The sequence below is a fragment of the Streptomyces sp. WAC 01529 genome (assembly GCF_003945545.1).
Classification (GTDB): Bacteria; Actinomycetota; Actinomycetes; order Streptomycetales; family Streptomycetaceae; genus Streptomyces; species Streptomyces anatolicus.
Map to the genome: position 1 here is coordinate 7,600,342 of NZ_CP029617.1, position 115,343 is coordinate 7,715,684.

At 72.9% G+C, this 115,343-nt stretch carries 79 protein-coding genes (2 of these 79 only partly in view); 52 read left to right on the forward strand and 27 right to left on the reverse strand.

Annotated elements, in window-relative coordinates:
• From DMA15_RS33715 to DMA15_RS33750, 7 genes are all read left to right on the forward strand, one after another.
• A protein-coding gene (locus tag DMA15_RS33715; RefSeq protein ID WP_240660079.1) for a non-ribosomal peptide synthase/polyketide synthase crosses the window boundary here: on the forward strand, nt 1–17,563 show its 3' portion. The gene continues 1,469 nt to the left of window position 1, outside the view; the window shows 17,563 of its 19,032 coding nt (coding positions 1,470–19,032); its start codon lies off the left edge, out of view; its stop codon occupies nt 17,561–17,563.
• A 13-nt stretch (nt 17,564–17,576) separates the two neighbouring features.
• Nucleotides 17,577–37,613: a non-ribosomal peptide synthase/polyketide synthase gene (locus tag DMA15_RS33725; RefSeq protein ID WP_125516454.1), complete on the forward strand. Its 20,037-nt coding sequence runs from the start codon at nt 17,577–17,579 to the stop codon at nt 37,611–37,613.
• A 149-nt stretch (nt 37,614–37,762) separates the two neighbouring features.
• Nucleotides 37,763–37,966 carry an MbtH family NRPS accessory protein gene (locus DMA15_RS33730; RefSeq protein WP_125516455.1) on the forward strand — a complete coding sequence of 68 codons (204 nt, stop codon included), beginning with the start codon at nt 37,763–37,765 and terminating at the stop codon, nt 37,964–37,966.
• Between the two features lie 131 nt (nt 37,967–38,097).
• A complete protein-coding gene (locus tag DMA15_RS33735; RefSeq protein ID WP_125516456.1) occupies nt 38,098–38,685 on the forward strand; it encodes a GNAT family N-acetyltransferase in 588 nt (195 codons plus the stop codon).
• Nucleotides 38,682–39,932 carry an MFS transporter gene (locus tag DMA15_RS33740; RefSeq protein WP_125516457.1) on the forward strand — a complete coding sequence of 417 codons (1,251 nt, stop codon included), beginning with the start codon at nt 38,682–38,684 and terminating at the stop codon, nt 39,930–39,932. The genes DMA15_RS33735 and DMA15_RS33740 overlap by 4 nt, the downstream gene beginning before the upstream one ends.
• A 125-nt stretch (nt 39,933–40,057) precedes the next feature.
• Nucleotides 40,058–40,663 carry a rodlin gene (locus DMA15_RS37760; protein WP_240660080.1) on the forward strand — a complete coding sequence of 202 codons (606 nt, stop codon included), beginning with the start codon at nt 40,058–40,060 and terminating at the stop codon, nt 40,661–40,663.
• Nucleotides 40,664–40,906: 243 nt separating this feature from the next.
• The gene (locus DMA15_RS33750) at nt 40,907–42,073 is read left to right on the forward strand and encodes an alkaline phosphatase PhoX (RefSeq protein WP_125516458.1); all 1,167 of its coding nucleotides are present in this window, start codon (nt 40,907–40,909) and stop codon (nt 42,071–42,073) included.
• A gap of 15 nt (nt 42,074–42,088) precedes the next feature.
• On the opposite strand, the gene DMA15_RS33755 is transcribed toward DMA15_RS33750, so the two are convergent.
• Nucleotides 42,089–42,361, reverse strand: coding sequence for a DUF3253 domain-containing protein (locus DMA15_RS33755; RefSeq protein WP_125516459.1), 273 nt, complete (start codon nt 42,359–42,361; stop codon nt 42,089–42,091).
• A 57-nt stretch (nt 42,362–42,418) separates the two neighbouring features.
• Between DMA15_RS33755 and DMA15_RS33760 the strand changes: the two genes are divergently transcribed.
• The gene (locus DMA15_RS33760; protein ID WP_125516460.1) at nt 42,419–43,309 is read left to right on the forward strand and encodes an NAD-dependent protein deacetylase; all 891 of its coding nucleotides are present in this window, start codon (nt 42,419–42,421) and stop codon (nt 43,307–43,309) included.
• Here DMA15_RS33760 and DMA15_RS33765 read toward each other — a convergent pair.
• Nucleotides 43,222–44,217 (reverse strand): 4-hydroxy-tetrahydrodipicolinate synthase, encoded by a 996-nt coding sequence (locus DMA15_RS33765; RefSeq protein ID WP_125516461.1) that lies wholly within the window; start codon nt 44,215–44,217, stop codon nt 43,222–43,224. The two genes, DMA15_RS33760 and DMA15_RS33765, sit on opposite strands and share 88 nt — an antisense overlap.
• Before the next feature lie 71 nt (nt 44,218–44,288).
• Between DMA15_RS33765 and DMA15_RS33770 the strand changes: the two genes are divergently transcribed.
• From DMA15_RS33770 to DMA15_RS33780, 3 genes are all read left to right on the forward strand, one after another.
• Complete coding sequence (locus DMA15_RS33770) at nt 44,289–45,248, forward strand: LysR family transcriptional regulator (RefSeq protein WP_125516462.1); 960 nt, start codon at nt 44,289–44,291, stop codon at nt 45,246–45,248.
• 67 nt (nt 45,249–45,315) lie between these two features.
• Entirely contained in the window at nt 45,316–46,227 is a 912-nt protein-coding gene (locus tag DMA15_RS33775) for a glutaminase (protein ID WP_125516463.1), read from the forward strand.
• An 82-nt stretch (nt 46,228–46,309) separates the two neighbouring features.
• A complete protein-coding gene (locus DMA15_RS33780) occupies nt 46,310–47,461 on the forward strand; it encodes a hypothetical protein (protein WP_125516464.1) in 1,152 nt (383 codons plus the stop codon).
• A gap of 54 nt (nt 47,462–47,515) precedes the next feature.
• On the opposite strand, the gene DMA15_RS33785 is transcribed toward DMA15_RS33780, so the two are convergent.
• A complete protein-coding gene (locus DMA15_RS33785) occupies nt 47,516–48,652 on the reverse strand; it encodes a glutamate--cysteine ligase (protein ID WP_125516465.1) in 1,137 nt (378 codons plus the stop codon).
• A 143-nt stretch (nt 48,653–48,795) separates the two neighbouring features.
• On the opposite strand from DMA15_RS33785, the gene DMA15_RS33790 reads away from it, so the two are divergent.
• From DMA15_RS33790 to DMA15_RS33805, 4 genes are all read left to right on the forward strand, one after another.
• Entirely contained in the window at nt 48,796–49,761 is a 966-nt protein-coding gene (locus tag DMA15_RS33790; RefSeq protein ID WP_125516466.1) for an LLM class F420-dependent oxidoreductase, read from the forward strand.
• A 75-nt stretch (nt 49,762–49,836) separates the two neighbouring features.
• Nucleotides 49,837–50,256, forward strand: coding sequence for a hypothetical protein (locus tag DMA15_RS33795; protein WP_240660081.1), 420 nt, complete (start codon nt 49,837–49,839; stop codon nt 50,254–50,256).
• 169 nt (nt 50,257–50,425) lie between these two features.
• Nucleotides 50,426–50,821 carry a hypothetical protein gene (locus tag DMA15_RS33800; RefSeq protein WP_240660321.1) on the forward strand — a complete coding sequence of 132 codons (396 nt, stop codon included), beginning with the start codon at nt 50,426–50,428 and terminating at the stop codon, nt 50,819–50,821.
• Nucleotides 50,822–50,904: 83 nt separating this feature from the next.
• Nucleotides 50,905–51,588 (forward strand): DUF6766 family protein, encoded by a 684-nt coding sequence (locus DMA15_RS33805; protein ID WP_125516467.1) that lies wholly within the window; start codon nt 50,905–50,907, stop codon nt 51,586–51,588.
• Here the strand turns inward: DMA15_RS33805 and DMA15_RS33810 are convergent.
• The 4 genes from DMA15_RS33810 to DMA15_RS33825 form a co-directional block, all read right to left on the reverse strand.
• Entirely contained in the window at nt 51,561–52,616 is a 1,056-nt protein-coding gene (locus tag DMA15_RS33810) for an iron-containing redox enzyme family protein (protein WP_125516468.1), read from the reverse strand. The genes DMA15_RS33805 and DMA15_RS33810 overlap by 28 nt on opposite strands.
• Nucleotides 52,613–52,864: a CDGSH iron-sulfur domain-containing protein gene (locus tag DMA15_RS33815; protein WP_125516469.1), complete on the reverse strand. Its 252-nt coding sequence runs from the start codon at nt 52,862–52,864 to the stop codon at nt 52,613–52,615. Before DMA15_RS33815 ends, DMA15_RS33810 begins: the two co-directional genes overlap by 4 nt.
• Nucleotides 52,848–53,543, reverse strand: a complete 696-nt coding sequence (locus tag DMA15_RS33820) for a HemK2/MTQ2 family protein methyltransferase (RefSeq protein ID WP_125516470.1) — start codon at nt 53,541–53,543, stop codon at nt 52,848–52,850. The genes DMA15_RS33815 and DMA15_RS33820 overlap by 17 nt, the downstream gene beginning before the upstream one ends.
• Before the next feature lie 207 nt (nt 53,544–53,750).
• Entirely contained in the window at nt 53,751–54,272 is a 522-nt protein-coding gene (locus tag DMA15_RS33825) for a DUF6328 family protein (RefSeq protein ID WP_125516471.1), read from the reverse strand.
• 155 nt (nt 54,273–54,427) lie between these two features.
• Here DMA15_RS33825 and DMA15_RS33830 point away from each other — a divergent pair, with 155 nt between their 5' ends.
• A complete protein-coding gene (locus DMA15_RS33830) occupies nt 54,428–54,670 on the forward strand; it encodes a DUF5133 domain-containing protein (protein WP_125516472.1) in 243 nt (80 codons plus the stop codon).
• Nucleotides 54,671–54,733: 63 nt separating this feature from the next.
• Here DMA15_RS33830 and DMA15_RS33835 read toward each other — a convergent pair whose 3' ends face one another.
• The 3 genes from DMA15_RS33835 to DMA15_RS33845 all read right to left on the reverse strand — a co-directional run bounded on the left by DMA15_RS33835 (nt 54,734) and on the right by DMA15_RS33845 (nt 57,295).
• Nucleotides 54,734–56,131: an NADP-dependent succinic semialdehyde dehydrogenase gene (locus DMA15_RS33835; RefSeq protein ID WP_125516473.1), complete on the reverse strand. Its 1,398-nt coding sequence runs from the start codon at nt 56,129–56,131 to the stop codon at nt 54,734–54,736.
• 172 nt (nt 56,132–56,303) lie between these two features.
• Entirely contained in the window at nt 56,304–56,720 is a 417-nt protein-coding gene (locus DMA15_RS33840; RefSeq protein ID WP_125516474.1) for a CBS domain-containing protein, read from the reverse strand.
• Nucleotides 56,721–56,821: 101 nt separating this feature from the next.
• Nucleotides 56,822–57,295, reverse strand: a complete 474-nt coding sequence (locus DMA15_RS33845; protein WP_125516475.1) for a nuclear transport factor 2 family protein — start codon at nt 57,293–57,295, stop codon at nt 56,822–56,824.
• 188 nt (nt 57,296–57,483) lie between these two features.
• Between DMA15_RS33845 and DMA15_RS33850 the strand changes: the two genes are divergently transcribed.
• The gene (locus DMA15_RS33850; RefSeq protein WP_125516476.1) at nt 57,484–58,035 is read left to right on the forward strand and encodes a TetR/AcrR family transcriptional regulator; all 552 of its coding nucleotides are present in this window, start codon (nt 57,484–57,486) and stop codon (nt 58,033–58,035) included.
• A 29-nt stretch (nt 58,036–58,064) separates the two neighbouring features.
• Entirely contained in the window at nt 58,065–58,502 is a 438-nt protein-coding gene (locus tag DMA15_RS33855) for a nitroreductase family deazaflavin-dependent oxidoreductase (protein ID WP_125516477.1), read from the forward strand.
• A gap of 58 nt (nt 58,503–58,560) precedes the next feature.
• On the opposite strand, the gene DMA15_RS33860 is transcribed toward DMA15_RS33855, so the two are convergent.
• On the reverse strand, nt 58,561–59,451 hold the full coding sequence (locus DMA15_RS33860) for a glycoside hydrolase family 19 protein (RefSeq protein ID WP_125516478.1): 891 nt from the start codon (nt 59,449–59,451) through the stop codon (nt 58,561–58,563).
• A 254-nt stretch (nt 59,452–59,705) separates the two neighbouring features.
• Here DMA15_RS33860 and DMA15_RS33865 point away from each other — a divergent pair, with 254 nt between their 5' ends.
• The 3 genes from DMA15_RS33865 (at nt 59,706) to DMA15_RS33875 (ending at nt 62,921) form a co-directional block, all read left to right on the forward strand.
• Nucleotides 59,706–60,626, forward strand: a complete 921-nt coding sequence (locus tag DMA15_RS33865; RefSeq protein ID WP_346428939.1) for an FCD domain-containing protein — start codon at nt 59,706–59,708, stop codon at nt 60,624–60,626.
• A complete protein-coding gene (locus DMA15_RS33870) occupies nt 60,619–61,893 on the forward strand; it encodes an MFS transporter (protein ID WP_125516479.1) in 1,275 nt (424 codons plus the stop codon). The genes DMA15_RS33865 and DMA15_RS33870 overlap by 8 nt, the downstream gene beginning before the upstream one ends.
• Nucleotides 61,894–62,063: 170 nt before the next feature.
• A complete protein-coding gene (locus DMA15_RS33875) occupies nt 62,064–62,921 on the forward strand; it encodes a GNAT family N-acetyltransferase (protein ID WP_125516480.1) in 858 nt (285 codons plus the stop codon).
• A gap of 131 nt (nt 62,922–63,052) precedes the next feature.
• On the opposite strand, the gene DMA15_RS33880 is transcribed toward DMA15_RS33875, so the two are convergent.
• On the reverse strand, nt 63,053–63,250 hold the full coding sequence (locus DMA15_RS33880) for an antitoxin (protein ID WP_125516481.1): 198 nt from the start codon (nt 63,248–63,250) through the stop codon (nt 63,053–63,055).
• Between the two features lie 81 nt (nt 63,251–63,331).
• Nucleotides 63,332–65,647, reverse strand: coding sequence for a glycoside hydrolase family 3 N-terminal domain-containing protein (locus DMA15_RS33885; protein ID WP_125516482.1), 2,316 nt, complete (start codon nt 65,645–65,647; stop codon nt 63,332–63,334).
• A gap of 178 nt (nt 65,648–65,825) precedes the next feature.
• Between DMA15_RS33885 and DMA15_RS33890 the strand changes: the two genes are divergently transcribed.
• Entirely contained in the window at nt 65,826–67,745 is a 1,920-nt protein-coding gene (locus DMA15_RS33890; RefSeq protein WP_125516483.1) for an ABC transporter ATP-binding protein, read from the forward strand.
• A gap of 85 nt (nt 67,746–67,830) precedes the next feature.
• Nucleotides 67,831–69,030, forward strand: coding sequence for a metallophosphoesterase (locus tag DMA15_RS33895; RefSeq protein ID WP_125516484.1), 1,200 nt, complete (start codon nt 67,831–67,833; stop codon nt 69,028–69,030).
• Here DMA15_RS33895 and DMA15_RS33900 read toward each other — a convergent pair.
• The 3 genes from DMA15_RS33900 to DMA15_RS33910 form a co-directional block, all read right to left on the reverse strand.
• Complete coding sequence (locus DMA15_RS33900; protein ID WP_125516485.1) at nt 69,017–70,066, reverse strand: glucose 1-dehydrogenase; 1,050 nt, start codon at nt 70,064–70,066, stop codon at nt 69,017–69,019. The genes DMA15_RS33895 and DMA15_RS33900 overlap by 14 nt on opposite strands.
• 92 nt (nt 70,067–70,158) lie before the next feature.
• Nucleotides 70,159–71,163 (reverse strand): endonuclease/exonuclease/phosphatase family protein, encoded by a 1,005-nt coding sequence (locus DMA15_RS33905; protein ID WP_240660323.1) that lies wholly within the window; start codon nt 71,161–71,163, stop codon nt 70,159–70,161.
• A gap of 26 nt (nt 71,164–71,189) precedes the next feature.
• On the reverse strand, nt 71,190–71,819 hold the full coding sequence (locus DMA15_RS33910) for a M15 family metallopeptidase (protein ID WP_125516486.1): 630 nt from the start codon (nt 71,817–71,819) through the stop codon (nt 71,190–71,192).
• 87 nt (nt 71,820–71,906) lie between these two features.
• Between DMA15_RS33910 and DMA15_RS33915 the strand changes: the two genes are divergently transcribed.
• Together DMA15_RS33915 and DMA15_RS33920 are read left to right on the forward strand one after the other, a co-directional pair.
• Entirely contained in the window at nt 71,907–72,602 is a 696-nt protein-coding gene (locus DMA15_RS33915) for a response regulator transcription factor (RefSeq protein WP_125516487.1), read from the forward strand.
• Complete coding sequence (locus DMA15_RS33920; RefSeq protein WP_206302891.1) at nt 72,595–73,719, forward strand: HAMP domain-containing sensor histidine kinase; 1,125 nt, start codon at nt 72,595–72,597, stop codon at nt 73,717–73,719. The genes DMA15_RS33915 and DMA15_RS33920 overlap by 8 nt, the downstream gene beginning before the upstream one ends.
• Before the next feature lie 41 nt (nt 73,720–73,760).
• On the opposite strand, the gene DMA15_RS33925 is transcribed toward DMA15_RS33920, so the two are convergent.
• From DMA15_RS33925 to DMA15_RS33945, 5 genes are all read right to left on the reverse strand, one after another.
• Nucleotides 73,761–74,087: a hypothetical protein gene (locus DMA15_RS33925; RefSeq protein ID WP_030793208.1), complete on the reverse strand. Its 327-nt coding sequence runs from the start codon at nt 74,085–74,087 to the stop codon at nt 73,761–73,763.
• A 103-nt stretch (nt 74,088–74,190) separates the two neighbouring features.
• On the reverse strand, nt 74,191–75,204 hold the full coding sequence (locus DMA15_RS33930; protein WP_240660082.1) for an SDR family oxidoreductase: 1,014 nt from the start codon (nt 75,202–75,204) through the stop codon (nt 74,191–74,193).
• A gap of 23 nt (nt 75,205–75,227) precedes the next feature.
• A complete protein-coding gene (locus DMA15_RS33935) occupies nt 75,228–76,412 on the reverse strand; it encodes an alcohol dehydrogenase catalytic domain-containing protein (RefSeq protein WP_125516488.1) in 1,185 nt (394 codons plus the stop codon).
• Nucleotides 76,413–76,624: 212 nt separating this feature from the next.
• Nucleotides 76,625–77,020: a hypothetical protein gene (locus DMA15_RS33940; protein ID WP_125516489.1), complete on the reverse strand. Its 396-nt coding sequence runs from the start codon at nt 77,018–77,020 to the stop codon at nt 76,625–76,627.
• Nucleotides 77,021–77,085: 65 nt separating this feature from the next.
• Nucleotides 77,086–77,484, reverse strand: a complete 399-nt coding sequence (locus tag DMA15_RS33945) for a hypothetical protein (RefSeq protein WP_125516490.1) — start codon at nt 77,482–77,484, stop codon at nt 77,086–77,088.
• Nucleotides 77,485–77,745: 261 nt separating this feature from the next.
• Here DMA15_RS33945 and DMA15_RS33950 point away from each other — a divergent pair, with 261 nt between their 5' ends.
• The 9 genes from DMA15_RS33950 (at nt 77,746) to DMA15_RS33990 (ending at nt 86,005) form a co-directional block, all read left to right on the forward strand.
• The gene (locus tag DMA15_RS33950) at nt 77,746–78,654 is read left to right on the forward strand and encodes a helix-turn-helix domain-containing protein (RefSeq protein WP_206302892.1); all 909 of its coding nucleotides are present in this window, start codon (nt 77,746–77,748) and stop codon (nt 78,652–78,654) included.
• A 210-nt stretch (nt 78,655–78,864) separates the two neighbouring features.
• Nucleotides 78,865–79,620 carry an ABC transporter substrate-binding protein gene (locus DMA15_RS33955; RefSeq protein ID WP_125518191.1) on the forward strand — a complete coding sequence of 252 codons (756 nt, stop codon included), beginning with the start codon at nt 78,865–78,867 and terminating at the stop codon, nt 79,618–79,620.
• 41 nt (nt 79,621–79,661) lie between these two features.
• A complete protein-coding gene (locus DMA15_RS33960) occupies nt 79,662–80,447 on the forward strand; it encodes an amino acid ABC transporter permease (protein WP_125516492.1) in 786 nt (261 codons plus the stop codon).
• A 5-nt stretch (nt 80,448–80,452) separates the two neighbouring features.
• Nucleotides 80,453–81,286, forward strand: coding sequence for an amino acid ABC transporter ATP-binding protein (locus tag DMA15_RS33965; protein ID WP_125516493.1), 834 nt, complete (start codon nt 80,453–80,455; stop codon nt 81,284–81,286).
• Between the two features lie 199 nt (nt 81,287–81,485).
• The gene (gene panD / locus DMA15_RS33970; protein ID WP_125516494.1) at nt 81,486–81,902 is read left to right on the forward strand and encodes an aspartate 1-decarboxylase; all 417 of its coding nucleotides are present in this window, start codon (nt 81,486–81,488) and stop codon (nt 81,900–81,902) included.
• Nucleotides 81,903–81,969: 67 nt separating this feature from the next.
• A complete protein-coding gene (locus tag DMA15_RS33975) occupies nt 81,970–82,374 on the forward strand; it encodes a GNAT family N-acetyltransferase (protein ID WP_125516495.1) in 405 nt (134 codons plus the stop codon).
• Nucleotides 82,368–83,072 (forward strand): aspartate/glutamate racemase family protein, encoded by a 705-nt coding sequence (locus DMA15_RS33980; RefSeq protein ID WP_125516496.1) that lies wholly within the window; start codon nt 82,368–82,370, stop codon nt 83,070–83,072. Before DMA15_RS33975 ends, DMA15_RS33980 begins: the two co-directional genes overlap by 7 nt.
• A gap of 578 nt (nt 83,073–83,650) precedes the next feature.
• A complete protein-coding gene (locus DMA15_RS33985; RefSeq protein ID WP_125516497.1) occupies nt 83,651–84,673 on the forward strand; it encodes an acetylxylan esterase in 1,023 nt (340 codons plus the stop codon).
• Between the two features lie 120 nt (nt 84,674–84,793).
• The gene (locus DMA15_RS33990) at nt 84,794–86,005 is read left to right on the forward strand and encodes a transglycosylase family protein (RefSeq protein ID WP_125516498.1); all 1,212 of its coding nucleotides are present in this window, start codon (nt 84,794–84,796) and stop codon (nt 86,003–86,005) included.
• Between the two features lie 24 nt (nt 86,006–86,029).
• Here DMA15_RS33990 and DMA15_RS33995 read toward each other — a convergent pair whose 3' ends face one another.
• On the reverse strand, nt 86,030–86,800 hold the full coding sequence (locus tag DMA15_RS33995) for a LuxR C-terminal-related transcriptional regulator (protein ID WP_125516499.1): 771 nt from the start codon (nt 86,798–86,800) through the stop codon (nt 86,030–86,032).
• Between the two features lie 31 nt (nt 86,801–86,831).
• Nucleotides 86,832–88,574 carry an amidohydrolase gene (locus DMA15_RS34000; protein ID WP_125516500.1) on the reverse strand — a complete coding sequence of 581 codons (1,743 nt, stop codon included), beginning with the start codon at nt 88,572–88,574 and terminating at the stop codon, nt 86,832–86,834.
• A gap of 303 nt (nt 88,575–88,877) precedes the next feature.
• Here DMA15_RS34000 and DMA15_RS34005 point away from each other — a divergent pair, with 303 nt between their 5' ends.
• The 6 genes from DMA15_RS34005 to DMA15_RS34030 all read left to right on the forward strand — a co-directional run bounded on the left by DMA15_RS34005 (nt 88,878) and on the right by DMA15_RS34030 (nt 95,371).
• Complete coding sequence (locus DMA15_RS34005) at nt 88,878–90,167, forward strand: MFS transporter (protein ID WP_164551884.1); 1,290 nt, start codon at nt 88,878–88,880, stop codon at nt 90,165–90,167.
• A 176-nt stretch (nt 90,168–90,343) separates the two neighbouring features.
• Nucleotides 90,344–91,378 (forward strand): hypothetical protein, encoded by a 1,035-nt coding sequence (locus DMA15_RS34010; RefSeq protein ID WP_125516502.1) that lies wholly within the window; start codon nt 90,344–90,346, stop codon nt 91,376–91,378.
• Nucleotides 91,379–91,510: 132 nt separating this feature from the next.
• On the forward strand, nt 91,511–92,680 hold the full coding sequence (locus tag DMA15_RS34015; RefSeq protein ID WP_125516503.1) for a hypothetical protein: 1,170 nt from the start codon (nt 91,511–91,513) through the stop codon (nt 92,678–92,680).
• Nucleotides 92,677–93,399, forward strand: a complete 723-nt coding sequence (locus DMA15_RS34020) for an HAD-IA family hydrolase (RefSeq protein ID WP_125516504.1) — start codon at nt 92,677–92,679, stop codon at nt 93,397–93,399. The genes DMA15_RS34015 and DMA15_RS34020 overlap by 4 nt, the downstream gene beginning before the upstream one ends.
• The gene (locus tag DMA15_RS34025; RefSeq protein ID WP_125516505.1) at nt 93,396–94,427 is read left to right on the forward strand and encodes an aminoglycoside phosphotransferase family protein; all 1,032 of its coding nucleotides are present in this window, start codon (nt 93,396–93,398) and stop codon (nt 94,425–94,427) included. Before DMA15_RS34020 ends, DMA15_RS34025 begins: the two co-directional genes overlap by 4 nt.
• A complete protein-coding gene (locus DMA15_RS34030) occupies nt 94,427–95,371 on the forward strand; it encodes a GNAT family N-acetyltransferase (protein WP_125516506.1) in 945 nt (314 codons plus the stop codon). Before DMA15_RS34025 ends, DMA15_RS34030 begins: the two co-directional genes overlap by 1 nt.
• On the opposite strand, the gene DMA15_RS34035 is transcribed toward DMA15_RS34030, so the two are convergent.
• Entirely contained in the window at nt 95,368–96,423 is a 1,056-nt protein-coding gene (locus DMA15_RS34035) for a DMT family transporter (protein WP_206302893.1), read from the reverse strand. The two genes, DMA15_RS34030 and DMA15_RS34035, sit on opposite strands and share 4 nt — an antisense overlap.
• A gap of 237 nt (nt 96,424–96,660) precedes the next feature.
• Between DMA15_RS34035 and DMA15_RS34040 the strand changes: the two genes are divergently transcribed.
• The 6 genes from DMA15_RS34040 (at nt 96,661) to DMA15_RS34060 (ending at nt 103,328) form a co-directional block, all read left to right on the forward strand.
• Nucleotides 96,661–97,386, forward strand: coding sequence for a (2Fe-2S)-binding protein (locus tag DMA15_RS34040; protein WP_240660083.1), 726 nt, complete (start codon nt 96,661–96,663; stop codon nt 97,384–97,386).
• Nucleotides 97,387–97,433: 47 nt separating this feature from the next.
• The gene (gene glgA, locus DMA15_RS34045) at nt 97,434–98,600 is read left to right on the forward strand and encodes a glycogen synthase (RefSeq protein WP_125516507.1); all 1,167 of its coding nucleotides are present in this window, start codon (nt 97,434–97,436) and stop codon (nt 98,598–98,600) included.
• Between the two features lie 20 nt (nt 98,601–98,620).
• The gene (gene glgC, locus DMA15_RS34050; RefSeq protein ID WP_125516508.1) at nt 98,621–99,838 is read left to right on the forward strand and encodes a glucose-1-phosphate adenylyltransferase; all 1,218 of its coding nucleotides are present in this window, start codon (nt 98,621–98,623) and stop codon (nt 99,836–99,838) included.
• Between the two features lie 188 nt (nt 99,839–100,026).
• Entirely contained in the window at nt 100,027–101,505 is a 1,479-nt protein-coding gene (locus DMA15_RS34055) for an SDR family NAD(P)-dependent oxidoreductase (protein ID WP_125516509.1), read from the forward strand.
• A gap of 233 nt (nt 101,506–101,738) precedes the next feature.
• Nucleotides 101,739–101,912 (forward strand): hypothetical protein, encoded by a 174-nt coding sequence (locus DMA15_RS36880; protein WP_164551885.1) that lies wholly within the window; start codon nt 101,739–101,741, stop codon nt 101,910–101,912.
• A 489-nt stretch (nt 101,913–102,401) separates the two neighbouring features.
• Entirely contained in the window at nt 102,402–103,328 is a 927-nt protein-coding gene (locus tag DMA15_RS34060; RefSeq protein ID WP_125516510.1) for a nitroreductase/quinone reductase family protein, read from the forward strand.
• Here DMA15_RS34060 and DMA15_RS34065 read toward each other — a convergent pair.
• A complete protein-coding gene (locus tag DMA15_RS34065; RefSeq protein ID WP_125516511.1) occupies nt 103,241–104,434 on the reverse strand; it encodes a glutamate--cysteine ligase in 1,194 nt (397 codons plus the stop codon). The two genes, DMA15_RS34060 and DMA15_RS34065, sit on opposite strands and share 88 nt — an antisense overlap.
• Nucleotides 104,435–104,589: 155 nt before the next feature.
• A complete protein-coding gene (locus DMA15_RS34070) occupies nt 104,590–105,654 on the reverse strand; it encodes a LacI family DNA-binding transcriptional regulator (protein WP_164551886.1) in 1,065 nt (354 codons plus the stop codon).
• 268 nt (nt 105,655–105,922) lie between these two features.
• Here DMA15_RS34070 and DMA15_RS34075 point away from each other — a divergent pair, with 268 nt between their 5' ends.
• The 5 genes from DMA15_RS34075 (at nt 105,923) to DMA15_RS34095 (ending at nt 113,531) form a co-directional block, all read left to right on the forward strand.
• The gene (locus tag DMA15_RS34075; protein WP_125516512.1) at nt 105,923–107,221 is read left to right on the forward strand and encodes an extracellular solute-binding protein; all 1,299 of its coding nucleotides are present in this window, start codon (nt 105,923–105,925) and stop codon (nt 107,219–107,221) included.
• A 44-nt stretch (nt 107,222–107,265) separates the two neighbouring features.
• A complete protein-coding gene (locus tag DMA15_RS34080) occupies nt 107,266–108,165 on the forward strand; it encodes a sugar ABC transporter permease (RefSeq protein WP_125516513.1) in 900 nt (299 codons plus the stop codon).
• An 83-nt stretch (nt 108,166–108,248) separates the two neighbouring features.
• Nucleotides 108,249–109,094: a carbohydrate ABC transporter permease gene (locus DMA15_RS34085; protein WP_125518194.1), complete on the forward strand. Its 846-nt coding sequence runs from the start codon at nt 108,249–108,251 to the stop codon at nt 109,092–109,094.
• Nucleotides 109,095–109,132: 38 nt separating this feature from the next.
• On the forward strand, nt 109,133–110,386 hold the full coding sequence (locus DMA15_RS34090; protein ID WP_125516514.1) for a glycosyl hydrolase: 1,254 nt from the start codon (nt 109,133–109,135) through the stop codon (nt 110,384–110,386).
• A gap of 127 nt (nt 110,387–110,513) precedes the next feature.
• A complete protein-coding gene (locus DMA15_RS34095) occupies nt 110,514–113,531 on the forward strand; it encodes a glycoside hydrolase family 38 C-terminal domain-containing protein (protein ID WP_125516515.1) in 3,018 nt (1,005 codons plus the stop codon).
• 214 nt (nt 113,532–113,745) lie between these two features.
• Here the strand turns inward: DMA15_RS34095 and DMA15_RS34100 are convergent, their stop codons facing one another.
• On the reverse strand, nt 113,746–114,489 hold the full coding sequence (locus DMA15_RS34100; RefSeq protein WP_125516516.1) for an FCD domain-containing protein: 744 nt from the start codon (nt 114,487–114,489) through the stop codon (nt 113,746–113,748).
• 159 nt (nt 114,490–114,648) lie between these two features.
• On the opposite strand from DMA15_RS34100, the gene DMA15_RS34105 reads away from it, so the two are divergent.
• On the forward strand, nt 114,649–115,343 hold the 5' portion of the coding sequence (locus DMA15_RS34105; protein ID WP_125516517.1) for a sugar ABC transporter substrate-binding protein. The gene runs 415 nt beyond the window's last position; the window shows 695 of its 1,110 coding nt (coding positions 1–695); the start codon lies at nt 114,649–114,651; its stop codon lies beyond the right edge, outside the window.

Sequence of the window (115,343 nt, forward strand, 5' to 3'; positions counted from 1 at the left end):
CCCCGGCACCACCAGCCCCCCTGCCGCCCCCGCCCCCCACTCCGCCCCGCACCCCCTCGATCCCGCCGCGCTGCGCGCCGCCACCGCCGCCGTGCTGCCCGCGCACATGGTGCCGTCCGCCGTCGTGGTGCTCGACCGGATGCCGCTCACCCCCCAGAACAAGATCGACCGCCGGGCCCTGCCCGCGCCGGAGCGGTCGGTCTCGGCCGGGCATGTGGCGCCACGGACGGCCGAGGAGCGGGTCCTCGCCGGGATCTGGGCGGATGCCCTCGGCGTCGAGGAAGTCGGGGTCACCGACGACTTCTTCGACCTGGGCGGTGAGTCGATCCTCGCCGCCCGCGTACTCGCCCGCGTCCGGGACGACCTGGGTGTCCGGCTGACCGTGCGGGATGTGTTCACCGCGCGGACGATCGCCGCGCTCGCGCCCCTGCTCGCCGACCCCTCGGCCGCCGCACCGCCGGAGCCGATCCCGCCGGCCCCTCGCGAGGGCGGGCTTCCCCTGTCCAGCGCGCAGCGGCGGCTCTGGTACCTGGACGACCTGACCGACGGCGGCACCGAGTACAACACCGGTGTCTCCCTCAGGCTGCGCGGCACTCTGGACCCGGACGCGCTGCACCGCTCCCTGCTCCGGCTCGCGGCCCGGCACGACTCCCTGCGCACCTCGTTCCCCACCGTCGACGGCCAGGGCGTCCAGCGTGTCGCGCCGGAGCCGGACGTACCCCTGCGGACGGCCGATCTCACCGCCGTACCCGGCGCACGGCGCGACGAGGCCGCCGAGGAACTGCTCACCGAGGAACTGGGCCGCCCCTTCGACCTGGCGGCCGGACCGCTCACGCGGGCGCTGCTCGTCCGGCTCGCCGCCGAGGACCACCTGCTGCTCCTGGCCCAGCACCACATCGTCACCGACGGCTGGTCGATCGGCATCCTCACCCGCGAACTCGCCGCCCTCTACCACGCGGAGGCCACCGGCGAGCCGGACGGACTGGCGCGACCCGCCGTCCAGTACCCGGACTTCGCCGTCTGGGAGCGCCGGCAGCGGGCCGGTGACGCGGACACCGCCGACCTGGCCTACTGGAAGCGGCACCTGGCGGGCCTCCAGCACCTGGAGCTGCCCACGGACCGGCCGCGTCCCGCCGAGCGCACCACCGTCGGCGCGACCCACCGGCACGTGCTGCCCGCGGAGTTGACGTCCCGGCTGCGGCAACTGGCCGCGGGCCGCGGCACCACGGCGTTCACCCTGTTCGCGGGCGCCGCCGCGCTGCTCTTCTCCCGCTACTCGGGACAGCGGGACATCGCGTTCGGCACCGTCACCAACGGGCGGGGCCGCCAGGACCTGGAGGACGTGCCGGGCTTCTTCGCCAACACCGTTGTGCTCCGCGGCGACGTGGACGAACGGGCGACCGTGGACCGGTTCGTGGAGACGATGCGGACGACGGTGCTCGACGCCTTCGCCCACGACGGGGTTCCCTTCGACCGGGTGGTGGAGGAGCTGGCCCCGCCCCGCGACCCGAGCCGCACCCCGCTGGTGCAGGTGCTCGTCGTGCAGCAGACCGCCTCTCCCGCACTGCCGACCGCCGGTGGGCTGCGCGTCACCGGACACCCGCTGCCCCGCCCCGCCGCCCGCTTCGACCTGGTCCTGGAGTTCACGCCGGACGCCGATGGTGGCTGCGTACTGACCGTGGAGTTCAACAGGGACCTGTTCGACGCGGCGACCGTGACCCGGATGACCGCCCATCTGCACCGGCTTCTGGAGGGCATGGCGGACGGCCCGGGCCGCAGGCTGGCCGAACTGCCCATGCTCGCGGCCGAGGAGCAGCGCACGCTGGTGGAGAGGTGGAATCCGCCGGCCCGCGCGGTGCGGGAGAACGAGTACGGCACGCTGCCCGCCCTGCTCCACGCACAAGCGGCCAGGACCCCGGACCGTACCGCCGTCGTCTGCGGCGAGGTCACGTTGGACTACGCCGAAGTCACCCGGCGTGCTTCCCGTCTTGCCCGCCTGCTCGTCGCGCGCGGCGCGGGTCCGGAGACCCTGGTCGCGCTCTGTCTGCCGCGCTCCGCCGACCTCGTACCCGTGCTGTGGGCGGTGCTCGCCTCGGGCGCCGGTTACCTCCCGGTCGACCCGGCCTACCCCGCCGAGCGGGTCCGCCTCATGCTCGACGACGCCCGGCCCGCCCTCGTTCTCGCCACCCGCGAGACCGCCTCCGCGCTGCCCCCGGAGTGCGTACCGCTGCTCCTGGAGGAGTGCGCCGCGCCGGACGCGCCCGACGCCGCGCTGACCGACACGCCGCTGACCGACCCCACCGTGGCCGACACCGCGCTGACCGACGCCGACCGGCTCCGGCCGCTGCTGCCCGACCATCCCGCGTACGTCATCTACACCTCGGGTTCCACCGGCCGCCCCAAGGGCGTGGTGGTCAGCCACCGCAGTGCCGCCGCGCTCGCCGCGTGGGCGGGGGAGCGGTTCGGGCCCGACGGCCTTGCCCATGTGATCGCCTCCACCTCCCTCAACTTCGACGTCTCGGTGTTCGAACTGATCTGCCCCCTGGGGGCGGGCGGCACCGTCGAGGTGGTCGCCGACCTGCCGGCCCTCGCCGACGGCACCGGGCCCCGCCACGCCACGCTGCTCAGCGGCGTGCCGTCCGTCGTGTCCCGCCTCGTCGCGGGCGGCACGGCACCCCTGACCGCCGACACTGTCGTCCTCGCCGGAGAGGCCCTGCCCGCGCAGACCGCGCAGGACGTGCGGGCCGCCATGCCCGGCTGCCGGATCGCCAACGTCTACGGCCCCACCGAGGCCACCGTCTACGCCACCGCCTGGTTCGGCGGTGACCGGCTGCCGGACCAGGCCCCGCCCATCGGCGACCCGGTGGCGCTCACGCGCACCTACGTACTGGACACCGCCCTGCGGCCGCAGCCCGTCGGCGTCCCCGGCGAGCTGTACCTCGGGGGCGGCGGCCTGGCCCGCGGCTACCTGAACCGGCCGGGACTGACCGCCGCCCGGTTCGTAGCCGACCCGTTCGGCGCGCCGGGAGAGCGCATGTACCGCACCGGCGACCTGGTGCGCCGACGACCCGACGGCGCACTCGAATACATGGGCCGCACGGACCAGCAGGTCAAGGTGCGCGGCTTCCGTATCGAACTGGGCGAGGTGGAGGAGGCGCTGCGCGGCTGCGCGGGCGTGGCGGAGGCGGCGGCCGTCGCCGCCACCGACGGCGACGGCAACCGGCGCCTGGTCGGCTACGTCGTCCCGGCCCCCGGGCAGCGCACCGAACCCGAGGCGGTGCGCCGGGACCTCGGCCGTACGCTGCCCGACTACATGGTCCCGACGACCGTCGTCGTCCTGGACGCCCTGCCGCTCAACCCCAACGGCAAGCTCGACCGCGGCCGCCTCCCGAGCCCCGGCCCCGCCGTGCGCGCGGTGCGCCACGTCGCGCCCCGCACGCCCACCGAGAGCGCCCTCGCCCGGATCTGGGCGGAGGTGCTGCGGGAGGAACGCATCGGCGTCGACGACAACTTCTTCGAACTCGGCGGCGACTCGATCCTCAGCATCCAGGTGGTGGCCCGCGCCCGGCAGGAGGGCCTGCCGCTCACCTCCCGGAACCTCTACCAGCACCAGACCGTCGCCGCCCTCGCGCACTGCGCGGACGCGGCGGCCGGTCCGCGCGAAGCCGCGCCCGCACCGGAGGCGCCCACCGGCACGGCCCCCCTGACCCCCATCCAGCAGTGGCTGTTCGACGCCGTCGGCGATCGCGCCGGCCACTTCTCCCAGGCACTGTCCCTCCGCATGCCCGCCGACCTGGACCCGGCGGCGCTGGAGGACGCGCTGAACGACCTGGTCACCCACCACGACGCCCTGCGCTCCCGCTTCACGGGAGGCGAGCCGGCAGGCTGGCACATCGACGAGCGGACACCCCGCCTCCAACTGGCCCGCCACACCGGCCCGGAGACGGACACCCCGCACCTCGGCCCGTTCGACCTCACCCGGGGACCGCTGCTGCGGGCCGTGCTGCATGAGCCCGGCGCCGACCCCGATGCCGACGCCGGTACCGAGGCGCCTCTCGTGCTGCACCTCGCCGTGCACCACCTGGTGGTCGACGGGGTCTCCTGGCGGCTGCTCCTCGAAGACCTGGACCGCGCCTACCGGGCCCGCCGCGCGGGTGAGGACGGCGCCGCGGCGCTGCCCGCGAAGTCCACGCCGCTGCGGCAGTGGGCCCGCAGGCTGAACGCCCACGCGGCGGACGGCGGCTTCGACGACGAGCGCGCGTACTGGGCGGCGGCGGTCCCCGAGTCCGGGCCCGCCCTGCCCGCCGAACTGACGGGCGGCCCCGGCACCTACGCCGAGCAGCGGTCGCTCACCGTGCGCCTCGGCGCCGAGGCGACCTCGGCCCTGCTGCGCACCCTGCCCGACACCTACCGCACCCAGGCCAACGACGTCCTGCTCGGCGCGCTCGGCCGGGCCCTGTGCGGCTGGAGCGGCCGGGAGCGGGTGGTGGTCGACGTCGAGGGGCACGGCCGCGAGGAACTCTTCGACGAGCTGGACATCAGCCGCACGGTCGGCTGGTTCACGACCCGGCACCCCGTCGCGCTCGCCGTCCCCGAGGACGCCGACTGGGACACCGTACTGAAGCAGGTCAAGGAGCAGTTGCGCGCCGTACCCCGCAACGGCCTCGGCCATGACGTGCTGCTCCGGCTCGCCGGTCCCGGGAAGGCGCCGCGCGCCGCGGCCGCGCAGATCAGCTTCAACTACCTGGGCCGCATGGACACGCCCGAGGACTCCGACAGCCTTTACCGGGGCACCGTACGCCCCCTGGAACTGGACGCCGACCCGACGGCCGAGCGCCCGCACGCCATCGAGGTCGTCGGCCAACTCGTTGCCGACGCGCTGGAGTTCACCTGGTTCTACGCTGACCTCGCGGGCCACAAGGACACGGTCGCGGATCTCGCGGGGCGCTTCGGTGACGCGCTCACCGACCTGGCCCGGCACGCCGCCCGCCCGGGCGCCGCCGGGCGGACCCCGTCCGACTTCCCGCTGGCCCGCCTCGACCAGGCCGCCGTGGACCGGATCACCGGCGCCGACCCGGCCGCGGTGGCCGACGTCCTGCCGCTCACGCCCACCCAGACGGGCATGCTCTTCCACGGCCTGTCCCAGGACGACAGCGGCGTCTACGTCCAGCAGCTGACGTTCCTCCTGGACGGCGTGGCCGACCCGGCGGCCCTCGCCGCGGCCTGGCAGTACGTCACCGACCGCACCGAGGTGCTGCGCGGCCGGGTCGTCTGGCAGGACGTACCCGAACCGCTCCTTGTGGTGGAGCGCCACGCGGCCGTGCCCGTCACCCACGTCGACTGGCGCGACCTGACGGCGGACGAGTGCCGCGCCCGCCTCGACGACCTGCTGGTCAGGGACCGCGCCGACGGCATCGACCTCGGGCGGGCCCCGCTCCAGCGCCTCCTGCTCGCCCGCGTCTCCGACACCGCCGTGCGCGTGGTGTGGTCCTTCCACCACCTGCTGCTCGACGGCTGGAGCATGTTCCAGGTGCTCTCGGACGTCTTCGCCCACCACGCCGGACCCGACGCGGCCACCCTGCCGCACCGCCCCTCCTACCGGGAGTACGTGTCCTGGCTGCGGCGGCGCGACCGGGACGCGGCCGAACGGCACTGGCGGCGGCGGCTGTCCGGCCTGACCGAGGCCACGCCGCTGCCCTACGACCGCGAGCCGCGCGAGGCCCACCGCGCCGAGTCCACGCACGCGGTCCACGGCACGCTGCCCGCGGCCGACACGCGCGCGCTGGAAGAGCTGGCCCGCACCTCGGGCCTCACCCTGAACACCCTGGTGCAGGGCGCCTGGGCGCTGCTCCTCGCCCGCCAGGCGGGCCGCGACGACGTGGTGTTCGGCACCACCGTCTCCGGCCGGCCCGCCGAGCTGCCCGGCGCCGAGGCCATGACCGGCCTGTTCATCACCACCCTGCCCACCCGGGTCACCGTCCCCGGCCACGGCACCCTGCTCGACTGGCTGCGCGCCCTCCAGCAGGACCAGAGCGAGGACCGGCGCTTCGACCATCTGCCGCTCACCCGGATGAAGACGTTCACCGAACTCCCCGAGCGCGTCGGCCTCTTCGACAGCATCGTCGTCTTCGAGAACTACCCGGTGGACGACGACCTCGCCGCCACCCACGGACTGCGCCTGAGCGGCCTGGAGGGCGTCGAGACCACCAACTACCCGCTGAGCCTCACCGCTTACCCGGGCACGGAGCTGGGCCTGCGCCTCGGCTACGACCCCGAGCTGTTCGACGCCGACACGGCCGGGCGCATGGCCGAGTACCTCACCGTCCTGCTCACCGGCATGACCACCGCCTCGCCGTGCCCGCCCGCCCGGCTGCCGCTGCTCGGCGAGGACCGCCGCGAACAGGTCCTGCGCGCCTGGAACGACACCGCCACCGACCTGCCCGACAGCACCGTCGCCGACCTCTTCGCCGCCCAGGTGCGCCGCACTCCCGACGCCGTGGCCCTGGAAGCCGGGGATGCGCACCTCACTTACCGTGAACTCGACGCCCGTGCCTCTCAGTTGGCGGCTCGCCTTGCTGGGGCGGGCGTACGTCCGGAGTACCCGGTCGGCGTCCTCATGGACCGTTCCGTCGACCTGATCGTCACCCAGCTGGCGCTCGTGCGCACCGGCGGCGTGTATGTGCCGCTGGACGGCAGGGCACCGGCCGAGCGGCTGCGCCGCACCCTGGCCGAGGCAGGGGCCCGCCTGCTGCTCACCGACGCCGCCTGGGAGACGACGGCCCACGAGGTGCTGCCGGGCGACGGCGTCCTGCGCGCCGACGGCGCCTCTGGGCCCACCGGTCCCACTGGCCCCGCTGGTCACCCCGGCCCCACCGGCCCCGCGCCCGACCGGGCCGTGCACCCCGACAACGTCCAGTACCTGATGTTCACCTCCGGCTCCACCGGCACGCCCAAGGGCGTCGCCGTACGCCAGCGGGACGTCGCCGCGCTCGCCCTCGACCGGGCCTTCGCCGGGCACGACCGCGTCCTCGTCCACTCGCCGCACGCCTTCGACGCCGCCACCTACGAGGTGTGGGTGCCGCTGCTGCGCGGCGGCACCGCCGTCCTCGCCCCGCCCGCCGACCTGGACGCCGCCCAGGTCCGGCACGCCGTCACCGAGCAGCGGGTGAGCTGCCTGTGGCTGACCGCGGGCCTCTTCCGCCTGCTCGCCCAGGAGGACCCCGGCTGCCTGCGCGGAGCCCGCGAGGTATGGACGGGCGGCGAGGCCGTGCCGGGCGCGGTGGTGCGCCGGGTCCTCGACGCCTGCCCCGGCCTGACCGTCGTCGACGGCTACGGCCCCACCGAGACCACCACCTTCGCCACCCGCCGCGTCTTCCGCTCCGGCGACCCGCTGCCCGCCGTACTGCCCATCGGGCGCCCGCTCGACAACACCCGCGTATACGTCCTGGACAGCGCCCTCCAGCCGCAGCCGCCGGGCATCCCCGGCGAGCTGTACATCGCGGGTGCCGGACTGGCCCGGGGCTACGCGGGGCGGCCCGGCGCGACCGCCGCCCGCTACCTCGCCGACCCCTACGGTCCGCCCGGCACCCGCATGTACCGCACCGGCGACATCGTGCGCTGGAGCGCCGACGGCGAACTGCACTTCGTCGGCCGCGCGGACGACCAGATCAAGATCCGCGGCTTCCGCGTCGAACCCGCCGAGATCGAGGCCCGGCTCACCGCCCACCCGGCCGTCGCCGAGGCCGTCGTCTCCCTGTACGAGGACGGCGGACGCAAGCGGCTCGCCGCCCACCTCGTGCCGTCCCACGCCGCCGAACTGCCCTCCGCCGCCGGGCTGCGCGCCCACCTGGCGGCCGGACTGCCCGACTACATGCTGCCCGCCGCGTTCGTCACCGTGCCCGAGCTGCCCCTGACGGCCAACGGCAAGGTCGACCGGCGACGGCTGCCCGCCCCCGAGTGGGCGGCGGGCGGCGAGCAGGCCCACCGCGCCCCGCGCACCGAGGCGGAGCGCGTCCTCACCGGGATCTGGGCCGAACTGCTCGGCGTGGCACGGGTCGGCGTGGACGACAACTTCTTCATGCTGGGCGGCGACTCCATCCTCAGCATCCAGGTGGTCTCCCGGGCCCGAGCCGCGGGACTCACCCTCAGCCCCCGTGACCTCTTCCGGCACCCCACCGTGGCCGAACTCGCCGCCGCCACCGAGGGCGCCGCGCTCGCCGTCGCGGGCACCGAACCCATCTGCGGAGCGGCGGAACTCCTGCCGATCCAGCACTGGTTCCTCGACCCGCACCCGGCGCACCCCGCCTTCTTCAACCAGTCCGTCGTCATCGAGACGGCCGGCGCCGTCGACCAGGACGCCCTGCGCACCGCCCTCACCGCCCTGTGGACGCACCACGACGCCCTGCGCGCCCAGTTCCTCCTCAGCGAGGAGGGCGCCTGGCGGCAGGACATCGCCGCCGCCGACGGACCGATACCCGAGCTGCTCCACGTGCACGACCCGGCGGACGAGGAGCGCGTCACCGCGGAAGCGCACAGCGGACTCAGCCTCGACACCGGCCCGTTGTTCACCGCCCGGCTGTTCGCCGCCGACAGCGCCCGGCTGCTGCTCGTCGCCCACCACCTGGTGGTCGACGGCGTCTCCTGGCGGATCCTGCTCGAAGACCTGGAGACCGCCTACCGGCAGGCCGCCTCCGGCGAACCCGTACGGCTGCCCGCCCGCACCACCTCCGTACGGGAGTGGGCCGCCCGGCTGCGCGACGACGACCGCTTCGCCGCGCAGCTCGGCCACTGGGAGCACACCGCCCGCGCCTGCGCCGACCCGCTGCCCGTGGACCTCGACGGCGGCAACACCACCGCCGACGTCCGCGAGGTCACCGTCCGCCTCGACCGCGACCGCACCGACGGCCTCCTGCGCCGCGTCCCCGGCGTCTACCGCACCCGCGTCGACGACGTGCTGCTCACCGCGCTCGGCCGGGCCCTCGGCGACTGGACCGGACGCGACACCGTCGCCGTCGGCCTGGAGGGGCACGGCCGCGAGGACCAGCTGTTCGACGACATCGACCTGTCCCGCACGGTCGGCTGGTTCACCTCGCTCTACCCCCTCGCGCTGTCCGTCCCGGCCGGCTCCTGGGGCACCGCGCTGAAGTCGGTGAAGGAGCAGCTGCGCGCCGTACCCGACCGCGGAATCGGCTACGGCGTACTGCGCCACCTCGCCCGCGCGCAACGGCTCACCGGCACACCCGAACCCGGCATCAGCTTCAACTACCTCGGCCGCTTCGACTGGTCCGCCGATGAGGGCACCCTGGTCGGGGCGGTGCCCGGTGGTCTGGGCGGAGCCGAGGCACCGGAGACCGAACGGCCGCACCTGCTGGACGTCGTGGCCCGCGTCGAGGACGACCAGTTGGAGATCACCTGGTACTACAGCGCCGGACGCCACCGCGAGGAGACCGTCACCGCGCTGGCCGACGCCATGCTGCGGGCGCTCGGCGACATCGTCGCGCACTGCGCCCAGCCGGACGCGGGCGGCCGTACCCCCTCGGACTTCCCGCTGGCCCGGCTCGACCAGGGCGCCGTGGACCGGATCGCCGGGGACGGCCGGGACGTCGCGGACATCTACCCGCTGACGCCGATGCAGGCCGGCATGCTCTTCCACAGCCTGCTCGACGCCGACAGCCGCACGTACGTCAACCAAGTGCAGCTCGTGCTGTCCGGCGTCACCGATCCGCACGCGCTCGCCGAGGCGTGGCAGCACACCGCCGACGCCAACCCGGTGCTGCGCACCCACCTGGTGTGGCAGGAGACCGCGGAACCCCTCCAGGTCGTCCGGCACCGGGCCACCGTGCCCGTCACCCACCACGACTGGTCCGGATGGTCCGCCGAGCGCGGCGCGCCGGAGCTGGACCGCCTGCTCGCCGAGGACCGGGAGGCCGGCGTCGATCTGGGCGCCGCGCCGCTGATGCGGCTGACGCTGATCCGGCTCGCGGCGGACCGGGTCCGGCTGGTGTGGACCTTCCACCACGTCCTGCTCGACGGCTGGAGCGCGGCCCAGGTCTTCGAAGAGGTCTGCGAGCGGTACGCCGCCCTGACCGCGGGACACCAGCCGCACCTGCCCGACCGGCGGCCCTTCGCCGACTACCTGCGCTGGCTCTCCGGGCAGGACACCGAGTGCGCCGAGCGGTACTGGCGCACCACCCTCGCGGGCTTCCAGGCCCCCACCGAACTGCCCCGCGACCGGCGGCCCGCCGAGGCCCACCGCGCCTCCTCCTCCGAGTCCGTGCGGATGGCCCTCGGCGCGGACGTCTCGGCCCGGCTGCGGGAGACCGCCCAGCGGGCCGGACTGACCCTCAACACGGTCGTCCAGGGCGCGTGGGCGCTGCTCCTGTCCCGTTACGGCGGCGGCGACGACGTGGTGTTCGGTACGACCGTCTCCGGCCGGCCCGCCGACATGCCCGGCGTCACCTCGATGGTCGGCCTGTTCATCAACACCCTGCCCGTCCGGGCCCGCGTCGACGGGCGGCGCGCGCTCCTCGACTGGCTGCGCGAGCTGCAGGACGCCCAGGCGGAGGCCCGGCGCCACGACTTCGTCTCGCTGGCGCAGGTGCAGTCGTGGAGCGACGTGCCCGGCGGCACCAGCCTGTTCGACTCCCTCGTGGTCTTCGAGAACTACCCCTTCGACGAAGGCGCCATGGCCCGGCACGGTCTGGCGATGGAGGGGGAGCGGGACCTGGAACCGACGAACTACCCGCTCAGCGTGGTCGTCGCGCCCGGCGGGAGCCTGGCCGTGAACCTGGACTACGACCCGGCCGCCTTCGACGCAGGCACGGTTCAGGCGCTCGGCGAGAGCCTGCGCGCCCTGCTGACCGGTATGGCCGACGCGCCGGAGTGCCGCCTGGGGGACCTGGCCCTCCTCGACCCGGCCGGGGGACGCGAGCTGGTGGCCCGGTTCGGCGGGCGTGTGGCCGAGTCTCCGTACGCCCCCGTGCCTGAGTCTCCGCACGCCTCCGCGCCCGAGGGGCCGTACGACACCCTGCCCGAGGCGTTCCGGCGGCAGGCCGAGCGCACTCCTGACGCCCCGGCCGTCCGCCACGCCGACACCAGTCTCAGCTACCGCGAACTCGACGCACGCTCCAACAGGCTGGCCCGGCTGCTCATCGCCGCCGGTGCCGGACCCGAGGGCTTCGTCGCCCTCTGCCTGCCCCGCACCGCCGACCTGGTCGTGGCGCTCCTCGCGGTGCTGAAGAGCGGCGCCGGGTACCTGCCGGTCGACCCGCAGTACCCCGCCGAGCGCGTCGCGTTCCTCTTCGAGGACGTACGGCCGGACGCCGTGATCACGGCCGCCGAGACCGCGGGCCGACTGCCCGAGGGGCCGTACACCCGGATCCTCCTGGACTCCTTGGACGAGGAGCCCGGCGCCGGCCTGCCGGACACCCCCGTCGGCGACGCCGAACGCCACACGACCCTGCTGCCCGCGCACCCGGCCTACGTGATCCACACCTCCGGCTCGACCGGCCGCCCCAAGGGAGTCGTCGTCAGCCACGCGTCGGTGCGCGCCCTGACCGACTGGGCGGCGGCCGAGTTCACCGGGCGCGGACTCGAGCACGTGGTGGCGTCCACCTCGCTCAACTTCGACGTGTCGGTCTTCGAGATCTTCTCGCCGCTGCTCTCCGGCGGCTGCGTGGAGATCGTCCGCGACCTGCTCGCCCTCGCCGAACGCCCCGGGCCCTGGCGGGCCGGACTGCTCAGCGCGGTGCCCTCGGCCCTCGACCGGCTGCTCGCCGAGGACGCCGTCCACGTCACCGCGGACACCGTCGTCCTCGCGGGGGAGGGGCTGCCCGCCCGGACCGTCGGCCGGGTCCGCGCGGCCGTGGCCGGCAGCCAGGTGCGCAACATCTACGGGCCCACCGAGGCCACCGTCTACGCCACCGCCTTCACCTGCGACCCGGCCGACCCCGACCGCGACCCGCCGATCGGCCGACCGCTCGGCGGCGCCCGCGCCTACGTCCTGGACGAGCGGATGCGTCCGGTGCCGGTGGGCGCGCCCGGTGAACTGTTCCTCGCCGGAACCGGTGTCGCCCGCGGCTACCTGCGCCGCCCCGGCCTGACCGCCGCCCGGTTCCTGCCCGACCCGTTCGGCCCGGCCGCCAGCCGCATGTACCGCACCGGCGACCTGGTCCGCTGGACGGTCGACGGCGACCTCGTCTATCTCGGCCGCGGCGACGACCAGGTCAAGGTGCGGGGCTTCCGCATCGAACTCGGCGAGGTGGAAGCGGCGTTGGCCCGCCACCCGGGGGTGGCGGCGGCAGCGGCACGTGTCGTGGAGCAGGGCGGACATCGGCGCTTGATCGGGTACGTGGTGCCCCAGGCGGGGGGTCTGCCTGTGTCCTCCGGCGGAGAGGGAGCCGGGGCAGCTCTGCCCGGGGCTTCCGGCGACGCGGGTGCCGTCGGCGATACGGCGGTCCCGCCCAGCCACTCCGGCGACACGGCCGCCCCGGCCGCCCTCCCCGACACCGGGGAACTCCGCGCTTTCCTCGCCCGGAGTCTCCCCGATCACCTTCTGCCCGCCCTCGTCGTGCCGCTGGAGCGGCTGCCGCTGGGGGCGACCGGCAAGCTCGACCGGCGGGCGCTGCCCGTGCCCGAGTGGGCGGCGCCGACCGCCGGCGCGGGGGGCCGGCCGCCGCGTACGCAGGCCGAGCAGACCCTCGCGGCCATCTGGTGCGAGGTGCTCGGCGTGCCCGAAGTCGGCGCCGACGACAACTACTTCACACTCGGCGGTGACTCCGTACTCGGCATCCAGATCGTCTCCGCCGCCCGCCGGGCCGGGCTCGCCCTGACGCCTCGCCACCTCTTCACCCACCAGACGCTAGCCCAACTCGCCGCCGTGGCCGAGCCGGTGCCCGACACCGCCGCGGCCGCCGCCGAGCAGGGGCCGGTGACCGGCGAAGCCCCGCTCACTCCCGTACAGCACTGGCTCCTGGACACCCTTACGGGCGACCCCGCTCACTTCAGCCAGACGGTCTCCTTCGAGCTGGCCGAGGATCCCGACGAGGCACTGCTGCGCGCCGCCCTCTCCGCCGTACTGGAGCATCACGACGCGCTGCGGATGCGCTTCGAGCCGACCGGTGACGGCCGGTGGCGGCAGTACGGCACCCCGCCGGGCGACGGTGACGTACACCTGGAGGTGCACGACCGGACCGCCCCGGACGAGGTGGCCGCGGCCCTGGGCGCCGACTTCGACCTGGCCGATGGGCCGCTGCTGCGGGCCGCGCTGTGCCGACCGGGCGACGGCGGGCGGCCGGTGCTGCTGCTCGCCGCCCACCACCTGGTCGTGGACGCCGTGTCCTGGCGACTGGTTCTGGAGGACCTGGACGCCGCCTACGACGCCTCGCGGGACGGCACCCGGCCCGCCCTCGCCCCGAAGAGCACGTCGTTCCGGACCTGGGCGCGGCGGCTCGCCGAGCACACCGAGGCGGGCGGTTTTGACGGCGAACTCGCCCACTGGCGCGGCCTGGACGGCGCCTCCGCCGCGCTGCCCGCAGACCACCCCGGCGGTGCGAACACCGTCGCCGACGAGGAGAGCGTGAGCGTCGCCCTCGACGCCGAGGAGACCCGACGGCTGCTGCAGGACGTGCCGGACGCGTACCGCACCCGCGTCAACGACGTCCTGCTGTGCGCGCTCGGCCGGGTCGTGGCCCGCTGGACCGGACAGGACCGGGTGGCGGTGACCCTGGAGGGACACGGCCGCGAGGAACTGTTCGAGGACACCGACCTCGCCCGGACCGCCGGCTGGTTCACCGCCATGTACCCCGTCGCCCTGGACGTGCCCCGGGACGCCGACACCGGCACCGTACTGAAGGCCGTCAAGGAGAACCTGCGGGCCATGCCCCACGGCGGACTCGGCTACGGCGCGCTGCGCTTCCTGCACCCCACGGCCGGCCGTGAGCTGCCCGCCCTGCCGCCGGTCTGCTTCAACTACCTGGGCCGACAGGACCGCACCGGCACCCCGGGAGGACTGCTGCACACGCCCCACGCCGGTCTGACCGGTGGCATGGACCGCTCGGCACAGCGGCCCTACCTCCTCGACGTATTGGGCCAAGTCAGCGCGGAGCGACTGGAGTTCACCTGGTCGTACTCCCGCGAGGTGCACAGCAGGGAGACCGTCGCCCGGCTGGCGGACGAGCTGACCGACGAACTGCGCGCGATCGTCCGGCACTGCGCCGAGCCCGGCACCGGCGGCCGTACCCCCGCCGACTTCCCGCTCGCCCCACTGGACCAGGCGGGCGTCGACCGGCTCGTCGGCGACGGAGTGGATGTCGCCGATGTGTACCCCCTCACGCCCACCCAGACCGGCATGGTCATGCACGGCCTGGACGAGGCGGAACACGGCCTGTATGTCGAGCAGATCACGTTCGTCGCCGACGGCGCTCACGACCCGCGGGCCCTGGCCGCCGCCTGGCAGCACGTCGTCGACCGCACCCCCGTGCTGCGCACCTCCGTCGCGCTGCGCGGCGTACCCGTACCGCTCCAGGTGGTCCACCGGGACGTGACCCTGCCGGTCACCGAACACGACTGGAGCACGCTCCCGGCGGACCGGCGCGAAGCGGAGCTGGAGCGGCTGCTCGCCGACGAGCGGGCCCGGGGCATCGCCCTGGAGAGCGCCCCGCTGATGCGGCTCGCCCTGGTCCGGCTCGGCCCGGACGCGGTCCGCGTGGTGTGGACCTTCCACCACGTCCTGCTGGACGGCTGGAGCGTCTTCCACGTCCTGTCCGACGTCACGGCCGCGCACGCCGCCCTCACCCGCGGCGAACGGCCCCACCTGCCCGAACGCAGGCCGTTCGCGGATTACGCCGCCTGGCTCGCCGCCCGCGAGACCCACCAGGCGCGGGAGCACTGGCGCGCCGCCCTGGCCGGTCTGCGCGGCCCGACCCCGCTGCCGTACGACCGGCGCCCCGCCCAGGACGCCACGGCCCGCTCCGACACCTGGCTCTCGCAGCGACTCGACACCGAACGGACCAGTCGGCTCCAGGAGTTCGCCCGCCGCCACCGCCTCACCCTCAACACCCTGGTGCAGGGCGCCTGGGCGCTGCTCCTCGCGCGGTGGAGCGGGGAACGGGAGGTCTGCTTCGGCACCACCGTCTCGGGACGGCCCGCCGACCTGCCCGGCGCGGACACCATCACCGGCCTGTTCATCACCACCCTGCCCGCCCGCACCGAGGTCGACGGCGGCGCCGACTGCGGCGCCTGGCTGCGTGCCTTCCAGGAGGCCCGCGCCGAGGACCGCCGCCACGACCATCTGCCCCTCACCACGCTGCACGCCCTCGGCGAACTGCCGCCGGGCACCGCCCTGTTCGACAGCCTGGTGGTCTTCGAGAACTACCCCGTCGGCGACGCGACCGCAGGCGCGCAGGGACTCGCCCTGCGGGACCTGGACGCCCGCGAGGCCACCAACTACCCGCTCACCGTGGTCGTCTCGCCCGGCGACCGGCTCACCGTCGAACTCGGCTACGACCCGCGGTACTTCGAGGAGACCGGCGCCGAGGCGCTGGCCGGGCAGCTGCTGCACACCCTGGACGCCCTGGCCGCCTCGGACGGCACCACCCGCCTGGACGACATCGACGTCCTGCCGTCGGCGCAGCGCGACCGGCTGCTGCACGGCCCGGCCCGCCCCGCGACCGGCCCCGTACCGGCCGCCACCCTGCCCGCCCTCGTCGAGGCCGCCGTCGACCGGTGGCCGACCGCACCCGCGCTGGACGCGCTCGACGCCCTCGACAGGGGCGGCTCGGGAGGTGCGCCACTGAGCTTCGCCGAGGCGGAGGAGCGCGCCAACCGGCTCGCACACCGGCTCATCGCCCGGGGCACCGGGCCCGGCGACCTCGTCGCGCTGCTGCTGCCCCGCTCGACGGAGATGGTCCTCGCCCAACTGGCGGTGACGAAGGCGGGCGCCGCCTTCCTGCCCGTCGACCCGGCCTACCCGAAGGAGCGGATCGCCCTGATGCTGCGCGACGCCGCCCCCGCCCTCACCCTCGACGCCCAGGAGGTCACCGACCTGCTCGCCGCCGCGCCGGACGGCGTCCCCGGGCACCGGCCCACCGACGCCGACCGGACCCGCCCGCTCGACCTGGACGACGCGGCGTACGTCATCTACACCTCCGGCTCCACCGGCACGCCCAAGGGCGTCGTCGTCACCCACCGCGGGCTCGCCGCGTTCAGCGCCGCGGAGGCGGCCCACTACCAGATCGCCCCGGGAGACCGGGTGCTGGCCTTCGCCACGCCCAGCTTCGACGCCAGCGTCCTGGAGCTGTGCGCGTCCCTGCCGCACGGCGCCCGGCTCGTCGTCCCCAAGCCGGGACCGCTGCTCGGCGCCGAACTCGCCGACGTCCTGCGGGCCGGACACATCACGCACACCCTGCTCCCGCCCGCCGCGCTCGCCACACTGCCGCCCGACACCCCCGGCACGCTGCCGGAGCTGAAGACCCTGATCGTCGGCGCCGACGCGTGCGGCCCCGACCTCGTCGCCCGCTGGGCACCGCACCACCGCATGGTCAACTCCTACGGCCCCACCGAGGCCACCGTCGTCGCCACCTGGTCCGCACCGCTCACGGCGGACGGCAGCGCGCCGCCCATCGGCCGGCCGCTGCCCGCCACCGGTGCCTACGTCCTCGACGCCCGCCTGCGGCCCGTCCCCGACGGCGTCACCGGCGAACTGTGGCTGAGCGGACCGGCGTTGGCGCGCGGCTACCTCGGCCGCCCCGGTCTGACCGCGACCCGCTTCACCGCCGACCCGTTCGGGCCGCCCGGCACCCGCATGTACCGCACCGGCGACCTGGTGCGCCGCGACAGCGCGGGCGAACTGCACTACCTGGGCCGCACGGACCACCAGCTCAAGCTGCGCGGCCACCGCATCGAGGCGGGCGAGGTCGAGGCGACCCTGGTCCGCCATCCGGGCGTGCTGGACGCCGTGGTGACCGTACGCGAGGACGAACCGGGCCTGCCGCGCCTGGTCGCGCACCTGCTCACCGCCCCCGAAGCGGAACCGCCGGTCCCGGCGGAACTGCGGGAACTGGCCGCGCGCTCACTGCCCGGCTACATGGTGCCGTCCGCCTTCGTGGTCCTCGACCGCTTCCCGCTCACCGAGAACGGCAAGACCGACCGGGCCGCCCTGCCCGCCCCGGCACCGGACGAGGAGCGGGAACGGCCCGCGTACGTGGCACCCCGCACCCCCACCGAAGAGGCGGTGGCGGCCATCTGGGAGGAGACCCTCCAGACCACCGTGGGCGCCGAGGACGACTACTTCCTGCTCGGCGGCGACTCCCTGCGCGCCCTGCTCATCGCCTCCCGCGCCAACGACGCGTTCGCCGTCACGCTCACCCCCCGCGATGTCCTGGTCTCCCGCACCGTCGCCGCCCTGGCGGAGCTGGTGGAGGAGCAGGTGCTGAGCGAACTCGAACAGGGCGCGTACGGCGAGGACGCCGCGTACGGCGACTACGACAGCGAAGACGCCAAGTACGACGGCCACGACTCCGAAGACGCCGCGTCCGGCGGCCACGACCACGACCACGAACGGTGAGGATCCGACGACCATGACGTCTTCGACCCCTTCTTCCAGCAACCCCTCCTCGGACCCCACCGACGCCCCCGACTCCGCACGAGCCTCCCAGCCCTCCCAGCCCTCCCAGCCCTCCCGTCCCTCCCGGCAGGACCGCGCCCAGGCCCTGCCCGAGGAGATGCGGGAGGCGCTGCGGCGACGGCTCGCCGGGCGGGCCGGTGGCTCCGCCCGGGCCGCCCGGCAGGGCATCCCGCGCGCCGACCGGGACCGCCCGCTGCCGCTGTCCTTCGCGCAGCAGCGCCTGTGGTTCCTGGACCAGCTGCGGCCCGGCGACGCCCGCTACAACAGCGCGGTCGCCCTCCGCCTCACCGGCGCGCCGGACCATCGGGCGCTCGCCGCGGCCCTGACCGCCGTCGTGGCCCGGCACGAGGCGCTGCGCACCACCTTCGAGGAGACCGACGGCCGCCCGGTGCAGCGCGTGCACCCGGCGGGCCCGGTACCGCTGCCGGTCCGGGACACCGGCGACCTGGACAAGGATCTCTTGGCCGAGTACTCCCGGCCCTTCGACCTGCGCGGCGGCCCGCTACTGCGCGCCCTGCTGCTGCGCGAGTCCGCGACCTCCCACGTCCTGGTGCTGACGGCTCATCACATCGTCACGGACGGCTGGTCGATGGGCATCGTCCTGGACGAGCTGTGCACCGCCTACGACGCCCTCGCGCAGGGCGCCGAGCCCGGCCTGCCGCCCGTGGGCACGCAGTACCCGGACTTCGCGGTGTGGCAGCGCGAACGGCTCTCGGGAGCCCGCCTCGAAGGCGAACTCGCCCACTGGCGAGAGCGGTTGGCCGGGGCGGTGGCGCCCGAGCTGCCCCTGGACCGGCCCCGGCGCGGTGAGGAGGCGGGCGAGGGCGCCGTGAGCGCCTTCGCCGTCCCGGCCCGCCTGGCCGCCTGCCTGCGCGACCTCGCGAGAGAGCAGCACACCACCCTGCACACCGCGCTGGTCGCCGCCGCCCAGGCACTGCTCGCGCGCTGGTCCGGCCAGGACGACATCACCGTCGGCTCCCTCACGCCGGGCCGTTCCCGCACCGACCTGGAACGGACTGTCGGGTTCTTCGTGAACACGGTCGTGCTGCGGACGCCGGTGGACGCGTCCGGGTCCTTCCGCGAGCTGCTCGCCCGCGCGGCCGAGACGGTGGGCGACGCCTTCGCCCACGGCGACACCCCGTTCGAGCGGATCGTGGAGGCGGTGGGCGCGCCCCGCGAGGCCGGCCGCAACCCGCTCTTCGACGTGCTGGTCCTGCTGCACCCCGACCCGCCCGCCGCGACCGCCCCGCGCGGCCTCGCCACCACCCCGGTCACCGTGCCCCGGCAGGCGGCCACCTTCGACCTGAGCATCGAGTTCGTGCCGGACGGGGACGGTCTGACCGGTCTCCTCGAGTACCGCACCGACCTGTTCGACCAGGCCACGGCCGAGCGGATGGCCGACCAGCTCATACGTCTCCTGGAGGGCGCCTGCGCCGCGCCGGACCAGGCCCTCGGCAGCCTGCCCCTGCTGTCCGACGAGGAGACCCGGCGCCTGGTCCACGACTGGAACCCCGCGCCGCTCCCCGTCACGGACACCACCCACCCGGAGCTGTTCGAACGCCGGGCGGCCCGGACCCCCGACGCCCTCGCGCTCGTCGCGGGCGGCGAACGGCTGGACTACGCCACGCTCAACGCCCGCGCCAACCGGCTCGCCCACCACCTCATCGCCCACGGCGCCGGACCCGAACAGCTGGTCGCACTGCGGCTGCCGCGCACCGCCGACATGATCGTCGCGATCCTCGCCGTCTGGAAGTCCGGCGCGGGTTACCTCCCACTGGATCCGGCCCTGCCCGAGGAGCGGGTCCGGTTCCTCCTTGACGACGCCCGCCCGGCCCTCGTGCTCGACGAAGCGGCCCTGCGCGCCGTGCCCGCGGCCGCCCCGGACACCGACCCCACCGACGCCGACCGGCGCTCCCCGCTGGCGGCGGACCACCTCGCGTACGTCATCTACACCTCCGGCTCCACCGGCCGCCCCAAGGGCGTCGCCGTCACCCACCGCGCGGCGGCGCACCTGCTCGCCGCCCACCGGGCAGGCTTCGTCGCCGAGGCGGGCGGCGGCCCGCTGCGGGTCGCGCTCACCGCCTCCTTCTCCTTCGACACCTCCCTCGAAGGCGTGCTCCTGATGGCCGACGGCCACCCGCTGCACCTCGTCGACGAGACCACCCGCATGGACCCGGCCGCGCTCGTCGAGTACGTCGTCGAACACCGCGTCGACTTCCTCGACGTCACCCCCTCCTACCTGCGGCAACTGCTGCCCGCCGGACTGCTCACCGACCCCCGGCACCACCCCCGCGTCCTCATGCTCGGCGGCGAGGCGGTCGGCCCCGCGCTCTGGCGCGAACTGGCCGCCCACCCGGACGTGGCCGCCCACAACTTCTACGGCCCCACCGAGTGCACGGTCGACGCGCTGTCCTGCCGTATCGACGGCGGGGACCGCCCGCTGGTGGGCCGCCCCCTGCCCGGAGTACGGGCCTACGTCCTGGACGACCGGCTCCGGCCGGTGCCGCCCGGTGTCGGCGGCGAGCTGTACCTGGCGGGCGGCCAGCTCGCCCGGGGCTACACCGGTCGGCCGGGCCTGACCGCGGCCCGCTTCCTGCCCGACCCGTTCGGCGGGCCGGGGGAGCGGATGTACCGCACCGGTGACCTGGCCCGCTGGACCGCCGACGGCCGCCTCGACTACCTCGGGCGCGCCGACGACCAGGTCAAGGTGCGCGGCCACCGCATCGAGCCCGGCGAGATCGAGGCCGCCCTGCTCGCGCTGCCCGCCGTCGCCGCCGCCGCGGTCGTCGCCGTGCCCGACCCGCACGGCCACACCCGGCTCGCCGCCTACGTCGTCCCCGCGCCCGGCGCGCCCCGGCCCGCCCCCGCCGACCTGCGGACGGCCCTGCGCGAGGTGCTGCCCGACGCTCTTGTGCCGTCCTCCTTCACCTCGCTGGACGCGCTTCCGCTGACCACCAGCGGCAAACTGGACCGCCGCGCCCTGCCGACACCGGAGAACACCGCGGAGGAGCGGGAGTTCGTCGCTCCGCGCACCCCCGGCGAGGAGACCCTGGCCGGAATCTGGGCCGAGGTGCTCGGGGTCGCCCGGGTGGGTGTCACGGACAACTTCTTCGAGCTGGGCGGCGACTCGATCCTGAGCATCCAGGCCGTCTCCCGCGCCCGCGCGGCGGGCCTGCACATCGGCTCGCAGGACGTCTTCCGCCACCAGACGGTCGCCGACCTCGCCGCCGCCGCGTCGCGCCGCACCGCCGACGTGCCCGCGCCCCGGCGCCCGCACCAGGACGGGCCCGCCCCGCTCACCCCCGTACAGGAGTGGTTCTTCGCCACGCACGGGCCGCTGCGGCACTTCGCCATGTCGATGCTGCTCGACCTCCCGTACGACCTCGACGAACGCGCCCTGGACCGGGCGCTGCACGCCGTCGTGGCCCGCCACCCCGCCCTGCGCACTTGCTTCACCCGCACCGACGGCGCCTGGCGGCAGCACCCCGGCAGCGGCCCCGCGACCGGCCTGCTCACCCGCCACGACCCCACGACCCCGCCCGCCGAAGCAGCCGAAGCGGCCCGCGCCGCCCTGGACCCGGCCACCGGAGCCCTGCTGCGCGCGGCCCTGCTGCTCGGCGACGAACGGCCCCAACTCTTCCTCACCGCACACCACTTGGCCGTCGACAGCGTCTCCTGGCGGGTACTGCTCGCCGACCTGGAGCACGCCTACCGGCAGGCCGCGGCCGGTGTAGAGCCCGCGCCCGAGCCCGAGCACACCCCGTTCGCCGACTGGGCGCGGACCCTGACCGAACGGGTCCTGGCCGGCGACCTCGACGACGACCTGCCCCACTGGACGCAGGAGGCGCGGGCGCCGCGCACCCCGCTCCCCGTCGACCTGCCCGGCACCCCGCTCGCCGGATCCGTGCACACCGTCCGCACGCGCGTGGACCGGGACACCACCGAGGCACTGCTGCGGCGGGTACCGGGCGCGTACCGCACCCAGGTCAACGACGTGCTGCTGAGCGCGCTGAGCCGCGTACTGGCCGACTGGACGGGCACCGACCAGGTGACCGTCGCCCTGGAGGGCCACGGCCGGGAGGAGGAACTGGACGAGGGCGCCGACCTGTCCCGTACGGTCGGCTGGTTCACCACCCAGTACCCCGTCACCCTGACCCCGGCGGGACCGGACGACTGGGGGACCACCCTCAAGTCCGTCAAGGAACGGCTGCGCGCCGTGCCCCGCCGAGGCCTCGGCTACCAGGCGCTCGGCCACCTCGGCTCGCCCCGCCCCGAGGCCCGCGCGCTCGGCCAACTGCCCCTGCCCGACGTGTGCTTCACCTACCACGGGCAGTGGGAGGCGTCCGCCGGAGGCGACTTCGCACCCGTCGCCGACGTACCCGGCCGGGACATGGACCCCGACGCACCGCTGGACCACCTCCTGGACGTGTCCGCCCTGGTGACCGACGGCCAACTGGAGATCACCTGGCACTACAGCGACCAGGTGCACCGCGAGGACACCGTCCGGGACCTGGCCGCGGGCATGGTGGGGGCACTCACCGCCATCGCCGAGCACTGCGCCCGCCCCGGCACGGGCGGACGCACGCCCTCCGACTTCCCGCTGGCCCGCCTCGACCAGGCCGGTGTGGACTGGCTCGTCGGTGACGGCCGGGACGTCGAGGACCTGCTGCCGCTGACCCCGCTCCAGGAAGGCATGCTCTTCCACCGGCTGGTCGGCGGCGCAGATGACGTGTACGTCGACCAGGCCGCACTGCTCCTCGAAGGCGTGAGCGACCCGGACGCCCTCGCCCTGGCCTGGCAGCGGGTGACCGACCGCACGCCCGCCCTGCGCACCTCGGTGGTGTGGGAGGGCGTCCCGGTGCCGCTCCAGGTCGTGCACCGGCGCGTAGAGGTTCCCGTCGTCCAGCTGGACTGGCGCGAACTGGACGCGGCGGAGCGCGCCGAGCGCCTGGAGCGGCTGCGCGCCGACGACCTCGCCCGCGGCCTCGACCTCGGCACCGCCCCCCTGATGCGGCTCACCCTCGTGCGGCTCCCCGACGCCCGGCTGCACCTCCTTTGGACCTCCCACCACCTGATCCTGGACGGCTGGAGCCTCGCCCAGGTGCTCACCGAGGTGTCCGACGAGTACGCGGCGCTCACCACCGGCGCCGAGCCCCGGCCGCCGGCCCGCAGGCCCTTCGGCGACTACGTCCGCTGGCTGGCCGACCGGGACACCGAGGCCGCCCACGCGCACTGGCGGACCGTCCTCGACGGGTTCGCCACCCCCACCCCGCTGCCCGCCGACCGCGTCCGGCGCCCCGGCCACGAGACCCGCTCCGCCGATGTGCACACGTGCGGGCTGTCCGACGAGGCCTCCGCCCGCCTCGCCCACACCGCCCGGACGGCCGGACTCACCCTCGGCACCGTGGTGCAGGGCGCGTGGGCGCTGCTCCTGTCCCGCTACAGCGCCGAACGGGACGTGCTGTTCGGGACCACCGTCTCCGGGCGGCCCGACGACCTGCCCGGCGCCGAGTCGATGGTGGGCATGTTCATCAACACCCTGCCCACCCGCGTCCGCGTGGACGGCGACCGCACGGCCGCCGCCTGGCTCCGGGAACTCCAGGAGGAACAGGCGCAGGCACGGCGGTTCGCGGCGGTGTCGCTCGCCGAGCTGACCTCGCTGAGCGACGTGCCGTCAGGCAGCCCCCTCTTCGACAGCATGGTGGCCTTCGAGAACTACCCCTTCGACGAGGCGCGTTCGGCCACGGCCGGGATACGCCTGGCCGACGTCTCCTCCCGCGACGCCACCAACTTCCCGCTGGTGCTGCGGGCCTACCAGGGCGAGCGGTTCGGCTTCGACCTCGCCTACGACCCCCAGCTCTTCGACGCCACGACCGTACGCGCCCTCGGTGACCGGCTCTGCCTGCTGCTCACGGAGCTGGCCGACGACCCGGACCGGCCCGTGCGCTCCCTCGCCTGGACCACCGCCGAGGAACGGCAGCGGATGCTCACCGACTGGAACGGCACCGAGGAGGGCAGGCCCGCCGACACCCTGGACGCGCTGTTCGCCGCCCAGGCCGCCCGCACCCCCGGCGCCGAGGCGCTCACCTGCGGCGACGAACGGCTCGACTACGCCACCCTGGACGCCCGGGCGGGCCGCCTCGCCCACAAGCTCGCCGAACTCGGCGCAGGGCCCGAGACGTTCGTCGCCCTCGCGCTGCCCCGCTCCGCCGACCTCGTCGTGGCCGTCCTCGCCGTCCTCAAGACCGGCGCCGCCTACCTGCCCATCGACCCCCGGCTGCCCGAGGAGCGCGTCCGGCACCTGCTCGCCGACGCCGGACCGGTCGCTCTGGTCACCACGCGGCAGACCGCGGCCGTCCATGACGTACCCCTTCTACTCCTTGACGACCCGGAGGTGCGCGCCGACCTGGCCCGCCGCCCGGCCACGGGACCGGCCGCGCGTGCGCTGCCCGAGAGCCCCGCCTACGCCATCTACACGTCCGGCTCCACCGGCCGCCCCAAGGGCGTCGTCGTCCCGCACGCCAACGTGGTCCGGCTCTTCACCCGAACCCGGCAGTGGTTCGACTTCGGGGCCGACGACGTGTGGACGCTGTTCCACTCGTACGCCTTCGACTTCTCGGTGTGGGAGCTGTGGGGGCCGCTGCTGCACGGCGGCCGCCTCGTGGTCGTCCCCGAGGACACCGCCCGCTCCCCGGAGGACTTCCTGCGCCTGCTCGCCGACGAGCAGGTCACCGTCCTCAACCAGACGCCCTCCGCGTTCTACCCGCTGATCCGCGCGGACGCCGAACTCCCCGATGTCGGCGACAGGTTGGCGCTGCGTACGGTGATCTTCGGCGGCGAGGCCCTTGACGTGGGCAGGCTCGCCGACTGGTATGGCCGCCACCCGGACACCGCACCCCGCCTGGTGAACATGTACGGCATCACCGAGACCACCGTCCACGTCACCTACGCGGGCCTGGACGGCGGCCTGGCCGCCCGCCCCGGCGCCGCCGCGAGCCCCATCGGCACCGGGATACCCGACCTGCGCCTCTACGTCCTCGACGACACGCTCCAGCCGGTGCCGCCGGGCGCCGTGGGCGAACTGTTCGTGGCCGGTGAGGGTCTGGCGCGCGGCTACCTGAAGCGGCCCGGGCTGACCGCGACCCGCTTCCTCGCCGACCCCTTCGGCCGGCCGGGCACCCGTATGTACCGCACCGGGGACCGGGCCCGCTGGCGGGCCGACGGCACCCTGGAGTACCTGGGCCGCGCCGACCAGCAGGTCAAGATCCGCGGCTACCGCATCGAACCCGGCGAGATCGAGGCCGCCCTGCACGCCCACCCCGGCGTCGGCGCTGCCGTCGTCGGCGTGTACGAGGACACCGCGGGGACCCGCCGCCTGGTCGCCCACGTCGTCGGCGCCGGATCAGGCACCGGCTCCGGATCAGGCACCGGTACCGGTATCGGGGCAGCCACCGGCACCAGGGAGCGCGCCACGCCGCCGCCCGCCGCCGAACTCCGCGCCCACCTCGAAGGACTGCTGCCCGCGCACATGGTGCCCGCCGCCTATGTGCCGATGGCCGCGCTGCCGCTCACCGCCAACGGCAAGCTCGACCGGCGCGCCCTGCCCGCACCGGGACCCGACGGCTTCGCCGCCGACGGCACGCGGACCCCGCCGCGCACGCCGGCCGAACGGCTCGTCGCCGCCGCCTGGGCCGACGTACTGGACACCGGCGAGGTCGGCGCCGACGACGACTTCTTCGCCCTCGGCGGCGACTCCATCCTCGCCGTCCGCGTCACCTCCCGGCTGCGCGCCGCCTTCGGCACGGACGTCTCGCCCCGCATGCTGTTCACCCACTCCACGCTCCGCGACCTCGCCGCCGCCCTGGGCGAGCCGGGCGGCGCGGACACCGCCGACGTCATCCCGGCCGCCGACCCGGACACCCCGGCACCGCTGTCGTACGCCCAGCAGCGCCTGTGGTTCCTCGACCGGTTCGAGCCGGGCAGCACGGAGTTCACGACCCTCTCCGTGCTGCGGCTGCGCGGCCCGCTGGACGATGCCGCCCTGCGCACCGCCCTGGACGGCCTGGTCGCCCGGCACGAGGCGCTGCGCACCACGTTCGCCGAGCACGACGGCCAGGCCCGGCAGATCGTCCACCCGCTCCGGGCCGTGGAACTGCCGGTGACGGACCTCCCGGACGGCGACGCCCTGGACGTACTCGTGGACCGGGTCGCCGCCACCCCCTTCGACCTGGCCGCAGGCCCCCTGCTGCGGGCACACCTGGCCCGGTTCGCCCCCGACGAACACGTCCTCGTCCTTGCCGTGCACCACATCGTCACCGACGGCTGGTCCGTCGGCGTGCTCGCCCGGGACCTGGGCGAGCTGTACGCGGCCGCCCTTGAGGACCGCCGCCCGCGGCTGCCCGCGCTCCCCGTCCGCTACGCCGACTACGCCGCCTGGCAGCGATCCCGCGCCGACCGCGCCGAGACCGAACTCGCCTACTGGCGCCAGGCCTTGGACGGCGTGAGTTCGCTGGAGCTGCCCACCGACCGGCCGCGCCCGGCCGTCCGCGGCCGCGACGGAGCCCTCCTGACCTTCACCCTGCCCGCCGCGCTCACCGAGCGACTGCGGGAGCGGGCACGGGAGACCGACGCCACCCTCTACATGACGCTGGTGACGGCCTGTCAGACGCTGCTCGCCCGGTGGGCGGGGCAGGAGGACGTCACCGTCGGCACCGTCACCGCGGGCCGCGAGCGGTCCGAACTGCACGACCTGGTCGGCATGTTCGTCAACACGCTGGTGCTGCGCGCCCGGGTCCGCCCCGGGGTGCCCTTCCGGGAACTGCTCGCCGAGGTGCGCGACACCGCCCTGGACGCGTTCGCCCACCAAGAGGTGCCCTTCGAGCGCGTGGTGGACGCCCTCCAGCCCGAACGGGACACCAGCCGCACCCCGCTGTTCCAGGTGATGGTCGCCCTGCACAACCTCGGCACCGAGCCGCTGCGGCTGCCCGGCCTGACGGCGGAGCCGGTGACCCCGCCGGTGCGCGTCGCCACCTACGACCTCGCCTTCGACTTCGTGGAGGGCGACGAGGGACTCACCGCCCACCTGGAGTACAACACCGGCCTGTTCGACACCGACACTGCCGAACGCCTCGCCGCCCGACTGCGCATCCTCCTTGAGGCCGTCGCGGCGGACCCCGGGCAGAGCGTGGACCGGCTGCCGCTGATGACCGACGACGAGCGGCACCAGGTACTGCGCCAAGGGGAGGGCGTCCGCCTGCCCGAGCCGGACACCACCTTCCCCGCCCTGTTCGAGGCGCAGGCCGCCCGCACCCCGCACCACACCGCCCTGGCCGCCCGCGACACCACGCTCGACTTCGCCGCCCTGAACCAGCGCGCCAGCCGGCTCGCCCACCACCTCATCGCCCAGGGGGCAGGACCCGAGGACGTGGTCGCCGTCCGGCTGCCGCGCACCTCCGACCTGATGGTGGCCGTGCTCGCCGTCCTCAAGGCGGGCGCCACCCTGCTCTGCCTGGACCCCGCGCTCCCCGCCGAACGGCAGGACTTCCTCCTCGCCGACGCCCGCCCGCACACCCTGCTGACCGGCCTCGACGCGGTGCCCTGGGACCGACTGCCCGCCCACGACCCGACCGACGCCGATCGCATCCGGCCCCTACTGCCCGAGAACACCGCGTACATCATCTACACCTCGGGCTCCACCGGCCGCCCCAAGGGCGTCACCGTCGAACACCGCAACCTGGTCAACCTCTGCCACGACCACCGCGCGGGCCTGCTCGCCCCGCACACCACCGACGGACGGCGGCTGCGGGCCGCGCTCAGCGCCTCCTTCTCCTTCGACACCTCCTGGGAAGGACCGCTGCTCCTCGCCCTCGGCCACGAGGTCCACCTCATCGACGAGGACGTACGGCTCGACCCGCAGGCGTTCTGCGCCCAGGTCGTCGAGGACCGCCTCGACCTGGTCAACGTCACCCCGTCCTACCTGCGCGAACTCACCGCCGCCGGGCTGCTCGCCGCCGGCCGCCACCACCCGCGCCTGCTCCTCGTCGGCGGCGAGGCCGTCACCCCCGCCGGGTGGCGCGACCTCGTACGCGCCGAACAGGACCTGGGCGTGGCGATCTACAACATGTACGGGCCCACCGAGACCACCGTCGACGCCGTCTACGGCCGCTGCGCCGACCAGCCGCACCGCCCGGTCATCGGCCGCCCCGGCGGCAACCTGTGCGCCTACGTCCTCGACGGCGCCCTGCGCCCCGTGCCGCCCGGCACGCCCGGCGAGCTGTATCTGGCCGGGGCGCAGGTGGCGCGCGGCTATCTGAACCGGCCCGGCCTCACCGCCGCCCGCTTCCTCGCCGATCCGTTCGGGGCGCCCGGCGAGCGGATGTACCGCACCGGCGACCGGGCCCGCTGGGACCGCGACGGACTCCTGGAATTCCTGGGCCGGACCGACGAGCAGGTCAAGATCCGCGGGTTCCGCATCGAACCCGGCGAGGTGGAGGCCGCCCTCCTGGACCACCCGGACGTCGTCGACGCCGCCGTCGTCGCCCGCGAGAACGCCGGCCGCCTCGTGCTCGTCGGCTACGTCGTGCCCGCCACCGACCGCGTCCCGTCCGCCGACGCCCTGCGCCTCGCGCTGCGCCGCACCCTGCCCGACCACATGGTGCCCGCCGCGTTCGTCCCGCTGGCCCGCATCCCGCGCACCACCAGCGGCAAGACGGACCGGCGCGCCCTGCCCGCCCCGCCCGCACAGCCCGACAGCGGCACGCCCTACGTCGCACCCCGGGCCGGTACGGAGGAACGTCTGGCCGCGATCTGGGCGGAGGTGCTCGGCGTCGAACGCGTCGGCGCCCGCGACAACTTCTTCGCGCTCGGCGGCGACTCCATCCTCAGCATCCAGATCGTCTCCCGCGCCCGGCAGGCCGGACTCGCCCTCGCCACCAAGGACGTCTTCCGCCACCAGACGGTCGCCGAACTCGCCCTGTGCGTACGGGAGTCGGCCCCGAGGCAGGAAGCCGTCGAGGAGCCCACCGAGGCTCCGCTCACCCCGATCCAGCGCTGGTACCTGGACGGCCGCGACCCGGGGGAGCGGCTCCGCTTCACCATGACCCAGCGCCTCGAACTCGCCCCGGACACCACCGGCGCGACGCTGCGGGCCGCCACCGACGCCCTCGTACGCCACCGCGCCGCCCTGCGCACCCGGTTCCACCGCACCACCGACGGCTGGCGCCAGAACGTCCTGCCCGAGGCGCCGGACGGCGTCTTCACCCGGCACGACGCGGCGGGCCTGGACGACACGGCACTGGAGGCCGAGGTCCAGCGGCTGACGGACGAGGCGCAATCCGCCCTGGACCCCGCCACCGGGCGCGTCTTCCGCGTCCTGTTCTTCGACCGCGGCCCCGGGCGGCCCGGCCAACTGGTCGTCACCGCCCACCACTTGGTCATCGACGGCGTCTCCTGGCGCATCCTGCTCGCGGACCTGGAGACCGCCCAGCGCGCGGCGGCGAACGGCCGGCCCGTGGAACTGCCCCCCACCGGCGCGTCCTACGGCCACTGGGCCGCCCGGCTCGACCGGCACACCCGCTCCGGCGCACTCGACGCCGACCTGCCGTACTGGACACACACCGGCACCGCACCGGCCACCCTGCCCGCGGGCAACCCCGGCCCGAACACCCACGGCACCGCCACCACCCTCACCGTCACCCTGGACCCGCCAACCACCGAGGCCCTGCTGCGCGAGGTGCCCCAGACCTACCGCACCCAGGTCAACGACGTCCTGCTCAGCGCTCTCGGCCGCACCCTGGCCCGCTGGTGCGGACGCGACACCGTCCTCCTCGGCGTCGAGGGCCACGGCAGGGAGGAGCTGTTCGCGGACGTGGACCTGTCCCGGACCGTCGGCTGGTTCACCGCCGAGTTCCCGCTCGCCCTGCGCGTCGCCCCGGACGACGGCTGGCACGACACCCTCCGCTCGGTGAAGGAACAGCTGCGCGCGGTGCCGCTGCACGGCCTGAGCCACGGCGCCCTGCGCCACCTCGTGCCCGACAGCCCGCTCGCCGGGGCCCCCGCCCCACAGGTCGGCTTCAACTACCACGGCCAATGGGACACGGACTCCACCGGCACCGGCGGCCTGCTGCGCGGCGCCCTGCCCCCCGCGGGCCGGGACACCGACCCGGACGAACCCCGGCCCTACCTCCTGGACATCACCGGCGTGGTCCAGGAGGGGCGCCTCGAACTCGGCTGGAGCTACCCGGCCGCCGTCTACGACCAGGCGGCCGTGGAGCGGCTCGCCGAGGACATGCTCGCGGCCCTGCGGGAGATCGTCGCGCACTGCGCCCGCCCCGAGTCGGGTGGCCGCACCCCCTCCGACTTCCCCCTCACCGGCCTCGCCCAGGAGCAGCTCGACCGGCTCGTGGGCGCCGGCCGGCACGTCGAGGACGTCCTGCCGCTCACCCCGCTCCAGTCCGGCATGCTCTTCCACGGCCTCGTGGACACCGAGCACGCCTACTTCGACCGCACGGCCGTCCGCCTGTCCGGCGTGGCCGACCCGCGGGCGTTCGCCGCCGCCTGGCAGCAGGTCGCCGACCGCACCCCGGCGCTGCGCACCAGCGTCCACTGGCACGGCCTGCCGCACCCGGTCCAGGTGGTCCACCGCCACGCCGAACTGCCCGTACGCCACCTCGACTGGCGCGCGCTCTCCCCGGCCGAGAGCGCCGAGGCCACCGAGCGGCTGCTCGCCGAGGACCGCGCGGCCGGCATGGAGCTCGGCACGGCGCCGCTCACCCGGCTCGCCCTGGCCGCCCTGCCCGGCGACGAGGTACTCCTCGTGTGGTCCACCCACCACATCGTCCTCGACGGCTGGAGCACCGGGCAGCTGCTCACCGAGGTGTGCGAACGCTACGCCGCGCTCACCGGCGGCCCGGACCCCGCGCCGCCGGTCCGGCGGCCCTTCGCGGACTTCCTGCACTGGCTGCGGGAGCAGGACGAGACGGCGGCGGAGCGGCACTGGGCCGACGCCCTCGCCGACTTCACCGCCCGCACCCCGCTGCCGTACGACCGGATGCCCACCGAGGCCCACCGCGCCCGTTCCGCCGCGGCCGTCCACCACGAGCTGGACGACGGGGTCTCGCGGCGGTTGCGGGAGGGTGCCGCCCGCGCCGGATTGACCGTGAACACGGTGGTGGAGGGCGCCTGGGCGCTGCTCCTCGCCCGCTCCGGCGGACGCGACGACGTGGTGTTCGGCACCACCGTCTCCGGGCGCCCGGCCGAACTGCCCGGCGTCGAAGGCATGATCGGCATGTTCATCAACACCGTGCCGACCCGGGTCCGCATACCCGCAGGGCCGGTGCTGCCGTGGCTGCGCGACCTCCAGGAACGGCAGAGCGACGCCCGCCGCTTCGACTTCCTCGCGCTGCCCCGCATCCAGGCCGTGAGTGAAGTCCCGTCCGGCGAGGCGCTGTTCGACAGCATGGTGGTGTTCGAGAACTACCCCGTGGACGAGTCGGCGACGGCCCGCACCGGTGTCCGGGTCGAGGAGGTGTGCGCCGACGATGCCACCACCTTCCCCTGGTGCCTCCGCGCCCACCTCGCCGAACGGCTCGGCTTCGACCTCGCCTACGACCCCGAGCTGTTCGACACCGCCACCGCCGAGCGCGCCGCGGACAGGCTGGCCGGAGTGCTCACCGCCCTCGCTGACGGGTTCGACACCGACCTGGCCGACCTGGACATGCTCGCCCCGGCCGACCGCGAGCTGCTGGCCGCCTGGAACACCACCGCCCGCCAGACCGCGCCGCGCAGCCCCGTCGACCTCTTCACCGAGCAGGCCCGGCGCACCCCGGACGCGCCCGCGATCCACGACGGCGAACGGCGACTGACATACCGTCAACTCCACGACTGGGCAAGCTCGCTGGCCGCCCGCCTGCGATCGGACGGGCTGGCCCCCGAGGCCCGCGTGGCGCTGCTCCTCGAACGCTCCGCGGAACTGGTCGTCGCCCAGCTCGCGGTACTCATGGCCGGCGGCGCCTACGTCCCGGTCGACACCCGCGCCCCCGAGGAGCGCCGCCGCACCCTGCTCGCCCAGGCGGGCGCGACCCTCCAGCTCACCGCCGAGGAGGTGGCGGCGGCCCGGCCCGCGACCCCGCAGCGGGACGCTCGGCCCGCGCCGTCCACCGACCCCGACCGACTCGCCTACGTGATGTTCACCTCCGGGTCCACCGGGCTGCCCAAGGCGGTCGCGGTACGGCACCGGGACGTGGCGGCGCTGGCCACCGACAGCCGGTTCACCGGCGGGGTGTGCGAGCGCGTGCTGCTCCACTCGCCGGTGGCGTTCGACGCCGCCACCTTCGAGGTATGGGCGCCGCTCCTCAACGGCGGCTGCGTGGTCGTGGCCCCGGACGGCGGCGTCGACGCGGCCTCGCTGCGCCGGCTCGCCGCCGACGGCGGACTGACCGCGCTATGGCTGACCGCCGGACTCTTCCGGCTGCTCGCGCAGGACGCGCCCGACTGCTTCAACGGCCTCGCCCAGCTGTGGACCGGCGGTGACGTCGTACCGGCGCAGGCCGTGCGCCGGGTCCTCGACGCCTGCCCCGGCCTGACCGTCGTGGACGGCTACGGCCCCACCGAGACCACCACCTTCGCGACCTCCTACGCCCTCACCGACCCGGCGGCGGTGCCCGGCACCATCCCCATCGGACGGCCCCTGGACGACATGCGGGCACTGGTCCTCGACACCCGGCTGCGGCCCGTACCGCCCGGCTGCCCGGGCGAGCTGTACCTGGCGGGCGAAGGTGTCGCCCGGGGCTACCTCGGCCGCCCCGGCGACACCGCGGGCCGCTTCCTCGCCGACCCGCTCGGCCCTCCCGGCGCCCGCATGTACCGCACGGGCGACCTGGCCCGGCGGCGCCCGGACGGCACCGTCGAGTTCCTCGGCCGCGCCGACGACCAGGTGAAGATCCGGGGCTTCAGGGTGGAGCCCGGCGAGGTCGAGGCCGCGCTCGCCGCCCACCCGGACGTCGTCGACGTGGCAGTCCTGGCCCGCGAGGACCGCCCCGGCGCCAAGCGGCTCGTCGCCTACGTCGTCGGACCGGCCGGCCAGGACGGCGAGGAACTGCGGGCGTTCGCCGCCCGCACCCTGCCCGACTACCTCGTACCCACCACCGTCGTCCCGCTCGCCGCGCTGCCGCTCAGCCGCAACGGCAAGGTCGACCGGGCCGCCCTGCCCGCGCCGGACGCCGCGCCGGGCCGCGAGCGGGTCGAGCCCCGCACCGAGGCCGAGCGCCGCACGGCGGACGTCTTCGGTGAGGTGTTCGACAGCGAACCGCCCGGTGTGGAGGACGACTTCTTCCAGCTCGGCGGCGACTCGATCGTCAGCATCCGGCTCGCCTCCCGCCTCGCCGAGGCCTTCGACACCGACGTCACACCGCGCGCGGTCTTCACCCACCCGACACCGGCCGCCCTGGCCCGCCTGCTCGGCGACCGGCGGGGCTCCGGCCGCCGGCCGCTCGTCCGGGTCGCCCGCGACGCGGTCGCACCGATGTCACACGCCCAGCAACGCCTGTGGTTCCTGCACGAGTTCGAGCCCGAAGGCGCCGAGTACGTCACCACGCTCGCCCTGCGGCTGCGCGGCACCCTGCGCCCCGACGCGCTGCGCACCGCCCTCGGCGCCGTGGTGGCCCGGCACGAGTCGCTGCGCACCACCTTCGACAGCATCGACGGACACGGCATCCAGCGCGTCCACCCGCCCCAGGAAGTGCCCCTGCCCGTCCACGACCTGACCCCGCTCGACGCGGGGGAGCGGGAACCCACCGTGCGCCGCCTGCTCGCCGAGGAACGCCTGCGCCCCTTCGACCTGCGCGAGGGCCCTCTCCTTCGCCCCTGTCTGCTCCGGCTCGCCGACCACGACCACGTACTCGCCCTCACCCTGCACCACATCGTCACCGACGGCTGGTCCACCTCCGTCCTGCTCGGCGACCTCGCGCACTACTACCGGGCCGAACTCGGCACAAGCGAGAGCGAGTTGGCGCCGCTTCCGGTGCAGTACGCCGACTACGCCCACTGGCAGCGCACCACCGGCGACACCGAGGCCACCGAGTACCTCGCCTACTGGAAGGAGCAACTCGCCGACACCGCACCGCTGGAGCTGCCCACCGACCGGCCCCGGCCGCCGGTGCGCACCAGTGCCGGCGCGACCACCCGCCTCGTGGTGCCCGCCACGACCGCCCGGCGGCTGACCCGGCTCGCCCGCGACCACGGCACCACCCTGTTCACCACGCTCGTGGCCGCCGCCCAGAGCTACCTCGCCCGGCTCTCCGGCAGCGAGGACATCACCGTCGGCACCGTCAACGCCGGCCGCGACCGGCCCGAGACGCAGGCCCTCGTCGGCTTCTTCGTCAACACCCTGGTGCTGCGCTCCCGGGCCGAGGCCGACCGGCCGTTCACCGCGTTCCTCGGCGACGTACGGCAGACCGTCCAGGACGCCTTCGCCCATCAGGAGGTGCCGTTCGAACGCGTCGTGGACGAGGTGCAGCCCGTACGCGACACCAGCCGCAGCCCGCTCTTCCAGGTCATGGTCGTCCTCCAGAACACCCCGGCCGTCGCCCTCGACCTGCCCGGCCTGGACGTCACCGACGTCGAACCGGACTCGGAGCAGACCGCGTTCGACCTCACCCTGGAGTTCGCCGAGACCGCGTCCGGCGAGCTGCACGCCCTGCTCACCTACAACACCGACCTGTTCGACGCGGCCACGGCCGCACGCATGGCGAGTCAGCTCGGCACCCTGCTGCACGCCGTCGCCGAGGACCCCCGCCGCCCGCTCGGCGCGCTGCCACTCGCCCCCGAAGACCAGCGAGGGGACCTGCTGGCGCAGGGCCGGGGCACCTTCCGCCCGGTGGCCGAAGCCACCCTGCCCGCCCTGTTCGAACGGCAGGCCGCACGCACCCCGGACGCCGTGGCGCTGATCGACGGCGACCGGGAGCTGACCTACGCCGACGTGGACCGGGCCGCCAACCGGCTGGCCCACCGGCTCGTCCGGCACGGCGTCGGACCCGAGCGCGTGGTGGCGCTCGCGCTGCCGCGCTCGGCGGCGGCCGTGGTGGCACAGCTCGCCGTCGCCAAGGCCGGCGGCGCCTTCCTGCCCGTGGACCCCGACTACCCGCCGCAGCGCCGGGAGTTCATGATCCGGGACGCGGGCGCCCAGCTGGTCCTCGACGACCCGGCCGAGGTGTGGTCCACCGAGGGGCCGGACACGGCACTCACGGACGCCGACCGCACCAGCCCGCTCACCCCCGCCCACCCCGCCTACGTCATCTACACCTCCGGCTCCACCGGCACCCCCAAGGGCGTCGTGATCACCCACCGGGGCCTCGCCTCCTTCGCCGCGGCGGCCGCCGAACAGTACGCGGCGGGCCCCGGCGACCGGGTGCTCCAGTTCGCCTCCCCGAGCTTCGACGCGTCCATCCTCGAACTCTGCGTCTCCCTGCTCAGCGGGGCCGCACTGGTGACGGGCGAGGAAGGACCACTGGTCGGGGAGCGGCTCGCGGAGGTCCTCGCCGAACGGCGCGTCAGCCATACGCTGATCCCGCCCGCGGCGCTGGCCACGCTGCCGCCGGAGACCGCCACCGCCCTGCCCCACCTGCGCACCCTCATCGTCGGCGCCGAGGCCTGCCCGGCCGACCTCGTCGACACCTGGGCGCCCGGCCGCCGCATGGTCAACTCCTACGGCCCCACCGAGGCCACCGTCGTCGCCACCTGGACCGGCCCACTGGCCCCCGGCACCGGCGCCCCGCCCATCGGCCGCCCGTCCGGCGCCACGCGCGTGTACGTGCTCGACGCCACCCTGCGCCCCGTACCGCCCGGCGTGACCGGCGAGCTGTACATCGCCGGGCCCGGCCTCGCCCGCGGCTACCTCGGCCGGCCCCGACTCACCGCCCAGCGCTTCCTGCCCGACCCGTTCGGGGCGCCGGGGGAGCGGATGTACCGCACCGGGGACCTGGTCCGCTGGACCGCCGACGGCTGCCTGCGGTTCGCCGGCCGCGCCGACGACCAGGTCAAACTGCGCGGCTTCCGGATCGAGCCCGGGGAGATCGAGAGCGCGTTGCGGCGCAGCCCGCTGGTGCGGGACGCGGCCGTGGTCGTCCGCGCGGGGGAGGGGGCAGGGGCACCGGCCCGGCTCGTCGCCTACGTCGTACCGGCACAGCCGTCCGGAACCGGCACCCAGGGCACGGAGGCGTCCCAAACCGCGCTGCCCGTCGGCGAACTGAGGGTGCATCTGGCCGGGTCGCTGCCCCCGCACATGGTGCCGTCGGTCTTCGTCCCCCTCGACCGGCTGCCGCTCACCCCGAACGGCAAGACCGACCGGCGGGCGCTGCCCGCACCCGGCCCCGCCCAGGCCGTGGACGGCCCGCGGACCGCGCCGCGCACCGACACCGAACGCCGTATCGCCCGTATCTGGGCCGACGTGCTCGGCATCGAGGAGGTCGGCGCCGACGGCAACTTCTTCGCGCTCGGCGGAGACTCCATCCTCAGCATGCAGGTCGTCTCCCGGATGCGCCGCGACGGACTGCACGTGGCGACCCGGGACCTGTTCACGCACCAGACCGTCGCCGATCTCGCCACCGTGGTCCGCGCCGCCCCCCAGCGCTCCGCCGACGGTCCGGTCACCGGCGAGGTGCCGCTCACCCCGATCCAGGAGTGGTTCCTGACCACGCCCCGCGCGGCCCACCACCACTTCAACCAGTCGGCGCTGCTCGAACTCGAAGGCCGCCCCGACCCGCGGGCGCTGCGCGCCGCGCTCGACGCCCTCGCGGAGCACCACGACGCCCTGCGCATGCGCTTCACCCGGGACGAGCACGGCTGGCGGCAGTTCAACCCGCCGCCCGCCGAGGGCGACGACATCCTCGTACGCCACGACCTGACCGGTCTGTCCGCCGAGGACGCCGACGCGGCGATGGCGAAGGCCGCCGACGAACTCCACGCGAGCTTCGACCTGGACCGCGGCCCGCACCTGCGGGCGGCCCTGTTCACCGGGGACCCGGACCGGCCCGCCCACCTCCTCCTCGTCGCCCACCACCTGGTGGTGGACGCCGTCTCCTGGCGCATCCTCCGCGACGACCTGGAGACCGCCTACCACCAGGCCCTCCAGGGCGATCCGGTCGCGCTGGGCGAGCGCGGCACCAGCTTCCGCGAATGGTCCCGGCGCCTGGCCGCGCACGTCGCCGAAGGCGGACTCGACCACGAACTGCCGCACTGGGAGCAGACGGTGGGCGCCGAACCCGCCCCGGCGGACCAGGCCCCGGCGGCCGGGGACGGACCGTCCGCCACGGTGAGCGTGGACCTCGACGAGGACGACACCACGGCCCTGCTGCGCTCCGCACCGACCGCCTACCGCACCCGCGTCAACGACGTACTGCTCACCGCGCTCGCCCTGGCACTGGCCCGCTGGACCGGCCACGACCGGGTCCGCCTGGACCTGGAGGGCCACGGCCGGGAAGACCTGCTCGACGGCGTCGACCTCTCGCGCACGGTCGGCTGGTTCACCACCGTCTACCCGGTCGCCGTCCAGGTGCCCGGCCCCGGCGACCTCGGCCCGGACCGCGACTGGCGGTCCCTGGTCAAGGCGGTCCGCCGCCAGCTGCGCGCCGTGCCCGGCAACGGCATCGGCTACGGCGCCCTGCGCACCTTCGGCCCGCCCGAGGTCCGTGAACGCCTCGGCGCGCAGGCCCACAGCCAGGTGGTGTTCAACTACCTCGGCCAGTGGGACGCACGCCCCGAGACGGCGGACGGCGGCCTTGTCCGCGCCGAACACGGCTCCTTCGGACAGGACCACGACCCGCGCGATCCCGGCTCGCACCCGGTGGAGGTGGTCGGCGCGGTCCAGCACGGCCGGCTCGCCTTCACCTGGCACCACCGGCCGGGCCTCCACGACACGGCGGCCGTGCGCCGGGCCGCCGAGGAGTTCGCCGAAGCCCTGCGCCACCTCGCCCGGCATGCCCGGGGAGGCCGGTGACGGCACTTCGGCCCCGCGAGGCACCGCCCCGGCGACCCCCTCGCCACGGCCCTCGCGCACCCCGCGCCCCGACCATCCACCCGCACCCGAACTCCATGGACCATCCGAACTCCATAGACCATCCGAACCGGACGACGAAAGAAGGCGACATGGACGAGAACACCCGCTACCAGGTGCTGCGCAACGACGAGGAGCAGTACTCCCTCTGGCCCGCCGACATCGAGGTGCCCGCGGGCTGGCAGCCCGTGGGGAAGGAGGGCACCGAGGCCGAGTGCTCCGCCTACGTCGACGAGGTCTGGACCGATATGCGGCCCAAGAGCCTGCGCGAGCGCATGGAGAACGCCGAGGCCTGACCGGCACGCACCCACCCGCCGGGCCGGCCGCACCCGCGTCGGCCCGGCGCCCCCGACCCCACGCGTCGCCGTTCCGGCGCCCCACCGCCCTCGGCCGACCACCGCACGGCATCACTCCCGAGGAGCCCACCATGACCCCCGTCCTGCGCACCGAACGCCTGGAATTCCTCCCCTACCGACCCGAACACGAGGACCACTTCGTCGCGCTGCTGCGGGACGAGGAGGTGTGCCGCTGGATGGGCCAGGACCTCGTGCCCGAACCGCAGCTGCGCGAGGTGTTCCGCGCCATCCTCACCGACGTCTACCCCACGCGCCGGTTCGACGTGTGGGGCCTGTGGCTCGCGGGCGCCTACGTCGGGCACGCCGAGGTGAAGCCCACCGGAAACGTCGACGGCCATGAAATGATCACCGCGCTCGCACCCGCCTACTGGGGGCAGGGACTGGGCGGCGAGACCGTACGGGGCCTGCTCCGGTACGCCGCCGACAGCCTCGGGCTCAGCGAGGCGTACGGCATGGTCGGCGCCGAGAACACCGCCAGCCTCGCCCTCTGCCGCCGCCTCGGTTTCCGGCACGTCCGGGATGTCGTCGGCGACGACGGCTCCGTCACGAAAATGCTGGTCATCCCCACGGGCTCGACTGAGTCGGCGTCCACGGGCACGGCAGGCGCGGAAGGTGGGGCCGGGGCAGCCGGGACCGCGTCCGCCGGGAACCCGGGGTGAGCCGCCCGGCCGTCGGCGAGGGCACGGCCGGGACGGCGGACGGCGACCGGTCGCCGGGGCTGTGGCGCAACCGCGACTTCAACCTGCTGTGGACCGGGCAGTGCCTCTCCGACCTCGGCGGCGCCATGCTCGAACTGGCGCTGCCGCTCCTGGTGCTCCAGCAGACCGGGTCCCCGGCGCAGGCCGGACTCGTCGGCACCGCCGGACTCGTCACCACCCTGGTGTGCCGCTTGCCGGCCGGTGTCCTCGCCGACCGCCTCGACCGGCGGCACCTGATGATCACCTGCGATGTGCTGCGGCTCGCCGGGTACGCGCTGCTCGGCTGGGCGGTGGCGGTGGGCGCCGCCGGCCTGCCGGTGATCGTCGCGGTGGTGATCGCCGGTGCCGCCGCCACGGCCGTCTTCAGCACCGCCGAGCACGCCTCCGTCCGCAATCTGGTCCGCCCCGACCAGCTGACGGCGGCCGTCGCCCGCAATGAGGCGCGCACGTACGCCGTCTCGCTGACGGGTCCGCCGCTGGGCGGCCTGCTCTTCGGGCTCGGCCGCGCCCTGCCCTTCCTCGGCAACGCGCTGAGCCACCTGCTCTCCCTCGTGGCCGTCGTCTGTATCCGGCGGCCCCTCCAGGAGGCCCGGAAGGAGGCGGCCGAGCCCGCCGCCGTCTCCGCGGCGCAGGGCCTGCGCTTCCTCCTCGGCCATCCCTTCCTGCGCGCCCTGCTGGTGATCGCCGCGCCACTGAACATGGCCTTCACCGGCATGATCTTCGCGATGACGCTCGCCCTGCTCCAGGCGGGCGTGGCCCCCGCCCTGGTGGGTCTCGCCGGCACGATCTTCGCACTGGGAGGCTTCCTCGGCGCCCTCGTGGCCCCCGCGCTGCAACGGCGGTTGCGGCTGCCCGTCCTGATGAGGCTGCTGTGCTGGACGACCGCCGCGCTGATGGCGGTGAGCACGCTCCTCGCGGGCAGTGTGCTGGGGGCCATACCGCTGGCCGCCGCCGTGTTCCTCGGGCCCACGGCGAACGCGGCGCTCTTCGCCCACCAGGCCGCCGTCACCCCGGACCACCTGCAGGGCCGCGTGGTCAGCGGCGTACTGCTCGCCGCGGGCTCCGCCGCCGCGCTCGCCCCCGCCCTGGCCGGTGCCCTCCTGGCCCGCTTCAGCCCGACACCGGCGATGCTGGTCTTCCCCGCCCTGGTGACCGTCGCCGCGGTGACGGCCACCCGCAGCAAGGGCATCCGCGGCATGTCCGACTGAGTCCGGCCGGGCACCGGTCCGCCTCAGGGCCCGCTCATCTGGGGGCCGTGTACGTGCGATCGCGGGAGAGAGCCGGGTGAATGGATGACAGGAGAAGCCGGCCTGTTCGAAGGAGCCATCCGCACATGCGCATCCGTACCGCAGTGACCGCCTCCGGCCTGTCCGCCGTCAGCCTTCTGGGGCCCGGGGTGTCCACAGCACCCGCGGCGGCCGACGACCGGGCCCCGGACGTCCGCATCGGCCTGCTCGCGGAGACCACCGCCAAGTGCCTCGGCATGCCGGACAAAGCCCCGCTCAAGGGCATCCCCGACCTGACCACCTTCGCCGTGAGCGACCTGGCCCGCTTCCGAGGCCCGAACAGCGACCGCTGCGTCCAGGCCATCAAGGACGACAAGAACAACCCCGTCAACGCCCTCATCGAGAAGCTGGCCAAGCCCAAAGACGTGATCCCCAAGCCCGGCGCCGCCCCCGCGCGCCACGCCCCCGGCGAGGACATCGGACCGCCGGCCGCGCTCCTGGAGGGATCACTGAACAAGGCCTGCGTCAACCTTCCGTCGAAGGTCAACGCTCAAAGCGTCCTCGCCCTGGTCAACGTCGGAGTCCAGGACATCGACGTCCTGGCCAACCCGATGACCCAGCAGTGCGTCGAGAAGACCACGGCCAACGGCGACGAGCCGCTCGCCAAGCTCATCGAAACCATCCCCGTGCTCTCCGGGAACGTCTCCGGGTGACAGCCGACGCCTCAGCCCAGCACTCTCGGCACGTGAACGCCGCGTACCGATGAAGTCGCGGAGATTTCCCCGCAGTTCACTTGGTGCCGGACCGGCAACCTCCGCACCGCACTCGCGCACCGCTTCGCCGAAAAAAGTTGGCTCACTCGCCCCTGCCCCGGCCCGGGCACGGCCCCTACGGTCCCTGTGACCAGTCGGCGACGCCCGCCAACTCATCGTTCGCTTCCCGGTGTAGGAGTATCAGTGGACCGTCGCAATTTCCTGCGTGGTGCGGTGTTCGGCACCTCTGCCGCCGTCTTCGGAGGCACCCTCATGCACGGCGCCGCCTACGCGGCCCCCGCCCAGAACGGCCCCGGCCCCTACGGCGGTCTGCTGGCCGCCGACGCCAACGGCATCATGCTGCCCTCCGGCTTCACCAGCCGCGTCATAGCCCGCTCGGGCCGGACGGTCTCCGGCACCTCGTACACCTGGCACGGCGCGCCCGACGGCGGCGCCTGTTTCGCCGACGGTACGGGCTGGATCTACGTCTCCAACTCCGAGCTGGCCACCGGAGGCGGGGCGAGCGCCGTCAAGTTCAACTCCGCCGGTTCCGTCACCGGCGCCTACCGGATCCTGTCCAGCACCCGCAACAACTGCGCGGGCGGGGCCACCCCGTGGAACACCTGGCTGTCGTGCGAGGAGGTCAGCCGCGGCTACGTCTACGAGACCGACCCGTGGGGCACCAAGGCCGCCGTCCGCCGCGGCGCCATGGGCCAGTTCAAGCACGAGGCGGCCGCCGCCGACCCGGTGCGCAAGGTGATCTACATGACCGAGGACGAGTCGGACGGCTGCTTCTACCGGTTCATCCCCACCACTTGGGGCGACCTGTCCTCCGGAACCCTCCAGGTACTGGTCGCGGGCACCGGCACCTCCGGCTCCTTCACCTGGACCAACGTGCCCGACCCGGACGGCTCGCCCACCTACACCCGCGACCAGGTCTCCGGCGCGAAGATCTTCAACGGCGGCGAGGGCTGCCACTACGCCGCCGACACCGTCTGGTTCACCACCAAGGGCGACAACCGCGTCTGGCGGCTCAACCTGGGAAGCGGTACCTACGAACTCGCCTACGACGACAGCCTCGTCACCAACGGCACCGCGCCCCTGACCGGCGTCGACAACGTCACCCGCAGCTCCTCGGGAGACCTGTACATCGCCGAGGACGGCGGCAACATGGAGATCTGCGTCATCACCCCCGCCGAAGTCGTGGCGCCCTTCCTGCGCATCACCGGGCAGTCCAGCTCCGAGATCACCGGCCCGGCCTTCTCCCCCGACGGCAAGCGGCTGTACTTCTCCAGCCAGCGCGGTACGTCCGGCAGCTCCTCCGGCGGCATCACCTACGAGGTCACCGGCCCCTTCCGCACCACCGCCTGAGCAATCCGGCGCGCGTCAGCGGACGCGGCGAATGCGGATCGGGCCACGGGCGCGCGCCGGGTCCACGGGGCGACCCCCCTGGGTGATCTCCACCTCGCCGGCCGCGACGAGGCGGCGGGCGGCGCGGCGGGCGGGTTCCATGAGCGCGCGCCAGCCGTCGTCGTCCCCTTCGTACACCGCCCGCGCGGCGTCGGAGGGGCAGATCGTCGCGGTCGGGCCGCGGCGCTCCAGCAGGTCCAGGATGGCCCGCTCCAGGCGCCGCTCCGCCCGCCGTTCGTCGTCCGTCACATCCGCCAGTGTCACACCGCCAGTGCCACCCCGCCGGTCTTCCGTACCCTGGCGGACATGCGTATGCGCCCCACTCTGAGCTGGACTCCCGCCGGTGACCTGCCGCCGGGCACGACGGATCTGGGGCCGGTCGTCGAGGTGCTGGGCGCCGGCGGTGTGCTGGTGCTCAGCGGGGCCGGCCTCTCCACGGAGTCGGGCATCCCCGACTACCGGGGCGAGGGCGGAAGCCTGAGCCGGCACACCCCGATGACCTACCAGGACTTCCTCGCCGGCCATGAGGCCCGGCGGCGGTACTGGGCGCGCAGCCACCTCGGCTGGCGCACCTTCGGCCGGGCCCGGCCCAACGCCGGGCACCGGGCCGTGGCCGCGTTCACGCGGCACGGGCTGCTCTCCGGTGTGATCACCCAGAACGTCGACGGACTGCACCGGGCCGCGGGCGACGAGCAGGCCGTGGAACTCCACGGAAGCCTGGACCGGGTCGTCTGTCTGTCCTGCGGCGCCTTCAGCCCGCGCGGTGAGCTGGCCCGGCGGCTGGAGGAGGCCAATCCGGGCTATGCGCCGGTGGCCGCCGGCATCAACCCGGACGGCGACGCCGACCTCACCGCCGAACAGGTCGCGGACTTCCACGTGCTGCCCTGCACGGTCTGCGGCGGCATCCTCAAGCCTGACGTGGTGTTCTTCGGCGAGACGGTGCCGCCCGAGAGGGTCGAGCGCTGCCGCGCGGCGGTCCGTGCGGCCGCGTCCGTCCTGGTCCTCGGCTCCTCGCTGACGGTCATGTCCGGCCTGCGGTTCGTCCGCCAGGCGGCCGAGGCGGGCAAGCCGGTAGTGATCATCAACCGGGATGCCACCCGGGGCGACCGCTACGCCGTCACACGGGTCGCGCTGCCGCTGGGACCGGCGCTCACCTCCGTGGCCGACCGGCTCGGCATCCCCGTCGAGGGGCGCTGACGCGCGGTGTCTCGTGCGGGGCGCCCGGCCAGGAGCGCCGCCCGGTGGACCGCATCGGCGGAGGCGGCAAGCAGCGGCATGCGGACGGCCGGGCTGGGGATGCGGTTCTGCGCGTACAGGACCCCCTTGATCACCGTCGGGTTCGGTTCGGTGAAGAGGGCGGCGGACAGCCGGGCCAGCTCCGCTCCGAGGACGCGGGCGGGGGCGGCGGAGCCGCGCCGCCACAACGCGATCATCTCGGCGTAGTCGGCCGTACGCACATTGGCCGACGCGACGATTCCGCCGTGGGCGCCCGCCGCGACGAGCGGCGAGAGGACGATGTCGTCGCCGCCGAGCAGCGCGAAACCGGGCAGCGGCGAGCCCAGCAGCTCCATGGTGGTCGCGTCGATCGCGCCGGTCGCGTGCTTGATGCCTATCACCCCCGGCAGGCGGCCGAGCGCGTCGATCGTGCCGGCGCCGAGAGTCTGCCCGCTGCGGTAGGGAATGTCGTACACGACCAGAGGCAGACCGCCGTGCTCGGCCAGCGCGGTGAAGTGCGCCAGGGTCCCCGCTTCCCCGGGGCGGACGTAGGGCGGCGCGGGAACCAGCGCGGCGGCCACGTCGCCCCTGGCCGCAAGCTCCCGCAGCGCCGTGATGGCGGCGGCGGTGTCGCCGGTGCCGACCCCGACGACGAGCGGCGCCCCGTGCGCCCGGCAGGCGGCCGAGCAGACGCGTACCACCGTCTCTCTCTCTTCCGCGCTCAACGTGGCCGTCTCGGCGGTCGTACCGAGGGCGACGAGCCCGGAGGCGCCCGCCGACAGCGCCTCGTCGGCGAGCCGGGCCAGCGCGTCGGGAGCCAGGCGCAGATCGTCGGTGAAGGGAGTCACCAGGGGGACATACAGGCCGTGGAGGTTCGGTTCGGGGTTCATGCGCCCACCCTGGCCCACTCATACCCGGTAGATCCATTTCTGATTTCTGCCCTCACACCTAAGCTGAACTTATGCTCGATGTCCGTCGTCTTCATCTGCTGCGCGAACTGGACCGGCGGGGCACCATCGCCGCCGTCGCCGAAGCGCTGACCTTCACCGCGTCCGCCGTCTCCCAGCAACTGGGGGTGCTGGAGCGGGAGGCGGGCGTGCCCCTGCTGGAGCGCAGCGGCAGGCGCGTGGTCCTCACGCCCGCGGGCCGCTCCCTCGTCGTGCACGCCGACGCGGTCCTGAACCGTCTCGAACAGGCGGTCGCCGAGCTGGCAGGCGCGCGGGACGGCATCGGCGGGCCGCTGCGCATCGGCACGTACCCCTCCGGCGGTCACACGATCGTTCCCGGCGCGCTGGCCGAACTGGCGCTCCGGCACCCCGCGTTGGAGCCGATGGTGCGCGAGATCGACTCCGCGCGCGTCTCGGACGGTCTGCGGGCCGGTGAGCTGGACGTGGCGCTCGTCCATGACTACGACTTCGTCCCCGCGACCCCGGACACGACCGTGGACGAGGTGCCCCTGCTCGAAGAGCCGATGTACCTCGTCACCCGCGCCGGGAGCGGGGCCACGGACACGGACGCGACCGCCGGACCCGGCCACGGGGGCACGCTGGCGGCGCTGCTCGGCCCCTGCGCCGACGTTCCGTGGATCACCGCGCGGGACGGCACGACCGGTCACGCGATGGCCGTACGCGCCTGCCAGGCCGCCGGGTTCCAGCCCCGGATCCGCCACCAGGTCAACGACTTCCGTACCGTGCTCGCCCTGGTCGCCGCCGGGCAGGGGGCCGGGTTCGTGCCGGAGATGGCCGCCGTGCCGAACCCCGCGGGCGTGGTGCTCACGGAGTTGCCGCTGTTCCGTCGCTCGAAGGTCGCGTTCCGCGCGGGCGGGGGCGCCCATCCGGCGATCGCGGCTTTCGTGGCGGCGGCGACGGCGGCGGTCGGCCGCATGGCGGGTGCGGGCGGCCCGGCGGGAAGCGCCCGATGACGCGTGCGGGTCCGTGGCGATGGCAGGATGAAACGACCGCGCGTCGTACATGCAGAAAGCTCAGGTTGTGGACTACCAGTCCGTTCTCGAAGAAGTCACCGCCTTCGCCCGGCCGCTGGTGGGCCGCGGCCAGGTGGCCCAGTACATCCCGGCGCTCGCGGGCGTGGACGCCGAGCGCTTCGGCATCGCGGTCGCCGACGTCAACGGCGAGGTGCACGGCGTGGGGGACTGGCAGGAGCCGTTCTCCGTCCAGTCCATCTCGAAGGCCTTCAGCCTCGCGCTCGTCCTCGCCGAGGGCGGCGAGCGCATCTGGGACCGGGTCGGCACCGAGCCGTCCGGCAACCCCTTCAACTCACTGGTCCAGCTCGAATACGAGAACGGCATCCCCCGAAACCCGTTCATCAACGCCGGCGCGCTGGTCGTCACGGATCGCCTGCAGAGCCTCACCGGAGACGCCGCCGCGACGATGCTGGCGTTCTTGCGCGCCGAGAGCGGCAACCCGGACGTCGCCTTCGACCCGGTGGTGGCGGCCTCCGAGGCCGAGCACGGCGACCGCAACGCCGCCCTCGCGCACTTCATGGCGAGCTACGGCAACCTCGACAACCCCGTGAGCACGGTCCTGGAGCACTACTTCCGCCAGTGCGCGATCCGCATGAGCTGCCGCGACCTGGCCCTCGCGGCGGCCTTCCTGGCCCGGCACGGACTGCGCGGCGACGGCACCCGCCTGCTCCCCGCGCGCGAGGCGAAGCAGGTCAACGCGGTCATGCTCACCTGCGGTACGTACGACGCGGCGGGCAGCTTCGCCTACCGGGTCGGCCTGCCCGGCAAGAGCGGCGTCGGCGGCGGCATCGTCGCGGTGATCCCGGGCCGCTGCACGCTGTGCGTCTGGAGCCCGGGGCTGGACTCGTACGGCAACTCCGTGGCGGGCGTGGCGGCCCTCGACCACTTCACCACGGTGACGGGCTGGTCGGTGTTCTAGGAAAAAACTCCGCCCTCACCACTTCCATCGGCAGCTCCGCAGACCATACTGGTCGGGTCCTGATCACCCACAGAACGACTCCATGGCCAAGAACAGCACCTCCTCGCCCACCGTCCCCGACACCGCGTGGCTGGGACGCGGGCGCCACCTCGGGCCCGAGCCCGAGCAGGACGTCCGGCGCAACCTGATCGCCCTCAAGGCGGCCGGGGTGCTCGACGACTTCCTCGACCTCGACCCCGTCGAGGCGGCCCGCTCCACCGTGCTGCACCCGAGGGACGAGTCCGCGGACCCGGGCCCCTCGGCCCGCCGCCTCTTCGAGGCCCGCTGGCGTGTGGCCGACGACGTCACGGTCCGCGCCCAGCTCACCACGTACGACCCGGAGGCCCGCCGCAAGGACGGCGAGGGCGTCACCTGGGTCCTCGCCGCCGAGGCGGAGCGGGCCTGGGACGCGCACTGGCCCTCGCCCGCCACCATGTTCTGGCCCGACAGCGACCGGGTCCCCTGGGACCACGACGCGGTGCAGGACCTGCGCCTGCGCTCGACGAACCACCTGCCGAAGGACGACGACGAGCTGCGCCACCGGCTGCGGGAGTGCACCCGGCAGAGCTGGTTCATCCACCTCGTCGTGCACGAGGCGATGACACCGGACGCGGCGGGGGAGCAGCCCGTCTCCCGGTTCCTGCCGCCCGGCCTGCGGCACCGCGTGGTCGAGCACCGGGCCACGCCGGAGCAGGCGCAGATCGCCGACTTCGCGATGAAGCGGGAGCTGAGCGTGCGCATGCCGCGCGGCGGCGCCGTCATCCTGCCCGTGGCGCCGCAGGGCCAGGAGTACGACGCCGAGCGCTTCGCCGTCCGCAGCGTCTTCCTGGACGGCTCGGAACCGACCGAACTCCTCGACAGGATCAAGGAGTTCGCCGCGCTGCCGCGCCCGCTGCCGGCCGACGCGGAGCAGGCCCTGACGCGGCTGCGCCAGGGCTGGCACCTGCTCACCCCGGACGAGGAGCTGGCCCACGCCCAGGCCATGGTCACCAGGTACGCCGAGGCGCTCGACGCCATGACGAAATCCCGTGACCTCTACCAGGAGGCGGCCGAGGCGGCGATGGCCGCGCTCAACGAGGCGAGCGGAGGTGAGGGCGCGCCCCGGCCGCCCGCGCCGGGATCGGCCAGGACGGAGGCCTCGCCGCTGAGCGCCTTGACGAAGGCCTTCAGCCGCTTCCGGGACCCGAACAAGTAGGGCGGCGGTACGGCGCCCCGCGCCGACCGCGCCCTCCTCACCCCCGCCCGCCCCTCACGTCGCCTGGGTGCGGCGCGCGCACTCCGCGACCATGGCGCTGAGGCTGCCCGTCCGGTCGAGGAGTTCCCGCTGGATGCGGGCTCCCGTGCCGTGTTCCAGCAGCTCGGCGGTCTTCTTGCGGGCCATGTCCAGGTCGCCGGCCTCCTCCAGGGCGTCCCGCACATGATCCAGGAGCCCCGCCAACACCTCGCCGCAGGGCGCGGGCCGCATGGTCCGCGGGTCCAGCAGGGAGTCCTCCAGACCGGACCGGGCGGCCCGCCACGCGGCGAGGCGCAGCAGGCTGACGTCGAAGCCGGGCGGCGGGTGCCCCGCGCGCCACTCCCGGGCGGCCGTCTCGACCAGTGCCCGCGCCAGGGCCGCGATCAGCACCGTCGTGGACGCCTCGAGGCACACGTCCGCGACCCGGATCTCGACCGTGGGGTAGCGGTGGGACAGCCGGGCGTCGAAGTAGACCATGCCGCGATCGCGCAGCACGCCCGTCTCGACCATGTCGCCGACCAGCTCCTCGTACCGCGCGGCGGAGCCGAAGATCTGCGTGGGGCCCGCCATCGGCCAGCGCCCCCACACCCGGCTGCGGTAGCTGCTGTACCGGCTGTCGTTGCCCTGCCAGTAGGGCGAATTGGAGCTCAGCGCCACCAGGGTCGAGAGCCACGGACGGATCCGGTCGAGCACCGCCACACCCTCGTCGTCCGACTCGACCGAGACATGGACATGGCAGCCGCAGGTCAGCTGCTCCTGGGTGGTGAGACCGAACTGCTCCTCCATCCACTGATAGCGGCTGCCCACGTTGATCGAAGGGCTGACGGGCAGGGGAGAGGTCGCGAGCGCCGCGACCGTCGCCCCCAGGTCACCCGCGTGCCGCGCCGCTTCCGAGCGCCAGCGGACGATCTCCTCCGCGAGGCTGTCCATGCCCTTGCGCGGCTGTGTGGCGAACTCCAGCTGCTGGCCCTGCAACTCCTTCTCGAAGGTCTCCTCCTCGGGGTCGCGGTAATTGTCCGCGTGCCTCTCGGCGCCGGGGGAAGCCGCGGCGTCCTTGGCCGCTCGTGCCAGAACCGCCGACGACAGGGCCCGGGGCTCGCCGCTCTCACGATCGATGAGGAGGAGCTCCTCCTCCACTCCTACAGTGCGCAACCGACGTCGCCTTTCTCAGTTCCTTCTCCGGGCGGCGGATGCCACCGTGGTCCAAGTACCCGGATGCCGGGTCCGCAGCCGCCTTCCGTGGCGCTGGTGCTGTCGGATGTTTCAGCAGGAGCATTTCGGCAAACCGATGTTTCATGGTGCAAATCGGCTACACAATGATGACTGAGCAAGCCGGGCCCCGCGCCCTGGTGGAGGATCTGGTCGCCGCGGAGCGCGCGGGCTTCGACTTCTCCGTCACCTCGGACCACTACTTCCCCTGGCTCACCTCGCAGGGACACTCGCCGTACGCCTGGAGCGTGCTCGGCGCCGCGGCGCAGGCCACCTCGCGGATCCCGCTGATGACCTACGTCACCTGCCCGACGGTCCGCTACCACCCCGCTGTGGTGGCCCAGAAGGCCGCCACGATGCAGCTGCTCTCCGAAGGCCGCTTCCGGCTCGGCCTAGGCTCGGGCGAGAACCTCAACGAGCACGTGGTCGGCGCGGGCTGGCCCTCCCCGCAGACCCGCCTCGACATGCTCGAAGAGGCGATCGAGATCATCCGGGCGCTCTTCTCCGGTGAGAACGTGAACCACCAGGGCGCCCACTTCGACGTGGCGAACGCCCGCCTGTGGGACCTGCCCGACGAGCTGCCGCCCATCGGTGTCGCGGTCTCCGGCGGCCGCTCCTGCGCCCTGGCAGGACGCCTCGCCGACCTGGTCATCGCCACCGAGCCCAAGGCCGAGCTGCTCGACTCCTTCGACCGGCACGGCGGCAGCGGCAAACCCCGTGTCGGCCAGCTGCCCGTCTGCTACGACACCGACAAGGACGCGGCGATCGCCCGCGCCCACGACCAGTTCCGCTGGTCCGTCGGCGGCTGGCCGGTCAACTCCGAGCTGCCGGGACCCTCCGGCTTCGAGGGCGCCACCCAGCACGTCACCCCGCAGGACATCGCGGAGCAGATCCCCTGCGGCGACAACGTCGACGACTTCGTCGAGGCCGTACGCCCCTTCGCCGAGGCGGGCTTCACGGAGATCGCGCTCGTCCAGGTGGGCGGCGACCACCAGCGCCCCTTCATCGACTGGGCCGAGAAGAAACTGCTGCCCGCCCTGCGCGACCTCTGACGCACCGGATACCCGGGGCCCCACCGGGTACCCGGGACCACGTCAGGCACCAGCGACCCACCGGAGAGACTCACCGTGAACGACACACCGAACCAGGCTTCCCCCACCACCGAGACCGACTCCCCGGACCTGGTGCAAGTCGTGCTCGGCGAGTGCTCGGCGGCTGACGCGGACACCGTGTTCAGCGTGCTGCGCGAGCACTTCCCGTCCGACCGCGGGGACGACGCGCCGAGCCAGACGGGCAGCCCCGACCCCGCCGTGTGGACCGGTGCCTTCCGCGCCGCCCGCACCCCGGAGCCCGGCGCGGGCGTCCTGCTCGCCGGGTCCGTCACCGCCGATCTGCAAGGCGGGCCGATCGCGGTGGAGCGGCTGCGCGCGGCGCTCGATTCGGCCTTCGCCGTGACCGCCAAGGGCACGGTCTCCGGCGACCAGGAGGTTCAGGTGCAGCTGCTCCTGAGCGGCGCCGAGCACGGGGAGTCCCGCGAGCGGGCCTGAGCCGACGCGGCCCGATCGGGCGCACCCCCGCGTGTCGGACGCGTAGGTTCCGCGCGCCGCCGCGGGCTGCGGGCATCGTGTCGGAAGGTGCTCGCACCCGCGCGGCCGGCGCGGGGCGCACAAGCGCCTGAACCGGCGGCCGCGAAGGAGAGCGATACGGGTGCGCGCGATGAGGTCGGGTCTGCTCGCGGCGGCGCTGCTCGGCGCCCTGACCGCCTGCGGCAATCTCGACGCACGTGAGGACGGCGCGGCCGGGGCCGCGTCCCGCTTCGAGGCGAGCCTGCGCGCCACGGACACCGTACGCAGCTGCGCGGCGCTCGCCCCCGGCACCCGCGACGAACTGGAACAGACCGCCGAACTGCCCTGTGCACGGGCACTGCCCGAGGCGGGCCTGCCCCCGGCGGAGAAGGTGCGCACCGTCGACGTGTACGGGCGCCAGGCACGTGTCGTGACCGACAAGGACACGCTCTTCCTCTCGGCGTTCCCCGGCGGCTGGAAGATCACGGCGGCCGGCTGCACCGCGCGCCCGGAGAAGCCGTACCAGTGTCTGATCAAGGGCGGTTGACCGATGCGGATCCTGTTCACGGTGTATCTCGTGATGGTGGCCGGGGGACTGGTCTACTGCGTGGCGCTGGGACTGATGCAGCGATGACCCGCGACCGGAGTTTCCTGCGCGACAACAGCCTCACGCTGGTGTTCGGCGCGGGCTTCCTCCTCACCCTAGCCGGCCAGGCGATCGCCGGGCACGCCGACTTCAACAACCAGCTGACCGCCGAGGAACTCCACCCGGTGAGCTTCGGCGGCTATCTGCTCAGCGCCGACTTCGCCGTGGACGTGACGGAGAACTGGCAGTCCGAATACCTTCAGTTCTTCCTCTACATCTTCGGCACGGTCTGGCTGCTCCAGCGCGGCTCGCCCGAGTCCAAGCAGCTCCACAAGGCGGGCCCGGAGTCCGACGCGGAACAGAAGGTCGGTCAGTACGCGAAGCCCGACTCGCCGCGCTGGGCGGCCGCGCAAGGCGCGCGCCAGGCCTGGTACGCCCGGTCGCTCGGCACCCTCATGTGCACGCTCTTCCTGCTCTCCTGGCTGGCGCAGTCCGTGACCGGCGTGGCCGCGTACAACGAACAGCACCTGCGCGAACTCCAGGCACCCATCAGCTGGTTCGACTACCTCGGGGCGGCCGACTTCTGGTCCCGCACCCTCCAGAACTGGCAGTCCGAGCTGCTCGCCGTGGGGTCGATGGCCATCTTCTCCGTCTATCTGCGCCAGCGCGGCTCACCCGAGTCGAAGCCGGTGGGCGCCTCTCACGAGGCGACCGGCGTCGAGGGCTGAGGCGGCGGCTGGGGGTGCAAGGGCTCGCGCAGGGCGCTGCGTCCCTGCCGCCAGGCGGCGAGGAGCCGGGCGGCGAGGCGGTCCTCCAGGAAGCCGGTGGCCTCGACGCCGAATGCCACATCCGCGTCGAGCGCGGGTTCGGCGTCCAGGAGCCCGCCGACGACATCCCGGCGCACCACCTGCTCGTGCACGGCGTCCGCCTCCACGTGTTCGTCGTAGAACCGCTGGGCGGCAGGCCCCGCGCCCGTGCGGCGCAGCGCCGCGGCGAGCCGGCGCGAACCGGGCGACGAGGTCACCTCGACGGACGCGAAGTGCCCGACCAGCGCGCCGCGGAGCGCGCGGTGCAGGCCGAAGAGCGACATGAGGTTGACGGGGGCGAGAGCCTCGGCGGGCGCCGCGTCGGCGTAGTGGCCGTACGCCGTCTCAAGCCCCAGGTCCGCCATGAGGTCGGCGAAGAGCCGGGCGTGGATCTCCTCGGCCCGTCCGGCACCGAACTCGTCGAACTCGATGGCCACCATCGCCGCCTTGGCCCTGCCGTGCAGCCGGGGTATGACCCACGCGTGCGGGTCGGCCTCCTTGAGGTGGTACAGGGAGCGCAGGGCCGCGTACTCCCTGAGCTGCCACAGCTCGCCGTCGCGCTGGAGGTGGTGGCTGACGCTCGCCTCGTCGTGCCCGACGGGCTCCACCAGGAGCGCGGCGAGCGCCTGCTCGGCGCTCGCGCCCGGGGGCACGTCGGCCCGCAGGGCGTTGAGGAACCGCTGCTCCAGCGCCTGCCGCAGGGCCAGCAGCCCCGGATCCCACTCCCGTTCGTCGGGCACACCCCGAAAGCCCTGGTAGTGGAGTTCGTACAGGACGTAGAGGGCGAGCTGGAGGTCTTCTCCGTACGGGTCCGCGCTCGCCGCCCGCCGCGCGAGTGCCGCGACGGACTCGTCGCGCAGCAGCGCGGCGGCCACACCGCGGGACAACTCGCCGCGCGGGGCCGGAAGTCCGGGACTGTACAGACGTGACTCGACAACAGGGGCCGTCATGAGGCTGGGTCCCTTTCGGGGGAGTCCGTCGTGCGCGCCTGCCCGCCGCCGGGCTTCACCCGGCGGCGATGGCTGGTGTCGCACCACGGATACGTGCGGCTGCGGCGGCAGGTGCAGATCGCGACCGTGAAGCGCCGCGACGTGAAGACGGTGCCGTCGTCGCCGACCACCTCGACGGGGCCTTCCACCAGGAGGGGCCCGTCGGGGTCGACCGTGACGCGGCGGGGGCGTTCAGCGGAGTCGGGCACGGATGACCACCAGTTCCTCGCGGGTCTCCTCGTCGCCGAGAAGGTTGCGCCGCTGGAGCCAGGCCCGGCGGGAGCGCAGCACGGGCCCGAACGGGATGAACCGCCGGTCGGTGACCTTGGCGTCCATGCCGAGCCCGGCGAGCCGGGTGAGCGTGGCGTCCACACCGCACAGCGCGGAGTGCACCATCAGCAGCACACCGCCCGGCCGCAGGGCGCGGGGCGCCGCGTCACAGACACGGTCCACGACCGCCCGCCCGGCCGGACCGCCGTCCCACGCCCGCGCCGCGCCGCGCCGGGGGAGCAGGGGAGAAGGGGAGGGGACGTACGGCGGATTGCTGACCACGAGGTCGTAGGGGCCCCGCGGGGCCGCGGCCGTCAGATCGCCGTGGCGCACGGTCACCGACTGCCCGGCCAGGCGCGCGTTGAGGCGAGCGGTCAGCACCGCACGCCAGGAGATGTCGACGGCCGTCACCCGCGCCCCGCGCCGCGCCGCCGCGACGGCGAGCGCCCCCGTACCGGTCCCCAGGTCCAGGACGGCGGTGCCGGGGCCGATGGCCTCGCGGTGCAGGGCGCGGGTCAGGAGCTCGGTGTCGTGCTGCGGTGCGTACACCCCGGGCGGGGCGAGCAGATGGGCCGGGCGGACCGGCGGCGGCATCGGCGTGCGCGTCTGCGTCGTCATGCGGCATCTCCCGTCTGTGGGAACTCCACGAGGGGCGCTCCTCCTTCCACGGTCCGCCGGTTCGCCAGCGGTCACCACTGGAGGCATCACAGGTAGTGACTTGTCACGAACAGTGCGGATAACTTCCTGCGTCTGTCCTGACACTGGGTGCCCGTGCGGCACTGATCCACACCTGTTACGGAACGCCTCTGGCGCCGTAGGGCGGCGTCACTCCGCCGACGTGTGGCGGTACCTCGCCCAGAAGGGCAGCACGAACCAGAACAGCACGTACCAGGAGACGACACCGGCGACCAGCCACGGCACCAGGCTGTCGTCGGTGGCCACCCGCAGGACCAGCAGCAGCGCGGACGTGAGGGTGCCGAGCAGCAGGATCAGGCCGAGGAAGGTCAGGCGTGACGCCCACGCCACCGCCTGCGGCTTGATCCGGCGTCCGGCGACGATGCGGTGGAAGGAGACGGGGCCGATGAGGGCGCCCGTCGTGACCGAGCCGAGGATCACCGTCACGATGTAGATCGTCCGGTCTGTGTCGCTCAGCTCCTGGAAGTGCGGGGTGAAGACCACGGTGAGCAGGAAGCCGAAGAGGATCTGCACACCTGTCTGGGCCACCCGCACTTCCTGGATCAGCTCGGTCCACCGGCGGTCGGCACGCTCGGCCGCCGTCTCGCGGCGGCCGTCGTCTCTGTGCCCGGCCCCGGGCTCGTCATCACACTTATCTTTCGACGCGTTCACGACACCGAGTCTGCCCAGGAACCACAGAAACAACAATCCGAGTGATCATCGGCTCCACGCCGATTGATCGCGGCGCGGCTGATTCGACCGGATGAAGCCGGGCAGACGGGTCGCTGAGTGACTGTCGTACCCCCCAACCCCTCAGGGAGGCCCCCGTGCTGCTGGCACACCCCGCCGTGCTGGAAGACCTGGTGGAGCGCTACAAGGCCCTTGCGGTACTCCGTGCCGATCAGGGCAGCGCCGAAGGCCGTCAGGAGTTCGAGGACATCGCGTACAGCCTGTGCGTGGCCACCGGCACCAGCGATGTCGACGCGGCGCTGGTGGCCGCCAGCCATCGGCTGCCGGGGGCCAGGACCACGGACGACTCGCTGCTGCCGCCCGAGCCGCTCTCCGCCTGAGGTCCCGCCCCCCAGGGGCTCCGCCCCGTACCCGTTCGTAGGGCCCCGTTCGTACGGCCCGGTCTACTCGGCCGGGCCGTACCAGACGGTCGTGGCGTTGCAGAACTCGCGGATGCCGTGCCCCGACAGCTCCCGGCCGTAGCCGGAGCGCTTGATGCCGCCGAAGGGCAGGCCGGGGTGGGACGCGGTCATGCCGTTGAAGAAGACGCCGCCTGCCTGGAGGTCCCGTACGCAGCGCGCGATGTCGGCGTCGTCGCGGGTCCACACATTGGAACTCAGCCCGAACGGCGTGTCGTTGGCGAGCGCCACCGCCTCGTCGAGGTCCGCCACGCGGTAGAGCGTGGCCACCGGGCCGAAGGTCTCCTCGCGGTGGATCCGCATCTTCGGGGTGATGTCCGCGAGGACGGTGGGGGAGTAGTACCAGCCCTGTTCCCGCTCCTCGGGGCGCCGGCCGCCGCAGAGCGCGGTCGCGCCGTGGCCGAGCGCGTCGTCGACGAGTTCCTCCAGGTCGTCCCGCCCCTGCTCGCTGGCGAGCGGGCCGACGTCGGTGTCCTCGCTCAGCGGGTCGCCGACGGTCAACTCCCGCATACCGGCGACGAATCGCTCACGGAAGGCGTCGTAGACGTCGGCGTGCACGATGAAGCGCTTGGCGGCGATGCAGGACTGGCCGTTGTTCTGCACCCGGGCGGTCACCGCGGTCCGCGCGGCCCGCTCGACGTCGGCGCTCGGCAGCACCACGTACGGGTCGCTGCCGCCGAGTTCCAGGACGGTCTTCTTGATCTCGTCGCCCGCGACGGACGCCACCGAGCGGCCTGCGGGTTCGCTGCCGGTCAGGGTCGCGGCCGCCACCCGGTCGTCGCGCAGGATCTCCTCGACGGCGTCCGAGCCGACGAGCAGCGTCTGGAAGCAGCCCTCGGGGAAGCCGGCCCGGCGGAAGAGGTCTTCCAGGTAAAGGGCCGTCCTCGGCACGTTCGACGCGTGCTTGAGCAGGCCGACGTTGCCCGCCATCAGGGCGGGGGCGGCGAACCGCACGACCTGCCAGAGCGGGAAGTTCCACGGCATCACGGCCAGCACCACCCCGAGCGGGCGGTAGTGGACGACCGCGCGGGACGCCCCGGAGTCCTCCACGTCGGCCTGCGCGGGCTGTTCGTCCGCGAGCAGCTCCTCGGCGTGCTCGGCGTACCAGCGCATGGCCTTCACGCACTTCGCCACCTCGGCCCGGGCCGCCTTGACGGGCTTGCCCATCTCCGTGGTCATGGTGCGGGCGACGCTGTCGCCGTCCTGCTCCAGGAGGTCGGCCGCGCGGCCGAGGAGCCGGGCGCGCTCCCCGAAGCCGGTGGTGCGATAGCGGGCGTACGCGGCGTCGGCCGCCGCGATGCGGCGCTCGATCTCCGCGGCCGCGATCGGCTCGAAGGTCTCGAGCGTCTCACCGGTGGCGGGGTTGACCGTGGCGATGGGCATGCCGTTCCTCCTCGGGACGCCTGGCGGGGCGGGGTCGCGTGGTGGGGATCGCGTGGTGGGACGGGGCGGCGGCCCGCGTCTCCACCCTAGGTCGGCGCATGCCCGGGGGCATGCGGAGCGGCGGAGCGCGCCGTCCCGTCAAGGGCGGCGCGCTCCGACCCGCGGCGGGCCGTCAATCGGTGGACAGGGCCTCCAGGAGCTGTCCGGCCTTGGGGTCGGAGAGCGCGCGGGCGGCGTCGGCGAGGGCCACCATGCCCACCAGCGAGTGCCCGTCGATCACGGGCAGGCGGCGGACCTTGTGGCTCGTCATGGTCGCGAAGACCTCGTCGACGCTGTCGTCCGCGCCGATCGTCACCGCCTCGCTCTGCGCCAGCTCACCCACGAGGACCTTGGACGGGTCCTTGCCCTTGCCGAGGACCTTCACCACGATGTCGCGGTCGGTGATCACGCCCTTGAGGCGGTTGTCGGTGCCGCAGATGGGAAGTGCCCCGACGTCGAGGTCCGTGAGCTTGGTGGCCGCCTGGATGACGGTCTCCTCGGCTCCGGCGCATTCGGCGCCCGGAGTCATGATGTCGCGTGCGGTGGTCATGTGAGCCTCCTTGGCGGTCGATGGGCGGTCGGGCCCGGACGTCCCGGGCCGTCGTCGTCGAATCGGGTGCCCCTCCCACAGGGACAAAACACCCCGGCGGCTCACAGGCCGAGATCGGTGAGCCCGGGGTGGTCGTCGGGACGGCGGCCGAGCGGCCACCGGTAGAGGCGGGCCGACTCCCGGATGGGCAGGTCGTTGATGCAGGCGTGGCGGGCGCGCATCAGGCGGTCGTCGTCGAACTCCCAGTTCTCGTTGCCGTACGAGCGGTACCACTGCCCGGAGTCGTCGTGCCATTCGTAGGCGAAGCGCACCGCGATGCGGTGGTCGCCGTGGGCCCACAGCTCCTTGATCAGCCGGTAGTCGAGTTCGCGGGCCCACTTGCGGGACAGGAACGCGACGATGGCCTCGCGCCCGGTGACGAACTCCGCGCGATTGCGCCAGCGGGAGTCCTCGCTGTAGGCGAGGGCCACCTTTTCCGGATCGCGGCTGTTCCAGCCGTCCTCGGCGAGCCGGACTTTCTCGGTGGCCGACCGCCGGGTGAACGGCGGTACCGGGGGTCGGGCGGGCGTGGTCATGTTTTCCTCCAGGGTACGGGAGAACGATCGTTCTCTGCGTCGGCTCGCCACGCTAGGAGAACGATCGTTCTCGCGCAAGGGTGCTGGGGTGGCAAGCCTCGTAGTAGGGTCGGAGAACGTACGTTCTCGATGGGCTCGGGTACGTTCTCGATCACTCGCTCTCGATCACTCGCTCGCTCGGAGACTCGATGGATCTCGCGGAAGCCGAAGCCAGGCTGCTCGACGCGGCGGAGGCGCTGTTCTACGAGCGCGGCATCCAGGCCGTCGGCATGGACCAGGTCCGCGCGGCGTCCGGTGTCTCGCTCAAGCGGCTCTACCAGGTCTTCCCGTCGAAGTCGGAGCTGGTCCGCGCCTGCCTCGACCGCCGCGACCACCGCTGGCGGGCCCGCCTCGCCGCCCACGTCGAGGGGCGGCCGGAGGGCGCGGAGCGCGTCCTCGCGGTCTACGACTGGCTGTACGAGTGGTTCACCGAACCGGACTTCCGCGGCTGCGCCTTCATCAACGCCTACGGAGAGCTGGGCGCGGTGGACCCGGCGGTCGCCGACGCCGTCCGGGCGCACAAGGGCGCCTTCCATGAGTACCTGGCGGATCTGGTGGCGTCCGTGGGCGGACCCGAGCGGGCGGTCGGCCCGTTCGTCCTGCTCGCGGAAGGGGCCATGACGGCCGCCGCGATCTCCGGCTCGCCCGAACCGGCACGTCAAGCCCGGAGCGGTGCGCGGCAGTTGCTGGCCGCGACGTAAGCTCCGATCTCTCGACATGGGGAGGGGCGATGGCGAAGACGTACCGTATGAACGCCGGTACGCGCGTGATCAACCGCGTGTTCCACACGATGACCCGGCTCGGGCTCGGCAAGGGCTACCGGTACAACCTGACGGTGCGCGGCAGGAAGTCCGGCCGGCTGTACTCGACCCCGGTCGATGTGATGTCGGCCGGGGACGAGCGCTGGCTCGTCGCCGCCTACGGGGTGAGCGAGTGGGTGCGCAACGCGCGCGCCGCGGGCGAGGTCGGGCTCAGCAGGGGCGGCAGGTCGCGGACGCTGGGGGTGGTCGAGCTGGGGCCCGAGGAGAGCGTGCCGGTGCTGCGCCAGTACTGGCGTGAAGTGCCCGTCACCCGGGCCTACTTCGACGTGACCGCCGACTCGACGGACGAGGAGTTCGCCGCGGAGGTGGCCCGCCACCCGGTGTTCCGGCTGGTGCCGCCGGCTTGAAGGACCGGGCGGGCCTGACTTGGTGTCAGGCCCGCCCGGTCGTCAGCGGGTTCGGCTGTCAGCAGCTCAGGTTCGAGCCCGGTGTGGTGCCCAGGATCTGCGTGAACGCCTTGTACTTGTCGATGCGGCTCTGCACCTGGGCGGGGTTGCCGCCGTTGCACTCCAGGGTGCCGTTGATCGCGCGGATGGTCTCACCGAAACCGGCGCCGTTGACCATGGCGTTGTGCGGGGTCATGGTGCCCGGGCCGCTCTGGGTGTTCCAGTACCAAAGGCCCGTCTGCCAGGCGATGGCCGGGTCCCGCTCCACCAGGTACGGGTTGTTCAGGAGGTCGATGCCGAGGGCGTCGCCCGCCGCCTTGTAGTTGAAGTTCCAGCTGAGTTGGATCGGGCCGCGGCCGTAGTAGGCGGCCTGTCCGGCGGGGCAGCCGTAGGGCTGGGTCTTGTCGCAGTAGTGCGGGTAGTTGTTCTGGTTCTGCTCGACGATGTGGACCAGGCCGCCCGTCTCGTGGCTGACGTTGGCGAGGAACGCCGCGGCCTCCTGGCGCTTGACGGTGTCGCTGCCGGTGTTGGCGAAGCCCGGGTAGGCCTTGAGCGCGTCGGTCAGGCCCTTGTACGTGTAGAACGAGTTCCGGTTCGGGAACATCTGGTTGAACTGCGCCTCGCTGACCACGAATCCGGACGGGTCGGGGTTGCCCGGGCCCGTGCCGCCACCGCAGGTGCCCTGGTCCGCCCAGACGTCGGAGCGGCCCGGGGTCTCGTTCTGGGTCCACCACTTGGCGGTCCAGTTGTGTCCGTTGTACGAGGCGGACTTGCCGCCCGTGTAGACGGACGAGGAGTTCCACGGCGAGGCGCACTCGGCGGCGGACGCCGAGGGGGCGGCCGGGCCCAGAACGATCATCGCGCCGACCGCGGCGAGTGCGGCCGCGAGGCTGGTGATGCGTTTGATCATGCGACATCTCCTAACGGGCGGCGCGGGGGAGGGGGCCCGTGCCGTCATGGGGGTGTCGGTGACTCAAGCGAAAATGGTCTGTACCTGTCAAGGTCTAGACCAGGGTGTGAAGGTAAAACCTGATGTGAACCTGGTGCGAACGCGGTGCGCCCGACCCGGCCCCCGACGACCTCCCGGCTTTGACAGGTGAAACATGGGATGTTCCCATGTCTGACGGAAGCGGGGGAGTGGACGCAAGAGAGAAGGTGCCGACGATGCCGTTGCGCAGCGCCGCGAGGACCAACCTCGTGGACCTGGTCATCGCCCAGATGGAGAGCCTGATCTCCGACGGCGAGTGGAAGGTCGGCGAGAAGATCCCCGCCGAGCCGCTCCTCGTGGAGCAGCTCGCCGTGGGCCGCAACACCGTGCGGGAGGCGGTCCGGGCCCTCGTGCACACCGGCATGCTGGAGCCGCGCCAGGGCGACGGCACCTATGTGCGGGCGAACAGCGACTTCGGCGCGGCCGTGCAGCGCAGACTGCGCAGAGCGGGGGTCCTGGAGGCGTACGAGGTCCGTGCCTGCCTGGAGCGGGACGCCGCCCGCCACGCCGCGGAGCGCCGCACGGAAGAAGACCTCGTGACGCTGCGGGCCGCACTCGCCGAGCGCGGGAAGGCGTGGGAGAGCGGGAACGTTGCGGCGTTCATCGACGCCGACATGGCCTTCCACCGCACGGTCGCCGACGCGGCGCACAACAGCATCCTCGCCGAGCTGTACGGACACCTCAGCGATGTCCTGCGCGAGACGCTCCAGTCGGTCGTCGGCGCGCCGGTACCGGACTCGGTCCGCCATCAGTTCGACGCGCACGAGGCGATCGTCGACGCCATCGAGGGGCGCGACCCGCGAGCCGCGGAGGCCGCGGTGCTCGCGCACCTCGCCGAGGGAATGGCCGCGCTGCGGGAACAGCCGCTGGACGAGCGGCTGGCGGACGAGCGGCCGTTTGGCGAGCAGGCGCCGGGTGGACAGCCGCTGGGTGGGCCAGCGTCGGGCGGACAGGCGTTGGGCGGGCAGGTGTCGGGCGCGGGCGCGTCGGGCGAGCAGGCGTTGGGCGGACAGCCGTCGGGCGGACAAGCGTCGGGCGGGCAGCCGTCGGGCGAGTTCGGTTCCGCCGCGGGCAGGGCGGGAGCGGCGCATGAGTGAGTCGGTACGGTCCGCCGCCCAGGCCGACCACGACAGCGCGGCGGCACCCGCGGGGCCGGGGCCGGGTCCGCGGGCGCCCGCCGTCGCCGGGCGCCGCGCGCTGCTCCTCGCTCTCGGGGTCGTCCTCCTCGCGCTCAACCTCCGCCCCGCCCTCGTCGCCGTCTCCCCGCTCGCCGACACCATCCGCGACGACAGCGGCATGTCGGCCTCCGCCATCAGCCTGCTCACCGCCCTGCCACTGCTCTGCTTCGGCCTCCTCGCGCCGATCGCGCCCCGGCTGGGCCGCCGCTTCGGCATGGAGCGCTCGCTGTTCGGCACGATGGCGCTGATCTGCGCGGGCACGGCGCTGCGCCTGCTCGACTCGGTCGTCGCGCTCTTCGCGGGAACCGTCGTCATCGGCGCGGGCATCGCCGTCGCCAACGTCCTGCTGCCCGGCCTGATCAAGCGGGACTTCCCCGCGAAGGCCGGCCTCATGACCGGCCTGTACTCGATGTCACTGTTCGGCGGCGCCGCCCTCGCGGCTGGCGTCACCCTGCCCGTGCAGACGGCCAGCGGCATGAACTGGCGTACCACGCTGGCCTGTTGGGGCGCCCTCGCGCTCGTCGCGCTGCTCGTGTGGCTGCCGCGGCTGCGGTCGCGGACGCGGGTGGACGCGGGGGCGGCCCGGCAGGCGGCGCACCCCGTACGCGGCCTGTGGCGCTCCCCGCTGGCCTGGCAGGTCACCGCCTACATGGGCTTGCAGTCCCTCAACTACTACGCGGCGGCCGCCTGGTTGCCGACGGTGTTCCAGGACGCCGGCATGGCCCCGGGCGACGCGGGCTGGATGCTCTCCTTCTCCTCGCTGCTCGGTATCGCGGGCTCCTTCCTCGCCCCGGTGGTCGTCGGCCGGCGGCTGCGCTCGGGCACCCTCGCCGCGCTCGGCGCCGGGCTGTGCGCGCTGGGCTTCGGGGGCCTGCTCGCCGCGCCGGTCGGCGGCGCCTACCTCTGGATGACGCTGCTCGGCCTCGGCCAGGGCGCGGCGATCAGCCTGGCGCTGCTCTTCATCGTGCAGCGCGCGCCCGACGCCCGGCACGCGGCGCAGCTCTCCAGCATGTCCCAGTGCTTCGGCTACATCCTCGCCGCGACCGGGCCGACCGTCCTCGGCGCCGTCCACGACGCGTCGCACAGCTGGACCGTGCCGCTCGTGCTGCTGCTCGTCCTGCTCGTGCCGCAGGTCGCGGTGGGACTCGGCGCGGCGCGCGACAGGCAGGTGGCGGGCACCGGCTGAGGCGGGCGCCCCCCCGGGGCCCGCACTGGCTGAGGCAGGCGTCCAACGGTGCCCGCACCGGCTGAGGCAGGCGTCCGCCAGGGTCGGCATCGGGCGGGGCGTGCTCGGGCAGGATGCACCCGGTGCGGTTTCCTCACGGCGCACCACGGCGGATCGAGAAGGGTGCAGCGATGACGGATTCGGCCCCCGGGCGGCTCGCGGTCTCACGGGCGACGCTCGACGACTGGCGTGTGGTGACGGAGTGGGCGGCGGACGAGGGCTGGAACCCCGGCCTCGGCGACGCCCCCTCGTTCTTCGCGCAGGACCCCGACGGGTTCTTCATCGGCCGCCTCGACGGCGAGCCCGTCTCCGCGGTCTCGGTGGTCAACTACGGCGAGAGCTACGCCTTCCTCGGCTTCTACCTCGTCCGTCCCGACCAGCGCGGCCGCGGCTTCGGCCTCGCCACCTGGCGGGCGGGTCTCGCGCACGCGGAGGGCCGGACCGTGGGCCTGGACGGCGTGCCCGACCAGCAGCCCAACTACCGCCGCTCCGGCTTCGCACGGGAGTACGGCACGCTCCGCTACATCGGCCCGCTCACCGCGGCAGCCGCGCCCGACCGGCACGTGCGTCCCGTCGAGGCCGCGGGCCTGAAGGCGCTCTTGGCGTACGACGGCTCGTGCCTGCCCGCCGACCGGCCGCGCTTCCTGGAGAGCTGGCTCGCCGCCCCCGGCCACCGCGCCCTCGCCCGCATCGTCGACGGAAGACTCACCGGGTACGGCGTGCTGCGCCCGGGCCGCGACGCGCCGCGCGTCGGGCCGCTGTTCGCGGACACGCGCGCCGACGCCGAGGCGCTCTTGGACGCGCTGGTCGCCGAGGCCGACGGTGCGCCCGTCGCCATGGACGTGCCCGAGTCGAACACGGAGGCCGTCGCGCTCGCCGAGGCCCGCGGCATGAAGCCCACCTTCGACACGGCCCGCATGTACACCGGGCCCGTGAGGGAGTTCGCGGGGGACCGGGTCTTCGGGGTCACCTCGCTCGAACTGGGCTGACCGGCCGGGCTCCGGGCAGCGCGAGACAGCACGGCGCCACGGGCCGGGGACACATGGTCCCCGGCCCGTGGCGTGCGGGAGTACGCGGGCTCAGCTGCTCCAGGTGTGGACGAAGGCGTGGGCCGCCGCCGTCACCGCTGGGACGAGGGAGGCTCCTGGCCGCTGTCCCCGCCGAACTGTTCCCGGAGCCTGTCCTGAGCGGTGTCGACCTGTCCGCTGTACTTGCCCTGGGTCTTCCCGTCGACGAAGTCGCCGGCCTTGTCGATGCCCTGGCCGGCCTTTTCCTCGTGGCCCTTGAGCATCTGCTTGAGCTTGTCCATCACAGACATCGTCGGCCTCCTAGGTGTGAGCCGTCGGTACCAGCATGGGGCGTCATCGCCCGCACCGCATCCGGGGCCGCTCCCGCCCCCTCAGGTGATCGTCAGCCGCCGCTTGGCCCCGGCCTCGGAGCTGGCGCCGACGTAGAGGTCCACCGCGCCCTCCTCGACGCGGAACTCCCCCTCCTGGGCGTTGGTCCAGAAACCGAGATCGTCGGCGCCGATCCGGAAGCGGACAGTCCTGGATTTTCCGGGCTCCAGCGTGACCCGGCGGAAACCGCGCAGCTTGCGCACCGGCTGGGTGATGCTCGCCGCGATGTCATGGACGTACAACTGGACGACCTCGTCGCCCGCGCGGTCCCCGGTGTTGGTGACGCTCACCGACACCTCCAGAGTGTCGCCCTCGCGCAGGGCGGCCGCGGAGATGCGCTCGCGGCTCAGCCTCGGCTCGCCGATCGCGAAGGTCGTGTAGCTCAGGCCGTGCCCGAACGCGAACTGCGGGCCGGGGGGCAGGTCCAGATACTTCGACGTGTACTTGTTCTCCGCGTCGTAGGGGCGGCCCGTCGACTCGTGGTTGTAGTGGACCGGGATCTGTCCGACCGTGCGCGGGAACGACACGGGCAGCTTGCCGCCGGGGACTGCCTTGCCGAAGAGCACGTCGGCGATGGCGTTGCCCGCCTCCAGGCCCGGATGCCAGGCTTCAAGGACGGCGGGGGCGGAGCCGAGCCAGTCGCCCATGGTCAGCGGGCGGCCGTTGACCAGGACGACCACGAACGGCTTCCCGGTCGCCGCGACGGCCGCCACCAGCTTCTCCTGGCCGCCGGGCAGACCGATGTCGCTGCGCGCGGCGGCCTCACCGCTCATCGCGGGCGGCTCGCCCACCACGACCACCGTGACCTCGGCGGACCTCGCGGCGGCCACCGCCTTCGGAATGCCCGCGGTGTCCCCGCCCTCCGGGGCGACGCCCCGGGCGTACGTCACCTTCGCGTCCGGTACCGCGCGCCGGACGGCGTCGAGGACCTTCACCGAGGGGTACTTCTTCACGGCACCCGCAAACGACCACGTGCCGAGGAGGTCGTCGGAGTCGCCGAACGGGCCGACGACCGCGAGGGACTTGACGGAGCGCTTCAGGGGGAGCGCCTTGTCCTCGTTCTTCAGGAGGACCATCGAGCGGGCGGCCGCCGCACGTGCCGCCTCGCGCGCGGCGGGGGTCGGGCCGTCGATGGCGGCGCTCTCGTCCACGTACGGATCCTCGAAGAGCCCGAGGTCGGCCTTGAGGCGCAGGACGCGGGTGACCGCGTCGTCGAGCCGCCGCTCGCTGATCCTGCCCTCGCGCAGCAGCTTCTTGCCGTGCACGACGAGATGCGTGCTGGTCATCTCTATGTCGACGCCCGCGTTGAGGGAGAGGCGGGCCGCGGCCGCGCCGTCCTCGGCGAAGCCGTGCGGGATCAGCTCCTGGACGCCGGCCCAGTCGCTGACGACGACGCCGTCGAAGCCCCACTCCTTCTTCAGGATGTCGGTGAGGGTGTGGGTGTTGCCGTGCGCGGGGATGCCGCTGACGGTGTTGAAAGAGGCCATGACCGTGGCCGCGCCCGCGTCCAACGCCGCCTTGAACGGCGGGAGGTAGAGCGCGCGCAGTCGTGACTCCGAGACGTCCACGGTGTTGTAGTCGCGCCCGCCCTCCGCGCCGCCGTAGGCCACGAAGTGCTTGGCGCAGGCGGCGACCCGGTCCTTCGCGCCGTACGCCGCGCGGCCGTCGTCGTCCGGCTCGCCCTGGTAGCCCCGCACCTTCGCCGCGGCGAACGCCGCCGTCAGCCAGGGATCCTCGCCGTTGCTCTCGGCGATCCGGCCCCAGCGGGGCTCGTGCGTGACGTCCATCATCGGGGAGAACGTCCAGTGCACGCCGTTCGAACGGGCCTCCCGCGCCGAGACCTCGCCGTCCGCCTCGGCCACGTCCGGGTCGAAGCTCGCCGCCTGCGCCAGCGGGATCGGGAACGTCGTCCAGAAGCCGTGGATGACATCGAGCCCGAAAAGCAGCGGAATGCCGAGCCGGGACTCCTCGACGGCGATGCGTTGCAGGGCGTTGGTGGTCTTCGCGCCGTAGACGCTGAGCACCGAACCGAGCCGTCCCGCGCGGGCCGCGTCCTCCACGTCCTTCGTGGCACCGCCGCCGGGGCCGGTCTCCCAGGCCCACGGGAGCTGCTGGAGCTGCCCCAGCTTCTCTTCGACCGTCATACGGGCGAGCAGCCCCCGGATCCTGTGGTCGTGGCGGGCGGCCGCGGGCCCGGGCCGGCCGGGCGCGGCCTCGGCGGCGGCCGTTTCCGCTGCTCCGGCGGCACCCACCGCGCCTCCCGCGACCGCCGTGCCGCCGATCGCGGACAGCAGAGTACGCCTTCGTACATCGCGCATGCGTTCGCCTTCTCACCTCGGAGCGGGGATAACTTCTGCGGTGGCCACAGGAGTTGAAGCGAAAGTACGTTCCCGATACATGCGGGTCAACAGACGCGACGGGGGCGGGAGCGAGGAGTGCGCGGCGGGCGGGTGAACCCTTGACCTCAAGTTTGGTTGAGGTCATAACGTTCCTCCCATGAGCATGGAAACCACCGCCTGGAACCAGCTGTACAGCGTCATGCACGCACAGCAGGACCGCCGCCCCTTCGCCCGTGCCACGCTGCGCCGCATCGGCGCCTTCGCGCGGCCCCACCGCACACGCATCTGGCAGTTCGTGCTGCTGAGCGTCGTCACCGCACTGCTGGCCGTCGCGACCCCCGTACTCGCGGGGAAGGTCGTCAACGCCATCGTCTCCGGCGCCGACTCCGCGACCGTCGTGCGCTACGCCCTGCTGATCGCCGCCATCGCGCTCGCCGAGGCCGGGATCGGACTGCTGAGCCGCTGGCTCTCGGCGAACCTCGGTGAAGGGCTCATCCTCGACCTGCGGACCGCCGTCTTCGACCACGTCCAGCGCATGCCCGTCGCCTTCTTCACCCGCACCCGCACCGGGGCGCTCGTCAGCCGCCTCAACAACGACGTGATCGGCGCGCAGCGCGCCTTCAGCAACACACTCTCCGGGGTCGTCGGCAACATCGTCACCCTGCTGCTCACCCTCGTCGTCATGCTCACCCTTTCGTGGCAGATCACCCTGCTGGCGCTGGTCCTGCTCCCCGTGTTCGTCGTGCCCGCCCGCCGCATGGGATCGAAGATGGCCAGGCTCCAGCGGGAGGCCGCCCACCACAACGCCGCCATGGGCACCCGGATGACCGAGCGCTTCTCTGCGCCCGGCGCCACCCTGATCAAGCTCTTCGGCCGGCCCGGCGACGAGTCCGCCGAGTTCGCGGCGCGGGCCCACCGGGTGCGTGACATCGGCGTACGCACCGCCATGACGCAGTCCGCGTTCATCACCGCGCTCACCCTGGTCTCGGCGCTCGCCCTCGCCCTGGTCTACGGCCTCGGCGGGTACTTCGCCCTGGAGGGCACGCTGAAGGCGGGGGCCATCGTCTCGCTCGCGCTGCTGCTCACCCGGCTCTACGCGCCGCTGACGTCCCTCGCGGGAGCGCGCGTCGAGGTCATGAGCGCGCTCGTCAGCTTCGAGCGGGTCTTCGAGATCCTCGACCTGAAGCCGCTCATCGAGGAGAAGAAGGACGCGGTGCCCGTCCCCGAAGGCCCCGTGGCCGTCGAGTTCGACAACGTCCGCTTCGGCTACCCCGCCGCCGACAAGGTCTCCCTCGCCTCCCTCGAAGAGGTCGGCTCGCTCGACACCCGCGGCGGCGACGAGGTCCTGCACGGCGTGTCGTTCCGCGCCGAACCCGGCCAGACCATCGCGCTCGTCGGCTCCTCCGGAGCGGGCAAGTCGACCATCGCGCAACTGCTGCCTCGGCTGTACGACACCGACGAGGGGAGCGTGCGGATCGGCGGCGTCGACGTACGCGACCTGACCGCCGAGTCCATGCGGGCCACCCTCGGCATGGTCACCCAGGACGGTCACCTCTTCCACGAGTCCGTCCGTGACAACCTGCTCCTCGCGAGGCCCGGCGCGACCGAGGACGAACTCTGGGACGTGCTGCGGCGCTCCCGGCTCGAAGACCTCGTGCGCTCCCTGCCCGACGGGCTCGACACGGTGGTCGGCGAGCGCGGCTACCGGCTCTCCGGCGGCGAGCGGCAGCGGATGACCATCGCCCGGCTGCTCCTGGCACGCCAGCGGGTCGTCATCCTCGACGAGGCGACGGCCCACCTCGACAACACCTCGGAGGCCGCCGTCCAGGAAGCACTCGGCGAGGCCCTCGCGGGACGCACCGCCGTGGTGATCGCCCACCGGCTCTCCACGGTGCGCTCCGCCGACCTGATCCTCGTCGTCGAGGCGGGGCGGATCGTGGAGCGCGGCACGCACGAGGAACTGCTCGCGCTGGAGGGGCGGTACGCGGAGCTGTACCGCACGCAGTTCGCCAAGGGAGCCCACGCGGCGGAGCCTGCGGGGACGGCGGGCGCGGCGGAGCCGGTGGGTGCCGTCTGAGGTGTGGGGCGGGCGTGGCCGGACGTCCACCAGGAGTTCATCGTTTCCCCACCAGCCACACGCCCTTCCGTGAGAGAAACCCCCCATGTGTGACGACGAGTTGATACCGCCGAGCGCGGACATGACGGAGGAACAGTGGCTGCGGGCGGACCCGGCGCTCGCCGAAGGGCCGGTGGGGGAGCGGGTCCGGGAGATGCGGGCGCCCCGGCGGCGGACCGTGCTCGGCGGCGTGGTCGCGGGGGCCGCGGCGCTGGCGGTCCTGCCGGGCGGGTCGCAGGCCCCCGCGGCGGCGGCCGCCCGCACCGGGAAGTTCCCGCTGCCGACCGGCCCCGGCAGGTCGGGGGAGTACGCGGTGCTCCTCACCGGCGACGCGGGTACCGGCGAGGAGGCGCAGCACGCGGTGGCCGCGGCGGCGCGCGAGGTCTGCCGCGCCGAAGGGGTCGGCCTCGCCGTGGGCCTCGGCGACAACATCTACGAGAACGGCCCCGAGTCCGCCGACGACTCGGAGTTCCGCACCAAGTTCGAGGAGCCCAACGCCGGTGTGGACATCCCCTGGCTGATGGTCCTCGGCAACCACGACTGCTCCGGTCTCATCCCGGGCAGCGGCGGCGACCCCTCACGCGGTGACCGCGAGGTCGCGTACGCCAAGGCATCACCCCGCTGGTACATGCCGAGCCGCTACTACAACGTGGCGCTGCCCGCGGCCCGCGAGGGTGATCCGCTGGTGGAGTTCTTCGCCATCGACACCAACCCCGTCGCCTCGTACGTCGCCCAACTCGACCCGCACTACCGGTGGAACGGCCCCTACATGCGCGAGCAGCGGCGCTGGCTGGACGGCGCACTCAAGGCGTCACGGGCACGCTGGAAGATCGTCCTCGGCCACCACCCGTACCTCAACAACGGCAAGCACGGCAGCGCCGGTTCGTACGACGGCTTCGAGATCGGTCACTACACCAGCGGCATCCACCTCAAGGAGCTGTACGAGGAGGTGGTGTGCGGCAGAGCCGACCTGATCCTGTCCGGGCACGACCACACGCTCCAGATCCTGGAGCCCACCACCCGCACCGGCGGCACCCGGCAGATCGTGTGCGGGGCCGCCGCCAAGTCCGGTGACGGCAAGGCCCACTTCGGGCACCCCGCGAGCTGGCAGAACTTCTCCGACCACGGCTTCATGGTCCTGAAGGTGTCCGAGCGGGCGATGACCGTGGACGCGTACACCGTCGATGTCGCCACCCGCGAGGCGCGCCTGGCGCACAGCCTGAAGGCCAAGTTCAGCCGAGGGTGACGACGACCTTGATGTCGTCGTCCTGCTCGGTGAAGGCCTCCTCGGCGCGCTCCAGCGGGACCCGCCTGGTGATCATCCGCTCCAGCCACGCGCGGTCCGCCTTGGCCAGGGCCTCGGCACCCTGGTGGTAGTGGCGGAGGTTGGCGTTGACCGAGCCGACGACCACGTCGTTCTCCAGGACCAGGTCCCGGTTGATCGAACCGGCGTCCACCGACAGCTGCCGCCCCGTGGGTGAGACGCCGGTCAGGCACACGACGCCGTAGGTCGCGGTGCCCGCCATCGCCTCGAAGACGACGGAGCCCGCGCCGGTGGCCTCGATCACCACGTCGGGCTGGAGCGCGGAGGTCACCTCGGCGATGTCCTCGCTGTGGTAGGTCGCCCCGAGGTCCGTGACCAGCTCCGGCTTCGGGCCCCGGGTGACCCGGTCGAGTACGTGTACGTCCAGGCCGCGCTGTAGGCCGAGCAGCGCGGCGAGCAGGCCGATCGGCCCCGCCCCGGTGACCAGCACCCGCCGCGGTGCGAACCAGGCGCGGCCGCCGACCCGCTCCACCTGCTCCCACGCCTTGGCCACCACGGTGGTCGGCTCAAGGAGCACCCCGACCGTCTCCAGGCCGGGGTCGAGCCTGACCGCGTAATCGCTCTCCACGGTCCACGACCGGCTCGCGTAGCCGTGCCGCTCCTTGATTCCGCGCTCGGTGTAGCGGCCGTTGCGGCACATGTCGAACTCGCCGCGCGCGCAGGCCCCGCACGGCTGCGGGTCCGGGCGGCGCACCACCCCGACCACCAGGTCACCGGCCGTGAACCCGCTGCCCGACGGTGCCTCGCGCACCCGGCCCAGCGACTCGTGGCCGATGACAAGACGGTCCTCGCCGGGCGGCGTCCACCCGTACTCGCCCGCGGCGATCTCCTTGTCCGTCCCGCACACGCCGACCGCCAGCCCGTCCACCAGCAGCTCGCCGTCGCCGGGGACCGGGTCGGGCACGTCGCGCACCTCCAGGGAGCGGGCGGTCGAAGGACGGACGGTAAGGGCGCGCATGGCATCTCCTGGTCGGTGGATCCGGCTCCGCTGCGAGTCCCACGAAACCACCACATAATTCACCCAGAGTCCCTCGGGTTTCGCGCGGTGTCTCAGCCGCTGATTCCCGCCGCCACCGGCCGGTGGTCGCTGCCGGTGGCGGGCAGCACCCAGGAGCTGCGCGGCTCCACGCCCCGGACCAGGATCTGGTCGATCCGCGCCACCGGGAACCTCGCCGGCCAGCTGAAGCCGAAGCCGTCCCCGGCCGCGTCCTGGGCCGAGCGCAGATGCGAGGTGAGGCCGGCGAACGCGCGGTCCTCCATGGTGCCGTTCAAGTCACCGAGCAGCACCACCCGTTCGTTGCGCTCGGCGGCGATCGCCTTGGCCAGCGCCTGCGCGCCGCGGTCCCTGCCGCCGGTCCCGAAGCCGGTTCGGGGAAGCACCCGCACCGAGCCCAGGTGGGCCACGTACACCGCCAGGGGGCCCTCGTCCGTGGCCACCGTGGTGCGCAGCGCCCGGTTGTAGGCCATCTTGACGGCGGCTGGCTTGGTGGCCGCCAGTGGCCCGTAGTCCATCAGGGTGTCGACCGGGCGGGTGTCCGACAGCGGCAGCTTGCTCCACAGCCCGACCGTGCCCCGCACGGTGTGGTGCGGATACTCCTGCGCCAGCTCCTTCTCGTACACCGGCTTCGCCCGCGCGGTGATCTCCTGGAGGGCGAGCACGTCCGCGCCGGAGGCGGCCAGCTCACGGGCGGTGCCCGCCGGGTCGGGGTTCTCGGCGCCGACGTTGTGGCTGACCACGGTGAGATCGCCGCCCGAGCGGGACTTGTCGGTGAGCAGCCCGCCGAAGAAGCTCAGCCACACCACGACCGGCAGCAGCAGCGCGACCAGCGCGGAGGCGGAACGGCGCCACAACGCCCCGGCCAGCAGTACCGGGATGCCCAGGCCGAACCACGGCAGGAAGGTCTCCACCAGGCTGCCGACACCCCCGCGGTCCGTGAGCTGTGCGTGCAGCAGCATGAGCAGACCCAGCAGCAGCGCGAGCACCGCGAACACCGGGCCGCGCCTCCAGGGTCCGGGACCCGCCTGACTGGTCGGCTCCGTCGTCTCGGCGTGCACGATCGCCTCTTCCTGCTCGCTACCGATCACTTCTGCATCCTCGGGTCCTGGGTGGGGTCGGCGTACATCTGCGGGCAACCGCGCCCGATCGCTTCGGGCCGCAGTTCGTAGTGCCAGGGTTCGTTCCGGTAGATCTGACAGAGTCCGTACGCGGCGCCGTGCTCGGAAAGCCACGCCGTCGCGGGGGAGCGCCCTATGTCGACCGCCTCCCCCGACACATGGGGGGACGTCTTCGCGGTGGCCACCCAACGGGCGGCCTCGGCTTCGGACCCGTACTCGGCGATCGCCTCGCGCAGCAGCCGCTCCTGGTACCGCGGGGAACGCCAGCCGCCGTTGACGTAGAGGGAGACTCCCTCGCTCGCGGCTTTCTCCGCGGCCCTGCGGAGGGCCTCGAGTAATTCCGGATCGAGCTTTGCCACAGCCGGAACGTCCTCGTCGAAGACCGTGGTGCCGTCGGGGACGGCACCGTGGGCGAATTTCGAGGGCGGGGCAGCCGAGGAGGAAGGGGAATGGGAGGAAGGAGGGGACGACGAGGAGTTCTGCGCCTGATATCCGAGGGTCGCGGCGATCGCCGCGATGACGGCTGCCACGCCGACGACAAGGCGTCGGTGAAGGGGGCCGGTCGAGGTCCGCGCTGAGAGTGGTGGCTGATTCATGCCGCCAGTCAAGGCAGTGCGGTGTTGCCGGCCCGTATGGGATTTTCGATACGCCGGCGATATGCGCGGGCTCGTAGCATCGAGACCATGCGCGTGTTGATCGTCGAGGACGAACCCTTTCTGGCGGAGGCCATCCGCGACGGCCTACGCCTGGAAGCGATCGCGGCCGACATCGCGGGAGACGGTGGCACGGCTCTGGAAATGCTGAGCGTCAACGCCTACGACATCGCCGTCCTCGACCGCGACATCCCCGGACCGAACGGTGACGAGATCGCGGCACGCATCGTCGCCTCCGGAACCGGCATGCCGATCCTCATGCTCACCGCCGCCGACCGTCTCGACGACAAGGCGTCCGGGTTCGAACTCGGCGCCGACGACTACCTGACGAAACCCTTCGCACTCCAGGAACTCGCCCTCAGGCTCAGGGCGCTCGACCGCAGACGCGCCCACAGCAGACCGCCCGTGCGGGAGATCGCGAGACTGCGGCTCGACCCGTTCCGCCGCGAGGTCTACCGGGACGGCCGCTATGTCGCCCTGACCAGGAAGCAGTTCGCCGTGCTCGACGTCCTGGTCGCCGCCGAAGGCGGTGTCGTCAGCGCCGAGGAACTCCTGGAGCGCGCGTGGGACGCGAACGCCGACCCGTTCACCAACGCCGTGCGCATCACCGTCTCGGCACTGCGCAAACGGCTCGGCGAGCCCTGGGTCATCGCCACCGTGCCGGGCGTCGGCTACCGCATCGACACGGCACCCGGCACCGGACCTCAGGGAGGCGGGCGTGGATAGGGCGCCCGGGCTGAGCGTGCGCGTCAAACTCACCCTCAGCTACGCCGGCTTCCTCATGGTCGCGGGCGCCATGCTGCTCGCCACCGTGTGGGTGTTCCTCCTGCGCAACGTCCCCGACGACTGGAACCGCCGACTACTCCACGAGAACCCCAACCGCCAGCTCCTCCTGCACAGCTTCGCCCCGGCGGCAGCGGCCGTACTGGCGTTCCTGCTCGTATTCGGCCTGCTCGGGGGGTGGATCCTCGCCGGCCGCATGCTCGCCCCGCTGACCCGGATCACGGAGGCCACCCGCACCGCGACGAACGGCTCACTCTCCCACCGGATCCAACTGCCGGGCCGCAAGGACGAGTTCCGCGAACTCGCCGACGCCTTCGACATGATGCTCGTACGGCTCGAAGCACACGTCGCCGAACAGCGGCGCTTCGCGGCCAACGCCTCGCACGAGCTGCGCACCCCGCTGGCGATCTCGAAGGCACTGCTCGACGTGGCCCGCACCGATCCGCACCACGACACCGGCGAACTCGTCGACCGCCTCCACGCCGTCAACACCCGCGCCATCGACCTCACCGAGGCGCTGCTCCTGCTCAGCCGCGCCGACCAGCGGTCCTTCACCCTGGAGTACGTCGACCTGTCCCTCGTCGCCGAAGAAGCCACCGAGACGCTCCTGCCCCTGGCGGAACAGTACGGCGTCACCCTGGAGACCAGCGGCGAGATCGCCTGCACGCGGGGGTCACCGGCGCTCCTGCTGCAACTGGCCACGAACCTCGTGCACAACGCGATCGTCCACAACCTGCCCGGACAGGGGACGGTGTGGGTCCATACCGGCATCCGGACCGGGGTCCATACAGGCGTCCATAGCGGCGGCGTCCGTACCGAGACGGTGGTACTCACCGTCGAGAACACCGGCGAGAAGCTCACCCCGAAGCTGACCTCGACCCTCACCGAACCGTTCCTGCGCGGCACCCGGCGCGTCCACGCCGACGGCGCGGGCGTCGGCCTCGGCCTGGCGATCGTCCAGACCATGACACGGGCGCACGACGGAACGCTCACCCTCACCCCGCGCCCCGACGGCGGGCTCCGCGTCACCGTGGAACTGCCCGCGGCCCGCCCCCGCTGAAGGGGCCCACGGCGGCCGGACCGCCGCGGGCCCCGCGCTCGTCAGCGGCCGAGCGCCTTCTTCAGCTGCTGCTTGTTCATCGACGAGCGGCCGTCGATGTTCTTCTTCTTCGCCTCTTCGTAGAGCTGGTCCTTCGTGGGGCCCTGGGCGCCGCTGTGCGAGCGCTCGCCGCCGCGCTGCGAGGCGGACTTCGGGTCCTTCGTCGACGTCCTGCTCGCGGTCTTGGACTCGCCCGAGCGGGCCCGCTCCTTGTTGACCGTCCGGGCCGCGATCTCCTTGGCCCGGCTCTTGGAGGCGCCGCGGTCCTCGGCGCTCTCCTTGATGTGTTCGTACTGACGCTCACGCTTGTTGCTGGATCCAGCCGGCATGGTGACCTCGCTCTCTCATGGCCACCGGACACACTGCGTGCTCCGGTGGCCTCCTTTCGGGCATATCGCCCAGTTTCGGCCCCCCTGTGCCCGGACGTCCCGCTCACCCCTTCGGGGTGTCCCCGTCCCGCTCGTTGTATGCGTCGGCGGCCCGTTCGTTCATCGCGCTCCCGGCCCGCTGGACGGTGCCGGCCACCGGCCCCCGGGGCGGGTCGATGTCCTTGCCCTCCCGCATACCCCGGGGGTGAGCGGGCGCCGCGGGCAGGAACCGCGCGGCGACGCCGCTCAGCCGGGTGGTCGTGGCCGGGGCGAGCCCGTGCGCCAGGTCGGCGACGCGCGCCCCGGGGGTGAGCACGAGGCGGGCCCGGCGCCGGACGGTGGCCCGCACGATCCGCTCGGCGGCGCGCTGCGCGTTCATCGACACCAGCGGGGCGCCCGCCAGCGTGGAGAACCACCCGTACTCCCGGTCCTGCGCGCCGCCGAACTCGGCGTGCAGATGCGAGCCGGTGCGCATCAGACCGGGGTATACGGCCGTCACGCTCACCCCGGACCCCGCCGTCTCGGCCCGCAGCCCCTCCGCGAGCGTGCCGACCGCGGCCTTGGCGCAGGCGTAGGGCAGCAGATGCGGAACGCCGAGGAGCCCGCCCACGGACGAGATCAGCGCCAGCCGCCCGCCGCCGGGGCTCTCCCTGAGGTAGGGGAGGGCCTCCAGCGACGCGTGCAGGGCGCCCTGGAAGATCGAGCGCATCGCGTCGTCGAAGTCCTCGGCCCGCAGCGACTCCAGCGGAGCGACCTGGATGATGCCCGCGTTCGCGATGACGAGATCGACGCCGCCGCAGTCCCTGTCGGCGGAGGCGAACAGCTCCCGCACGGCCGCTTGGTCCCGGACATCGCAGATCGCCGTACGCACCCTGGCCCGCGGCTGCCGGTGCAGGAGCTTGGCGCGCGCCCGGTCGAGTTCCCCGCGATCGCGCGCGGCGAGCGTGACGGCGCAGCCCCGGGAGGTCAGCCGGTCCGCCAAGAGGAGGCCGAGGCCGCGCGAACCGCCGGTCACGACGGCCGACCGCCCGCTCAGATCGTCGACAGCCCGGCCGCGGGGAGCTGATGCCTGGCGCACTGGGAACTCCTTGGTCGGCCCGGTCACGGGCGGAGAAGGGTCTTGATCATGCTGTCTTCCTTCGCCTGGAACGTCTCGTACGCCTTGGGGCCCTCCTCCAGGGAGAGGTGGTGGGTGGCGAAGCCGTCGACGCCGAGGGGGTCGTCGTCGGTCAGCAGCGGGAGGATGTCGTCGACCCAGCGCTTGACGTTGGCCTGGCCCATGCGCAGCTGGAGCTGCTTGTCGAACATCGTCAGGAGCGGCAGCGGATCCGCGGCCCCGCCGTAGACACCGGAGAGGGAGATCGTGCCGCCGCGGCGGACGATGTCGATCGCCGCGTACAGGGCGCCCAGGCGGTCGACGCCCACCTTCCCCATGACCTTCGCGCCGACGGCGTCGGGCAGCATCCCCACGCCCCACTGCGCCGCCTTGACCAGCGGCGCGCCGTGCGCCTCCATGCCGACGGCGTCGATGACGGCGTCCGTGCCGCGGCCCTTGGTCAGGTCGCGCACCGCCTCGCCGATGTCCTTGCCGTACCGGCGCAGATCCAGCGCCTTGACGCCGTCCCGGGACGCGCGGCTCAGCCGTTCGGGGACGAGGTCGACGCCCACCACCAGGCTCGCCCCGCGGTGCAGGGCGATGCGGGCGGCCATCGCGCCGATCGGCCCGAGACCGAGCACGGTCACGGTGCCGCCGGGCGGGATCGCGGCGTACTCCACGGCCTGCCACGCGGTGGGCAGCACATCGGAGAGGTAGACGAACCGGTCGTCGGGCGGGCCCTCGGGGACCTTGATGGGAAGCGTGTTGCCGAAGGGCACGCGCAGCAGTTCCGCCTGGCCGCCGGGCACCTGCCCGTACAGCTTGGTGTAGCCGAAGAGCGAGGCGCCCATGCCCTGCTCGCGGTTCTGTGTCGTCTCGCACTGGGAGTGCAGTCCGGCGTCGCACATGAAGCAGTCGCCGCACGAGACGTTGAACGGCACGACGACCCGGTCGCCCACCGCCAGCTCCGTCACCCCGGAGCCGATCTCCTCGACGATCCCCATGGGTTCGTGGCCGAGGATGTCACCGGCGTCCAGATAGGGCCCCATCACCTCGTACAGGTGCAGGTCCGAACCGCAGATGCCCGTGGACGTCACGCGGACGATCACGTCCGTCGGCTCCTTCAGTACCGGGTCCGGCACGGTCTCGACCCGCACATCGCGCCTGCCGTGCCACGTCAGTGCCCGCATCACTCTCTCCTCGCGGCGGCTGTCGTTCGAAGCCGCGGTGATCGCGGCTTCCCGCGCGCGGGTTCCCCGGTCGTGCGGCGTCATGCGGAGGCGACCGGTCGACCCCCGCGCGACGCGCACCTCGCCCTCCGGACGCGCACTCGCCCCCAGCAAAACCACATCGGCGCGCGCGTGCCAACAGCAGCGGGGCGTTCGGGTGTGGTGCGGACGCATCAGGGCCGGTTGTACCACCCGCACTTGAGTGTCGAGTTCGCATCGAGGCAGATCCTGACGGCCGTCGCCCCGCCGGGCACATCCGCGGGCAATTCGGCATTGAACTGGTATATCCCGTCGCACCGAGTGCGGCTGCTCCAAGTGCCGAGTTCGTTGCCAGAGGCACCGTACGTGCTGAACCACACCCTGCCGCAGCCGACGACCCGGTGTGTTCCAGCGGCCCCGACCGACCGGTCGCGCCACGTCAGGGTCCCGCGGACGGAGCTGGCGCCGATCGTGATGTCGAAAGGGGTGGTCGGGTAAGGGGCTGTCTGCGCGCCGGCGGCGGGAGCGCCCAGCAAGGTGCCCGCGGTCAGCACGACGGAACCGAGGGCGGCGGCGAGATGAGTCTTCATGTGATCTCCAGGATGGGGACTACGGCAGCCCGACCGCGGCTTCGGCGAAGCCGCGGTCGGCAGTACTAGTGCAGGCCGTCGATGCAGTAGCCGGCGCGGTAACAGGTCTGCCCCTTGAGGTACTTCTGGTTCTCGTCGGTCATGTAGACCCAGATGCTGTCGGACCCCCCGACGACGTCCGCGATAAGGGTGAAGTCCGCCGGCCCGGATCGATTGCACCAAGTGCTGCTGCTCTTGAAGTCCAGTGAGGTGTCACCGGCCCACGCCCGCGCGTAGACCCGCCGGCAATTGCTGGCCTTGAAGGAGGCGTCGATACCCACCGACCGGTTGGACCAGGTGGCCGTGCCTTTGTAGTAACTCGCCCCGTACACGATCGAGATGTCGGCGGCAGCGGTGCCGACGGCGGTCGCGGGTGTCGCCGCGAAGGCCATCCCGGCGACCGATGCGGCCGCGGTCACGGCCACGCCGACCCTCCTCGTGCGGCTCTTCACCTTCGGTGCGTCCTTCAACCTCACCATGACAACCACTCCCAGGTCCCTCGGGTGGACGTTGCTGCCGCTGTTCGGCGACACGACTTCACCACGGGGGAACGTCGCGCCGGAAAGCATTCGAGCCGGTTCAAATCCATCGCGACGACTGCTAGCGTCGGGACGGTGCTCACCCTGTGTGTAGACGCCGATACGGTGTCCAGGACACGGCTGGCGCCTTCACCCGCTTCGGAAGCCGTGGCGTGGCTGAGGCTCACCGCCGCGTCGGGACGGCACCCGGTCTTCGGGGATCCCGGACCACTCGCCCGAGCATCACTTGCCCATCCCGATGTCGCCCTGCTCGTCGACCTGTTGCCGCGGAACGGCGACACCTACAGACCTGACCTGCTCACCCCTCAGCCAGGAACGGACGCACAGCGCCGCGACCTGATCGACGAGCAGATCGCGCACATCGAGGCCGTGGCGCAGGACGACCTCGAAACCCAGGTCTTCACCCACACCCGGACCCACTGGAGCAGGCCGCTGCCGACCACCACCCGCCGGATCGCGGAGTCGGGGCAGATGCAGCGCCGTCTCGCCAACGGTCTCGCCCGGTTCTGGCGTGACACCTTGGCCGAGGGCTGGCCCGAACTGCGCTCGATCATCGATCAGGACATCGCCCACCGCGCGACAGCCGGCGCCACCCACGGCGTCGGCCGGACGCTCGGAACGCTCCACCCCGACATGGCCTGGACGGGCGACGCGATCACCCTCGCCAAGCCGTGGGATGCCGAAATCGATGTCATCGGCCGGGACCTGGTCCTCATCCCCAGCGTGCTCGACCGGCCCGCCGTCATCATCCAGGTCGACACCCCTGGGCAACTCGTCTTCTACTACCCTGCCCAGCGGATCGGAGCCGACCGGGATCGCGAGTCCGGAAAGATCGCGCAAGTGGTCGGCAACGCCCGGGCGGCCTTGCTGGCGGACCTCGAAACCGCCCGGTCCACCGCGGAACTGGCCGCCCGGACCGGATACACCCCGGGCACCGTCTCCTACCACCTCAGCGCCCTGCACCGCGCACGCCTCGTCACCAAGGTCAGAGACGGGCGGTACGTGCTGTACCAGCGGACCGCGCACGCGGCGGGCCTCCTGGAAGAAGCCCATTGAACTACTCGACGCTCCTACACAGTCCCGAAGGCAGGACAAGAGCCCTGGCCGGTGGCAGGATGCACCGCAACTCGCGCAGCACACAGCGCTGTTGACCTCGATCGCGCCCTGGATCGAGCCTGCCCTGGAGGTCCTGTGTCCGCTCGCCCCTCGAAGCCCGTTCGTTCCCCGGTGGCTGCCATAGCCCTGACCGCAGTCGCCGGACTGCTGATGGCGGGCTGCACCAGCACCAAGCCCGACAGCGACGGCGACAAGGGCGCCGCCGGGATCAAGCTCGTCTCGTCCGGCAAAATCAAGACCTGCACGCATCTGCCCTATCCGCCGTTCCAGTCGAAGAAGGACGGCGAGATCGTCGGTTTCGACGTGGATCTGGTCGACCTGGTCGCCAAGGAACTGGGGGTCGAGCAGGAGATCGTCAACACACCGTTCGAGGGCATCGAAACCGGCCAGGACTTCAACATCCGCAAGTGCGACCTGGCCGCCGCGGGCATGACGATCACCGACGAGCGCGACAAGGTCATGGACTTCTCGGACCCCTACTTCAACGCCACCCAGGCGCTGATCACCAAGAAGGGGAAGCCCTACAAGACCTTCCAGGACCTCAAGGGAAAGAAGCTCGGCTACCAGAAGGCCACCACCGGCGGCATCTACGCCAAGAAGGAGAGCAAGGGCCTCGACATGGAGCTCGTGGAGTACGAGGACGTCGGCCTGCTGCTCACCGCGGTCAAGGCCGGAAAAGTCGACGCGGGCATCAACGACAACGGCGTGCTCTTCGATTACATCAAGGACAACCCGGACACCGAGGTGACCGCGGAGTTCGACACCGGTGAGAAGTACGGGCTCGGCTTCCGCACGGGCAACGACTCACTGCGCAAGAAGGTCAACGAGGTCCTCAAGGAGGCTCGGACCGACGGCAGTTACGACAGGATCTACAAGAAGTGGTTCGGCACCACTCCGCAGAGCTGACCTCAAGCACGCAAACGGCTGACCAGAGGAGTTCTGCGCGTATGTCCATGTCCCGACGGCAGCGGGCACGGTTGTTCCGCGGCGTCCAGTACGCCGTGCTGTTCCTCGCCTTGGCCGTGTTCGCGCTGGTGGCCGACTGGGGGACGCTGCGCCAGGCGTTCTTCGACGTGGAGATCGCCAAGGCGCTGTTCCCCGAGGTGATCACCACCGCGCTGGTCAACACCGCCTACTACACGCTGCTCGGCTTCGGCTTCGGCCTGGGGCTCGGCATCGTGCTGGCGCTGATGCGGCTGTCCACGGTGCCTCCGTACCGCTGGATCGCGATCGCCTATATCGAGTTCTTCCGCGGCGTTCCCTCCCTCCTTGTGTTCATCGCGCTCGGCTTCGGTGTGCCGCTGGCCTTCGAGGTCGCGCTCGACATGGGCGTCACGGTGATGCTGTCCCTGGGCCTGGTGGGCGCCGCCTATATGGCCGAGACGATCCGGGCCGGCATTCTGGCGGTGCCCAAGGGGCAGACGGAGGCGGCCCGTTCACTGGGCATGTCACCGGGGCGTGCGATGGTGTCGATCGTGATGCCGCAGGCGTTCCGGATCGTGCTGCCGCCGCTGACCAACGAGCTGATCCTGCTCACCAAGGACTCCTCACTGGTCTATCTGCTCGGCCTCTCGCTCGGCCAGTTCGAGTTGGCCAACTTCGGCCGGGACGCGCTGAACGAGCACAAGAGCCTGACCCCGATCCTGATCGCCGGACTGCTGTATCTCGTCATCACCCTCCCGCTCGGCCATCTGGTGCGGCGGCTCGAGGCCCGTACGGCGAAAGCCAGGTGAGCACCGTGAAGCCGGACAAGGCACCCGACGCGCCCGCACCCTCGGGCCAGGCGATCGAGGTGCGCGAGCTGCGCAAGTCGTTCGGCGATCTGGAGGTGCTCAAGGGGATCGACCTCACGGTCGGGCGCGGTGACGTCGTGTGTGTCATCGGCCCTTCGGGCTCCGGCAAGTCGACCCTGCTGCGCTGCGTCAATCTCCTGGAACAGCCCACGTCGGGCACGGTGACGGTGGCCGGCACGGAGGTCACCGACCCCGATGTGGACATCGATCGCGTGCGCCGCCGGATCGGCATGGTCTTCCAGTCCTTCAACCTCTTTCCACACCTCACGGCGCTGGAGAACCTGACCATCGCGCAGCGCCGTGTGCTGCGGCGCGGCAAGGAGGAGGCGGAGCGCATCGCGCGGGCCAACCTCGCGCGGGTGGGCCTCGTCGACAAGGAGCGGTCCTACCCGGCGCAGCTCTCCGGGGGCCAGCAGCAGCGGGTCGCGATCGCCCGGGCGCTGTCCATGGACCCCGAGTTGATGCTCTTCGACGAGCCGACCTCCGCGCTCGACCCCGAACTGGTCGGGGACGTACTCGCGGTGATGCGCTCGCTCGCCCAGGAGGGGATGACGATGCTGGTGGTCACCCATGAGATGAGTTTCGCGCGCGAGGTCGCCGACCGGGTGGTCTTCATGGACGACGGAGTGATCGTCGAGGAGGGCACGCCCGACCGTGTGGTGGGCGACCCGCAGCACGAGCGGACCCGGACGTTCCTGGCGCGCGTACTCGATCCCGCGGCGGCGGAGGTGGGCGAGGTCCCGGACACGGGTCCGCACGACAAGCGCGTGGACCGCTGAGCGCGCCTCGGGGCGAATATCCCGGCGTACGGGCGCCTCCCGGTAGCTCATTTCGCGTAAACCGCACCAGGTGAGCGGCTTGCTCACCGCGGTGCACGATGTGGTGAAGAGCCCTCGATTCGAAGGCTGCCCGATGTACAGTGAAAGGCGCCCCTGACCTGCAAAAAGCTGGCAGGGAGCCGTCTCTCAGGAGTTCAAAGTGCTGCGTACTCTCTTCAAGTCCAAGATCCATCGCGCCACGGTGACCCAGGCAGACCTGCACTACGTGGGATCCGTCACCATCGACGCGGACCTGCTCGACGCCGCCGATCTGCTGCCCGGCGAACTCGTCCACATCGTCGACGTCACCAATGGCGCCCGCCTGGAGACGTACACGATCGCGGGCGAGCGCGGGAGCGGGGTCATCGGCATCAACGGCGCCGCAGCGCACCTCGTCCACCCCGGCGATAAGGTGATCATCATCAGCTACGCCCAGGTCGAGGACGCCGAGGCGCGGGCGCTGCGGCCCCGGGTCGTGCATGTCGACGAAGCCAACCGCATGGTGGCCCTCGGTGACGATCCGGCCGAGGGTGTGCCGGGGGACCCGGAGAGTGTGCGGAACCCGTTGAGCCTCTGAGCGGGGCTCCGCCTCCTCGACGGGCCGGCGCCGGCTGCGTGTCACGTACCGCGAGCGAGGAGAGTCGATGAGCGTCGAAATCCGTGACGATCGGGGCCGGGGGGTGCTCGAAGCGTTCGACGGCGACGGTGAGGCCCTCGGGCAGATCGTGTACTTCACGCTGGACGAGCCCGATGCCGTGCCGGAGGTCGCGCCGGAAGCCGCGCCCGAGGCGGCCCCCGTGCCGGTGGCCGTGGCCGCGCTCGTGCCGGTGCACACGGAAGTGGCGGCCGCGCATCAGGGCGAGGGCGTCGCGGGGGCGCTCGCCGGGGAGCTGTACGCCATCGCCGGGCGGGAGGGCCTCGCGGTCGTGCCGCTCTGTCCGTACGTCGTGAAGTGGGCCGAGCGCCATCCCGAGCGGGCGCCGGCCGCCTCCGACGATCTGACGCGGGCCGCGCTGGACAAGGTCCGGACGGATCCCTCGGCATGGTGACCCTGGGGCTGCTGCATACGTCGTCCGCTCACGTCCCCGTCTTCGACGGGTTGCGGGACGCGCACCATCCGGGCGTTGAGCTGCGGCATCACGTGGTGGAGTCGCTGCTTGAGCGGGCCCGGTCGGAAGGGCCGGAGGCGGTCGCGCCGGACGTGCGGACCGCTCTGCTGCGGGCCGCCGGGGCAGGCGCCGCGGCCGTGCTGTGCACCTGCTCCTCCATCGGCGGCGTTGCCGAGGCGATGGGGCCGGAAGTGGGCGTTCCGGTGCTCCGGGTCGACCGGCCCATGGCTGCCGCGGCCGTCGCCGCGGGGCCCCGGATCGTGGTGCTCGCCACCGTCGAGTCCACGCTGGGGCCGACCGTGGCGCTGGTCGAGGACGAGGCGCGCAAGGCTGGGCGGGAGGCCGAGGTGCGGTCCGTCGTGGTGGACGGGGCGTGGGAGCGGTTCGCGGCGGGCGACACGGAGGGGTGCGCCGCGCTCGTGGCGCGGGCGGTCTCCGAGGTACGGGACGCCGACGCGGTGGTGCTGGCGCAGGCGTCCATGGCGGCGGCGGAGGATCTCGTTCCAAGCGGGTCGGCGCGGGTGTTCTCCAGCCCCCGGGTGGGGCTTGATGCGGCTGTGGCGGCGGCGCGGGGGGCTGGCGGGGGCGCCTTGGGTGGCGGGGCGCCTGTTGCTGGTGGGGTGTCTGGGGTGTTGTAGGGCGACTGGGCAGCCGGACGCGGCTGAGCGGGCCGAGGTGGAGCCCCGTAAGGGGCGCGGGGAACTGCGCGCCCAGCCACAACGGCCCCGCGGCCTCCCGACAACCACCGAGTCCAACCGCTACCGCATCGGCCGCAGGCCGGTGGGCGCGACTGTTCGGCGGCGAGCGGCGGCGAGGCCCCGGGAATGGTGCCAGGCTTGGGGGCGGGGGGCTCGGGTAGGCGGGGGTGGAGCCGACGAAGCACTGGCTGGAGGATCGACATGACCCATCCGTTCCCTGACCCCGTACCGCCGGGCCCCTTCCCGGACCCGGACCCCGTGCCGCAGCCCGACCCGCGGCCCACGCCGGAACCGTCGCCGTCCCCGATCCCCCAGCCACCGGGGCCCGACCCGGTGCCCGAGCCCCAGCCGGGGCCGCTGTCCTGACGCTGATGTGAGGGGGCGGGGCCGCCGTGCCCTGCCCCCCATCCGCCGTGTCCTGCTCACCCGGGATCCGGGCGGGAGGGCGCCCCTGCCGGACCCGGGGGCGACTGGCATAGCGTGAGCCTCCGACACCGTGTCCGAAGGAGGAGCCGCCTGTGCCCCAGTTCGACCTGCCCCTCGATGAACTGCGCCGTTACCGGCCCGAGTTGCCGGAGCCCGACGACTTCGACGCCTTCTGGGAGAAGACGCTGCTGGAGGCGCGGCAGCACGAGCTCGACGCGCGGTTCGAGGCGGTGGAACTGCCGTTGCGGGGCGTACGGGTCCTCGACGTCACGTACGCCGGATTCGGCGGGCACCCTGTCAAGGGGTGGCTGGTTCTGCCCGCCGGAGCCGGAGCCGGAGCCGGAGCCCGAGCCGTATCCGGGGCCGGTGCCGACGCCGGGCAGGCGCTGCCCGCCGTCGTCGAGTACATCGGCTACGGCGGCGGACGCGGTCTGCCGCACATGCATCTGCTCTGGGCCACCGCCGGGTACGCGCACTTCGTCATGGACACCCGCGGGCAGGGCAGCGCGGGGTGGGCCCAGGGCGACACCCCGGACCCCGTGGGCAGCGGACCCGCGTATCCCGGGTTCATGACACGCGGCATCGAGGACCCGCACGACTACTACTACCGACGGCTGTACGTCGACGCGGTGCGGGCCGTCGAGGCCGTCCGCGCCCATCCGCTGGTGGACGCCTCGCGGGTCGCCGCGCTCGGGGTGAGCCAGGGCGGCGGCCTCGCCCTCGCGGTCGGCGGTCTCGTACCGGACCTCGCGGCCGTCGCGTCCGACGTGCCGTTCCTGTGCGATTTCCCGCGTGCCGCGACCCTCACCGACCGCCAGCCCTACAAGGAGATCGGCCTCTATCTGAAGGCTCGCCGGGGCGGGCAGGAGCGGGTCTTCCGGACGCTGTCGTACTTCGACGGCGTGCACTTCGCCGCCCGGGGGCGTGCGCCCGCGCTCTTCTCGGCCGCTCTGGAGGACCAGACGTGCCCGCCGTCCACGGTGTTCGCCGCCTTCAACGCCTACGCGGGAAGCGAGCGTTCCATGGAGGTGTACTCCTTCAATGATCACGAGGGTGGCGGCCCCTACCAGCAGGAAGTCCAACTGCGCTGGTTCGAGGGGTATTTGAGGGCATGATCGGCCAACGCCCCGTATGCGCCCGGCACTTGTCATGGATTGGTCCGACCGGCTAGCTTGCGGGCTTGTCGTGTGTCGCTGTGCGCAATCCGTGATGACGTGTGTCCAAGGGGGCTCGCCATGGCCGTACGAGGCCGGCACCGCCGGTATCAGCCGAACCGCATCAACCGCGCGTCACTCACCGTCACCGCGGGTGGGGCGGGCATGGCGCTCCCGCTGACCGTCGCGGGCACCGCCGGTGCCGCCGACGTCGCCACCTGGAACAAGGTGGCGGCCTGCGAGTCCGGCAACAACTGGAGCATCAACACCGGCAACGGCTTCTACGGCGGCCTCCAGTTCAAGCAGTCCACCTGGGAGGCGTATGGCGGTACGGCATACGCGCCGCGCGCCGACCGGGCCACCAAGGACCAGCAGATCGCCGTGGCCGAGAAGGTCCTGGACGCGCAGGGGCCCGGCGCCTGGCCGGTCTGCTCGGCGAGGGCCGGGCTCGCCAAGGGCGGCGGCTCGCCCGACATCGCCCCGGCCCGCGCCAAGGCGAAGCCGGTGAAGCGCGACGTCAAGGACGTCAAGCCGGAAGTGACCCCGCAGTCCGCCGCCGGTACCGCCGAGATGTACACCGTGGTGCGCGGCGACACCCTCTCCGAGATCGCCGACGACCGCCGGGTCAGGGGCGGTTGGCGCCAGCTGTACGACACCAACCGGCGGGTCATCGGCGCCGACCCCGACCTGATCACACCGGGCCAGCGGCTCTCCGTGCACGGCCAGGGGAAGCGTGCCCCCCAGGGGGCCACGGGAGACAAGAGGACCGCCGAGCGGAAAGCCGCCGACAGGAAGGCCCCGGAGCGGAGCGCCCCGAAGAAGAGCGCGCCGGAGAAGAAGCGGGAGGTGCCCGCACCGCGCACCGAGAAGGCCGAGCCCGCCGCTTCCACGGCGGCCGTCGCCCCCGTCGCCGCCTCGCCCAGCACCCCCTACCGCGCGGCGGGCCGCTCCTGGTCGAAGGGGTACCACACCGGCGTCGACTTCGCCGTGCCCACCGGCACGTCCGTGAGGGCCATAGCCGCGGGCCAGGTCGTCTCCGCGGGCTGGGGCGGCAGCTACGGCTACCAGGTGGTCATACGCCACGCCGACGGCAAGTACAGCCAGTACGGGCACCTGTCGGCGCTCTCGGTCAAGGCGGGCCAGAAGGTCGGCGCGGCCCAGCGCATCGCCCGGTCGGGCTCGACCGGCAACAGCACGGGCCCGCATCTGCACTTCGAGGTGCGGTCGGGACCGGGCTTCGGCTCCGACATAGACCCACTCGCCTACCTGCGGGCCCGGGGCGTACGCATCTGAGGCGGGCTGCCGGCCCGGCGGCTGTCAGCGGGCCGGTTCGATCCCCCAGGCGGCGGCTCTGGCGGCGGCGGCCGCGCGGTTGGGGAGGTCGAGCTTGGTGAGGATGTGTTCGACGTGGGTGCCCACGGTGCGGGGCGTGATGTACAGCCGCTCGGCGATCTCCCGGTTGGTGCGGCCGGTGGTCAGTTCGGCCAGCACCTGAAGCTCCCGTGGCGAGAGCCCGCCGGGCCGCCGTGCTTCCGGGGTGGCCTCCTCGGCCGGCCCCTCGGCGGACGTGCCGACGCGGGGGTCGAGGGCCGCGGCGAGGGACTCGGTGAGCAACGTGACCACGGCGCGCGCCGGGTCGGGCGTGCGCCGGGGGCGGCGCGTGCTGACGTTCAGCATGCCGACGTACCGTCCGTCGGAGGCGAACAGGCACTGGGCCACCCCGTCCTCGATGCCGAGGGGGGCCAGGACCTCCTGGAAGCCGGGCGAGGACGCCAGGAGCCGGCCGGGGACGTCCCTGAGCCAGAGGCCGTCCCGGGCCGGGCCGCGGAGCACGGTGAAGACCGGGTCGTGGTGGAGGCGGGCCTCGATGTAGGCCGTGGCGTCGTCCGGATAGCTCCCGGCCAGCGTGGTGTGGCGGCGACGCAGGGGATCCCACCGGGCCAGGGACGCGTGGTCGTACTCCACCACCTCCGACAGCGCCGCCAGGACCGTGTCGACGCCGGCCGCACCCCTCGTGGCGCTCCTGGCCGCCTCGCGGACGTGGACGGCCGCGTCCAGGATGTCCGCCGTGCTCCGCTCCGTTGTCATTCTCCGAGGATGATCATGTGCCCGGAGTACGTCAATCGCGCTCGGTCGGGCTCTCTCCCTCGGTTGACTCCCGCTCACGAAGAGTGTCGTGCACGACCTGCCCGTCCACGACGGTGAGCACGACGGGCATTTGAGGGATGTCGTGGGGGTCGGCGCCGAGCAAGTCCCCGTCGAGCACGCAGAGGTCGGCGACCTTGCCCGGCTCCAGGGAGCCCTTCCAGTCGTCGGCGAAGTCCTGCCAGGCCGCGTCGATCGTGTACGTACGGATCGCCTCGGCCAGACCGATGCGCTGCTCCGGGCCGCTGACCCGGCCCGCGGCCTTCGACTCGCGCAGCACCATGGTGGCGATGCCCTGGCGCCAGTCGGGGTCCGTGACCGGGGCGTCGGAGCCGCTCGCCACCCGTACGCCCGCGTCGATGGCATCCCGGTAGGGCCACGCGTACGCCGCGCGCTCGGTGCCGACGAACTCCTCCTCCATGTCGGCGACGGTCCACTTGATGGTGGGGTTCATGTTGACGCCGAAGCCGTGCGCGGCCAGCACCTTCATGCTGTGCGGGGTGAGGAAGTCGCCGTGGATGACGTAGTGGCGGGCGTCGGGCCGGGGGTGCTCGGCCATGGCCGCCGCGAAGGAGTCCGCGACGGCGTCGCAGCCCCGGTCCCCGGTGACGTGGACGCCCAACTGGTGCCCGGCGACGTGGGCGTGCCGGATCATGGCGTCCATCTCGGCGGTCCGGTCGGCGTCGGTCTCCCCGCCCACGCACAGGGAGCCGCAGCCGCCGCCCACGTACGGCTCGTTCATCCAGGCCGTCTTGTTGGGCACGACACCGTCGGCGAAGATCTTGACCCCGTGGATCGCGAGGCGGCGCGGATCGGCCTCGCCGCACGCGGCGAGTCCGGCCAGGGAGCGGGCGAACTCCTCGGCGGTGCTCGCCATTCCGGTGGGCAGCAGCAGGACGCCGAGGCGGGCGGTGAGTTCGCCGTCGGCCAGCAGCTGACGGTAGACGTCGAGGGTCTGCGTGCCGAGCGCGCCGCGCATGATGCCGTCGCCGCCGGGGCCGAGCCCGGGCTCGGTGTAGCTGGTGATGCCGAGCCGGGCGAGCGAGGCGAGGGCCGACTTGACCGCGTCGATGCGCTCCTGCCGGCTCAGCGGCGGCAGCGCGTTCTGGATGAGGGCCTGCGCTCCCTCGTGGAGCAGCCCGGTCGGCTCCCCTTCCCCGTCCACGACGATGGCCCCGCCGGGCGGCGCGACGGTGTGCGCGTCGATCCCGATGAGTTCCAGCGCCTTGGAGTTGACCCAGGTGGCGTGCCCGGAGAAGGAGTACAGGACGACGGGGTGGTCCGGGCTCACGGCGTCGAGGTCGTGCCGCGAGGGCATCCGCGACGGATCGGCGACACACTCCGCGAGATAACCGGGGTCCCAGCCGTGCCCCGTGATCCACTGCCCGCCCGGAACACGCCCGACGGCCTCCCGTACCGAGTCGGCCACGTCCGCGAGCGAGGAGACGGCGGGGTGGCCGACGTCGAGGGAGAGCGGAGGCGACGCCATGCCGTAGGCGCACCCGTGCAGATGGGAATCGTTGATCCCGGGAAGGAGCGTCGCACCCCGCAGATCGACGACCCGGGTGCCGGGCCCGACGAGCGGCGCGACATCGTCCCGCGTGCCGACGGCGCTGATGACCCCGCCGCTCACCGCGAGGGCCGAGGCGACGGAGAACCGCGCGTCCACGGTGACCACCTGCCCGCCGAAAAACACCAGATCCGCATACGTGTCCACAGAAGGGTCCTCTCGAAGAACCGGGCGCACCGGGGCCGCCCGCGAACGATCTCCCGAGGACTATGGCGGCGCCCCGGCCCTCCCCGCATCGGTCGACCGACCGATGGCAGCGGGTCGGCTCAGCTGCTTTCAGGACAGTGGCGAGAAATCCGGCCAGACCTCGGTCCGCGTGATCCCGAGTACCCGGTGAAACCCTTGACGTCTCAGCAGGTGGACTATTAGCCTCATGATCGTTTAATCACATTAATTGCGGGTTCAACCTGCACGGGGGAATGCGGTAAAAGTGCTCGGAAGTTCGAGATCGTGTCCGTGACGAATAAAGAGAAGACGGAGGGAGGGAAACAGAAGGCAAAGTTCACGCCCCTCCTCAAGGCCCCGGTATTCCGGCGGTTCTTCATCAGCCGCGCCATTTCTCTCATCGGTGACGCGGTCGTGCCGACCGCCCTGGCCCTCAGTCTCGTGGCGCGCGAGGCCTCCGCCGTCTGGCTCGGCGCCATGATGGCCGCGGCGATCCTCCCCAAGGTCCTCCTCCTTGCGATCGGGGGAGTGGCCGCCGACCGACTGCCCAAGCGGCCGTTGATGGTCGCCTCCTCGGTCGTGTGCGGGCTCGCCCAGATCGGTACGGCGGCGGTCTTCCTGGCCGACCTGCCCCTGGGGTGGGCGCTCGCCTGCCAGGCCGCGTTCGGCATGTCGATGGCGATCGGCTACCCCGCGACGTTCGGCTACCTGCCGCACTGCGTCGAGCCCGCGGACCTCGGCGCCGCCAACGCCCTCGTCGGAGCGTGGACCGGGACGGCGTCCCTGCTCGGCCCCACCGTCGCCGCGGTGAGCGCCGCGCTCGGGCCGCCCTCCGTGGCGCTCGCGGTGGACGGGGCCTCCTTCCTGATCAGCGCCGCACTCCTGGCGGGCCTGCCGCGTGGGGAGTCCACCGGACCGCCCCGGCCCGCGGGGGCCGGGCTGCGCGAGGGCTGGCAGGCGCTGCGCGGCCTGCCCTGGCTGCTGCGGATGACGGTGGTCGACAGCCTCATCCTGCTTCTGGTCGCCGCGCCCTTCATGGTGCTCGGGCCCGGCATCGTGCAGCGCCTCACCCCCCATGGGTGGGCCCTGCTGATGGTCTCCTTCGCCCTGGGCGAGCTGCTGGGCAGTCTCGCCTGCGGCCGCGCGCGGCTGCGCCGCCCGATCCTGACCGCCGCGCTCGGACTGCTGGCGATGGGTCTGCCTCCCCTGCTGCTCGCCTCGGGCGCGGGAGTGCCGGCCCTGTGCGCCGCACAGTTCCTCGCGGGCGGAGGCATCGCCGCGTACGGCGTGCTCGTCAACACCGCCATCCAGCAGACCGTTCCGGCCGACCGGCTGTCCCGGGTCGGGGCGATCTCCTCGATCGGCTCCTTCGCCTTCCTGCCGCTCGGGTATGTGCTCGCCCCGCTCCTCGCGAGCGTCGTCGGCCCCGAGCCGTTGCTGTGGATCGCCGCGGTCTGGACGTTCGCCTCCGTCGGTGCACTGGTCTCGGACCGTGCCCTGCGTGAATTCGGCCCCCGTTCATCCGCCGAACCCGCCCGGGGTGCCTCGGGACGAGAACCTGGAAAAGAGCAATGATGCCGGTCACCCGTCATTCCAGCGTGGCCGACTGGGCCCGCGGCATATCGCCGGGATTACCGGCACCGGAAATAGAGAGGACCGTTCCGTGGCTGACCGCGGAGGAAGGGAGAATCAGCCGTGAGCAGTACGTTCTCGGTTCCGGACCGATTGACTCCGGAAATTGCGATGCGCCGTTGCCCGGAGGTCTCGGCGCGCAATTCGCGACCTGTTATGTGATTCCGCACGACTGCCCGCACACCACCTACGCCACCTGGTCCGTCCTCTTCGGCTCCCCGGTACGGGACCTCCTGCACCGCCTGCCGGACGACGCGCGGTCGGACCGGCTGCGGCAGGCGGCGGAGCTGGGGCGGCGGGTGCGCGTGGAGGACACCGACACCCTCGCCGTCATCTCACCCGGATCGACACGGCCGGGTGTCACCGCGGGCGGGGAGCGGGCCCTGGCCGCTCTGGTGTCCGGCGCCGAGCGGATCGCGGCCGAACAGGGCCTGCCGGTGGTCGAGTTCGGCAACGTACGCGACGAACCCGAATGGACCGCGCTGCACCGGATCCTGCGCGAGCGCGGGTACGTGCCGGTGACCACCGGAGCCGACGCGGTCCTCGACGTCCCCACCGAGGGGCTCGACGCCTACTTCGACGGTTTCCGCTCCCACCGGCGCAAGGTGCTCCGCAAGGAACGGGCCCGCTTCCTGGACCGTCGGCCCCGCGTCGCCGTCCTTGGCGCCGAGGGCCTGACCCCCGACCTGGTGGAGCTGCAGCTCGACCGGTACCGGCGCTACGGGCACGAGGCCGACGCCGATGCCGTACGCGACCGGTTCCGGCGCGCCCTTTCGATCCCGGGACTGCGCGTCCTGCGCGCCGACGGCGAGGGCGGCCCGCTCGGGTTCGTCGCCTTCTACGAAGATCTCCCGCACCGACGCCTCGTGCCCCGCCTCGGCGCGTTCAGCACCGAGGACCGGGGCAGCTACTTCAACCTCGCCTACTACGAACTCATCGCCCACGCGGCGCGAGGCGGCGGCTTCCGCATCCACTACGGGGAGTCGACTTACGGCGCCAAGGCCGCCCGCGGTTGCCGACTGACCCGGCTCGTGACCTACTTCCGCGCCGCCGACCCGCACCTGCACGACGCCCTCACCGCCGCCGGAGCCCTCCGTTCCCACCTCGAAGAGCGGGAGATCACCGCCGCCGAGGGCACATACGCCGCTTCCTGACCGCAGGCCACGGCCCCCGGTCACCGCGCGGTGACCTGGCCATCACACCGGGCCCGATCCGGCCCCCGGCGCGCGCACTGCCGCGTGCGGGCCGGTTCAGCTTGCCCTTCCCAGCGAGGAGAGAGACCACCCATGACCGCATCCGGTACCAGGACGCCCCTCGTCGGCATGGAGGTCTTCCGTGCCGCAGCCGACGTACGGCACCTGAACTCCGTGGACGTCGCCGGCGAGACGCACCCGCTGTCCCCCGTCTCCAGCGGCTTCGTCACCCTCCGCCCCCGCGGATTCAAGGAGGACATGACCGCGGTCCTCGGCGCACTCGGCTGGGGGCGGCCCGTGGCGTTCGTCGAGGACGCCTGCGGGCTGGCCGAGTTCACCGCGGCGGCCACCGAGTCCGAGTACCTGCCGGCCGTGGAGGGCAGCGCCGAGCCCGTCGCCTTCGTGGTGCCCACCCTGTTCCGCAACCGCCGGGCCGGATCGATCGAGCGGCGTCTGACGAAGCGGAGCGCGACTGCCTTACCGCTCCCGTGCGCCGCCGCGCCCAGAGAGGCCGCGCCCAGAGACGCCGCCCACCTCTCGAAGCCCCAGCGCGTACGCGCCGTGGGGGTGGGTCCCTGGACGCCCGCCGGAGGCGAGGAGGCCCTCGGCTCCCTGGACACCGGTTGTCCCGTGGTCATGACCGACTGGACGTACCGCCACACCTTCACCAGGACCCCCGGCCACGAACGGTTCCGGCCGCACGTACTCCCTTACCGCTACGGCGACTTCGACCAGAACATCGACCAGGTGGACGAGGCGCTGAGCGAGCTGCACGCCGCCGGCCACGACCGCGTCGGCCTGCTCGTCGAGGGCAACCCCGACACCTACGACGTCCTCGACGGCCTCCCGCTCACCGGCCGTGAAATCCACGTCACACCCGGTATCCCGATCGGCCTGCTCGCCGCCGCGCAGACCGCCCGGTACTTCTGGGAGGACCCCTTCGACCGGTCCTTCGCCTACCTCTCGGGGCTCCACGGCCGCCACAGCCTGCCACCCCAGCAGTTCCTCGGCGAACTCACCAGCTACCTCTCCGCGGGCATCACCTGCGTCCTGGTGGAGATGCACAAGGGCGATGTCGAACTCGCCCTCGAAGCCGTCCGGCTCTGCGGCCAGGAGAAGTCCGCCGTGCTGATGAGCAACCACTTCTCCAGCGAGGAGGAGACGGTCTTCCTTCCCGGCACCCCGGAGGGGCTCCGGGCAGGGCTGCCCGCCGACCGAGGGGGCCTGTCCACCCTGCTGATCGCCGATGGAGGCCTGCGATGACCCGCGACCTGCTGCCCGCCGTACTGTTCGACGCCGCCGACACCCTGCTCGAACTCACCCCCGCCTTCCCCGAACTGCTCTCCACCCCCTGGCTCGGGGACGAGGGGGCACCCTCGGCGCAGGACGTGCGCGAAGCACTGTGGGCCATCGGCGCGGAAGGCCACTGGCCCGACGACGAGGCCGACCCGGGAGCCCGGCTGACCATGTGGACCGTGTTCTTCCGGGACGCCCTGCGCCGCGCGGGCGGCGCCGACTCCCTCCCGGCCGCCCGGCGCGCGGCCCGCTACGCCCTGGACCCCGCGAACTACCGCCTGTACCCCGACGTCCTGCCCTGCCTCGACGCACTCCGGGCATCCGGCCACCAGCTGGCCCTGGTCTCCAACTTCGACGGCTGGCTGCGGGAGATCCTCGCGGCACACCAACTCACCGACCGCTTCGACGAGATCGTCATCAGCAGCGAGGTCGGCCATGAGAAACCCCGCCCGGAGATCTTCGACCTGACCTGCCGAAGGCTCCGACGCCCCCCAGGGGAGTGCGTGTTCATCGGTGACTCGCTCGTCGTCGACGTCGACGGCGCACGGGCCGCCGGCATGCACCCCCTCCTCATCGACCGCTACGCCCGCTTCCCCGACCACCCCGGCCCCAGGATCACCTCGCTCGAGACCCTGGCGGAGCTCGTGGCCCACCTCCCGCTCGCCCTCCCGAAGGACGCACGATGACGCACCCGACGCCCCGCGACACGGCAGCCGACACGGCAGTCGACACGGAGGTCGGCACGGCAGTGGACACCGACGCGGTGGCCCGCTCCGTCGCAGCCGAACACGGGCTGGTACCGCGCGGACCGGCCGGCGAGGGAGTGGACTTCGTGGTCCACCGCGTCGGCCGCCCCGGACTCGGCGACGCGGTGCTGCGCATCCCCCGGCACCGGCTGTACCTCTCCCCGTACGGCGACGTCGACAGCGCGGACCTGGTCCGCCAGGAGCACGCGATAGCCGCCCGCCTCGCCCCACTGGGGCTGCCCGTGGCGGCACCGCTCCAGCTGATCGAACGGCCGGACGGACTCCTCGTCTCCGTCGCCGCCCACGTCGAACACGACGACGTCCCCCTCGACGGCCGTGACGTAGGCCGCTTCCTCGCGGCACTGCACGCCACGACACCCCCCAAGACACCGCTCGCGTACCAGGCACCAGGCGATTTCACCGGCTTCTTCGTCAAACGGCTCGGAGACCGGCACGCCAACCTGCGGCGCGCGGCTCCGACCTTGCCGCCGCTGCCCGCGCCCCCACACATCGGCGCGGCGCTGGAGGCCGTGCGCACCCCGCACCGGCTGCTGCATCTCGATGTCCGGCGGCAGAACCTGCTGAGCCGCGCGGGCCGGCTCCAGGCGGTCGTCGACTGGTCCAACGCCCTCGTCGGACCGCCGCTCATGGAACTCGCCAGAGTCGCCGAGTACGCCCTGCTGCCCGACAACGGGATCGACGCGACCGCGGTCCTGGCCGGCTACGCGGAGTCGCTCGCCGCACCCGACCTCGAATCCCCGGCGGCCCTGCTGTACCGCCTGGACACCGCCATCATGCTCGCGCTGGTCTTCCACAGCGTGGCCCCGGACGCCGAGCGCGCCCAGATCCTCGCCGCACGGGCGGAAGACCTCCTCGGGCTCCTGCACACCGGCGGAGACCCGGCGCGGCTCGTGCGCCCCGCGGCCGGAGCCGGTAGGACTCCCGACCGAGGGGAGCGGCAGCACTGATGGACGTCGTCGACCGCTACGGACTCACCGTCGCCGAACTCACCACCGAAGAGGCCCTCGACGTGACCGGGCCCTGGCGCGGGCCCGCCGTCGACCTGCTGCGGGTGGTCGATCCGCATCCCGACGACCGGACCGCCCTCACGGCCGCCGGATTCGCCGTGAAGCCGAGCTGGGTCAACTGGGTCGCTCCGCTACGGGACTCCGAGGCCGCCTTCCTCGGTGCTCTCGGCGCCAACGAGCGGCGCAAGGTGCGCCGGGGCCTTGACCTCGCCGCCTCGTCCGGGCTGAGCGTGCGGGTGCGGCCGGAGCTGGAGGAGGGCCCGCTCGAGGAGTTCCTCGGCGTGTACGAGGCGCAGGTCGCCGGCATGCGCAACGGCCTGAACCTGGCCCGCGCCGAGCAGCGGACACTCCTGGAGCGCTCCGGTTCCCACATCGGCGTCTATGCCTACGAGGGGGGCCGCATGGTGGGCGGGTGCATCTGCTGGGTGCGGGCGGAGGACTCACTCCTGCAACTGCGGTACGTGGCCACCGCCGCGGTCGACCAGCGCGGCGCCCTGACCCGCGCCGTGTACATGGCGGCGTTCCAGGCAGGCCGGGAGCTGGGCTGCGCCCGTATGTCCCTGGGGAACGACACTTCCCTGTACGGCCACGTCACTTCCCCCGGCCTGTACGGGTTCAAGAAGCGGCTCGGCTTCACACCGCTGCCCTCGGGGACCGTCGACCCAGGGGCGGGCGGTGACGAGGCGGACCGCTTCGTGTCGCTGCGCGCCCTGACCGACCCGTCGCTCCTGCTCGCCCACGACACGGGGTCCGGCACGGACGACTCCCGGGGCCTCCGGCTGCATGTCCTCGCCTCACGGGACGACGTGGACGTGGCGCCCTACCGCGCGGACTTCCTCAGCGGGGTCACGGTAACCGTGATCCCGGAGGCGTCGCCGTCCTAGGAGCCGATGCGCTCGCGGCGCCTGGAGTGCCGGTGCGGGGTCCCGCAGTGCGCCCGGGCGGGCGCCGCGGGCTGGGGCGGCACGGCGGGGAGAGTCTCAAGGGCGCGGCCCGCCTCGGCCACGACGGGCTCCGGGCGTACGCGCGGCGCTTCCTGGAGTGTGCGGTCCTGGGCCGTACGACCCTGGGCCGGGGGGCAGGGCTCGGGCGCCGTCGACGTCTCCCGGGCGATCCGCTCGCTGGTGAGCAGGATCAGGCCACCGGCCGCGACGACCGCGCAACCCAGCGCCAGGAGGGTGCCCGTCATGCCGTAGCGGAAGGTTTCTCCGAAGAGGGTCAGGCCGACCGCCGCCGCCACCACGGGGTTCACGACGGTCACCGTCGACAGCGGTGCCGCCAGGCCCGCGCCCCGGTACGAGGCCTGCGAGAGCAGCACCCCGGCCGCCGCGAGCACGGCGATCACACCGAGGCTCGGCAGCTGCTGGACGAGCGCGACATCCCGGTCCCAGTCGACCGCCACCGTCTTGGTGAAGACCGAGGCGATGCCGAACGCCGCACCGGCCGCGCAGGCGAGCAACACGCTGCGCACCACGGGGTGCCGGTGCGCCGCGTGCGCCGCCACCATCAGGGCGAGGACCCCGCCACCCGTGACCAGGCCCAGCATGACCCGCTCCGCGCTGTCCAGGGACTGCGAGCCGGACGCCGAGGTGAGAGAAAGGAGCCCGGCGAGCCCCACCGTCGCCATGATCGCGCCGCGCCACGCGGTGGCCCCGGCCCGGCGGCGCACGAACACGGCCGCCATCGGCAGCGCGAAGACGATCGTCAGGGCGCCCAGCGGCTGGACCAGGCTGAGCGGGCCGTAGGCGAGCGCCACCACGTGCAGGAGCGCGCCGAGGCCGTTCAGGGCGATCGCCGTCCACCAGGTGCCGCGCCGCAGCGGCGCGTACCGCTGGTCCGGCGTGGTCGCCGCCACGCGCTCCTGGAGGATCGCCCCGCCGGCGTACGCCACCGCGGAGACGAGGGAGAGCAGCACGGACAGCGCGAGGGCACTCATGAGGTGCTCCGCGGTGTGCGGTGCGTCCGGTGGTCCCGGCGAGACGAACGGTCGGCTTCCATGGTTACCACGATGCCGCGAGAATCGTCCCGCGTCGTCGTACCTGAGCAGTCAATCGGTCCTACTGCCGATGGAGTACGGCCCTCGCCGTGTCCTCCCCAAGGCGGGGTACCCCCTAGGGGCAGAGGATGACACCCCGGAGCGCACGGGCGGCGCGTGGCTTGCTGTACTGATCCCGTGACCACCCGTATCGACCTGGCAGAACTCGGATCCGTCGGCGGCTTCTTCGCCCTGCGCGCGGGGCCCGCGCCCGCCGCCGTGCCCTTCACACAGGTGTACGCGCCACCGACCGGCGCGGACCCGCTCACTTTCCGTGTCACGAAGGTCGCGGGGCGGCTCGGCGCGCCCGAGGACCGTATCGCCGTGTCCGTGGCCCAACTGGGGCTCGCCGCCCGGCTCTGGTCCGTGGCGCTCGGCTCCGCCGCGCTGTACGGAGCGGTGCCCGACCTCGACCCCGCCCTGCTGCGCTGGGACGCCGACGGCACCTCGCCCGACGACCTGTGGATCGGTGACGTACGCCCGCTGCCCGCCGACGCCGGGACCGTACGGGACATCGTGCAGCACGGCCATCTCGCGCCGCTCGCCGACGCGTTGCGCGCCCGGTACCGGATCTCCGCCGGGCTGCTGTGGGGCAACGCGGGCTCCGCGCTCGCGGGCGCCGTACGCGAACTGCACGGCTGGGCGGCGCGGGAAGGGCGCGAGGGCGTGGGGGAGCGGGCCATGGAGCTGGCCGCGGCGCTCTTCGACCACCCCGACCTGCGCGGCACCGGCACCCTGGACGGCACCGCCTTCCGGCGCCGCAGCTGCTGCCTCTACTACCGGTGCCCCGGCGGCGGCGTATGCGGCGACTGCTGCTTCGAACGGGCGCCGCAGCGCTCTTCCCCCGGAGCGTCGTCTGGGTGACCATGAGGGAGCGCGGCCGACCTCAGGCGGACGACGGAGGGTTCTCCGTGAAAGTGGGACTGCTCACCCGGGAGTACCCGCCCGATGTGTACGGCGGCGCGGGCGTCCATGTCGAGTTCCTGGCACGGGAGTTGCGCTCCCTCGTCGACCTCGACGTGCACTGCTGGGGCGATGGCGCGGCCGACGGGCTGACGCGCCATCAGGCCTGGCCCGCGCTCGACGGCGCCAATGACGCGCTGCGCACCTTCTCCGTGGACCTGGCGATGGCCGCCGCGCTCGCCGGGCGCGAGCTGGTCCACTCCCACACCTGGTACGCGAGCCTCGCGGGGCACGTCGGCAAGCTCCTGCACGGCATCCCGCACGTGATGACCTCGCACTCCCTGGAGCCCCTGCGCCCCTGGAAGGCCGAGCAACTGGGCGGCGGATACGCCCTGTCGAGCTGGGCGGAGCGTACCGCCGCGGAATCAGCCGACGCGGTGATCGCGGTCTCCGGCGCCATGCGCGAGGACATCCTCGCCTGCTACCCCGCCGTCGACCCGGCGAAGGTCCACGTCGTGCACAACGGCATCGACACCGGCCTGTACCGCCCCGACCCCGGCACGGACGTCCTGGAGCGGCTCGGCATCGACCCCGCGCGCCCCTACGTCCTGTTCGTCGGGCGCATCACCCGCCAGAAGGGCGTCCCCCATCTGCTGCGCGCGGCCCGCGAGTTGGACGCGGGAGCGCAGCTCGTGCTCTGTGCCGGGGCCCCCGACACCCCGGCGATCGACGCCGAGTTCCGCGTGCTCTTCGAGGAGCTGAGCCGGGGGCGGGCGGGCGTCCACTGGATCCCCGACATGCTGCCGCGCCCCGAGGTGGTCCAACTCCTCACCCACGCCACGGTGTTCGTCTGCCCCTCGGTGTACGAGCCGCTCGGCATCGTCAACCTGGAGGCGATGGCGTGCGGCACGGCCGTCGTCGCCTCGCGGGTCGGCGGCATCCCGGAGGTCGTCGAGGACCACGCGACCGGAGTGCTCGTCCCGTACGAGGAGAAGGACCCGGAAGGCTTCGAACGCGACCTCGCGCTCCGGCTGAACGAGCTGGTCGCCGCCCCGGAGCGGGCCGCCGTGATGGGCGCGGCGGGACGGCGCAGGGCGCTCGGCGAATTCGGCTGGGACGCGGTCGCCCGGCGCACGGTCGAGGTGTACGAGGAGATCCTGCACGCCGACAGATAGCCGACAAGTAGGGGGCTGGGATGCGCGGTGGACCTTCGGTGCTCGGAATCGTGCTTGCCGGCGGGGAAGGCAAACGGCTGCTGCCGCTCACCGCCGACCGGGCCAAACCAGCGGTCACGTTCGGCGGCACGTACCGCCTCGTGGACTTCGTCCTCTCCAATCTCGTCAACGCCGACATCCTGCGCGTCTGCGTCCTGACGCAGTACAAGTCCCACTCCCTCGACCGGCACGTGACGACGACCTGGCGCATGTCGAGCCTGCTCGGCAACTACGTCACACCCGTGCCCGCGCAGCAACGCCTCGGCCCCCGCTGGTACTTGGGCAGCGCCGACGCGATCCTCCAGTCGCTCAACCTCGTCCACGACGAACAGCCCGACTACATCGCGGTGTTCGGCGCCGACCACGTCTACCGCATGGACCCCCGGCAGATGCTCCAGCAGCACATCGACAACGGCGCCGCCGTCACCGTCGCCGGGATCAGGGTGCCCCGCGCCGAGGCGTCCTCCTTCGGCGTCATCACGCCCGCCCGTGACGGGACGCGCGTCGAAAGCTTCCTGGAGAAGCCGTCGGACCCGCCGGGCCTCGCGGACGCCCCGAACCAGGTCTTCGCCTCGATGGGGAACTACATGTTCACCACGAAGACCCTGGTCGACGCCCTCCAGCAGGACGCCGAGGACGAGGAGTCCGCGCACGACATGGGCGGCTCGATCCTGCCCATGCTCACCGAGCGCGGCCTCGCCCAGGTGTACGACTTCGACGGCAACCACGTGCCCGGCGAGACCCCGCGCGACCACGGCTACTGGCGTGACGTCGGCACCCTGGACTCGTACTACGACGCCCACATGGATCTGATCTCCGACCAGCCCGTCTTCAACCTGGACAACCGGCGCTGGCCGATCTACACGCACTCCAGCGGCCTGCCGCCCGCGAAGTTCTGCGCCGGCGGCATGGCGGGCGAGTCGATCGTCAGCCCCGGCTGCGTCATCCGCGGCCAGGTCACCCGCTCCGTCCTGTCGCCCGGGGTGATCATCGAGGAGGGCGCGGTCGTCCAGGGCTCGGTCCTGCACCACAACGTACGCGTGGGGCGGGGCGCGGTGGTGCGCGGCGCGGTCCTGGACAAGAACGTCGACGTACCGCCCGGCGCGACCGTCGGCGTCAATCCGGAGCGGGACGAGGAGCTGTACACGGTGTCCGAGGCCGGAGTGATCGCCCTGGGCAAGGGGCAGCCGGTCGAGTGAGGGCCCGGGGCCCGAGCTGGACGCGGCCCGCGCACGGCGCGTGCGGGACCAGATCGGGGCCCTCCGGGCGGTGTGCGCTCCGTCACGCGTTTGGTAACGGGGGCCAGAGCTACGTAAAGTTCCGCTTTTGGGAGCTTCCGCGGACGACCAGGCAGGCCGCGGCACGGAATGACACGAGGACAGCGGCGATGACGGTGACAGACGAAAGCCACGAGGGGACCGTCGCGTACGGCCCCGGCATCGACCCGGACCGCCTCGCCGTCTGCCTCAGCGTGCTCGACGAGCTGGACAAGCTGGACGTGGACCACCCCGACGCGATCGCGGTCCGCCGCGCCACCGCCGGGATCTACCGCACGGTGAAGCAGCGCCGCCGCCAGGAGCGCCGCGCCGCCAAGACCGCCCACGACCGCGCGGTCACCGAGGCCACCGCCACCGGCTCCGCCGACCGCATCGACGACGAGACGGCGGGCGTACTGCCCTCCTCCTCGGTGAAGGGCGAGATCGCGGGGATACTCCAGCGCCCCCGCTCCTGCTACACCTGCAAGACGCGGTACGTCGAGGTCGACGCGTTCTACCACCAGCTCTGCCCGGCCTGCGCCGCCGAGAACCGCGCCCGCCGCGACGCCCGCACCGACCTGACCGGCAAGCGCGCGCTGCTCACCGGCGGCCGCGCCAAGATCGGCATGTACATCGCGCTGCGGCTGCTGCGTGACGGTGCGCACACCACCATCACCACGCGCTTCCCGAGCGACGCGATCCGCCGCTTCAAGGCGATGCCCGACAGCGACGAGTGGATCCACCGGCTGAAGATCGTCGGCATCGACCTGCGCGACCCGGCGCAGGTCGTCGCGCTCGCCGAGTCGGTCGCCGCCGAGGGCCCCCTCGATGTACTGATCAACAACGCCGCGCAGACCGTACGCCGTTCCCCGCAGGCCTACAGCGAGCTGGTCGCCGCCGAGTCCGCCCCGCTGCCCGCCGGTGAGCTGCCCGCCTCCGAGGTGATCGGCACCTTCGGCTCCGGCGCCGTGGCCGCGCTGCCGGTCCCCGGGGGCGGCGCGCTCACCGCCGACGACGTCACCGGGCTCGCCCTGGTCACGGGCTCCGCGTCCCTGGAGCGCATCGCGGCCGGTACGGCGATCGACGCGGGCGGCCTGGTGCCCGACCTGCACGACACCAACAGCTGGATCCAGACGGTGGACGAGGTCGGCCCGATCGAGCTGCTCGAAGTCCAGCTGTGCAACTCGACGGCGCCGTTCATCCTCATCAGCCACCTGCGCCCCGCGATGGCGGCCGCCGCCGCGGCGCACGACGAGGGTCGCGCGTACGTCGTCAACGTCTCCGCGATGGAGGGCGTATTCGGCCGCGGCTACAAGGGCGCCGGACACCCGCACACCAACATGGCCAAGGCCGCCCTGAACATGCTGACGCGCACCAGCGCACAGGAGATGTTCGAGAAGGACCGCATCCTGATGACCGCGGTCGACACGGGCTGGATCACCGACGAGCGCCCGCACCCCGACAAGATGCGCCTGGCCGAGGAGGGCTTCCACGCCCCGCTCGACCTGATCGACGGCGCCGCCCGGGTCTACGACCCGATCGTGCGCGGCCAGGCCGGCGAGGACCTGTTCGGCGTCTTCCTGAAGGACTACGCGCCCGGCAAGTGGTAGCCCGCTCCTGACCGGTTCCGCTGTCCGGATTCCGCCCCGCCTCGGTTTTCCATCGAGCGCGGCCGCGCTCATTTGGTTACTCTAGGGCGAACGGGTGGCCACGAGAGATCCACAAACGTCTCTCGGCCGCCCCGGGGACAGGCCGGCACCACGGCCGCGGTCCCGCCAGATACCGGCGCCACCGCGACCGAACTGCCCTTGGCCTTCCTTTACGCGACACAAAGGAGTGCGCGGTGACACCAGAACTGACGAAGCACGAGAAGCGACCGGCGGAACGCGGCGGCGAGCGGGCCGGGAGGCCCCACAAGCTCCGCAATCTGGAGGCGTGGGCCAAGGCGGCCCCCATCCGGCTGGCGGGTTACGAGGACGACCTCGCCGAGCCGCACATCCTCCCCGGTATCGACTGATCGTTACCGCTCCGGTCGTCTGCTTCGCCCTGTGCCCCCCGCCTCGTGGCGGGGGGCACGGGCATGTCGGGGGGCGGCCCGCTCCCGGTGGCGCGAGAGAGCGCGAGGGGCGGGCCGGTGATCCCCGTGGCCCGGACGACCGTCCCCTCCACGGCCGTCCGCCCCCGTCGCCATCTCACGCCAGTACCCCGCAGGCGCCGGGTGATTCACCGGCCCCTCCCGACACCGTTGACAGATGGGGGAGCGGGTGACTGTAATGGTGCGCGTGCCGCGTGGCGCCGACCAAAGAGAAGTGGGCAGGTCGGCGATCGGGCGAGCACCTTCACTCAAGGACAACGCCGATGAACACGTCGTGAGTTGACTCCCGGGGCATTCGCCTGATCCGCGCGCCTTCGCGCGCCATCGCCACGCCTTCTTCGCGTGGCGCTCCCTCACCTCCACCGCGCTCGACGCGGTCCCGCGCACCCTGTACGGAGATCTGACACCGTCATGCCCACACCCTTCAACCAGTCCGTCATCGAGGAGTTCCGCGCCCACGGCGGCAAGGTCGGCGGCCCCTTCGAAGGCAGCGAACTCCTCCTGCTCACCACCACCGGAGCGAAGTCCGGCAAGGAGCACACCACCCCGCTCGGCTTCGTCCGCGACGGCGGGCTGCTCCTGCTCGTCGGGTCGAACCTGGGCGCGCCGCGCCACCCCGACTGGTACCACAACGTCCTCGCCCACCCCGCGGTGACCGTGGAACTCGGCACCGACACCTTCGAGGCGATCGCCGTCCCCGCCGAGGGCGAGCGCCGCGACCGGCTCTTCGCGCGCGTGGTGGCCGCCGAACCGGGCTACGGCGACTACCAGACGCGCACCAGCCGGACCCTGCCCGTCGTCGTCCTTGAGCGGCCCGCACATGAGGCGGACATCCCCCAGGAGCCGGCCAGCCTCGCGGACAAGATGGTCCAGGTGCACCTCTGGCTGCGCGGCCAGTTGAAGCACGTACGCGAGGAGACCGAGGCGTACTTCGCCGCGCTCGCCGCGCACCAGGGGCCGGGGACGCCACCGGCGCCCGGGCTCGGGCTGCAGATCCGCCAGCACTGCCTGGCCTTCTGCGACGCCCTGGAGTTCCACCACACCAGCGAGGACACGCATCTCTTCCCGGCGATGGCGGGCCACCACCCCGAACTGCGCGACACCTTCGACCGCCTGACGGCAGAACACCGGGAGGTCGCCCGGATCCAGGGCGAACTCGCCGCGCTCCTCGCGGACGTCGGGGGCGCGGACCCGGAGCGGTTCCGTACGGAACTGGCCCGGATGTCCGCCGAGTTGACCCGCCACCTCGACTACGAGGAGGAGTCGCTCCTGCCGCTCCTGGCCGAACTCCCCTGGCCGCCGGGGCCGCCGACCGGTGAAGGAGCCCGCCGCCACTGACGCGGGCTCGCGGCCGTGCGGTCGGCCAGGTCGTCGACGACGTCGGCCAGGCTGCCCGCGCGGGCGTGGACGGAGCGCTGGCGTTCGGCGCCGCCGCCGTGCGCGAACAGGCGCCGCAGGACCGCCGTCACCTGGGGGAGTTCACCGTGCTCCGCCAGCGCTGGCCGGGCGTGCGCGAGAAGCTGCCGGACCTGGTGCGAGGTCGGCACCAGACGGTGGGTCCGCGGATCGAGGCTGTGGCCGGTCAGACCGTCGCGGGCGCACCGCCAGTACGCGGCGCGCAGCAGCGCCTCGTCCATGGCGGGCCCGGGGTCGCCGCGGCGCACCCGCTCCAGGGCCCGCACGACCAGTGCCCGCACGAGGACGGCGAAGACCGCCGCCTCCTCGACCGACGTGGCGGCGTCCATCGCCCTGATCTCCAGGGTGGGAAGGTGCGCGCACGGGCGCACGTCCCAGTACAGCGAGCGTTCGCCGAGGGTGGCGCCCGTCTCCCGCAGCGCGGAGGCGAGCGTGTCGTAGTGCGCGGCGGAGGAGAAGTACGGCGGGGGGCCCGCCACGGGCCAACGCGTGGCTCCCAGGGTCCTCCAGCTGCAGTAGCCGCTGTCCCTCTCCTCCCAGAAGGGCGAGTTCGCCGCCATCGCCACCAGGACGGGCAGCCACGGCCGCAGGTGGTTGCTGACCAGGACGGCATGGTCCCGGTCCGGCACCTGGACGTGCACGTGGAGCCCGCAGAAGGCGAACGTGTCGTACAGCGACCGGAACGTGGCGAGCTGGGCGCGGTAGTGGGCGCCTCCGTTGAGCGGGATCGGTGCCCGCATGCCGAGCAGCGGGGTGCCGCAGGCCACGGGGCGCGCGCCTTCGTCGGCCGCGGCGGCGACCACGGCGGAGCGCACCCGCCGCAGCTCCTCACGCAGCTCGCCCAGGGTCCCGCAGGGTGGTGTCTTGCCCTCCACCTGGTACCGGGACGCCTCGCCCGTCACCAGGCCTCCGAGCACCGGCTCGGCGCGAGCCAGGACCCGCGGCGCCGCCGCGACGACCGTGCGCTGGGCAGCGTCGACGAGGAAGTACTCCTCCTCGACACCGACGGTGGGGAAATGATCCGCCATGTGCCGTGTCCTTCCGCAGACGCGAGCGAGGCATGCCCGTCCACTGTCCTCGCCCAAAGGGCCGACGGCGACCCCGGCGCACCCGCGCGATGGCATGCACTCGGCATACGACCGGCCCTAGGGCCTGTCCCGCGGCATGATCCGCCGGACAGGCCCTAGGGCTGTTCTCGGCCTCCCCGCACCGGCCCCGTGCTCTCCCGCTCGATGAGCCGCGGCAGCGGCACCTGTACGGTCGCCGCGGGGCCGTCGTCCAGGAGGGCGAGCAGTTCGCGGGCCGCGGTGCGCCCGAACGCCACGGTGTCCCGGGAGAGCGCCGTCAGCCATGGGTGCACCATGCGGCAGAGCGCGGAGTCCTCCCAGGCCACGACCGACACGTCGGCCGGGACCGCGAAGCCCAGGGAGGACGCGGCGGCGACCCCGGCCACGGCCATCACGTCGTTGTCGTACACCAGGGCGGTCGGCGGTTCGGCCGCCTCCAGGACGCGCCGGGTGACGGCGGCGCCCTCCGCGTCGGAGTAGTCGGTCGGCACCGAACGCACCCCGGACAGGCCCCGGCTCGCCGCCTCCGCGCGCAGGGTGCGCATCCGGCGCTCGGTGTGCGCGAGCCCTTCGAGGCCCGCGATGTGCACGATGCGGCGGTGCCCGAGCGCGTACAAGTGGCCCACGACCGACGCCATCGCCCCCGCGTCGTCCACCCACACCGTGGAGAGGCCCGGGGGACCCGCGTCCGGATCGGGCACGCCGCCCGTCACCACGGCGGGCAGCCCCAGCTCGTCGAGGAGGGCGGGACGGGGGTCGTCCGTGCGCGGGTCCACCACGAGGACGCCGTCCACCCGGTGCTCGGCCCACCAGCGGCGGTAGACCGCGCACTCGGCGGCCACGTCCTCCACCACCTGGAACAGGAGCCCCAAGTGCCGCTCGGCCAGCACCTCCTGGACCCCGGAGATGAGTTGCAGGAAGAACGAGTCGACGCCCAGGGTCGCCGCGGGCCGCGCCACGACGAGGCCCACCGTCGCCGAGCCCTCACCGGACAGGGCGCGCGCCGCGGTGCTCGGCCGCCAGCCCAGCTGCTCGGCGACCCTGCGCACCCGGTCGCGGGTGATGTCGGAGACGCCGGGCCGGTCGTTGAGCGCGAAGGAGACGGCGCTCTCGGAGACCCCGGCACGGCGCGCGATGTCCTTCATGGTCGGCCGGCGCGTCGGTGACCGCTTGCCCTGCACCCGTTGCCCCTTTCCTGGCGCCCGCGCACTAAAGCGCTTGAGCGACCAGACTCTAAAGCGCATTAGTCGTTTGCCGCAAGACTTTCAACACACCCGTCTGACCTGGGGAGTTGCCCAGAAGATGAAGAGATCTTCGACAATGGGCACCCGAATCCATTGACTTTGCTCCACAGTTGGATGCAGGGTCGGCCTCGGCGTGGATCGCGCGGCTCGGACGGCTGCGGCCATCGCCGTCTCACGCTGGGCCGAGCAAAGGAGCCGTTTCACCGTGCGTATCTCCCGTATCCCCCGCAGAGCGGTCGCCGCAGGCGCCGTCCTCGCTGTCCTGCTGCCGCTGAGCGCCTGTGGCGACGGAGGCGACGACGGCGGCTCCACGGACGCGTCGGGCAAGATCGAAGGCAAGATCACCTTCCAGACCTGGAATCTGAAGGCCAACTTCAAGCCCTACTTCGAGGGCCTCGTCGCCGAGTTCGAGGACAAGTACCCCGGCACCGACGTCAAGTGGGTCGACCAGCCCGGCGAGGGGTACGCCGACAAGATCAGCGCCGACGCCGCCGCGGGCACGCTGCCCGACGTCGTGAACGTCTCGCCCGACCTGGTCGCCCCGCTCGCCAAGGCCGGCCTCGCGCTCGACCTCGGCAAGGCGGCGGGCAAGTACGAGAAGGAGTACCTCCCCGGGGCCTGGAAGAGCCACCAGATACCGGGCACGGAAGGGACGTACGCCTTCCCCTGGTATCTGAACACCGGGCCGCTCTTCTACAACAAGCGCCTCTTCAAGGAGGCAGGCCTGGACGAGAACAAGCCGCCGAAGACGTACGACCAACTCTTCGGCCAGGCACTCCAGTTGGCGAAGAAGAGCGACGGCAAGGTGGCCACGCTCGCCAACGTCCCCACCATCGAGGACTTCGGGCGCTACGGCGTACCGCTGATGAACAAGGAAGGCACCGGCTTCACCTTCAACGACGCCAAGGGCGTCGAACTCCTCACGGAGTACAAGAAGTTGTACGACGCCAAGGCGCTGGACGGGCAGGCGCTGACCGCGACCCCGGAGTCGACCGGCAAGAAGTTCCTCACCGAGGCCGTCGCCATGAACCCGGGCAGCGCGCTCGACCTGGAGAAGTTCAAGAAGGAAGCGCCGAAGCTCTACAAGAACATCGGCATCACCCCGCAGATCAGCAGCACCGGCAAGGACAACATGTACGTGATGGGCGTGATGGTGAACGCCCGCACCAAGCAGACGCCCGCCGCCGTCGCCTTCGCGCACTTCGTCACCGACGCCGAGCACCAGATGGAGTTCGCCAAGAAGGTCGCGATCTTCCCCAGCACGCGGGGCTCCCTCGACGACCCCTACTTCACCGAGCAGGACGGCAAGGAGGAGACGCGGGTCCGTGTCGCCGCCGCCAAGTCCATCAAGACCGCGGTGAACTACACGCCCGTGCTCTTCAGCGAGCAGATGAAGGTCGAGCTGCGCAACGCGGTCGCCAAGGCGCTGCAGGGCAAGGAGAGCCCCGAGGAAGCGCTTGACAACGCTGTCAAGAACTGTGACCGGCTCCTGAAGCAGAGCTGAGCGCCGGCGCCGTGCCGAGCCATGACCAGGGAACGACGTCAGCCATGAAGACCCGCACCGCCGACAGGATCAAAATCAGGCGGCAACTGCCCACAAGCCCCTGGCTCTTCGCCGCCCCCGGGCTCGCGATCGTCGCCGTCTTCATCCTCTATCCGTTCGTCAGCACCCTCAACAACTCCTTCACCGACAAAAGGACGTTGATCCCCGGCGAGTACGTGGGCCTCGCCAACTTCCGCGAGCTGCTGCACGACGACATGTTCTGGATCGGCCTGCGCAACAGCACGCTGTACGTCCTCGTGGTCGTGCCCGCGCTGGTCCTGCTGCCGCTGCTGCTCGCGATGCTCGTCCAGAAGCACATCCCCGGCATCACCTTCTTCCGCTCCGCCTTCTACACCCCGGTGGTCGCCTCGATCGTCGTGGTCGGTCTGATCTGGGTGTGGATGCTGGACGAACGGGGCCTGGTCAACGCCGTCCTTGAGGCGGTGGGCGTCGGCAAGGTCGGCTTCCTCAGCGACCAGTGGCTGCTGCTCTTCAGCGCCATGGCCGTCACGGTCTGGAAGGGCCTCGGCTACTACATGATCATTTACCTGGCGGCGCTCGCCAACGTGCCGCGCGAGCTGCACGAGGCCGCGGCGGTCGACGGCGCGGGGGCGGTGCGCCGCTTCTTCAGCGTCACCGTGCCCGCCGTGCGCTCCACCATGGTGCTCGTGGGCGCGCTCTCCTCGGTCGCCGCCTTCAAGGTGTTCTCCGAGGTGTATCTGATGGCGGGGCCCACCGGCGGCCCCGCGGGCGAGGACACCACGCTGGTGATGCTGGTGCAGCGCACGGGCACCGGCCTCACCGGTCGCGTCGGCTATGCCTCGGCGATCTCCGTCGTCGTCTTCGTCGTCACCGTCGCGCTCATGCTGCTCGTGCTGCGGGCGGACCGGAAGGAGGACGCGTGAGCACCACCGAGAAGGCCCCCGCGCCGGTCACCGGGCGCGGGCCCGGCGGCAGCGGCGGGGCGCTCCGCAAGCCGCGGCGCCGGATCACCGACGAGAACGGCCGCAGGATGCCCGTATGGGAGGTCGTCCTGCGCTACGGGCTGCTGCTCGCCGTCCTGGCGCTGATGATCGGACCGTTCCTGTGGCAGCTGTCCACGTCCCTGAAGGGGCCGCACGAGGACCTCTTCAGCTCCCCGCCGAAGTTCCTGCCCTCCGACCCGACGTTCCACAACTACGAGCGGGTCGCCGACACCATCCCCGTCTGGGACTACGCCCTCAACTCCCTGAAGGTGGCGGCCGCCAACGTCGTCACCAACTGCGTGGGCGCCGCCCTCGCGGGCTACGCCCTGGCGCGCCTGCGCTACCGCGGCCGCAAGGCGGCCACGCTCGTCTTCATCCTGGCCATGCTGGTGCCCGTGGAGGGCATCATCATCGCCCAGTTCACGACGATGCGTGAGCTGAACCTGAACAACACCCTCATCGGGGTGCTGCTGCCCGGCTGCGTCTCCGCGCTCAACGTCCTGCTGATGCGCAACGCCTTCCTCAACGTGCCCTACGAGATCGAGGAAGCCGCGTTCGTGGACGGCGCGAACGTCTGGCAGCGGTTCACCCGGATCGCCCTGCCCGCGGTCAAGGGCACCCTCGCCGTCGTCGCGATCTTCGCCTTCATGGGCGCCTGGGACGACTTCCTGTGGCCCCTCATCGTGCTCAGCGACCCGGAGCGGTTCACCCTCACCATCGGCCTGAACTATCTGCACGGCACCTTCGCCAACGACGAACGCCTCGTCGCCGCGGGCACGGTCATCGCCGTGCTCCCGCTGATCGTCCTCTTCGCCTGCCTCCAGCGGTACTTCTTCCGCGGCGTCGGCGAGGGCGCGGTCAAGGGCTGACCGGTGCCACCTCGAACTCTCAAGGACCAGGACCCGCATTGCCTTCCGCATCGCCTTCGGGCACGCCGCGCTTCGGCGCCAACTACACGCCGAGCCACGGGTGGTTCCACCACTGGCTCGACTTCGACCTCGACGCCGTACGCGGCGACCTCGACGCCATCGCCGCGCTCGGCCTCGACCATGTGCGGGTCTTCCCGATCTGGCCGTACTTCCAGCCCAACCGCACCCTGATCCGGCCGCGCGCCGTCGAGCAGCTGGTGCGGCTCGCCGACGCCGCCGCCGAGCGCGGCCTCGACGTCAACGTCGACGGCCTCCAGGGCCATCTGTCCAGCTTCGACTTCCTGCCCGCCTGGACGCAGACCTGGCACCGGCGGAACCTCTTCACCGACCCGGACGTGGTGGCCGGACAGGCCGAGTACCTGCGTACGCTCGCCGCCGCGCTCGCCGACCGGCCCAACTTCATCGGCATGACCATCGGCAACGAGATCAACCAGTTCTCGGCGGGGCCGCACCCCGACCCCGACCGCATCACCCAGGAGCAGGCCGACACCTGGCTCCGCACGGTCCTCGCCGCCTGCGAGGAAGGCGCCCCCGGCAGACTGCATCTGCACGCCGAGTACGACGCCGCCTGGTACCAGGACGACCAGCCCTTCACCCCGGCGCAGGCCGCCCGGCTCGGCGGCGCGACCGCCGTGCACTCCTGGGTCTTCAACGGCACCGCCCAGCGCCACGGGCGCACCGGCACCGCTACCCGTACCCATGCCGCGTACTTGATCGAGCTGTCCAAGGCCTGGGCACTCGACCCGCGCCGCCCCGTCTGGCTCCAGGAGGTCGGCGCGCCCGCGCCGCTGATCCCCGCCGAGCACGCGGCCGCGTTCACCGAGGAGACCATCGAGGCGGCGCTGGACTGCCAGGACGTGTGGGGCGTGACGTGGTGGTGCTCCCACGATGTCTCGCGGGGCCTCGCGGACTTCCCCGAGCTGGAGTACAGCCTCGGTCTGCTCACCAACGACGGGCAGGTCAAGCCCGCGGGGGCGGCCCTCGCGCGCATGGTCAAGGAGTGGCGCGGCCGTACGTACGCGCCGGCGGTACGGACCACGGCGGTGGTCGTCGACGACGCCGGGGCGCGGCGCTCGGCTTGCGCGCCGGGGGGAACGGTGTTCGAGGCGTTCATGCGTCTTGTCGCGGATGGGGTGCGGCCCGCGGTGGTCCTTTCCGGACGGGCGGGGGACGCGGAGCATCTCGCTGCGCGGGGCATCACGGAAGTCCTGCATCCGGAGGAGGTCCGCTAGGCCGATACGACCTCCGCAGATCGCGCTTCGCGCTCGTCCTCAATCGCCGGACGGGCTCAAACCACCCGCGCCGCGGCTCGTCCTCGACCCCGGACGGCCTCAACCCTTCACACCGGGAGTACTCCCCATGCATGACGACCGCACCCTCGTCGAAGCCCGCCTCAAGCGCGTTCTGGATGAGCGCATCAGGCCCGCCGTGTATCCCGCCTCCGTGCCGCTGGACGTCGCGGTGTGGAACGCGCCGGGCGAGCCCGTGCCCGTCGCCGAGGGGCTGGCCGCCGAGCCCGTGCCGACCGGTGTCGGGGAGCGGTGGGGCGCGCCCTGGGGGACCAGCTGGTTCCGGGTGAGCGGGACCGTGCCGACGGAGTGGGCGGGGAAGACCGTCGAGGCCATCCTCGACCTCGGCTTCGACGAGAACATGCCGGGCTTCCAGTGCGAGGGGCTCGTCTACCGCCCCGACGGCACCCCGGTGAAGGGCCTCAACCCGCGCAACCAGTGGGTGCGGATCGCCGCGCCCGCCGAGGGCGGCGAAGAGGTGCGGCTGCACATCGAGGCCGCCTCCAACCCCGTCATCCTCGACTACCACCCCTTCCTGCCCACCCAGTTGGGCGACAAGGAGACCGCGGGCAGCGAGCCGCAGTACGAGCTCGCGCGCATGGACCTCGCCGTCTTCGACGAGACGGTGTGGCAGCTCGTCATCGACCTGGAGGTCCTCGGCGAGCTGATGCGGGAACTGCCCGAGGACAGCGGGCGGCGCTACGACATCGTGCGCGCGGTCGGCCGCGCGCTGGACGCCGTCGACCTCCAGGACGTGAACGGCTCGGCCGCCGCCGCACGCGCCCGGCTCGAAGGCGTGCTCAGCACCCCCGCTGAGCCGTCCGCGCACCGCATCAGCGCCGTCGGCCACGCCCACATCGACTCCGCGTGGCTGTGGCCGCTGCGCGAGACGGTGCGCAAGGTGGCGCGTACGACGTCGAACATGACCGCGCTCATCGAGGACGAGCCCGACTTCGTCTTCGCCATGTCCCAGGCGCAGCAGTGGGCCTGGATCAAGGAGCACCGGCCCGAGGTGTGGGCGAAGGTGAAGAAGGCGGTCGCCGACGGACGGTTCGTGCCCGCGGGCGGGATGTGGGTCGAGTCGGACACGAACATGCCGGGCTCGGAGGCGATGGCCCGTCAGTTCGTGCACGGCAAGCGGTTCTTCCTCGACGAGTTCGGCGTGGAGAACGACGAGGCGTGGCTGCCCGACACCTTCGGCTTCGCCGCGGGTCTTCCGCAGATCATCAAGGCTGCGGGCTCCAAGTGGCTGCTCACGCAGAAGATCTCGTGGTCGCAGACCAACCGCTTCCCGCACCACACCTTCAACTGGGAGGGCATCGACGGGACGCGGATCTTCACGCACTTCCCGCCCGTCGACACCTACAACTGCTCCATGAAGGGCAGCGAGATCGCCCACGCGGCGAAGAACTTCAAGGACAAGGGCGTCGCCCGGCACTCGCTCGCGCCGACCGGCTGGGGCGACGGAGGCGGCGGCACCACCCGCGAGATGATCGCCAAGGCGGCCCGGCTGCGGGACCTGGAGGGCTCGGCGACCGTCCGCTGGGAGACGCCGGAGCAGTTCTTCGAGAAGGCCGAGGCCGAGTACCCGAACGCCCCCGTCTGGGTCGGCGAGCTGTATCTGGAGCTGCACCGGGCGACCCTCACCAGCCAGGCCGGCACCAAGCAGGGCAACCGCCGCAGCGAGCACCTGCTGCGGGAGGCTGAGCTGTGGGCGGCCACGGCCGCCGTGCGGTGCGCCGGGTTCACGTACCCCTACGAGCAGTTGGACCGCGTCTGGAAGACGGTCCTGCTCCACCAGTTCCACGACATCCTGCCCGGCTCGTCCATCGCCTGGGTGCACCGCGAGGCCCGTGCGACGTACGCGGCGCTCGCGCGGGAGCTGAACGGCATCATCGAGGCGGCGCAGCGCGCCCTCGCCGGTGAGGGCGCCGACGAGCTGGTCTTCAACTCCACCCCGCACGCCCGCGACGGCGTGCCCGCGGGCGGCGCCAGGAACGCGGCGACCGGCGGGCGGTCGGCGATCGAGGCGCGTGCCGAGGGGGGCTTCGTCCTCGACAACGGTTTGCTGCGGGTCGAGATCGACGCGCGGGGACTGGTCGTGTCCGCGTACGACCTCGTCGCCGACCGCGAGACCGTGGCGCCCGGCGCGGCGGCGAACCTGCCGCAACTGCACGCCGACTTCCCGAACATGTGGGACGCGTGGGACGTGGACGAGTTCTACCGGAACACCGTCACGGACCTCACGGAGGCGGACGAGGTCACCGCGGGCGAGGGCGCGTCGGTCCGGGTCGTGCGCGCCTTCGGTGACTCGCGGCTCACGCAGGTCCTGTCGCTGGCGCCGGGCGCGCGGCGGCTCGACATCGACACCGAGGTCGACTGGTACGAGACCGAGAAGTTCCTCAAGCTCGCCTTCCCGCTGGACATCCACGCCGAGCGGTACGCGTCGGAGACCCAGTTCGGGCACTTCTACCGGCCCACGCACACCAACACGAGCTGGGAGGCGGCCAAGTTCGAGGCGTGCAACCACCGCTTCGTGCACATGGAGGAGCCGGGCTGGGGTGTCGCGCTGGTCAACGACTCGACGTACGGCCACGACGTGACCCGCGCGGTCCGCGCCGACGACGCGAGTACGACCACGACCGTGCGTGTCTCGCTGCTGCGTGCACCGCGCTTCCCCGACCCCGAGACCGACCAGGGCGTGCACCGCTTCAGGCACGCACTGGTGCCGGGCGCGGCGATCGGCGACGCGGTGCGCGAGGGGTACCGCGTCAACCTGCCCGAGCGGCGGGTGAGCGGTGGCTCCGAGGTGGCGCCGCTGGTCACGGTCGACAACGACGCCGTGGTCGTCACGGCGGTCAAGCTCGCCGACGACGGCAGCGGTGACGTCGTCGTCCGCTTCCACGAGGCCCACGGCGGGCGGGCGAGGGCGACGCTGACAGCGGGCTTCGAGCCGACCTCGGTCACCGCGACCGACCTGCTCGAACGCCCGCTCGCGGACGCCGTGTCCCCGGAGCTGACGGGCGGCGCCGTCCCGGTGAGGCTTCGCCCGTTCGAACTGGTGACGCTGCGGTTCGGGAGGAGCTGACTCCGGGATACCCGGAGGAGCTGACCCTGGAGCTGATGCCGGGGGCCGGGAGGTGCTGGCGCCGGGGCCCAGGGGAAGCTGAGGCCGCGAGGCGGTGACGGGGACGGGAGCCGGGCGCGACGAGGCTGGGCGGGGCCGGGCTTGATGGGACCGGAGCCGGGCGGAGGTACGGCCGGAGGCGGTTGCGGCCCCGCCCCCGCCGCGCGTCCCGCCGTCACCCGTCCAATTGCGTCCGCAGCCACTCCTCCACCTCGCCCACGTGCGCCGCCGCCGCGGCCCGGGCCGCCTCCGGGTCGCGGGCCGCCAAGGCGCGGTGGATACGGGCGTGCTCGCGGCGGGTGCGGTCGAAGGCGCCCTCCTCCTGGTAGCCGCGCCACACCCGCGCGCGGAACGTCCGTGAGGACAGGCCCTCCAGGATCGCCGCCATCGTGTCGTTGCCCGCCGAGAGGGCGATCGTGCGGTGGAACGCCAGGTCATGGAAGAGGATCCGCTCCGGGTCATCCGTGGCGTTCATCGCCTCCAAGTGCCTCTCGACATCGGCGAGTTGGTCGGGCGAGATCCGCGCGGCCGCGAGCGCGGTCGCCGTCGACTCCAGGACCCGTCGTACTTCGAGCAGTTCCACGAGTCGCGGCCCGCGTGACAGGTCGGCCACCACGCCGAAGGTCTCCAGCAGATCACCGGCCTCCAACTGCGTGACGTAGATGCCCGAACCGTGCCGGGCCTCCAGCACGCCCATCACCGTCAGCGCCCGGATCGCCTCCCGCATGGAACTGCGCGAGAGGCCCAACTGCGCTGCCAAGTCCCTCTCGGTGGGCAGCCGTTGCCCCGGCTCCAGCCGCCCCTCGCCGATCATCGCCTTGATCTGCTCGATGGCCCGCTGCGTCACCGTGCCCTTCTGGGGCACCGCGCCCTTCCGTGGGGCGGACTGGTCTTGCTGGTCCACGTAACGCTCCTCCATTGGCTGGCCGGGTGCGGCGCAGTCTAGCCAGCGATGTGGTCCGACCACTACGCCCCGAAAACGGGAAAAGTTGGCGCCGAAGGGTGTTGCGGTCGCCAAGTGGTCTGATAAATATTCGCGTCACCAGGTGCTGGAATCCGCTCGACGAGGAGCCGTCAGATGGTCGGCAGGAACGGCAGAAACGGCAGGAACGGCAGGACAGTACGCAACAGGCCCATCAGGAAAGGCCGTTCGCGGAGGGCACGTGCCGCCGCGGCGGTCTCCTGCGTCTCCCTCGCGCTCGCCGCGTGCGGAAGCACGAAGGACACCGCCTCGCCCGGTGGCGAAGGCGGCGGCGAGGGCAGGGTCGGGGTGATCCTGCCCCTGCTGACCTCCCCGTTCTGGCAGTCGTACAACGACTACGTGCCGAAGATGGCGAAGTCCGAGGACGTCGACGCGATGAAGACCGTCAACTCCAACAGCGACCCCTCGCAGCAGATCACCGACATCAACAACCAGCTCAACCAGGGCGTGAGGGGCCTCGTCGTGGCGCCCCTCGACAGTGCCGCCATCTCCGCCGGGCTCGACCAGGCCGAGCGCAAGGGCGTGCCCGTGGTCGCCGTCGACGTCGCGCCCGAGAAGGGCAGGGTGGCGATGGTGGTGCGGGCCGACAACACCGCGTACGGCGAGAAGGCCTGCGACTACCTCGGCGAGCGGGTCAGGACCGGCAAGGTCGTGCAGATCATGGGCGACCTGGCCTCCGTCAACGGCCGCGAGCGCTCCAAGGCCTTCCGCGACTGCGTGCGGGAGAAGCACCCGAAGCTGAAGGTCCTGGAGATCCCCGCCAAGTGGGAGTCCGACACCGCCGCCGCCAA

Bases quoted from the DNA above. Each gene is read 5' to 3' on its own strand.
- DMA15_RS33725 (WP_125516454.1), top strand. From the start codon at position 17,577: ATGACGTCTTCGACCCCTTCTTCCAGCAACCCCTCCTCGGACCCCACC.
- DMA15_RS33730 (WP_125516455.1), top strand. From the start codon at position 37,763: ATGGACGAGAACACCCGCTACCAGGTGCTGCGCAACGACGAGGAGCAG.
- DMA15_RS33735 (WP_125516456.1), top strand. From the start codon at position 38,098: ATGACCCCCGTCCTGCGCACCGAACGCCTGGAATTCCTCCCCTACCGA.
- DMA15_RS37760 (WP_240660080.1), top strand. From the start codon at position 40,058: ATGCGCATCCGTACCGCAGTGACCGCCTCCGGCCTGTCCGCCGTCAGC.
- DMA15_RS33760 (WP_125516460.1), top strand. From the start codon at position 42,419: ATGCGTATGCGCCCCACTCTGAGCTGGACTCCCGCCGGTGACCTGCCG.
- DMA15_RS33765 (WP_125516461.1), bottom strand. From the start codon at position 44,217: ATGAACCCCGAACCGAACCTCCACGGCCTGTATGTCCCCCTGGTGACT.
- DMA15_RS33770 (WP_125516462.1), top strand. From the start codon at position 44,289: ATGCTCGATGTCCGTCGTCTTCATCTGCTGCGCGAACTGGACCGGCGG.
- DMA15_RS33780 (WP_125516464.1), top strand. From the start codon at position 46,310: ATGGCCAAGAACAGCACCTCCTCGCCCACCGTCCCCGACACCGCGTGG.
- DMA15_RS33790 (WP_125516466.1), top strand. From the start codon at position 48,796: ATGGTGCAAATCGGCTACACAATGATGACTGAGCAAGCCGGGCCCCGC.
- DMA15_RS33800 (WP_240660321.1), top strand. From the start codon at position 50,426: ATGAGGTCGGGTCTGCTCGCGGCGGCGCTGCTCGGCGCCCTGACCGCC.
- DMA15_RS33805 (WP_125516467.1), top strand. From the start codon at position 50,905: ATGACCCGCGACCGGAGTTTCCTGCGCGACAACAGCCTCACGCTGGTG.
- DMA15_RS33810 (WP_125516468.1), bottom strand. From the start codon at position 52,616: ATGACGGCCCCTGTTGTCGAGTCACGTCTGTACAGTCCCGGACTTCCG.
- DMA15_RS33820 (WP_125516470.1), bottom strand. From the start codon at position 53,543: ATGACGACGCAGACGCGCACGCCGATGCCGCCGCCGGTCCGCCCGGCC.
- DMA15_RS33835 (WP_125516473.1), bottom strand. From the start codon at position 56,131: ATGCCCATCGCCACGGTCAACCCCGCCACCGGTGAGACGCTCGAGACC.
- DMA15_RS33840 (WP_125516474.1), bottom strand. From the start codon at position 56,720: ATGACCACCGCACGCGACATCATGACTCCGGGCGCCGAATGCGCCGGA.
- DMA15_RS33845 (WP_125516475.1), bottom strand. From the start codon at position 57,295: ATGACCACGCCCGCCCGACCCCCGGTACCGCCGTTCACCCGGCGGTCG.
- DMA15_RS33850 (WP_125516476.1), top strand. From the start codon at position 57,484: ATGGATCTCGCGGAAGCCGAAGCCAGGCTGCTCGACGCGGCGGAGGCG.
- DMA15_RS33855 (WP_125516477.1), top strand. From the start codon at position 58,065: ATGGCGAAGACGTACCGTATGAACGCCGGTACGCGCGTGATCAACCGC.
- DMA15_RS33860 (WP_125516478.1), bottom strand. From the start codon at position 59,451: ATGATCAAACGCATCACCAGCCTCGCGGCCGCACTCGCCGCGGTCGGC.
- DMA15_RS33865 (WP_346428939.1), top strand. From the start codon at position 59,706: ATGCCGTTGCGCAGCGCCGCGAGGACCAACCTCGTGGACCTGGTCATC.
- DMA15_RS33870 (WP_125516479.1), top strand. From the start codon at position 60,619: ATGAGTGAGTCGGTACGGTCCGCCGCCCAGGCCGACCACGACAGCGCG.
- DMA15_RS33875 (WP_125516480.1), top strand. From the start codon at position 62,064: ATGACGGATTCGGCCCCCGGGCGGCTCGCGGTCTCACGGGCGACGCTC.
- DMA15_RS33880 (WP_125516481.1), bottom strand. From the start codon at position 63,250: ATGTCTGTGATGGACAAGCTCAAGCAGATGCTCAAGGGCCACGAGGAA.
- DMA15_RS33885 (WP_125516482.1), bottom strand. From the start codon at position 65,647: ATGCGCGATGTACGAAGGCGTACTCTGCTGTCCGCGATCGGCGGCACG.
- DMA15_RS33890 (WP_125516483.1), top strand. From the start codon at position 65,826: ATGAGCATGGAAACCACCGCCTGGAACCAGCTGTACAGCGTCATGCAC.
- DMA15_RS33895 (WP_125516484.1), top strand. From the start codon at position 67,831: ATGTGTGACGACGAGTTGATACCGCCGAGCGCGGACATGACGGAGGAA.
- DMA15_RS33900 (WP_125516485.1), bottom strand. From the start codon at position 70,066: ATGCGCGCCCTTACCGTCCGTCCTTCGACCGCCCGCTCCCTGGAGGTG.
- DMA15_RS33910 (WP_125516486.1), bottom strand. From the start codon at position 71,819: ATGAATCAGCCACCACTCTCAGCGCGGACCTCGACCGGCCCCCTTCAC.
- DMA15_RS33915 (WP_125516487.1), top strand. From the start codon at position 71,907: ATGCGCGTGTTGATCGTCGAGGACGAACCCTTTCTGGCGGAGGCCATC.
- DMA15_RS33925 (WP_030793208.1), bottom strand. From the start codon at position 74,087: ATGCCGGCTGGATCCAGCAACAAGCGTGAGCGTCAGTACGAACACATC.
- DMA15_RS33935 (WP_125516488.1), bottom strand. From the start codon at position 76,412: ATGCGGGCACTGACGTGGCACGGCAGGCGCGATGTGCGGGTCGAGACC.
- DMA15_RS33940 (WP_125516489.1), bottom strand. From the start codon at position 77,020: ATGAAGACTCATCTCGCCGCCGCCCTCGGTTCCGTCGTGCTGACCGCG.
- DMA15_RS33955 (WP_125518191.1), top strand. From the start codon at position 78,865: ATGGCGGGCTGCACCAGCACCAAGCCCGACAGCGACGGCGACAAGGGC.
- DMA15_RS33960 (WP_125516492.1), top strand. From the start codon at position 79,662: ATGTCCATGTCCCGACGGCAGCGGGCACGGTTGTTCCGCGGCGTCCAG.
- DMA15_RS33975 (WP_125516495.1), top strand. From the start codon at position 81,970: ATGAGCGTCGAAATCCGTGACGATCGGGGCCGGGGGGTGCTCGAAGCG.
- DMA15_RS33980 (WP_125516496.1), top strand. From the start codon at position 82,368: ATGGTGACCCTGGGGCTGCTGCATACGTCGTCCGCTCACGTCCCCGTC.
- DMA15_RS33990 (WP_125516498.1), top strand. From the start codon at position 84,794: ATGGCCGTACGAGGCCGGCACCGCCGGTATCAGCCGAACCGCATCAAC.
- DMA15_RS33995 (WP_125516499.1), bottom strand. From the start codon at position 86,800: ATGACAACGGAGCGGAGCACGGCGGACATCCTGGACGCGGCCGTCCAC.
- DMA15_RS34015 (WP_125516503.1), top strand. From the start codon at position 91,511: ATGACCGCATCCGGTACCAGGACGCCCCTCGTCGGCATGGAGGTCTTC.
- DMA15_RS34020 (WP_125516504.1), top strand. From the start codon at position 92,677: ATGACCCGCGACCTGCTGCCCGCCGTACTGTTCGACGCCGCCGACACC.
- DMA15_RS34025 (WP_125516505.1), top strand. From the start codon at position 93,396: ATGACGCACCCGACGCCCCGCGACACGGCAGCCGACACGGCAGTCGAC.
- DMA15_RS34030 (WP_125516506.1), top strand. From the start codon at position 94,427: ATGGACGTCGTCGACCGCTACGGACTCACCGTCGCCGAACTCACCACC.
- DMA15_RS34035 (WP_206302893.1), bottom strand. From the start codon at position 96,423: ATGAGTGCCCTCGCGCTGTCCGTGCTGCTCTCCCTCGTCTCCGCGGTG.
- glgC (WP_125516508.1), top strand. From the start codon at position 98,621: ATGCGCGGTGGACCTTCGGTGCTCGGAATCGTGCTTGCCGGCGGGGAA.
- DMA15_RS34055 (WP_125516509.1), top strand. From the start codon at position 100,027: ATGACGGTGACAGACGAAAGCCACGAGGGGACCGTCGCGTACGGCCCC.
- DMA15_RS34060 (WP_125516510.1), top strand. From the start codon at position 102,402: ATGCCCACACCCTTCAACCAGTCCGTCATCGAGGAGTTCCGCGCCCAC.
- DMA15_RS34065 (WP_125516511.1), bottom strand. From the start codon at position 104,434: ATGGCGGATCATTTCCCCACCGTCGGTGTCGAGGAGGAGTACTTCCTC.
- DMA15_RS34080 (WP_125516513.1), top strand. From the start codon at position 107,266: ATGAAGACCCGCACCGCCGACAGGATCAAAATCAGGCGGCAACTGCCC.
- DMA15_RS34095 (WP_125516515.1), top strand. From the start codon at position 110,514: ATGCATGACGACCGCACCCTCGTCGAAGCCCGCCTCAAGCGCGTTCTG.
- DMA15_RS34100 (WP_125516516.1), bottom strand. From the start codon at position 114,489: ATGGAGGAGCGTTACGTGGACCAGCAAGACCAGTCCGCCCCACGGAAG.